89 protein-coding genes and 10 pseudogenes (1 of these 99 cut by a window edge) are annotated in these 115,343 nt (G+C 72.9%); 59 read left to right on the top strand and 40 right to left on the bottom strand.

Going from position 1 to position 115,343, the window contains the following annotated elements; all coding sequences use genetic code 11:
* Positions 1-145, top strand: the final stretch of a protein-coding gene (locus tag AB0G56_RS12910) for a hypothetical protein (protein WP_360967944.1). Its footprint begins 644 nt before the window's first position; the window shows 145 of its 789 coding nt (coding positions 645-789); its start codon lies off the left edge, out of view; it ends in the stop codon at positions 143-145.
* A 167-nt stretch (positions 146-312) separates the two neighbouring features.
* Here the strand turns inward: AB0G56_RS12910 and AB0G56_RS12905 are convergent.
* From AB0G56_RS12905 to AB0G56_RS12895, 3 genes and pseudogenes are all read right to left on the bottom strand, one after another.
* Positions 313-690 (bottom strand): annotated as a pseudogene (locus AB0G56_RS12905) (IS30 family transposase); the annotation flags it as partial.
* A 2-nt stretch (positions 691-692) separates the two neighbouring features.
* A pseudogene (locus AB0G56_RS12900) lies at positions 693-851 on the bottom strand (recombinase family protein); the annotation flags it as partial.
* Between the two features lie 160 nt (positions 852-1,011).
* The gene (locus AB0G56_RS12895) at positions 1,012-1,959 is read right to left on the bottom strand and encodes an AraC family transcriptional regulator (RefSeq protein WP_360967941.1); all 948 of its coding nucleotides are present in this window, start codon (positions 1,957-1,959) and stop codon (positions 1,012-1,014) included.
* 156 nt (positions 1,960-2,115) lie between these two features.
* On the opposite strand from AB0G56_RS12895, the gene AB0G56_RS12890 reads away from it, so the two are divergent.
* From AB0G56_RS12890 to AB0G56_RS12870, 5 genes are all read left to right on the top strand, one after another.
* Complete coding sequence (locus AB0G56_RS12890; protein ID WP_360967938.1) at positions 2,116-2,547, top strand: nuclear transport factor 2 family protein; 432 nt, start codon at positions 2,116-2,118, stop codon at positions 2,545-2,547.
* A 157-nt stretch (positions 2,548-2,704) separates the two neighbouring features.
* Positions 2,705-3,100 carry an MmcQ/YjbR family DNA-binding protein gene (locus AB0G56_RS12885; protein WP_360967935.1) on the top strand — a complete coding sequence of 132 codons (396 nt, stop codon included), beginning with the start codon at positions 2,705-2,707 and terminating at the stop codon, positions 3,098-3,100.
* Complete coding sequence (locus AB0G56_RS12880; RefSeq protein WP_360967932.1) at positions 3,097-3,465, top strand: MmcQ/YjbR family DNA-binding protein; 369 nt, start codon at positions 3,097-3,099, stop codon at positions 3,463-3,465. The genes AB0G56_RS12885 and AB0G56_RS12880 overlap by 4 nt, the downstream gene beginning before the upstream one ends.
* A 45-nt stretch (positions 3,466-3,510) precedes the next feature.
* Complete coding sequence (locus AB0G56_RS12875; RefSeq protein WP_360968377.1) at positions 3,511-4,491, top strand: zinc-binding dehydrogenase; 981 nt, start codon at positions 3,511-3,513, stop codon at positions 4,489-4,491.
* A gap of 929 nt (positions 4,492-5,420) precedes the next feature.
* Positions 5,421-6,776 (top strand): hypothetical protein, encoded by a 1,356-nt coding sequence (locus tag AB0G56_RS12870; protein ID WP_360967929.1) that lies wholly within the window; start codon positions 5,421-5,423, stop codon positions 6,774-6,776.
* A 715-nt stretch (positions 6,777-7,491) separates the two neighbouring features.
* On the opposite strand, the gene AB0G56_RS12865 is transcribed toward AB0G56_RS12870, so the two are convergent.
* The 3 genes from AB0G56_RS12865 to AB0G56_RS12855 form a co-directional block, all read right to left on the bottom strand.
* Positions 7,492-8,202 (bottom strand): GNAT family protein, encoded by a 711-nt coding sequence (locus AB0G56_RS12865; RefSeq protein WP_360967926.1) that lies wholly within the window; start codon positions 8,200-8,202, stop codon positions 7,492-7,494.
* Positions 8,202-9,068: a class I SAM-dependent methyltransferase gene (locus AB0G56_RS12860; RefSeq protein ID WP_360967923.1), complete on the bottom strand. Its 867-nt coding sequence runs from the start codon at positions 9,066-9,068 to the stop codon at positions 8,202-8,204. The genes AB0G56_RS12865 and AB0G56_RS12860 overlap by 1 nt, the downstream gene beginning before the upstream one ends.
* Before the next feature lie 436 nt (positions 9,069-9,504).
* Positions 9,505-10,086, bottom strand: a complete 582-nt coding sequence (locus tag AB0G56_RS12855; RefSeq protein ID WP_360967920.1) for an XRE family transcriptional regulator — start codon at positions 10,084-10,086, stop codon at positions 9,505-9,507.
* Between the two features lie 15 nt (positions 10,087-10,101).
* On the opposite strand from AB0G56_RS12855, the gene AB0G56_RS12850 reads away from it, so the two are divergent.
* From AB0G56_RS12850 to AB0G56_RS12840, 3 genes and pseudogenes are all read left to right on the top strand, one after another.
* On the top strand, positions 10,102-11,160 hold the full coding sequence (locus tag AB0G56_RS12850; RefSeq protein WP_360967917.1) for an NAD(P)/FAD-dependent oxidoreductase: 1,059 nt from the start codon (positions 10,102-10,104) through the stop codon (positions 11,158-11,160).
* A complete protein-coding gene (locus AB0G56_RS12845; RefSeq protein ID WP_360967914.1) occupies positions 11,160-12,410 on the top strand; it encodes an MFS transporter in 1,251 nt (416 codons plus the stop codon). Before AB0G56_RS12850 ends, AB0G56_RS12845 begins: the two co-directional genes overlap by 1 nt.
* Positions 12,407-12,588 (top strand): annotated as a pseudogene (locus AB0G56_RS12840) (leucine zipper domain-containing protein); the annotation flags it as partial. The gene AB0G56_RS12845 and the pseudogene AB0G56_RS12840, both read left to right, overlap by 4 nt.
* A 46-nt stretch (positions 12,589-12,634) precedes the next feature.
* Here the strand turns inward: AB0G56_RS12840 and AB0G56_RS12835 are convergent.
* From AB0G56_RS12835 to AB0G56_RS12825, 3 genes and pseudogenes are all read right to left on the bottom strand, one after another.
* Positions 12,635-12,850: pseudogene (locus AB0G56_RS12835) on the bottom strand (hypothetical protein); the annotation flags it as partial.
* A gap of 233 nt (positions 12,851-13,083) precedes the next feature.
* Positions 13,084-13,749, bottom strand: a pseudogene (locus tag AB0G56_RS12830) (hypothetical protein); the annotation flags it as partial.
* An 89-nt stretch (positions 13,750-13,838) separates the two neighbouring features.
* Positions 13,839-14,441 (bottom strand): TetR family transcriptional regulator, encoded by a 603-nt coding sequence (locus AB0G56_RS12825; protein WP_360967911.1) that lies wholly within the window; start codon positions 14,439-14,441, stop codon positions 13,839-13,841.
* A 98-nt stretch (positions 14,442-14,539) separates the two neighbouring features.
* Here AB0G56_RS12825 and AB0G56_RS12820 point away from each other — a divergent pair, with 98 nt between their 5' ends.
* A complete protein-coding gene (locus AB0G56_RS12820; protein ID WP_360967909.1) occupies positions 14,540-15,466 on the top strand; it encodes an SDR family oxidoreductase in 927 nt (308 codons plus the stop codon).
* Between the two features lie 179 nt (positions 15,467-15,645).
* Here the strand turns inward: AB0G56_RS12820 and AB0G56_RS12815 are convergent, their stop codons facing one another.
* Positions 15,646-17,907 carry an MMPL family transporter gene (locus AB0G56_RS12815; protein ID WP_360967906.1) on the bottom strand — a complete coding sequence of 754 codons (2,262 nt, stop codon included), beginning with the start codon at positions 17,905-17,907 and terminating at the stop codon, positions 15,646-15,648.
* Positions 17,908-18,138: 231 nt separating this feature from the next.
* Here AB0G56_RS12815 and AB0G56_RS12810 point away from each other — a divergent pair.
* Positions 18,139-18,407, top strand: a pseudogene (locus tag AB0G56_RS12810) (helix-turn-helix domain-containing protein).
* Between the two features lie 11 nt (positions 18,408-18,418).
* Here the strand turns inward: AB0G56_RS12810 and AB0G56_RS12805 are convergent.
* The 3 genes from AB0G56_RS12805 to AB0G56_RS12795 form a co-directional block, all read right to left on the bottom strand.
* Complete coding sequence (locus AB0G56_RS12805; RefSeq protein WP_360967903.1) at positions 18,419-19,768, bottom strand: alpha/beta hydrolase; 1,350 nt, start codon at positions 19,766-19,768, stop codon at positions 18,419-18,421.
* Between the two features lie 80 nt (positions 19,769-19,848).
* The gene (locus AB0G56_RS12800) at positions 19,849-20,199 is read right to left on the bottom strand and encodes a hypothetical protein (RefSeq protein ID WP_360967900.1); all 351 of its coding nucleotides are present in this window, start codon (positions 20,197-20,199) and stop codon (positions 19,849-19,851) included.
* Complete coding sequence (locus tag AB0G56_RS12795) at positions 20,196-20,882, bottom strand: sigma-70 family RNA polymerase sigma factor (RefSeq protein WP_360967897.1); 687 nt, start codon at positions 20,880-20,882, stop codon at positions 20,196-20,198. Before AB0G56_RS12795 ends, AB0G56_RS12800 begins: the two co-directional genes overlap by 4 nt.
* A gap of 722 nt (positions 20,883-21,604) precedes the next feature.
* Between AB0G56_RS12795 and AB0G56_RS12790 the strand changes: the two genes are divergently transcribed.
* Positions 21,605-22,789, top strand: coding sequence for a Cmx/CmrA family chloramphenicol efflux MFS transporter (locus AB0G56_RS12790; RefSeq protein WP_360967894.1), 1,185 nt, complete (start codon positions 21,605-21,607; stop codon positions 22,787-22,789).
* A gap of 104 nt (positions 22,790-22,893) precedes the next feature.
* Here the strand turns inward: AB0G56_RS12790 and AB0G56_RS12785 are convergent, their stop codons facing one another.
* Positions 22,894-23,337, bottom strand: coding sequence for a DNA-binding protein (locus AB0G56_RS12785; protein ID WP_360967891.1), 444 nt, complete (start codon positions 23,335-23,337; stop codon positions 22,894-22,896).
* A gap of 75 nt (positions 23,338-23,412) precedes the next feature.
* Here AB0G56_RS12785 and AB0G56_RS12780 point away from each other — a divergent pair, with 75 nt between their 5' ends.
* A complete protein-coding gene (locus tag AB0G56_RS12780) occupies positions 23,413-24,120 on the top strand; it encodes a hypothetical protein (protein WP_360967888.1) in 708 nt (235 codons plus the stop codon).
* A 95-nt stretch (positions 24,121-24,215) separates the two neighbouring features.
* Positions 24,216-25,226, top strand: coding sequence for a DUF4073 domain-containing protein (locus AB0G56_RS12775; RefSeq protein ID WP_360967885.1), 1,011 nt, complete (start codon positions 24,216-24,218; stop codon positions 25,224-25,226).
* Between the two features lie 129 nt (positions 25,227-25,355).
* Here AB0G56_RS12775 and AB0G56_RS12770 read toward each other — a convergent pair whose 3' ends face one another.
* The 7 genes and pseudogenes from AB0G56_RS12770 to AB0G56_RS12740 form a co-directional block, all read right to left on the bottom strand.
* Positions 25,356-26,207, bottom strand: a complete 852-nt coding sequence (locus tag AB0G56_RS12770) for a hypothetical protein (protein WP_360967883.1) — start codon at positions 26,205-26,207, stop codon at positions 25,356-25,358.
* A 221-nt stretch (positions 26,208-26,428) separates the two neighbouring features.
* Entirely contained in the window at positions 26,429-26,908 is a 480-nt protein-coding gene (locus AB0G56_RS12765) for a hypothetical protein (protein ID WP_360967881.1), read from the bottom strand.
* A 445-nt stretch (positions 26,909-27,353) separates the two neighbouring features.
* Positions 27,354-27,650, bottom strand: a complete 297-nt coding sequence (locus tag AB0G56_RS12760; protein WP_360968374.1) for a hypothetical protein — start codon at positions 27,648-27,650, stop codon at positions 27,354-27,356.
* Positions 27,651-27,990: 340 nt separating this feature from the next.
* Positions 27,991-31,068, bottom strand: a pseudogene (locus tag AB0G56_RS12755) (alpha-amylase family glycosyl hydrolase); the annotation flags it as partial.
* Between the two features lie 175 nt (positions 31,069-31,243).
* Positions 31,244-32,965, bottom strand: a complete 1,722-nt coding sequence (locus tag AB0G56_RS12750) for a carbohydrate-binding module family 20 domain-containing protein (protein WP_360967878.1) — start codon at positions 32,963-32,965, stop codon at positions 31,244-31,246.
* A gap of 422 nt (positions 32,966-33,387) precedes the next feature.
* A complete protein-coding gene (gene rfbB / locus AB0G56_RS12745) occupies positions 33,388-34,365 on the bottom strand; it encodes a dTDP-glucose 4,6-dehydratase (protein WP_360967875.1) in 978 nt (325 codons plus the stop codon).
* A complete protein-coding gene (locus AB0G56_RS12740) occupies positions 34,362-35,429 on the bottom strand; it encodes a glucose-1-phosphate thymidylyltransferase (protein WP_360967873.1) in 1,068 nt (355 codons plus the stop codon). The genes rfbB and AB0G56_RS12740 overlap by 4 nt, the downstream gene beginning before the upstream one ends.
* 271 nt (positions 35,430-35,700) lie before the next feature.
* Here AB0G56_RS12740 and AB0G56_RS12735 point away from each other — a divergent pair, with 271 nt between their 5' ends.
* From AB0G56_RS12735 to AB0G56_RS12660, 16 genes are all read left to right on the top strand, one after another.
* Positions 35,701-36,993: an aminotransferase class III-fold pyridoxal phosphate-dependent enzyme gene (locus tag AB0G56_RS12735; protein ID WP_360967870.1), complete on the top strand. Its 1,293-nt coding sequence runs from the start codon at positions 35,701-35,703 to the stop codon at positions 36,991-36,993.
* Positions 36,990-38,063: an ATP-binding cassette domain-containing protein gene (locus AB0G56_RS12730; protein ID WP_360967867.1), complete on the top strand. Its 1,074-nt coding sequence runs from the start codon at positions 36,990-36,992 to the stop codon at positions 38,061-38,063. The genes AB0G56_RS12735 and AB0G56_RS12730 overlap by 4 nt, the downstream gene beginning before the upstream one ends.
* A complete protein-coding gene (locus AB0G56_RS12725; RefSeq protein WP_360967864.1) occupies positions 38,060-38,941 on the top strand; it encodes an ABC-2 family transporter protein in 882 nt (293 codons plus the stop codon). The genes AB0G56_RS12730 and AB0G56_RS12725 overlap by 4 nt, the downstream gene beginning before the upstream one ends.
* Positions 38,938-39,741, top strand: coding sequence for an ABC-2 family transporter protein (locus AB0G56_RS12720; RefSeq protein ID WP_360967861.1), 804 nt, complete (start codon positions 38,938-38,940; stop codon positions 39,739-39,741). Before AB0G56_RS12725 ends, AB0G56_RS12720 begins: the two co-directional genes overlap by 4 nt.
* Positions 39,738-41,351: a hypothetical protein gene (locus AB0G56_RS12715; RefSeq protein WP_360967859.1), complete on the top strand. Its 1,614-nt coding sequence runs from the start codon at positions 39,738-39,740 to the stop codon at positions 41,349-41,351. Before AB0G56_RS12720 ends, AB0G56_RS12715 begins: the two co-directional genes overlap by 4 nt.
* Entirely contained in the window at positions 41,348-43,510 is a 2,163-nt protein-coding gene (locus AB0G56_RS12710; RefSeq protein ID WP_360967857.1) for a glycogen/starch synthase, read from the top strand. Before AB0G56_RS12715 ends, AB0G56_RS12710 begins: the two co-directional genes overlap by 4 nt.
* The gene (locus AB0G56_RS12705; RefSeq protein WP_360967854.1) at positions 43,503-44,645 is read left to right on the top strand and encodes a sugar phosphate nucleotidyltransferase; all 1,143 of its coding nucleotides are present in this window, start codon (positions 43,503-43,505) and stop codon (positions 44,643-44,645) included. Before AB0G56_RS12710 ends, AB0G56_RS12705 begins: the two co-directional genes overlap by 8 nt.
* Positions 44,642-45,601 (top strand): PfkB family carbohydrate kinase, encoded by a 960-nt coding sequence (locus tag AB0G56_RS12700; RefSeq protein WP_360967852.1) that lies wholly within the window; start codon positions 44,642-44,644, stop codon positions 45,599-45,601. The genes AB0G56_RS12705 and AB0G56_RS12700 overlap by 4 nt, the downstream gene beginning before the upstream one ends.
* A gap of 221 nt (positions 45,602-45,822) precedes the next feature.
* The gene (locus AB0G56_RS12695; protein WP_360967849.1) at positions 45,823-49,317 is read left to right on the top strand and encodes a Cof-type HAD-IIB family hydrolase; all 3,495 of its coding nucleotides are present in this window, start codon (positions 45,823-45,825) and stop codon (positions 49,315-49,317) included.
* Entirely contained in the window at positions 49,314-51,431 is a 2,118-nt protein-coding gene (gene malQ / locus AB0G56_RS12690; protein WP_360967847.1) for a 4-alpha-glucanotransferase, read from the top strand. The genes AB0G56_RS12695 and malQ overlap by 4 nt, the downstream gene beginning before the upstream one ends.
* Before the next feature lie 8 nt (positions 51,432-51,439).
* The gene (locus tag AB0G56_RS12685; RefSeq protein WP_360967844.1) at positions 51,440-52,873 is read left to right on the top strand and encodes a sedoheptulose 7-phosphate cyclase; all 1,434 of its coding nucleotides are present in this window, start codon (positions 51,440-51,442) and stop codon (positions 52,871-52,873) included.
* Complete coding sequence (locus AB0G56_RS12680; RefSeq protein ID WP_360967841.1) at positions 52,866-53,264, top strand: cupin domain-containing protein; 399 nt, start codon at positions 52,866-52,868, stop codon at positions 53,262-53,264. Before AB0G56_RS12685 ends, AB0G56_RS12680 begins: the two co-directional genes overlap by 8 nt.
* On the top strand, positions 53,254-54,288 hold the full coding sequence (locus AB0G56_RS12675; protein ID WP_360968371.1) for an ROK family protein: 1,035 nt from the start codon (positions 53,254-53,256) through the stop codon (positions 54,286-54,288). Before AB0G56_RS12680 ends, AB0G56_RS12675 begins: the two co-directional genes overlap by 11 nt.
* Complete coding sequence (locus tag AB0G56_RS12670; protein ID WP_360967839.1) at positions 54,285-55,232, top strand: sugar nucleotide-binding protein; 948 nt, start codon at positions 54,285-54,287, stop codon at positions 55,230-55,232. The genes AB0G56_RS12675 and AB0G56_RS12670 overlap by 4 nt, the downstream gene beginning before the upstream one ends.
* 178 nt (positions 55,233-55,410) lie before the next feature.
* Positions 55,411-56,937 carry a GMC family oxidoreductase gene (locus tag AB0G56_RS12665; protein ID WP_360967836.1) on the top strand — a complete coding sequence of 509 codons (1,527 nt, stop codon included), beginning with the start codon at positions 55,411-55,413 and terminating at the stop codon, positions 56,935-56,937.
* Between the two features lie 103 nt (positions 56,938-57,040).
* Positions 57,041-57,985 carry an aldo/keto reductase gene (locus AB0G56_RS12660; protein ID WP_360967833.1) on the top strand — a complete coding sequence of 315 codons (945 nt, stop codon included), beginning with the start codon at positions 57,041-57,043 and terminating at the stop codon, positions 57,983-57,985.
* Between the two features lie 18 nt (positions 57,986-58,003).
* Here the strand turns inward: AB0G56_RS12660 and AB0G56_RS12655 are convergent, their stop codons facing one another.
* Positions 58,004-58,870: an AraC family transcriptional regulator gene (locus AB0G56_RS12655; protein WP_360967830.1), complete on the bottom strand. Its 867-nt coding sequence runs from the start codon at positions 58,868-58,870 to the stop codon at positions 58,004-58,006.
* Between the two features lie 112 nt (positions 58,871-58,982).
* Entirely contained in the window at positions 58,983-59,249 is a 267-nt protein-coding gene (locus tag AB0G56_RS12650) for a hypothetical protein (protein WP_360967827.1), read from the bottom strand.
* A 107-nt stretch (positions 59,250-59,356) separates the two neighbouring features.
* Between AB0G56_RS12650 and AB0G56_RS12645 the strand changes: the two are divergent.
* The 9 genes and pseudogenes from AB0G56_RS12645 to AB0G56_RS12605 form a co-directional block, all read left to right on the top strand.
* Positions 59,357-59,764 (top strand): annotated as a pseudogene (locus AB0G56_RS12645) (GNAT family N-acetyltransferase); the annotation flags it as partial.
* A 46-nt stretch (positions 59,765-59,810) separates the two neighbouring features.
* A complete protein-coding gene (locus AB0G56_RS12640) occupies positions 59,811-60,224 on the top strand; it encodes a hypothetical protein (RefSeq protein ID WP_360967825.1) in 414 nt (137 codons plus the stop codon).
* A gap of 374 nt (positions 60,225-60,598) precedes the next feature.
* Complete coding sequence (locus tag AB0G56_RS12635; protein ID WP_360967822.1) at positions 60,599-61,360, top strand: NPP1 family protein; 762 nt, start codon at positions 60,599-60,601, stop codon at positions 61,358-61,360.
* A 158-nt stretch (positions 61,361-61,518) separates the two neighbouring features.
* Complete coding sequence (locus tag AB0G56_RS12630) at positions 61,519-61,989, top strand: TrkA C-terminal domain-containing protein (protein WP_360967819.1); 471 nt, start codon at positions 61,519-61,521, stop codon at positions 61,987-61,989.
* 5 nt (positions 61,990-61,994) lie between these two features.
* Complete coding sequence (locus AB0G56_RS12625; protein ID WP_360967816.1) at positions 61,995-63,254, top strand: cation:proton antiporter; 1,260 nt, start codon at positions 61,995-61,997, stop codon at positions 63,252-63,254.
* A 243-nt stretch (positions 63,255-63,497) separates the two neighbouring features.
* Complete coding sequence (locus AB0G56_RS12620) at positions 63,498-64,469, top strand: BlaI/MecI/CopY family transcriptional regulator (RefSeq protein WP_360967813.1); 972 nt, start codon at positions 63,498-63,500, stop codon at positions 64,467-64,469.
* Between the two features lie 259 nt (positions 64,470-64,728).
* The gene (locus tag AB0G56_RS12615) at positions 64,729-65,775 is read left to right on the top strand and encodes an iron-siderophore ABC transporter substrate-binding protein (RefSeq protein WP_360967810.1); all 1,047 of its coding nucleotides are present in this window, start codon (positions 64,729-64,731) and stop codon (positions 65,773-65,775) included.
* A gap of 63 nt (positions 65,776-65,838) precedes the next feature.
* Entirely contained in the window at positions 65,839-66,843 is a 1,005-nt protein-coding gene (locus AB0G56_RS12610; RefSeq protein WP_360967807.1) for an iron ABC transporter permease, read from the top strand.
* Complete coding sequence (locus AB0G56_RS12605) at positions 66,840-67,910, top strand: iron ABC transporter permease (protein ID WP_360967804.1); 1,071 nt, start codon at positions 66,840-66,842, stop codon at positions 67,908-67,910. The genes AB0G56_RS12610 and AB0G56_RS12605 overlap by 4 nt, the downstream gene beginning before the upstream one ends.
* A gap of 96 nt (positions 67,911-68,006) precedes the next feature.
* On the opposite strand, the gene AB0G56_RS12600 is transcribed toward AB0G56_RS12605, so the two are convergent.
* Together AB0G56_RS12600 and AB0G56_RS12595 are read right to left on the bottom strand one after the other, a co-directional pair.
* Positions 68,007-69,491 carry an MDR family MFS transporter gene (locus AB0G56_RS12600; protein ID WP_360967801.1) on the bottom strand — a complete coding sequence of 495 codons (1,485 nt, stop codon included), beginning with the start codon at positions 69,489-69,491 and terminating at the stop codon, positions 68,007-68,009.
* Positions 69,492-69,760: 269 nt separating this feature from the next.
* Positions 69,761-70,726: pseudogene (locus tag AB0G56_RS12595) on the bottom strand (aldehyde dehydrogenase family protein); the annotation flags it as partial.
* 6 nt (positions 70,727-70,732) lie between these two features.
* Between AB0G56_RS12595 and AB0G56_RS12590 the strand changes: the two are divergent.
* A complete protein-coding gene (locus AB0G56_RS12590; RefSeq protein ID WP_360968369.1) occupies positions 70,733-71,053 on the top strand; it encodes an RICIN domain-containing protein in 321 nt (106 codons plus the stop codon).
* 57 nt (positions 71,054-71,110) lie between these two features.
* Here the strand turns inward: AB0G56_RS12590 and AB0G56_RS12585 are convergent, their stop codons facing one another.
* Entirely contained in the window at positions 71,111-76,237 is a 5,127-nt protein-coding gene (locus AB0G56_RS12585) for a hypothetical protein (RefSeq protein WP_360967798.1), read from the bottom strand.
* Positions 76,238-76,695: 458 nt separating this feature from the next.
* Between AB0G56_RS12585 and AB0G56_RS12580 the strand changes: the two genes are divergently transcribed.
* Entirely contained in the window at positions 76,696-77,952 is a 1,257-nt protein-coding gene (locus tag AB0G56_RS12580; protein WP_360967795.1) for an alpha-L-fucosidase, read from the top strand.
* Positions 77,953-78,019: 67 nt separating this feature from the next.
* Here AB0G56_RS12580 and AB0G56_RS12575 read toward each other — a convergent pair whose 3' ends face one another.
* Complete coding sequence (locus AB0G56_RS12575; RefSeq protein ID WP_360967792.1) at positions 78,020-78,478, bottom strand: peptidase inhibitor family I36 protein; 459 nt, start codon at positions 78,476-78,478, stop codon at positions 78,020-78,022.
* 679 nt (positions 78,479-79,157) lie between these two features.
* Here AB0G56_RS12575 and cseB point away from each other — a divergent pair.
* The 4 genes from cseB to AB0G56_RS12555 all read left to right on the top strand — a co-directional run bounded on the left by cseB (position 79,158) and on the right by AB0G56_RS12555 (position 83,410).
* Complete coding sequence (gene cseB, locus AB0G56_RS12570; protein ID WP_360967789.1) at positions 79,158-79,913, top strand: two-component system response regulator CseB; 756 nt, start codon at positions 79,158-79,160, stop codon at positions 79,911-79,913.
* A 1-nt stretch (position 79,914) separates the two neighbouring features.
* Positions 79,915-81,180: a HAMP domain-containing sensor histidine kinase gene (locus tag AB0G56_RS12565; RefSeq protein ID WP_360967786.1), complete on the top strand. Its 1,266-nt coding sequence runs from the start codon at positions 79,915-79,917 to the stop codon at positions 81,178-81,180.
* A 179-nt stretch (positions 81,181-81,359) separates the two neighbouring features.
* Positions 81,360-82,406: a serine hydrolase gene (locus AB0G56_RS12560; protein ID WP_360967783.1), complete on the top strand. Its 1,047-nt coding sequence runs from the start codon at positions 81,360-81,362 to the stop codon at positions 82,404-82,406.
* The gene (locus AB0G56_RS12555; RefSeq protein ID WP_360967780.1) at positions 82,403-83,410 is read left to right on the top strand and encodes an endonuclease/exonuclease/phosphatase family protein; all 1,008 of its coding nucleotides are present in this window, start codon (positions 82,403-82,405) and stop codon (positions 83,408-83,410) included. Before AB0G56_RS12560 ends, AB0G56_RS12555 begins: the two co-directional genes overlap by 4 nt.
* A 674-nt stretch (positions 83,411-84,084) precedes the next feature.
* Here AB0G56_RS12555 and AB0G56_RS12550 read toward each other — a convergent pair.
* Both AB0G56_RS12550 and AB0G56_RS12545 read right to left on the bottom strand, forming a co-directional pair.
* Complete coding sequence (locus AB0G56_RS12550) at positions 84,085-84,585, bottom strand: OsmC family protein (RefSeq protein WP_360967778.1); 501 nt, start codon at positions 84,583-84,585, stop codon at positions 84,085-84,087.
* Positions 84,586-85,231: 646 nt separating this feature from the next.
* A complete protein-coding gene (locus AB0G56_RS12545) occupies positions 85,232-85,528 on the bottom strand; it encodes a hypothetical protein (protein ID WP_360967776.1) in 297 nt (98 codons plus the stop codon).
* A gap of 29 nt (positions 85,529-85,557) precedes the next feature.
* On the opposite strand from AB0G56_RS12545, the gene AB0G56_RS12540 reads away from it, so the two are divergent.
* The 4 genes from AB0G56_RS12540 (at position 85,558) to AB0G56_RS12525 (ending at position 92,480) form a co-directional block, all read left to right on the top strand.
* Positions 85,558-85,911 carry a hypothetical protein gene (locus AB0G56_RS12540; RefSeq protein WP_360967773.1) on the top strand — a complete coding sequence of 118 codons (354 nt, stop codon included), beginning with the start codon at positions 85,558-85,560 and terminating at the stop codon, positions 85,909-85,911.
* Positions 85,912-86,196: 285 nt separating this feature from the next.
* Positions 86,197-89,031, top strand: coding sequence for an N-acetylmuramoyl-L-alanine amidase (locus tag AB0G56_RS12535; protein ID WP_360967770.1), 2,835 nt, complete (start codon positions 86,197-86,199; stop codon positions 89,029-89,031).
* A gap of 178 nt (positions 89,032-89,209) precedes the next feature.
* Entirely contained in the window at positions 89,210-89,926 is a 717-nt protein-coding gene (locus tag AB0G56_RS12530) for a DUF6333 family protein (RefSeq protein ID WP_360967767.1), read from the top strand.
* A 193-nt stretch (positions 89,927-90,119) separates the two neighbouring features.
* Positions 90,120-92,480, top strand: coding sequence for an LPXTG cell wall anchor domain-containing protein (locus AB0G56_RS12525; protein ID WP_360967764.1), 2,361 nt, complete (start codon positions 90,120-90,122; stop codon positions 92,478-92,480).
* Between the two features lie 447 nt (positions 92,481-92,927).
* Here the strand turns inward: AB0G56_RS12525 and AB0G56_RS12520 are convergent, their stop codons facing one another.
* Positions 92,928-94,217 (bottom strand): SGNH/GDSL hydrolase family protein, encoded by a 1,290-nt coding sequence (locus AB0G56_RS12520; RefSeq protein ID WP_360967762.1) that lies wholly within the window; start codon positions 94,215-94,217, stop codon positions 92,928-92,930.
* Positions 94,214-95,634: pseudogene (locus tag AB0G56_RS12515) on the bottom strand (glycoside hydrolase N-terminal domain-containing protein). The gene AB0G56_RS12520 and the pseudogene AB0G56_RS12515 overlap by 4 nt, the downstream one beginning before the upstream one ends.
* 119 nt (positions 95,635-95,753) lie before the next feature.
* Here AB0G56_RS12515 and AB0G56_RS12510 point away from each other — a divergent pair.
* Complete coding sequence (locus AB0G56_RS12510) at positions 95,754-95,909, top strand: GH36 C-terminal domain-containing protein (RefSeq protein WP_360967759.1); 156 nt, start codon at positions 95,754-95,756, stop codon at positions 95,907-95,909.
* 30 nt (positions 95,910-95,939) lie between these two features.
* Here the strand turns inward: AB0G56_RS12510 and AB0G56_RS12505 are convergent, their stop codons facing one another.
* Together AB0G56_RS12505 and AB0G56_RS12500 are read right to left on the bottom strand one after the other, a co-directional pair.
* Positions 95,940-96,659 (bottom strand): response regulator transcription factor, encoded by a 720-nt coding sequence (locus tag AB0G56_RS12505; RefSeq protein ID WP_360967757.1) that lies wholly within the window; start codon positions 96,657-96,659, stop codon positions 95,940-95,942.
* Positions 96,656-98,044: a histidine kinase gene (locus tag AB0G56_RS12500; protein ID WP_360967754.1), complete on the bottom strand. Its 1,389-nt coding sequence runs from the start codon at positions 98,042-98,044 to the stop codon at positions 96,656-96,658. Before AB0G56_RS12500 ends, AB0G56_RS12505 begins: the two co-directional genes overlap by 4 nt.
* Before the next feature lie 185 nt (positions 98,045-98,229).
* Here AB0G56_RS12500 and AB0G56_RS12495 point away from each other — a divergent pair, with 185 nt between their 5' ends.
* The gene (locus AB0G56_RS12495; protein ID WP_360967752.1) at positions 98,230-100,755 is read left to right on the top strand and encodes an ABC transporter permease; all 2,526 of its coding nucleotides are present in this window, start codon (positions 98,230-98,232) and stop codon (positions 100,753-100,755) included.
* 265 nt (positions 100,756-101,020) lie between these two features.
* Complete coding sequence (locus AB0G56_RS12490; RefSeq protein ID WP_360967749.1) at positions 101,021-101,677, top strand: TetR family transcriptional regulator; 657 nt, start codon at positions 101,021-101,023, stop codon at positions 101,675-101,677.
* A gap of 21 nt (positions 101,678-101,698) precedes the next feature.
* Here the strand turns inward: AB0G56_RS12490 and AB0G56_RS12485 are convergent, their stop codons facing one another.
* The 4 genes from AB0G56_RS12485 to AB0G56_RS12470 form a co-directional block, all read right to left on the bottom strand.
* Entirely contained in the window at positions 101,699-102,772 is a 1,074-nt protein-coding gene (locus tag AB0G56_RS12485) for a tetratricopeptide repeat protein (RefSeq protein ID WP_360967747.1), read from the bottom strand.
* Between the two features lie 478 nt (positions 102,773-103,250).
* Positions 103,251-103,892 (bottom strand): class I SAM-dependent methyltransferase, encoded by a 642-nt coding sequence (locus tag AB0G56_RS12480; RefSeq protein WP_360967744.1) that lies wholly within the window; start codon positions 103,890-103,892, stop codon positions 103,251-103,253.
* 11 nt (positions 103,893-103,903) lie between these two features.
* Positions 103,904-104,458, bottom strand: a complete 555-nt coding sequence (locus AB0G56_RS12475; protein ID WP_360967741.1) for a hypothetical protein — start codon at positions 104,456-104,458, stop codon at positions 103,904-103,906.
* Positions 104,419-105,114: a pyridoxal-dependent decarboxylase gene (locus AB0G56_RS12470; RefSeq protein ID WP_360967738.1), complete on the bottom strand. Its 696-nt coding sequence runs from the start codon at positions 105,112-105,114 to the stop codon at positions 104,419-104,421. Before AB0G56_RS12470 ends, AB0G56_RS12475 begins: the two co-directional genes overlap by 40 nt.
* 752 nt (positions 105,115-105,866) lie before the next feature.
* Between AB0G56_RS12470 and AB0G56_RS12465 the strand changes: the two genes are divergently transcribed.
* Positions 105,867-106,442: a GNAT family N-acetyltransferase gene (locus tag AB0G56_RS12465; RefSeq protein WP_360967735.1), complete on the top strand. Its 576-nt coding sequence runs from the start codon at positions 105,867-105,869 to the stop codon at positions 106,440-106,442.
* A 66-nt stretch (positions 106,443-106,508) separates the two neighbouring features.
* Here AB0G56_RS12465 and AB0G56_RS12460 read toward each other — a convergent pair whose 3' ends face one another.
* A complete protein-coding gene (locus AB0G56_RS12460) occupies positions 106,509-107,654 on the bottom strand; it encodes an NAD(P)/FAD-dependent oxidoreductase (RefSeq protein ID WP_360967732.1) in 1,146 nt (381 codons plus the stop codon).
* A gap of 123 nt (positions 107,655-107,777) precedes the next feature.
* Here AB0G56_RS12460 and AB0G56_RS12455 point away from each other — a divergent pair, with 123 nt between their 5' ends.
* The 4 genes from AB0G56_RS12455 (at position 107,778) to AB0G56_RS12440 (ending at position 112,006) form a co-directional block, all read left to right on the top strand.
* On the top strand, positions 107,778-108,563 hold the full coding sequence (locus tag AB0G56_RS12455) for a TetR/AcrR family transcriptional regulator C-terminal domain-containing protein (RefSeq protein ID WP_360967729.1): 786 nt from the start codon (positions 107,778-107,780) through the stop codon (positions 108,561-108,563).
* A 102-nt stretch (positions 108,564-108,665) separates the two neighbouring features.
* Positions 108,666-109,208: a hypothetical protein gene (locus AB0G56_RS12450; RefSeq protein WP_360967726.1), complete on the top strand. Its 543-nt coding sequence runs from the start codon at positions 108,666-108,668 to the stop codon at positions 109,206-109,208.
* Between the two features lie 310 nt (positions 109,209-109,518).
* Entirely contained in the window at positions 109,519-110,871 is a 1,353-nt protein-coding gene (locus AB0G56_RS12445) for a glycoside hydrolase family 3 N-terminal domain-containing protein (protein ID WP_360967723.1), read from the top strand.
* Positions 110,872-111,079: 208 nt separating this feature from the next.
* Positions 111,080-112,006, top strand: coding sequence for a VCBS repeat-containing protein (locus tag AB0G56_RS12440; RefSeq protein WP_360967720.1), 927 nt, complete (start codon positions 111,080-111,082; stop codon positions 112,004-112,006).
* A gap of 113 nt (positions 112,007-112,119) precedes the next feature.
* On the opposite strand, the gene AB0G56_RS12435 is transcribed toward AB0G56_RS12440, so the two are convergent.
* Together AB0G56_RS12435 and AB0G56_RS12430 are read right to left on the bottom strand one after the other, a co-directional pair.
* Positions 112,120-113,307: an FAD-dependent oxidoreductase gene (locus AB0G56_RS12435; RefSeq protein WP_360967717.1), complete on the bottom strand. Its 1,188-nt coding sequence runs from the start codon at positions 113,305-113,307 to the stop codon at positions 112,120-112,122.
* 86 nt (positions 113,308-113,393) lie between these two features.
* On the bottom strand, positions 113,394-113,771 hold the full coding sequence (locus AB0G56_RS12430; RefSeq protein WP_360967714.1) for a nuclear transport factor 2 family protein: 378 nt from the start codon (positions 113,769-113,771) through the stop codon (positions 113,394-113,396).
* A gap of 78 nt (positions 113,772-113,849) precedes the next feature.
* Here AB0G56_RS12430 and AB0G56_RS12425 point away from each other — a divergent pair, with 78 nt between their 5' ends.
* On the top strand, positions 113,850-114,386 hold the full coding sequence (locus AB0G56_RS12425; RefSeq protein WP_360967711.1) for a VOC family protein: 537 nt from the start codon (positions 113,850-113,852) through the stop codon (positions 114,384-114,386).
* On the top strand, positions 114,379-115,185 hold the full coding sequence (locus AB0G56_RS12420; protein ID WP_360967708.1) for a MerR family transcriptional regulator: 807 nt from the start codon (positions 114,379-114,381) through the stop codon (positions 115,183-115,185). The genes AB0G56_RS12425 and AB0G56_RS12420 overlap by 8 nt, the downstream gene beginning before the upstream one ends.
* Positions 115,186-115,343 lie beyond the last annotated feature (158 nt).

The following is a 115,343-nucleotide window of genomic DNA, read 5'->3' as shown; positions in this document are numbered from 1 at the left end:
CGTGTTCTTCCTCGTCCTCGCCCTCGCGCTCCCCGCGATCGGCCTGACGGCGTTCGTCGCCGCCGCGATCACCGCACTCGCCACACAGGCCGTGACCATGTTCGCCATGCCGGGCGACGACGCCGGCAGCGTCACTGCCACGTGAGACCGGCCGCGGCCTCGGTCTCGAACCGGGCCGTCAGTCCTCTTCCTCGTCGTCCTCGGCGGCGTCCGGGTCGCGGAAGGGACGCAGACCCTTGACGTGCTGGTCCATGCGCGAAGGCCCGGCCGACGGCGGTTTCTGGGAGTCGTTGCAACACGTGGTCGTGCTGATCAGGCCGCGAGCAGTTTATGCAGGCGCTCGGCTGGGGTTTGCCAGCCGAGCGTTTTGCGTGGGCGGCGGTTGAGCTGGTCGGCGACAGCGGCCAGGTGCTCGGGGGTGTGGACGGACAGGTCGGTGCCCTTGGGGAAGTACTGCCGCAGCAGCCCGTTCGTGTTCTCGTTCGAGCCGCGCTGCCAGGGGCTGGCGGGGTCGCAGAAGCAGACCGGGATGTCGGTGGCGAGGGTGAACTCGCCGTGCCGGGCCATCTCGCTGCCCTGGTCCCAGGCCAGGGACCGCATCAGCTGGGCGGGCAAGGTCTGGACGGTGGCTGTCAAGGCGGCAAGGACGGCCTCGGCGCTGTGCTCGCCGGGCAGGTGCAGGAGCATCACGCGAAGATCTTTCGGCACCCGGCGGTGGTGAGGGCGTCGAACTGCCGCCCCAGCTTCTGCCCGCCGGTGGAGACCCGGGCGTATCCGATCTTGATTTCGGTGCGGACGAGCGGTTCGGCGACGAGGAGGTCCGGTTCGCCGGTCGGTTCGAGGGCGGTCATGGCTCCGGATCACGTCAGAAAACGGTGGTCCGGGGTTGTTGAATGCTCCTGGTTTCTGAAGGGGTTTTTGAAGGCTCTGCGGGGTCCGGGCGGTCTCGCGGGGTGATCTTCAGGAAACGAAGGTTTTTTGAAGGTCGATGCCGGTCCGAGGGGGACCGGATCAGGCTTCCTGATGCACTTTCCGCGCCGCGTAGGCGGCGGGGGTGAGGCCGGTGTGTTTGCGGAAGAAGCGGCCGAAGTCGGCGGCGTCGGGGAAGCCCAGGTGGGCGGCGACGGCGCGGGCTGTCCAGCCGCTGTGGCCGAGCAGTCGGCGGGCTTCGAGCAGCCGGCGTTCGTCGATCACCTGCCGTGCTCCGGTGCCGGCGGCGGCCTGTGCGGCGCGGGTGAGGGTGCGGACCGAGCAGCCGAGCAGGCGGGCGTAGGCCTCCACGTGGTGCAGCTCGCGGAAGTGCAGTTCCAGCGTGTCGAGGAATCGCTGATGGACCGTGGCGCGCCGGCCACCACCGCGGCCGTTGGACTGCGGCGGGGTGCTGCCCGGGCTGTGGGCGAGGCGGAGCAGCAGGGCTTCCAGCAGGTTGCGCCGCAGGGCGTGGTGGAGGTCGAGGGGGCGTCGTCCCAGGGCCCGGTGTTCGTCGAGGAGCTGGAGGGCGGTGCGCTCGGCCCAGGGGGCGTCATCCGGGTGCGGGTTCAGGACGGCGGGTGAGTCGTGCGCGGTGACGGTGGTGAGCAGGCGGGCTGTCTCGGCGCGTAGGACGTCCGGCTCGAACAGGATGAAGGGGCCTGTGGCGGTGCCGGGCGGGTGCCAGCACTGGGTGTGGCCGGGCCGTACCCACAGCCACTGGCCGGGGGTGACGGTGCGGGTGATGTGGTCGACGTCGTGCTCAAGGACGCCGGAGGTCACGAGGATGAGGTAGTGGAAGGTGGCCCGGCCGGGGCGGGGCGGGTTCCACGGCCAGTCGTCGTGGTGGGCGTGGAAGTCCTCGATGGTGGTGACTTCCAGGCTGTACGGGGTGCCGACCGGGGGCTGGAAGCCGTACAGCGGAGTGGGTGCGCCTGAGGGAGGACCGGTTGCCTCGGGCCTGCCCGCCTGTCCGCTACTGACCATCATGTGTCCGTAGTCTACCGCCCGGAATGCCCGACCTCAGGGAATCATGGCTGGTGAGGCCCGGTGAACCGGGACGCCGACGCCGCACGGCGCCGGGGATACACACCAGGAATGCCGGGCGGACGCGGCCGGTGACAGCACCCCTGAAAGGGACATCAGATGAGCGTCAACAAGGAAGAAATCAGCAAGACCGTCATCGAGCTGGAGAAGTCCTTCAACGAGCGGTGGAGCGTTGGCGACAACCGCGGCTACCTCGACGCGTTCGCCGAGGAGGTCAGCTATTTCGACCCGATCCTCAAGAACATCCTGGTCGGCCGGGACAAGGTCATCGCATGGATCGACTCCATCTACTCCAACCCGAACATCGTCCGCAACGAGTACGTCAACCCGCAGGTTCACGTCAGCGACAGCGGTGACCTCGCCGTCCTGGCGTACAACCTGAACACCTTCGTCCTCGACGAGAACGGCAAGGAGGAGCAGCTGCGCGCCTGGAACGCCACCCACGGCTACGAGCTCATCGACGGCCGGTGGCGCATCGTGCACTCCAACTGGGCCTTCGCCCAGACCGTGACGGAAAACATCGCTTCCTGACCGGGAAGGACCGAGGGGACGTCAGGCCGCCTGTGCGCCCCTCTGCGGCACAGCAGGGGACTCCTCATGAGCGTCTCGAAAGAGGGGTCCGGGACAGCGGGCGTGGCGGTCTGTCAAGGGCGGGGCCCGCTGTACATGGAGCAAGGAGCTGAACATCATGAACGGCAAGAAGCTGCAGCAGATGGCCGCCGAGTGCGCCGAGGGCCTGCCCGGCACCGCACTGGAGCACCCCTTCGGTCCGGAGTGGGACGTGCACAAGGTGCGTGGCAAGGTCTTCATGCTGATCACCGACGTCACCGGGGAGCCGATGGTGATCGTCAAATCCGTCCCCGACGAGGCGGCGGCGCTGCGCGAGCAGCACCCCGAGATCACCCCCGGCTACCACATGAACAAGAAGCACTGGATCACCCTGGAGGGCGGCGGATCCCTCGACCGCGGCCTGGTCGAGGAGCTGGTGACCGATTCCTATCTGCTGGTGGTCGCCAATCTCCCGAAGGCGCAGCAGCCGGTGGACCCGGCAACCTTCGCCGGGCGTGACCGGACCCAGCGATGACACTCACCGGGGTGCGGCTGCAGCAGGCGGCACGCCGCGCGGCCGATGCGCTGCCCGGCACCAGTAGCGGGCGCCCGTTCAGCGAGAAGCTCGATGTCTACAAGGTCGCCGGGAAGGTCTTCCTGATCGTCACGGACGACCCCGACGAGCGGATCATCACGGTCAAGGCCGATCCGGAGGAGGGACGGCGCCTACGGGACTCGTATCCCTCGATCACCGCCGGGCGCTACCTCGACAAGACGCACTGGGTCTCCGTGGGTGCCGGCCCGGGCCTCACCACCGCCCTCGTCGAGAACGTGGTCACCGACTCCTACGACCTGGCACTCGGCTCGGCTCCCCGCAGCCGGCGGCCCGAGGGAGCCTGACCGCCACCCGAGCACCGGAAGAAAGACACTGTCATGCCCAAGACCATGCACGCCATCGTCCTGTCCGGACCTGTCGCCCCTGACGAGCTCACCGTCACCGACGTGCCCGTTCCTGAAGTACGTCCCGGCTGGGTCCGTATCCGCGTCAAAGCGTTCGGGGTGAACGAGTCGGAGGTGACCAGCCGTAAGGGCGAATCCGGCCCGGACTTCACCTTCCCCCGCATCCTCGGCATCGAGGGGGCCGGCATCGTCGATGCCGTTCCGGAGGGCAGCAGCCTTCAGCCCGGCCAGACGGTGGCCACCATGATGGGCGGCATGGGCCGTGCCTGGGACGGCAGTCACGCCGAGTACTCCCTGGTCCCCGAAGGCCAGCTCATTCCCTTCGAGACGGATCTGCCCTGGGAGACCGTGGGCGCCCTGCCGGAGATGTTCCAGACCGCCTACGGCTCCCTCACCACCGGGCTCGGCCTCCAGCCCGGTCAGACGCTTCTCATCCGGGGCGGCACCTCGACCGTCGGCCTGTCCGCCGCGACGATCGCCAAGGACATGGGTGTCACCGTGCTGTCCACCACCCGCAGCCCCGACCGCGCCGAGTTGCTGCGCGAGCACGGCGCGGACCGTCCCTTCGTGGACGACGGCAGCCTCGCCGACCGCGTACGGGAACTGTACCCAGGCGGCGTCGACGCCGCCCTAGAGCTGGTTGCAGGGCCCGCCCTGCCCGACACCCTGCGCGCGGTCCGCCCCGGCGGCACGGTCTGCTTCACCGGCGCGCTGTCGGGCGAGTGGACCATCCCCGACTTCAGCCCCTTCGCTGTCATCCCCACCGGAGTCCGGCTCACCGTGTACGGCGGAGAGGCCACCGACCTGCCTCCCGCCGTCTTCGACCGCCAGCTGCGGGCCATCGCCGAAGGCCGCCTCAAGCCCGCGATCGCCAACATCTACCACGGCCTCGGCCAGGTACCCCAGGCCCACACCGACCTGGAAGCCGGCGGCACGCCGGGCAAGCACGTCGTCGTCCTCGACTGACGGCACGAAGCGATCCAACCGCTCGGGCCATGCTCCTCCACACGAGTCGGCAGATCAGCCGGCCCACCCTGAGAACCCCGCCGATCGCCCGCACGATGCGCGACCGCCAGATCACCGGGGATTGCACGGCGGTCGGCATCGACCGGATCGACTGGTCCCGATGGCGGCGTCGGCACCAGGCACGAGCCCGACGCTGTCATTGCATGCGGCGCGGGCACCCGTTGGTGGGACGGCCAGCTCAAGACCGTCCCACGGTTGCCGACCCCCCGCTACACTCCCCACCGCCAGGCCGTTGACCAGCACAGGTACAGAAGTCCGGCTGGAGTACCAGGGATCACGGATCGCCTGTGGACAGAGGCGGGCGCCCGCGCAGGTGATGGGTGCTGTCGGCGCCCGTCCGTACGGTGGGAGGCATGACGGATGTCCTCCGCTCCCGAGCCGGTGCCGGTGCCCATCCGGGTGCTGCTGCCCGGCGACCAGGAGGTGGTCGCGCACCCCCGGCGCCAGGCGCCCGATGGCTGGCGGTACGAGGTGGGCCTACCGGCGTACCGCAACGGCCCGAACGCGTTTGATCTCGTCCGCTTCCCACTGCCACGAACTCCTGTTGCTGACCGGCACACTCAACTCCACGCGCCTGCGGATGGTGTCCAGAGTTCATCGATCAATCGAAGCTGGACCGGTGGCTGTTCGGCGCCTGTCGCGCAGGAGTGGGCATCTGTGTCAGACCACGCAGATCACTTTGAGGCAGTCATGGGGGATTCAGCTTTTCCTGAGCCGGACATCGCTACTGTTTGCATGCAGGCCAAAACGCACAGTGTCGATCTGTGTGGACCGGTACAGGCGAGCAATGGGCAGGGCTCGGACCGTCTGTGATGGGCCGGGGCAGGTTCGGGCCGTGGCTCTGCTGCCACAGCAGACAGGAGTGCAGGGTGGCGACAGAAGAACAAGCAGCGCGAGAGAGCGGCGTTCTTGAGGACGGCAGCCGGGCGACACCCCCGTCACAGGAGGAAGTCGCCAAGGCGGAGGCGGCCCGCAAGGAGCTCGGCGTGCGGGGCTATGAGGTCTCGGTCAAGACGTTCTGGTGGGGCTTTGAGATCCACCTCAACGCTGAGGCGGCCGCGTTGGCGGGCGACATCGCGGAACTGATCGGTGACGTGGCGGGTGAGGCGCTGCCGTCGCCGATGAACAAGATCGTCGAGGCGTACTGCAAGATCAAGGCGTTGTGGATCAAGGAGGTCGGCAACACCTACGGCTGCAAGCTGGTCTCCCCCTGGATCGCTCCGGGCATGCTCATTCCGATCAGTCTGAAGCCCAACGAGGACACCAACTTGTGGTGGACGGTCTACGAGACCCGGGAGGAATGGAGCAAGGACGAGAAGTTCACCGCCCACCACAGTGCCTCGAATCCGGCGCTGGCCGAACATCAGGGCAAGCTGTACTGCGCCCACCGCGGCTCGCCGTCCGACTCCAGGCTCTGGTGGACGGTTTACGACCCGGACAAGGGATGGAGCGAGGACACTTTGTTCGGGGCCCATTCGAGCGAAGGCGGACCGGCGCTGGCCTCCTTCGAGGGGCGGCTCCACTGTGTGCACCGGGGCAGCGGCAACGACAAGGACCTGTGGCACACCACCTTCGACCCGGCCACGGGAAGGTGGAGCACCGACACCCCTCTCGGCGCACACTCCAGCTCCGTGGGCCCAGCCCTGGCGGTGTTCGGCAACGAGCTTCATTGCGTCCACCGGGGCAGTGACTCGGCGCACCTGTGGCACACCACCTGGACCCCCTCCACGGGATGGACCCGCGACGTCAGGCTGAACGTCGGCACCTCGGCGAACCCGGCCCTGGCGGTCTACGACGGCAGGCTCCACTGCGTGTACCGCGGCAACAACACCACCGCCCTGCAGCACATCAGCTACAGCACCAGCGCCGGATGGGGTACCGAGCGCCAACTGGACGCCCATCACAGTTTGGAAGGGCCGGGCCTGGCCGTGTTCGACAGCAAGTTGTACTGCATCCACCGCGGCCACGGCGGCAACGACCAGAAACTGTGGTGGGCCACCTACACCACCAACGGCGGCTGGAGCACCGACAAGGACTTCCCCGCTCACTCCAGCGGAGCCGGCCCCGCGGTGATCGCCTACCGCGACAAGTACGGGAACAAGAACCAGCTCCTCGTCGTCCACCGCGGCTACGGCAACCGCGCCGCCGGCACCGACACCGCCGAAGACGAAGCACGCCTCGCCGCAGAACAACGCGCATGGGCCGCAGAAGCGGCCACATCCTGATCTGAGCCCAGGACGATCCGGCGGAGGCTGCCCCAGGCGAGTGCCGGGCCACGGCCGGATCGCTCCTGCCACTGCACGCGACAGCCGTGCGAGGGAAGGACACCGGGCGGCAGTCCGGCCTATCGAACGATCTGCCGCACTTCCCTCTCCCGCACCCGCAGCAGCCAGGACTGTCCGGCATTGGTGAACTCTGCTCAGCCGTCGAACAGGCTGATCCGCGGCAGCTGACCGATGACATAGCGGCGGGCCTGCGCGCGGCCCTGAAGAACATAAGCACGGCGCGCACGCGGCTGTGTGGCGCCGTCTGGGACGCGCGGACAAGCAGACACTGACCGACGCGCTCGACAATCCCGACGGCGACGCTCTTTACCGCCGCCATGCCGCCCGCGCCGAAGCGGAGGAAGAACGGTGCCGGGCCGCTGAGCGGAAGGCGCGGCGTCCGGGTGCAAACGGTGCGGGCAAAAGTTCACCGACCGGCGGTGGGAGGAGACCACCATGAACCGCCAGGTGCCAAAGGCCGGTGACCTGGCCGTGTGCGGGACGTGCCGCGCCGACGACATCGCCCGCGAGAAGACCGCCGCCCAAGCCGCCCGCATCCACGCCGCCACCCGATTTGAGCCGGAGTACACGAGCCGGGCAGGAGCCGCGGCTGGTTCCGCCGCCGACCCTGACACGCCCAGATACACCACGGGCCCGGGGGCCAGCACGACCGCCATCAGGTCGCGGTGGGGCCGCGCGTCGCGCGGATCGGCCTGTTCTGGCGCAGTGCTTTCCAGTCGTCCTCAAGGATGGAGTACTGGAGCATGTCGTGCCAGATGCCATCGACGTGCGCGAAGTGCCGAAGTCGCGCTTCTTCGATGAATACACCGCTTTTGTCCAGGGCGCGGATCGCCGCGGTGTTGGTGGGCATCAGGAGGCACCACATGCGGTGCAGAGCGAGGCGGTCGAAGGCCAGGAAAGCGAGGAGCGAGCCGACCTCCGCACCGAGGCCGGTGTTGGTGTGGTCGGGGCCCAGGGCGATGCCGAACTCGGCGGCGCGGTGGTTGCAGGCGACGAATTGGTCGGTGGAGGGTGGGGTGAGGGAGAGCTTGGCGGTGCCGATGAGTTCGTCGGTGTCACGCATGACGACGCCGAGCCGGTAGAAGGTACGGGGGACCTGCCGGGCTCGCGTGCAGGCGTGGTCGATCACGGCACGTGCGCCGGCGGCGGTCAATGGCTGGGAGCCGTAGCAGCGGGTGGTGCGGGAGTCGCCGAAGATGTCCAGAACGGCGTCGGCGTCAGCGTGTTCCAACTCGCGCAGGCGCAGGACGGTTCCCTCCACCGGCACGAGGGGAGTGCTCGGGACGGACGTCGGTGGCGAGGCCGGCGCCTTGGATAGGGGCGTGTTCACGCAGCTGTACTCGGCTTTGCCGGGAAGGGTGGTCATCAGGGCTCCTCGCGGGTGTGGGACGGCTGGGCGGCGGCGGGCCGGCCGGGGTGGGGGGCGGGTGCGAAGAGCAGGCGGGTCATGGACAGGGGTCCGTACGAGCGCAGCCCGGGCACACGGTCAACCACAGGTGCCACCCGGCCCCACCACAGGCCCGCTCCACGGGGCACGCGCACCGGCAATGCGGCGGCCACCCCCGGGCAGGCCCGCAGTTCGCGCAGCCGCGTGGGTGTCATACCCCACGACATCGGCGGTGGCCGGTACCCGGCCGGATAGCGGAACCAGCCACGGACGGTGCCTGCGGCGAACCATGCCGGTGGGGTGTCGAACACAAACTGCGCCTGCGGAAAACGTACTGCGCACGCCTCCACCAGGGCCCGCACACGGTCCCAGGCCATATACATCAGCACCCCCTGTGCCAGGACGAGGACACCTTCCGAGGGGTCGACCTCCCCCGTCCACAGCTCGTCCAGGAGGCAACCGGTCAAAGTCCGGCACCGGTCAGTGTCCGGGAGTAACCGGCGACGCAGTGCGGCCGACTCGGCGAGTTCGACCCCCAGCCACTGCACCATGCCGTTGTCCACTCGCCAGAACTGCGTCTCCAGTCCCTCGCCCAGACAGACCACCGTGCCGCGAGGATGCCGTGCCAGGAAGGCGTGCACCTCACGGTCGTAACACCGCGCCCGCACCGCCATGCCCCGGGCCCATCCGCGGTTGTCCGTGCCGAAACGCTGCGCGAACGGGTAGTCCAAAGCCTCAACCAGTTCGATGGCCTTGGGGTCGGCCAGGCCGCATTCGGGATCGCGGGCTGCCAGGGAGCGGTGGTACAGCGTCCACAGCGCCGTCTCACCCACCGCGTCGGTCATCGGTTTCCACCCCAAGAAATCCACCGCCTCAACATGCCGCACCGTCTGTGGGCCGACCACAGAAAACTCGGACATGACGTAAACCAAACCACCCGAACGGATGGAAGGTTGCGGGCGTGAGGAGATCGACTTTACGAACTGCCGCAGGCCCAGCACTCCCACCCGACCCGAACGCCAAGACGCGGCAGCGCCCTTGCTCACGGGTTACCGGCTGTGGTCGGGGGCGTGGCAGAGACCGGCTTTCGGGAGACCCCAAAACCAAGATCGCCAGGTGCCCCTCGGGCAGGTGGCGGCCCGCGGGCCTCGGTGAGAAGCCGGAGCGTGATGACGGCCTCGGTCAGGTACGGCGCGCCCGCGAGCGCCCCGGGATCTTCGCTCGAGGCGCCGATCGTGCGGGTGTGGGACCAGCTGAACACCCACGTCTCCCAGAGCGAAGTCAGCAGCGGCGACCAGTGCGCAGGTGGATGCGTTCGCCGGACTTTCCGAAAAGGCTGAGCACTTCGACGTTGCCGCTGCCGACGGCGCCGAACCAGTGCGGGATGTTGCAGTCGAACTCCGCTGCTTCGCCGGCGCCCATGATGAAGTCTTGATCGCCCAGACGCACGCGTAGGCGCCCGCGAAGGACGTAGAGCCATTCGTGTCCGTCGTGGGCGCGCAGATGTGGTTGTCCGTCGTGGCCCGGGATGATCAGCTTGTAGGCGCGAGGTTCTCCCTGATGCCGTGACAGAGGGATCAGCACGCGCCCGTCCTTCTTGGCGGGCTGCTGGGGCACGCGCGGGTCGACGATCCGGGGCGCGGCGACGATCTCGTCGAGTGGGATGCCCAGCGCCGCGGTGATCGGCAGCAGCAGTTCGAGGCTGGGCTTGCGTTGACCTGATTCCAGCCGGGACAGCGTACTGGTCGAGATGCCGGTGGATCGCGCGAGATCGGCGAGGCTGACGCCCTTGTTGTTCCGGGCGCGCCGCAGCCGGGGGGCGATCTGTTCGATCACCCCGTCGACGGTGGGCTGGTCCTCCATGGCCCCAGTCAACCAATGTGTCCCGGAAACAGCAACGAAGTTTGCCGGTGTCGCGCAAACCTCCCGATCCTGTCCGTGGAGGTGATCCACATGGACACAACAACCTGGCCATCGGGCGAATCGGCGGCGGACACGGTGTGGGACAGCGTCATCGTCGGTGGCGGGGCCGCCGGCCTGTCGGCGGGGATCGTGCTGGCGCGAGCCCGTTTCGCGACACTGGTCGTGGACGGCGGCGCGCCACGCAACGGTCCGGCCGACCACATGCACGGGTACCTGACGCGGGACGGCATGGCACCGAAGGAGTTCCTCGCGACCGGGCAGGAGGAGTTCACCCGGTACGGCGGGAATCTGATGCGAGCGGCGGTGACCGACGTGCGTCCCGCCGAGGACGGTGTGTTCGAGCTGCGGCTCGACGACCGGCGTGTCCTGCGCACCCGGTCGACTCTTGTCGCCACGGGCCTGACCGACGAACTCCCTGGCGTTCCGGGCCTGTCCGCGGGGTGGGCATCCCTGGTGCACCACTGCCCTCACTGCCACGGCTACGAGGTGCGAGGACGCGCCGTCGCCGTCATCGGCAGCCCGATGGCTCCGCACTCGGCGCACCTGGCAGCTCTGATGCGCCGCTACAGCCCGTCGGTGACGTTCTGCGTCAACGGTGCCGAGATCGACACCGCAGGACGAGGACGCCTCGCCGCCTACGGTGTGCGTCTCATTGACGCGCGCGTCAGCCGGGTTGTGACAACCGCCGGCGAAGCAGCGCCGGTGCTGATCGAACTGGGCGACGGCGGGGCGGTGCCGTGTGAGGCGATCTTCGTCGGGACCCGTCCGGTGCCGCACGACGCGCTGCTGACCGCGCTCGGTGCGGATCGGGACCCGGTGGGCGGGCTGGTCTCGGTCGACGCCGCGGGCGCCACGTCCATCGAAGGGGTGTGGGCCGCGGGGAACGTGGTCAACCCGCGCGCGCAAGTCGTCGCGGCGGCCGGTGCGGGCTGCACAGCGGGCATCGCCATGACCAGTTGGCTGCTCGACCGTGAGCTGTCGGCCGCGGTCTTCGGCAACGGAGGCGCGAGCTGATGACCAGCAACCCGATCGAGACGTCCCGCCGCTCCACGAGACTGCCCGTTGGCGTGTACCTGCTCGCTTTCAGCCTGTTCGCCATGGGCAGCGCAGAGTTCCTGCTCGCGGGGGTGCTGCCGGCCGTGGCCGCCGATCTCAAGGTCTCGCTGTCCTCGGCGGGGTTTCTCATCACCGCGTTCGCGCTCGGCGTCGTAGTGGGAGGGCCGCCGTTCGCCGTGCTCAGCCTGCGCTGGCCCCGGCGCACCGCGCTGATGGCCACCCAGGGCGTGTTCGCGGCCGGCGTCGCCGCCGGACTGCTGGGCAATTACCAGGTCCTGCTGCTGAGCAGGGTGATCTCAGGCATCGCCTATGCCGGCTTCTTCGCCGTCGCGTCCGTGACCGCGATCAGCCTGGTCACATCGGACCGCAATGCCCGCGCCTCAGGGGTCGTCGTCAGCGGCCTGAGCGTCGCCATGGTCGCCGGCGGACCAGCCGGTACCCTGCTCAGCCACTTCACCCAGTGGCGAGGCGGTTTCTGGGCCGTCGTCGCCCTGACCCTCGCCGGGATCGTCGGCTGCTCGATCGGGGTCCCCGCCGCGGACACGGGCTCCCGCTCGGCGGCGCGGCCGAGTGTGTCGCGGGAGCTTGTCACCATCCGCACACCGCGGCTCTGGGTCATCTACGGGGTCACGATCCTGACCACGGCGGCATACATGATCACGTTCAACTACCTCGCGGCCATGCTCGCCGACATCACCGGCATGCCCTCGGTCTGGATCCCCGCGGTCCTGGCCCTCTTCGGAGTAGGCGCCTTCGCCGGCCTGTCCATCGGCGGACGCATCTCCGACCAGCGCCCGCACGTCGCGCTCCTCACCGGGGCCGTTGCGATCGCGGTCCTTTCGGTCACCATGGTCATCACAATCCACCACTTCTGGGCGGTGATTCCCACGGTGCTCCTGCTCGGGGTCGCTGCGTTCGTCCTGAACCCCGCGATCTACGGACGCGTCTTCGCCATCGCCGGCGACGCCCCGACGCTCGCTGGAGCCACGACGGTGTCGGCTTTCCAGCTCGGCATCAGCTGCACTCCCCTCCTCGCGGCAGCCGCGCTCGGCAGAGGCGCCGCCCTCACCTGGATCAGCCTCATCGGTGCGGTCCTCGCCGCGATCGCCGTCCCTCTCATCCTCGTGGACCGCACCGGGCTGCAACGTGCGGCCGCACTCGACGGGACCATCGCGGCCCTGCCAACCACCCGAAGGAGCCCACGCTGACACACCGCAACGTCCCCCTGTCCATCGAAGGACGGCCACGACTCGTCGAGCGCTGCCGTACAGGCCGATCGCACACGTGACGGCCGAGAGGGCAATCTCGCGGGCGTGCGCGTCCAGAAGGGTCAACGGCTGGCGCAGGTACGGGGACGTCGGCCTGCTGGACCGGTCGTCCTCGCCGCGCCGAGCCTCCTCGGCGACGGCCCGGTAGGTCAGCATGCGCAGATGGCCGTTGCCTCCGGCAGCACCGGAAGCGCCGCGACCTCCTGGCGCGGCAGCGTCTTCGACAGCGGCCGCAGCGTGGGGGCGTGGCTGTCGTCGGGGGCGACGGGTTCGAGTACGGCACGGTTCCGCGCCCCCAGACGCACGGTGAACGCACGACGCGGGCTCCCTTCGGCCCGTAGCAGCAACTCTGCTTCAGCGGCCCAGCCCGCCACCGCCCACGGCACGTCGTGGACGGTGAGCCGATCGAGCCGCGGACCCGGCGGGTCCGGCGGGTCCGGCAGCTCCGGCGGGCCCGCCAGGCCGGGCAGGTCCGCCAGGCCGGGCAAGTCCGCCAGGCCGGGCAAGTCCGCCAGGCCGGGCAAGTCCGCCAGGCCGGGCAAGTCCGCCAGGCCGGGCAAGTCCGCCAGGTGCGGCCAGGCCTGCGGCGCCCTCGCCAGGGGGCCGCCCGCACCGCACCGCACCGCACCGCCAGTTCCCCGCTCCGCCCGGCGTCCCGGAGATGCCGGTGCAGGTCGAGCCGGAAACGCCGGTCGGGATGCGGATGCGGATGTGGGTGTGGGTGTGGTTGCGGGGGCGGGGGCGGACTCGGGTGTGCGGGTGAGCGCGAGGTCGAGTATGTGTGCCCGTGCGAGTGCGAGTGTGGGTGTGAGTCGGAATACGGGGGCGGTGGATGGCCGGGGACGGCGTCCCTGCCCTCCGCCCCGGCCCACAGGGCCAAGGACATCCGCTGCCCGGCATCCGCCCAGGCCGGCGGTGTCCGCACCACCAGATGCAGGGGTGGGGCACCGGGGCCGCCGTAGCGGGCCAGGGAGACGGTGATGCCGGGCCTGAGCCGCCCGTCGGGGGCGATCCGGGGCATGTGCCAGCGCAGCAGATCCGGCGCCAGGCAGCGCAGGTCCGCACGGAGGCGGGTGGCGAGGTCGGTGCCGTGGCGGTCGCGCACGGCGCGCAGATCGAGGTCGACGTCGATCCGGGCGGCGGCGCAGGCCCCCGCCCAGTCACCGACCGCACGCCGTGCGGTCGCGGTCTCGATCACGGACGGTGGCACGGCGTACTCGCGCAGGCGCTGCCACATCGACAAGCGGGCGGGAATCGCGTTCGTGGAGTGAGGTGCCATCAGCACTCACCTTGCACGAACGATTCCCCCAATCCGTACGAGGAGGAGCTCTTCATCACCGGCACCCTAACCACCCCGGTGACGTTCTGTCAGTCCCGTTCCGCCGCCCCCGGCGAAACCTTCTGGAGACCTCCCGCCGCCACGGTCTTCAGCTCGTCCAGTGAGTCCCGCAGCAGGCGCGCCATCCCGCGTTCCTCGCCCGGTGCCGTCCAGCGCTCGAAGCCGACCTTGAAGACGGCGACCCCCGCCTCGGCGGCCAGGCTCGCGGCCGGCTCCGGCACGCCGCGCCCGCGCAGGGTCTCGGCGAGCGCGGCGGAGATCGAGGCGAGCTTGATCAACTCGCGCTCGCGCAGCTCCGCGTTCGCCATGATCACGGCCTGCCGTGTGCGCGCGAACTCGCGCCGGTCGGTGAACACCTCGCACACCGCTTCGAGCCCGGCCGCCAGCGCGTCGATCGGCGCCGCGGCCTCCGGAGCGCCGGCGACCGCCCGGGCGAACAGCTCCTCCAAGTGACCGGCGCCGGCGAACAGCACCTCGCGCTTGTCGGCGTAGTGCCGGAAGAACGTCCGTTCGGTGAGTCCGGCCCGCTTGGCGATCTCCGCCACGGGGGTCTGCTCGAATCCGCGCTCGCTGTACAGCTGCAACGCCGCCTCGGCCAGGCGCTCCCGCGCGTTCGGCTCCCATCTGCCCATGCCGCGGATTCTACGCGATGACAGTCACTGACATCGGATGCTAGGCTCGACGTCAGTAACTGACATCACTGATCCATCGACAGTCTGGGGTTCCTCCCATGCGCATCTTCGTGACCGGGGCGTCCGGCTGGATCGGCTCCGCCGTCGTTCCGCAACTCCTCGACGCGGGCCACCAGGTGGTCGGGCTCGCCCGCTCCGACGTCTCCGCCGCCGCGCTCACCGCCGCCGGGGCGGAGACCGTCCGCGGCACCCTCGACGACCTCGACGTCCTGCGGGACGCGGCCACCGCGTCGGACGGTGTGATCCATCTCGCCTTCAAACACGACATCGCCTTCTCCGGCGACTTCCGGGGTGCCGCCGAAGCCGACCGCCGCGCCGTCGACACCTTCGGTGACGCGCTCGCCGGTACCGGGCGCCCCTTCGTCCTCGCCAGTGGCCTGGCCGGCCTCGCGCCGGGACGGGTGGCCACCGAGCGGGACGTGCCCACACCCGACGGATCGGCTCCCTCCGTCCGGCAGACCACCGCCCAGGCGGTTCTCGCGCTGGCCTCGCGCGGCGTGCGCTCGTCCGTCGTGCGCCTCTCGCCGACGTGCCACGGCGAGGGGGACAACGGTTTCATGGCGGCCCTGACGGCCATCGCCCGCGCCAAGGGCGTGTCCGGCTACGTCGGTGACGGCGCCAACCGCTGGCCGGCCGTCCACCGGCTCGACGCCGCCCGGCTGTTCCGGCTGGCGGTCGAGAAGGCTCCCGCGGGTTCGGTGCTGCACGGTGCCGCGGAGGAGGGCGTCCCGATCCGCGACATCGCCGAGGTGGTCGGCCGTCACCTGGACATCCCGGTCGTCCCGGTGCCCGCGGAGGACGCCTCCGAGCACTTCACCTGGCTGGGCGACATCCTGAGCATGGACATCCCGGCGTCGAGCGCCCTGACCCGCGAACTGCTCGGCTGGGAGCCGGTGGAACCCGACCTCCTCGCCGACCTCGACAAGGGCCACTACTTCGGCACGCCGGCGGCCACCACCACCTGATCCACGCGAAGACGCCGTCCGCGGGAACCGTTTCCGGTCCCCGCGGACGGCGTCTGACGAGGCCGGTCCGCCCGGCATCCAGTCCGCGGTACGCACTTCACAGTCCGCGGTGCACAATTCGCGGTGCGCGGTCATGCGCTTCGCGGTGCGCGGTCATGCGCTTCGCGGTCAGCCGCTGGTCAGCCGCGGCGGCCCGGCGAGTCCTCCGCGGGCCGCTCCTGGCCGAAGCCAGAACCGGAACCGGAACCGGAATCCAGACCGGAGTCCGCGCCCGACCCGGAGGCGACCGAACCAGAGGCAGCGGCCGACCCGGAAGCGGCCGCCCCGGAATCGGTTCCGGTCGCCGTCTCCCTCGCCCGGTCCCCGTGGCCCGGCCACCACGCCGCGTGGCCGATCAGCGCGGTGAGGCTCGGGGTGAAGAACATCGCCATGACGAAGGCGGCGACCACGATGCCGAAGGAGACCGCGAAACCCATCTCCGTGAGCAGCGAGTTGCCGGCGAGCATCATGGTGGCGAAGGTCGCCGCCAGGATGAAGCCCGCCGCCGCCACGGTCGGCCCGGCGTGCCGCACCGCCATGCCGGCCGCCTCACGCGGTTCCCGGCCCTCGCGGGCCTCCTCGCGGAGCCGGGCGATCATGAGGATGTTGTAGTCGGTCCCGATGGCGACCACGAAGAGGTACATGATCACCGGGAGCATGAACATCAGTCCCGGCTTCCCCTGGCCGTCCTGGAAGATCCAGACGGTGGCGCCGAGGGTGGCGCCGAAGCCGAGCCCCACCGAGGCCATCAGGTACCAGGGAGCGACCAGGCTGCGCAGCAGCAGGCCGAGGATGATCATGATCAGGACGGCGGCGACGGGGAAGACCGTACGGTAGTCGTGGTTCACCGCCGTGTTGATGTCCTTGAAGATCGAGGACATGCCGCCGACGACCGCCTCGGTGCCGTCCGGGGCGTCGGAGTGCGCGACGTCGCGCACCTCGCCCACGGCGTCGAGGGCCTGCTCCGTGGAGGCCTCGTACTTGAGGGTGACGGTGAAGTCCGCGGTGGCGCCGTCCTTGCTGACCTGGCTCAGATGGGCGTCGGCGACGCCGTCCACCGCTGCGAGCTTCTTCGCGTAGGCGCCGAAGGCGGCCTTGTCCAGCGGCTTGCCCGCGGTGCTGGAGAGGTAGACGTCGGTGGGTGCGGCGGCGCCCGCCGAATACGCCTTCTGCATGTCGTCCTGGACGACCATGGACTCCTTGGTCTTGGGCATGGAGCCCGAGGCCAGGTCGAAGGTGGCCTTGAAGCCGAGGGTGCCGAGGGAGAGCGCGACGAGGACGAGGCCCGAGACGGCGGCGGTCAGGGCCGGCCGGCGCCGGACGCCCCGGCCGAGCGCCGCGAAGCGGGCGTTGTCCGGCTCGCGCTGCCACGACTTGGACGGCCAGAAGACCTTCGGGCCGATGAGCGAGACCACCGCCGGTATCAGGGTCAGACCCGCGACCAGGGTGACGCCGACCGCGATGGCCAGCGCCGGGCCCATCTGCTTGAGGAAGCCCAGGGTGGACAGCGCCAGGGCGAGGAAGGCGATGATGACCGCCCCGGCGGCCGAGGCGATGGCCTCGCCGACCCGGTCCACCGCGTTGATCATGGCCTGTTTGGGTTCGTCGCCTGCGCGCAGGCGTTCTCGGTAGCGGAACATCAGGAACAGGAAGTAGTCCGTGCCCACGCCGAAGAGCACGACGATCAGGATCGACGAGATCGAGCTGTTGGCCTGGAGGCCGAACAGCTTGGTGGCGTAGGCGATCAGTCCGTTGGCGATGGCGGAGACCAGACCGATCAGGACCAGGGGCAGTACGGCCAGAATCGGCGCCCGGAAGATGATCAGCAGCGTCACCAGGATGATCGCGAAGGTACCGATGCCGATCAACGCCTGACCGCGTTTGGAGGAGTCCTCCTGGTCGAGCGCCTGTGCGGCCGAACCGCCCAGCTTGGCGTCCAGGTGTGTGCCCTTGGCCAGTTCCTTGACGTCCGCCCGCAGCACCTTCGCCGCGTCGCTCTGTTCGGGCTGACCGGCCTTCTTGCTGTCCATCTGGACCAGCGTCATGGCGTACTTGCCGTCCTTGGACGGCGGGCCGGGGACGACCTTCTGTACCTGGTCGATGTGTTTCTTGCCCAGTTCGGAGGTGATCCGGGCGACGTCCTGCTTGTCGTCGGCGGTCAGCGCGCCGCCGTCGGTACGCCGGTACAGCGCGATGGCGGACGGGGTGAAGGCGCTGGGGAACGCCTTCTCCTGGAGGTCCGCCGCTTTGATGGACTCGTAACTCTTGGGCAGAAAACTGCTCTCGTCACTGTTCGAGGGCAGGCTCGGGGCGGTGGCGACGATGGCCACCGCCGCTATCAGCCACGCCACGATCGTCCAGACAGGATGTCGGACGACCATGTTCCCAATGCGTCGGAACATGCGGGAGGTCCTCCTGGGTAGGAAGATCACCGCAGCCCGGGGAGCGGACCCTGGCATCGGCGACCCCGGCCGGCGCCCATACCGTCGCGCACCGGCCGAACTGTTGTCTTGACCCCGATCGTAGTGACCGACTGTCAAGCTCGGTCCACCAGGCCCAGCTCGGACAACTCCGTACATGGAACGGACGATTCGGGAACGATCCGGATCGATTCGGAAACGGCCCCCGGGGCGATCCCGAAGGGACCCCGAAGCGACTCGGAAGCCACTCAGCTCACCAGACACCACCTGTCCGTGGGCGAGTTCGCCGCCGCGGTCGGCATCACGCCCGCCGACATCGCCGTCCTGAAGAACGGCCGCGCGAAGGCCGTACGGTTCACGACGCTCGACGCGATCTGCCGCACCCTCGGCTGCCGGCCCGCGACGTACTGCGCTGGGTGCCCGACGAGGGTGACCAGGGTGAGCAGCGTACCGAGGGAGCCGAGGGTGCGGACGGTGGCTGAGCCGTTCGGTCTCAGTCTCCGGCGTCGTAGGCCGAGGTGACGACGCCGGCCGGCTCGCCGGGGAACGGCCGTGTGCCGGTGAGGTAGGGCTGCCGGTCGGTCCGGCCCCGCAGGAAGCGCTCGAAGAAGGCCGTCACCCGGTCCGTGGTGATCAGCCGCTGCTCACGTTCCGTCAGGCGCGACTGGTCCTGCTGGTCCTGCGGGTCCTGGCCCCCGTACTGGGACCGGCAGGTGCCCGGCCGGACCCCGGGCACGGCGTCGTCCCGGGACGCCACCTGACCGCTGCTCGGAGACCACTGCCCGTTGTAGAAGTCGTGGTTGCCGCCGGTGAGCGTGTACTTGTAGATGGGCACCCGGTTGGCGGCGCGGTTCTGCTCGAAGAACGAACCGGTGTTGACCTGGTCGCAGGTGCCCCACATGACGGCGAAGGGCGTGCTGGTGACGGGATCGTTGTCCCAGGTGGCGGTGGGAGCGAGCGCGAAGGCGGCCTTGATGCCGACGCCGGCCGGCCAGTGGGCGCGGGAGGAGTCGGCGATCTCCTGCATGACTCCGCCGCCTCCCATGGAGTGGCCGAGCAGGCCTACGTCGCCCAGGTCGACCCGGCCGTGGAAGTCGGCCTTCACCGGGGCTCCGGTACGTCCGTCGGTGAGCGCGCCGCGCAACGGTCCGTCGCCCGAGCCGGCCAGCCGCTGCCACATCCGCAGATGTTCGTCGATGAGCGCGGCGCGGGCCCGGTAGACGGTGTCGGCCTGTCCGCCGGCCGTGGCGTTGATGCCGTTCGCGCCGACCGAGACGACCACGAAGCCGCGCCCGGCCAGGGCGCGCGCCAGGTAGTCGTACCCGCTGCTGCTGGGGATCTGGGCAGTGCCCGGGGCGCAGGGCCACGCCCACAGCCGGGCCGACGTCCGTTCGACGATCGCCTGCTGACGGGCCGCCTCGGCCTCGTCGCCCGCCTTCTCCGCACGGTCGCGGGCCGCTTCGGCGGCGGCGTGGTCGGTCTCGGCGGCGGCGTCGGCGCAGGTCTCCCAGGAGCCGTGCTGCATGAGGACCAGGGGGTGCCGGCCGGTGCCCAGGCGTGCCGGGTAGTAGACGTCGGCCGCGAGTTCGGAGCGGCCCTCGTAACCGAGCGCGGCCGGGGGCGTGAAGGCCTGGTCGCCGAGGTCGTAGCGGGCTTGGGCGACGGCGGTGGCGGGTACGTCGGTGAGGCGGGCCGGGGGCGGCGCGGAGGCGGTGGTCGCCGGTGCGGCGGTGGCGGGTGCGGTGAGGGCGCAGACGGAGAGGGCGGACAGGGCGGACAGGGCGAGGGCGCAGACCGGCGCCGCCGGCCGGGCGCGCCCGGCGCGCCGGGTGGGATTCTTCATCGATTCCTCGGTTCCTCGGTTTCTTGGTTTCTTGGTTTCTTGGTTTCTTGGTTTCCGGGGTTCTTGGGTTCGTTGCTTGATCAACGGGGGCTCTGGGCCGCCGCGCGCGGGGAGAGGGGCACGGCGGAGGGCGCCGGGGCCGGAGTCGGCGGGCCGGTCACGGAGGGGGTCGTGGCGGGCATCCTGGCGGGTGGGGTGGGGGCGTCCTGGTGGCGGTGGTCCAGCCAGAGCACGACGCCCGCCACGACCGCCGCGAGGGCGAGCAGCGCCGGGGCCCCGCTGCGGATCCGCCGCCACGCGGCAGCCGGCGCGACGGGCGGGGCGGCGGGAGACGCCGAGGGCCGCAGCCGGTCGGGCCCGACGAGCCGGGCGCGGGCGTCCAGGGCGGCCCGCAGGCGCTCCTCGACATGGTCGTGCCGGGCGGTGGTCATCGGGGGCCCTCCAGCTTCCTGCTCAGCGCGTCCAGGGCGCGACTGGCGGTGGACTTGACCGCTCCCCGGGACAGGCCCAGGGTCTCGGCGATCTGCGCCTCGCTGAGATGGGACCAGTAGCGCAGCACCAGGACCTCACGCTGACGCCGGGTCAGCCGGGAGAGGGCGCGCAACACCTCGCGGTGTTCCTCACGGAGCAGGACGTACTCCTCCGGCGGCGGGGCGGGACGCTCCCGTTGGAGGACGGCACGGCGGACGGTCCTGCGCCGTCTGAGCACGGAGCGGGCGGCGTTGACCACGCTCGTGCGCAGGTACGCCTCCGGGTCGTCCAGTCGTTCCAGAGCGTGCCCGTGACGGCGCAGCAGTGCCGTGAACGCGTCCTGCACCACGTCCTCGGCGGTGGGCAGGTCGTCGACCAGCAGGACTGCCAGGCGCACCAGAGCGAGTCGGCGGTGGTGGTACAGCCGGTGGATGTCGACTGCCTGGTCACGGTCGCGTCGGGGGGCGCCGGGGGTGTGAGGGGCGGTGGTGCTGTGGTTGTCGGCGGCGGGGGCGGAGAGGGGAGCGGGGGCGGCCGCGTACCGCTCGGGCGCGCGCCGGAACAACCGGCCGCAGGCGCGCAGGAGTGCGCCCGCGGGCGGGAACGGCAGCGGCCCGGGGAGACCCGCGGGTCCGGGCCCCATGAAGCCCATACCCACCGAGGCCCCAACTGTCCCCGCTGTCCCCGCGAAGTGTGCGGTCCCGGCCGTCCTCATGCCTGTCCTCGCCGGTCCGTGCCGCCCGCCGTGGCGCAGTGTGCGGGGGACGGCGCGAACGCGGTGGTGGGCGCGGGGGCGTACGCGGGCCCGCGCGGTGCGACATGGCGTGCGGACATGACGATCCTTCACTGGGGAACAGGGCCGAGAGGACCGGGTGGTCCGGGCCTCCATGGGCTTCAGACGTGCGGCGGGGGCCGAGGTTGCGGGTGGGTCGGCGCGAACCTCCGGGTTAGCCGGTGAGGTGGGTCACATGGGGATCCGGTCGGCGGCCCCGCGCTCGGGAGCGGAAAACCGGCGTGCGGCGGCGGACACCGATCGGCTAACGTGCGGACCATGTCGAGCCCTGAGTCAGCCGAGGTGGGGGCTTTCGGTCACGCCGTCAGCCCCCTGCACCCCTGAACCACCGGACCACCGGTCCCCCGCCCACCACCCAGGCCAGAGCACCGGACCGCCGAAGGCCGGACCACTGGAGGCCGGACCACTGGAGTCCGGACCACTGGAGTCCGGACCACTGGAGGCCGGTTCGCCGGAGGCCGGTTCGCCGGAGCGCTGGGCCCCTGGAGCGCCGGAGGGGTGTGCCCTCCGCGGGCTGACCGCGGTGACGAGACGACGTCCTCTCGTTCCTCTCCTCACCTCGGGGTCACTCGATGCCTCTCGCTCTCTACCTGCTCGCCATGGCTGTCTTCGCCATGGGCACCTCCGAATTCATGCTCGCCGGGCTCCTGCCGGACATCGCCTCCGACCTCGATGTGCCGGTCGGCACGGCCGGCGCGCTCACCTCGGCCTTCGCGGTCGGCATGGTCGTGGGCGCCCCGCTCATGGCCGTCCTCGCCCGGAACCGGTCGGGACGGGCCGGGCTGCTCACGTTCGTCCTCGTGTTCTCGGCGGCCCATGCCGTGGGTGCCACGACGACGAGTTTCCCGGTGCTGTGCGCCACCCGGGTCGTCGCGGCGTTCGCGAACGCCGGGTTCCTCGCCGTGGCGGTGACGACGGCGGGCACGCTGGTCGGGCCCGGCCGGAAGGGACGGGCGCTGGCCGTGGTGCTGTCCGGTACGACGGTGGCCACCGTCGCCGGGGTCCCCGGGGGTTCGGTGCTGGGCACGTTGCTCGGCTGGCGGGCCACTTTCTGGGCTGTCGCCGCCCTCTGCCTGCCCGCCGCCTTCGGCATCGTCAAGGGGCTGCCGGCGCGCCCGGCGGGGCCGCACACGGAAGGCGGGATGCCTGAACTCTCCTCGGAGTTGGCCCAGTTGCGCAGTCCGCGTCTGCTCCTGGTGCTGCTGCTCGCCGCGGTGGTGAACGCCGCGACGTTCGCGGGCTTCACCTTCCTCGCCCCCGTCGTGACCGGTACGGCCGGGCTGGGCGCGCTGTGGGTCCCCGTGGTGCTGGTGCTCTTCGGGGCGGGCTCGTTCGTGGGGGTCACCGTCGCCGGGCGGCTGTCCGACCGGCGGCCCGGTGCCGTCGTGGCGGTCGGCGGGCCGGCCCTGGCCGTCGGCTGGCCGGTCCTCGCCGTGTCGGCGGGCGAGCCGGTCGCTCTCCTCGTCCTCGTGTTCCTGCTGGGCGCGCTGTCGTTCGCGCTGGGCGGCACGCTGATCACGCGGGCCCTCTACGAGGCTCCCCAGGCGCCGACGATGGCCGGCGCGTACGCGACGGCGGCCCTCAACGTCGGCGCCACCGCCGGACCGCTCATCGCCGCGGGCACCCTCGGTACGGCGGCCGGGGACCTCGGCCCGCTGTGGACGAGCGGGGCGCTCGTGGCGGCGGCGCTGCCGGCCGCCTGCGCGTATCCCTTCCGGAGGCCGATCACGCCTGCCCGCCCGGAAGGGACGCACTGACCGCGACCGAACCCGGACCGGGACCGGGACCGCGACCGAACCCGGACCGGGACCGGGACCGAACCCCGGACCGGGACAAAGACCCGGGACCCGGACCAGGACCGCTACTCGGCGTCCGTCGCGGTACGGCTGACCAGTCGCTCGTAGCGCTGCCTGGCCGCCTGCGGGGTGGCCAGGCCGAGGCCGAAGGCGATCTCCGGCCAGGTCATACCGCGCCCCCGGGCCATCCCGAGGAGCCCGGCCTCCAGTTCGTCCATCTCGGCACGGGCGAGCGGTACGAGGGTCAGCGCGGCGGTGATGTCCGCGCGGTCGACCTCGGGCTCCCCGCCCTCGGGCAACGCCGCGCCGCTGAGCAGGAACGACACGAGCCTGACCGCCTCGTGCGGGCCGAGCATCCGGGGATGAACCTGCCGGCGGCGCTGCTGGTCCGTGGCGGCATGGCGTTCGGCGATGCGGAACAGGGAGGCGTACACACGTTGTGTCCTCGCCTCCTGCGCGCTCGGGGGCGTGAAGGCGTCGTCGGCGGGCTGCTGCGGGGTTGACGGCATGCGACCATCGTGGGGGGCAAACATTTTGTTGTCAATGTTTCGTTGTCATGCCGATGCCGGCCGAAGGGAAGCAGCATGGACATGGATCCCCAAGGGGCCGCACGCTCCGGGACCGACCGTGCCGCGTTCGCGGGGCGGCTGCGCGCGGCGCTGGAAGAGTGCTGCCCGGCGTCCCGCACGGAGCTGGCGGGTTCGCTGGGCGCGGGCACGGCGGACGCCTTCAGCGACATCGACATCCTGTGGTTGGTGCCCGACGCCCGCTTCCCGGACTGCCTGGCGGAGGCCGAGGCAGTGGCGGCGCTGGGGCGCGTGCAGCCGGTCGAGAGCGTGCGCAGCGACCCGGACTTCCACCACTCCGACCGCCGGCGCCTGCTGTTCGTCCGCTTCGCCGGGGTGTCGTTGTTCTGGCGGCTGGACCTGGAGGTGCGTACGGCGTCGGTCGCCGACGACCCGGACTACGACGTCGGCAACCCGGCGGCACGCGCCCGGGACGACGAGTGGTCCCGCCCGGCCAGCGCGCTCGCCAACGCCCTCGGCGTGGTCAAGGCCGTCGCACGCGGCCGGGACGAGGAGGCCCGCGGGCTCCTGGCCCGCGGTTTCGCCCGGATCGGCGACCCGGACCGGGCCACCGGCGCCTGGGTCGCGGACGTGACCCGCCTGGCCCGGTCCGCCGCCCGCCACGACCCCGCCCTGTCGGACCTGGCCACCCGGGTCGCCGCCCTGGCGGCCCGGCAACTCGGCGAGGGCACCCCGGAGCAGCCCGTCCGGTGGCGCAGATGGTGAGCGCCGGGCGGGCGGTGCCGAAGTCGCCCGGCGTTCATCCCGTGGCCGCGTTGGTCGCATATGAGTAACGGGTACAGACCAGAAAGGGCCCCTCCATGGAACGCAGATCCCTCATCGCCGCGACGGCCGGTGCCGTCGCGCTCGGTACGCTCGCCCAGGCCCCCGCCGAAGCCGCACCGAGGCGCGGCGGTGCGCCGCTGACCACCTTCGACGTCATCAGTGACATCCAGGGCGACCTCGGTGACCTGGCCGTCGCACTGAAGGACATGCGTGCCACCAACCCGCACAGCTCCGGCCTGGCCGTGGCCGGGGACATCACCCCGCGCGGTTACGACGCCGAATACGCCGAGGTGCGCAAGGTGTTCGCGCGCAATCCGCATCCACGCGAGATCGCCTGGGCCATCGGCAACCACGAGTTCTACGTTCCGAAGTGGGCCGATCCCGACACGCTGGCCCAGGCCACCTGGCCCAACGGCACCACAGAGGACTCCTTGTTCCGCAGCTTCTACCGGTTCGCCGAACGCGGCCGGGTCTACGCGGAGACGACGTTCGGCGGCATACCGGTCCTCACGATCGGCACCGAACGCTACATGCACTACCACGACCCGAAGCTGTGGGACGAAGTGTGGCTGAGCGAGGCGCAGTTCCGGTGGCTGGAGGAGCGCCTCGCGTACTGGGCACGCCGGCGCAGGCCCGTCATGGTGGTCACGCACCACCCGCTGCCCGACACCGTCTCCGGCACCCGCAACAAGCTCTACATGAGCGACTACCTCCAGTCCGACCGGCTGCTCGGCCTCCTCGGCCGCCACCGCGACGTGTTCCTCTTCTCCGGACACACGCACTGGGACCTCGGCCTGTCCGACTGGTACGTGCGCCGCGTGGTGCCCGGGACGGCCAATCTCGACGGCTTCGCGGTCATCAACACCGGTGCCGTGCAGACCGGTTTCACCGACAACGGGCAGGGCGGCGAGAACGCCGTCGACGGCGCGTTCAACCAGGGCCTCCAGGTCGAGGTGTACCGCGACCGAGTGGTGGTCAAGGCGCGCGACTTCGCCTCCGGCGCCTGGCTGAAGCAGGTCACCGTGCCGCTCGCCACCCGGATCTGACCGCGCCGGCCCGCGAGTTCGCGGGCCGGCCCCAGTCCTCGTCCCGTGCCCCGCGCTCAACTCGCGGGCCGGGTCCCTTCGGTCCCTCCGGGTGGGCGAAGCGTGCAACGGACACAGGCCGAACGGTCGTCAGACGCACTTCCCCTGGAGCCAGGTCGTGAGGTCCTTGGTCCACGAGGTGGCGACGGGCACCGAGGCCGTGGTCGAGCCCAGCCGTGTCCAGGCCGCCTGCCACGAGGCGTAGTTGCCGGAGGCCGCGGGCGGCGGCTCCTCCCAGCCGATCCCGTCGACCCAGCTGGGGTGCCCGGTGAGCGTGGCAGAGAGGCCGGCCGCTTTGATGCGCTTGTCGAGTTCGGGCTTCAGCGCGGTGTCGTGCGTGTAGATCATGATCTTCTGCGAGGCGATGCGCTCCGATATGGGTGCGATCACCTCGGCCCACGCCCGCTCACGGATGGCCGAGTCGCTGTTGAGCAGCGACTGCTCGGCCTCGCCCTTGAGTTCCACCAGAGGTGTCAGGTTCTTGGACTTGGCGCTGTCGAGCCATTCCCGGAAGGTGTAGACGGTCTCCCCGGTGTACGGTCCGCGGGTGATCGTCCGGCCCTTGAGCTGGTCGGCTCCGGTGGCCCACCACAGCTCCGTGATGGCCTTGCGGGTGCCGGTCAGGCCGTTGGTCGTGGTGTTGTGCCACATGACGCCCTTGGTGCCGTCCCGGGTGAGCTGGAGGTCGGCCTCGACGCCGCCCGCTCCCCAGCTCTTCTGCTGGGCCAGGCCCTTGGGGTTGTTCGGCTGCCGCACCTGGTCGCGGTCCCAGGGGTTGGCTCCCGTGGGGTAACCGCCGTGCCCGAAGACCGTCGGGCAGAGCGGGAGCGCGGTCGTGGCGGCCCCCGCGGGTGAGGCCTGTGCGGTGCAGAGCAGCAGGACGGCCGAAGCGGCGGCCACCCCCCAGGTCCGCGGTCCCGGTATGTTCCACGATCTCGGCATCGTTCCACCTCGCGTCGTTCCCGGCGCGCGCGAGCACGCGCCTGTGGCGGTGTCCCCGGCCGCGGTCGGCGGCCGAGCCGCACCTCCGGGCCGCGAATCGTACGGCGGTTCGAACCCAGGGCGCCGCCGCAGCATACGAGAACGCGGACAACTCGCCCACTCCTTCGGCGCTGTGAGTGGGCGACGGACCATGCGGGGCGGTGCGGGTCGGTAGGCCTCCGTCACCGCACGCGGACCACCTCCAGGCTGCTCGGCCCCCCGTCCGCGCCCCGCAGCGTGATGTCGAACAGCAGCCGTCCCTCTCCTGGCCGGAGCGTCACCTCACGGCCCGGTTCGACCACCTGTTGCGGGCCCTGCTCGCGGACGCCCTGCCCGCGGCCCGCGATGTACGTGACGTACACACGGGACCTGCCTGAGTTGCGCACCGTCACCATCGTCGTCCGGGCGCACCGCCCGCCGCCCCCGCTCCCGCTCCCGGCGGAGCAGATATAGCGCACGTCGCCGAACCCGTACGTACCGCAGGACAGTTCCATGTTCCGCGGGAGCGAGGAGCGGCACTCGCGGCCGACGGCCACCCGGTCGGCACCGGCCGGCGGCTCGCCGGGCCGCCCGAGGAACCAGCATCCCGCGACCACCAGCCCGACCACGGCGGACCAGGTGCATGCGGCGGGCCACACGACTCCCCGGCGCGCAGACCTCATCAGCGGGCAGCCTCCACTCTTCCGCATCCGCCGGGTGGTGTGTGCTGAGCGAACGGCGCGGACATGTACCGTCCCCCGTGCGAGAAACCTGCGTCAGTCTACGCATTCCACCGAGCCTGCCCGCATTCGCGGCACGCATACCTGTCGGCCCGCCCGTGAACACTTTTCGGCTTGCCCGGGAATACATTTCGACCCGGTACTCGGATACTTCCCGACCCGGTACTCGGATACTTCCCGACCCGCCTCGAAATACCTGTCACCCTTGCCCGGAAATACCTGCCCGAATGTCCGGAACACCTCCTGTCCGACGGGTGGCAGGGTGCACGCCGGCCGGCCTACCGGACGTCCCCGTACTCGAGATCTGGATATCCATGAGTGCTGGGGCAACGGAAACACATATGGGGTGCGGGCCGACCTGGCCTGCCGGGTCTGCCGCCCCTCCCGGTTACTGCCCGTCCCGGTTACCGCCGCTCCCGGCAGCTGCCCGTCCTTGCAACTGCCCGTCCCTGGCCTCGCTGATGTGGCCGTTCTTGTCGATCACGTGGGTGTTCCAGTACTCGTCCCACTTGTCGCCGACCGTCTCGGGCACCTTGCCCTCGGGATAGCGGACGTAGCCCTTCGGCGGCTCCTTCCCCTGCGGAGTGCAGGCGCTGCCGGTGCTGCCCACCGCCTGGACCGGGTACTCGCCGCCGCCGCAGACCGCGTCCTCCGTCGAGCACGCCGTGAGCGTGGCGAAGGTCATGGCCCCGACCGCGGCCAGTGCCGCTCCCCGTCGGACGTTCCGCATGTCTGGTGTCTCCTTCAGGACCGGGCGAACCCAAGGACTCCACCACAGCGTCGCCGAGAGTCCTGCCCGGGGCCTGGGCGCGGGTACTCAGCCGGGCCTGAGTACCCGCGGAGGCAACCCGGGCGGACCGCACGACGTCCGCGTCCGGCGCCCGGGCCCGACGTGACCGGACCGACGCCGCATCCGGACGTCACCGCCGCCCGGGTGGCCCCGGCCGCGGACGACTCGACCCGGGCCCGCGCGCCCTGCCGGGGCGAGCGTAATCGGCGGGAGTGCGAGCGGGTCAGGGATGGCGGCGGACGGTGGTGGCGGCGAGCAGGGCGCCGTCATCGGCCCGCTGGGTGGCGATGACCTGGGCGCTCGCCCGTGCGTCGGCGACCCGGTCGCGGTCGCGCGGGTCGACGGTGAAGGCCTGCTGGTCCGCGTACTGCGGGTGGGCGGTCCGTTGCGCCTCGGTCAGGGTGGCGGGGATCAGGCGCAGCCAGTGGCCCTCGTCCGACAGCGCGCCGTCCTGGACGGCGATGCCGCCCTGCGGGGCGTACACGAGCTGCTGGCTCGCGACGCCCGTGCCGGTGCCCTTCCACACGACGGTGGTGTCGTCGAGCCAGGTCGCGGCGGAGGCGGTGAGGTCCAGGCCGAACGCGCCGGCGAGGGAGGGCGCCAGGTAGGCCGGGTCGCCGGCCACCCGCCACACCTCGTGCCCGTACAGGGAGAAGTCGAGGGCCTCGTCGACGGGGACGTCCTTCTCTTCCTTCTTGTGCAGGATGTAGCTGAGGGAGTCCGCGTGGGCGGTCAGCGGGACTTCGAAGACGAGGCCGAAGGAGTCCTGGCCGACCGGCCGGATGGGATCGTTCCACTCGGGCGGGTGTGCGGCGCCCGTCCAGGCGTGCAGGCCCCAGCCGGTGTAGTCGCCGTCCGCGCGGTGGTAGTGGATGACCGCCTTCGCCCGGTCCTGCGGCGGGTAGGCGCCGGTGGGCCGGGTCTGCTCCACGGTGGTGCTGCCCTGCGCGGTCCAGACCTCGGCCGCGGCGGCGAAGTCCAGCGTCCGCGCGGGGCCGTCGGCGGTGTCGTCCTTCTCCACGGTGAAGTCGATCCGCGTGGCCCCCGCGGCGGGTTCGAACCAGGCGAAGGCGCCGTAGGCGTCGCGGCCGGTGAACTCCGCGGTGCGGCCGTCGGCCGTGCGCAGCCCGAGGCCGGTGTAGTCGCCGTCGGCGCGGTGGTAGTGGACGACGGCGCGGTGGCGGGCCGCCGTCGGTCGCCCGGCCGGCGGGGCCGCGCCCGCGGTGGTCGCGGCGACGGCGCTCGCGGTGCGTCCGGCGCGGTCGACGACGACCGCCTTGTAACGCAGGGGGGTCCCGGCGGGTACGTCGGCGGGGATGTGCTGGGTGATCGTGTACGGGGCGTGGTCGGCGGTGCCCAGGGTGTGCCACGCGCCGCTGCCGGTGCGGGCGGCGAACACGACGCGGTCGAGTTCGCCGCCCCCGGTGTCCGCGGTGACCTCCACGGTGCCGGTGGCCCCGGCGGCCGGGGCGCGGAGTGTGACGGCGGGCCGGGCCGCCGGTGCGGGCAGCCGCTTCACCGCCTCGAACACGACGGAGGACCAGGCGGGTACGGTCACGGTGACCTTGCCGTCGGCGCCGCCGCGCACGGTGCCCGATGTGCCGTACAGCGCCCGGAACGCCGTGTTCGCGGTGCCGGTCGGGAGGTCGACGGTCCGTGCCTGTGCCGCGTTGTTGAACGCGACGAGGTAGGGGCGCTGTTCGTGGGCGTCGGTGCGGGTGAAGGCGTACACGGAGCCCTGGGCGTACCGCTCGCTCTGGACGCCGTCGCGCAGGGCGGGGTGGCGCCGGGTCAGTTCGGAGAGGGCGGCGATGGCCCGGTAGAGGGGGTGGGTGGTGTCGTAGGCGTCCGAGGCGGCGGTGCGGTCGGTGCCGATCTCGTCGTCGTCGAGGTAGTCGGGGACGCGGGAGGCGAACATCGTCTGGCGGGCGTCGACGTCCCCGCCCGCGCCGGTGAAGCCCTGTTCGTCGCCGGAGTAGATCACCGGGTTGCCGCGGGAGAGGAACATCAGCTCGTGGGCGAGGCGGTCACGGCGCAGCAGTTCCTCGTCGTCGGCGCCGGGGTTGTCCTGGGCGAGGAAGGTGCCGATGCGGCCCATGTCGTGGCTGCCGAGGAAGGTGACCTCGCTGTAGGCGTCGGTCCTGTCGGTGCCGTAGCGGTAGTCCTGGGCGAAGACGTGGGCGAGGTCGTCGGCGGGGCCGCCGCGGGAGGCGAAGTTGCGGGCGGCGGCCTGGAAGGGGAAGTCGAGGGTGGAGTCGAGCCGGCCCTGGGTGACGTAGGGGGCGGTGACGGCGGGGTCGGCGGAGAACGCCTCGGCGAACAGGAAGAAGTGCCTGCGTCCGTGCTGTGCGGCGTACCGGTCGAGCGTGGTGGCCCACTGGGTCCAGAAGTCCATGTCGACGTTCTTGGCGGTGTCGACCCTGAAGCCGTCCACGCGGAAGTCCCTGACCCACTTCTCGTAGATCTTCTCCATGCCCCGGACGACGTCGGGGCGTTCGGTCCACAGGTCGTCCATGCCCTGGAAGTCGCCGTAGAGGGCGCTCTCCCCGGCGAAGGTGGAGTTGCCCCGGTTGTGGTACATCGCCGGGTCGTTCAGCCAGGCGGGGACCTTGCGGTCGCGTGGGTCGGTGGAGGGGCGGGGGGTGTAGGGGGCGCCGGCCGCGTCCGTCGGCCGCATCCCCTGTGTGTCGTCGAAGGGGCGGCCGGTGGTGTCGAGGTAGGGGTAGGCGCCCTTGCTGCGGTAGCCGTACTGCTGTTCGGCGTAGTCGATGGTGTCGGCGGTGTGGTTGGTGATGACGTCGAAGAAGACCTTCATGCCCTTGCGGTGGGCCTTGTCGATGAGTTCGGTGAGGTCGGCCTCGGTGCCGAAGTGCGGGTCGACGCTGGTGAAGTCGGTGACGGCGTAGCCGTGGTAGTTCGCGGTGGCTCTGCCGTCGCGTACGGTCACGGGTTTGTTGCGGAAGACCGGTGCCAGCCAGATGGCGGTGGTGCCCAGGCCCTTGATGTAGTCGAGGTGGTCGATGACGCCGCGCAGGTCGCCGCCCTGGAAGAAGTCCTTGTCGGTGGGGTCGTAGCCGGTGGTCAGGCGGTCGCCGGTGAGGCCGCCGCGGTCGTTGGCCGGGGAGCCGTTCGCGAACCGGTCGGGCAGCAGGAGGTAGAACTGCTCCCTGCTCGGTGCCGGGCGGGCGGCCTGGGCGGCGAGCCGGGCGTCCGAGGGCGGGGATACGGCCGAAGCTGCCGTTGCGGGCGGGTCCGCTGCGGCGGCGCGCGGTGCCAGGGGTGGCAGCAGCGCGGCGGTCAGGGCGAGGGCCAGGGCGGTTGCGTTACGACGGGCGGTGCCGACCACGTGAGGTCTCTCCTCGGGTTCTCGGTGCGGGCACACGGGCCGGGCCCCCCGTCGGGGGCACCGGCCCGTGCCGGGACCTGTGGGCGGCTCGTGCGGTACGGCGGTCAGCCGCCCGGGTGGGCGGCTGCGCGCTGTACGGCGGTCAGCCGCGCCAGGTGTCGTTCAGGGTGAGCAGGCCGGTGGTGCCGACGGTGGCGGTGCGGTTGGCGCCGCTCTCCCAGGTGACGTTGCCGTTCGCGTCCTTGCGGAGGTACTTGTACTGGAAGGATGTTCCGGCGGGCAGGGAGACGTCGAGCTTCCACACGGGGTAGCTCGCCGGGTCCAGCTTCAGTGCGTTCGCGGTGTTCCAGCCGCCGAGCGCGGAGTTGTCGCCGGTGACGTAGATGTTCTCGCCCCACTGGGTGGTGGCGCTGACGTGGAAGGACGCGCCGGTGGCGGTGTTCCCGCCGCCGTCGCCGCTGCCGCCGCTGCCGCCGTTGGAGCCGCCGCAGGTCTTGGCGCCGATGTGCAGGGCGAGCGCGGTGTCGGCGCCGAGGGTGGCGGTGAACTGCCCGGAGGAGTTCACGGTGACACCCTTGCCGCTCTGCACGTCGCAGTAGTCACCGGCCGGCAGGGAGGTCTGGAAGGTGCGGGTCAGCGCGGAGCCCTCGTGGTTGATGGCGACGTACGCCTTGTCGCCGCGGCCGAAGGCGATCTGGTTGCCGCCGTTGTCCCACCAGTTCGTCACCGCGGTTCCGGCGGCCATGTTGCGGAACCCGACCATGCCCGCGATCTCGCGCCAGGCGTGCTCGCACTTCCAGCCGTCGGTGTAACAGGCGTTGACCTGCCCGTTGTTCGGGCCGCCCGCGTCCTTGTCGCTGAACTCGTAGCCGGAGTGCACGTCGGGCGAGCCGTAGGGCCAGGCCAGCATGAAGACGTGCGCGAGGGTGTAGTTGGCACCGTCCTTGTAGGTGAGGGTGCCGCCGCTCCGTTCGGTGTCGTGGTTGGTGACGAACACGGAGGCCTTGTCGGAGCGGACCAGGCCCCAGGCCTCACCGAAGTTCTTCAGCTCGGAGAGTTTCTCGTTGTTGAAGACCCGCTTGAGGTCGTAGGCGTAGTTGAACTCCTGGACGTCGCCGGTGCCGTAGTACTCGGGCGGCTGGACCGCCTCGCCGGCCGCGCCGATCGTCTCCTGCTTCCAGTAGACGCCGGAATTGCTCAGCCGGGACTTGATGTTGGCGAGGTCGTCCTCGGGGATGTGCTTGGCGGCGTCGATCCGGAAGCCGTCGACGCCGAGGGAGAGCAGGTCGTTCATGTACCCGGCGATGGTCTTGCGGACGTACTCCTCGCCGGTGTCCAGGTCGGGCAGGCCGCCCATCTCGCAGTGCTGGACGTTCCAGCGGTCCGCGTAGTTGGTCACGGGCGAGGTGCAGTCGTCCATGTCGGCGGGTGAGTACGTGCCCGGATAGTTGTACTTGGTGAAGGACGATCCGGCGGTGCCGGTGCCGGAGGCGTTCGCCATGTGGTTGATCACGGTGTCGGCGACGACCTTGACGCCGGCGGCGTGGCAGGTGTCGACCATGCTCCTGAACGCGGCGCGGTCGCCGAGCTTGGTGCCGATCTTGTAGCTGACCGGTTGGTACGCCGTCCACCAGGAACTGCCCTGGATGTGCTCGTTCGGCGGGGAGACCTGAACGTATCCGTATCCGTCGGGGCCCAGCTCGTCCGTGCAGGCCTTGGCGACGGAGGCGAAGTTCCACTCGAACATCACCGCGGTGACGTCCTTCCCGCCCGGTGCCGAGGCCTGCGCGGGGGTGGGTGCCGTGACGGCCACAGCGGCTCCCGCCACGGCGGCGAGTGCAGCGGCCACGGTCTTTCTGGCCATGGTTTCTCCAGTTCGTGAGTGGGGTGATACCGGAGCAGCAGCCTCGAGTGGCAACGCGCCGTGCCGGAGAAGGCCGTGTGGACTCTTGCCGCTGATGTTTCTTGCTGCAAGAGATTGCGGCCGAGAACGTACGGCGCCGCATTACCGCGGGTCAACCCCTCCCACGGAAAAGACCGTTCATCAGGCAATCGACGCCCGTAGAACACCGCAAGGTCTTTCGCAAAAATTTCAACGATGCTACGTTCGTCGAACTCCGGCCCCCGGCCGGGGGGTTGGACCGCCGGTCAGCCGCCGGGCCGCCCCTACGCGCCCGGCCGGCCGGCCGGAGTACCCCCGCCCCGTCTCCGCTCCCCGCACCCGCATCCCCCGGAACCTCCCCGTTCTCCCCGGAACCCCTTTCCCCTGTTCTCCGCCACTCCCGCTCAGTGCGATGTCAGCAAGGGCTCCCACCACGACCGGTGCGCGCGGTACCAGTCCACCGTCGCGGTCAGCGCGGGCTCGAAGCCGACGCGGGGCCGGTAGCCGAGTTCCGCGCCGATCCGGTGGTCGTCGACGGCGTACCGGCGGTCGTGCCCCGGGCGGTCGGTGACGTGCGCGATGCGGTCGGGGCCCGCGCCGCACCGGTCCAGCAGGCGGTGCGCGAGTTCGAGGTTGGTCAGGGAGGTCCCGCCGCCGATGTTGTAGACGCGTCCGGGCCGGCCGCCCGTGCGCACCAGTTCCACCGCGTGGACGTGGTCGTCCACGTGCAGCCAGTCGCGCACCTGCTCGCCGTCGCCGTACACCGGCAGGTTCCCGCCGGTCAGCAGTGTCGTCACGAAGCGCGGGATGACCTTCTCGGGGTGCTGGTAGGGGCCGAAGTTGTTGGTGCAGCGCGTCACCCGGACGTCGAGGCCGTGGGTGTGGTGGTGGGCGAGCGCGATGAGGTCGGCCGCGGCCTTGGAGGCGGCGTACGGCGAGCTGGGCCGCAACGGGTCGTCCTCGCGGGCCGCGCCCTCGGGCAGGGAGCCGTAGACCTCGTCGGTGGAGATCTGCACGAAGGTGCGCACGCCGTGCCGCAGGGCCGCGTCGAGGAGGGTCTGGGTGCCGACGACGTTGGTGCGGGTGAAGCCGGAGCCGTCCTCGATCGAGCGGTCCACGTGGGACTCCGCCGCGAAGTGCACGATGTCGTCGTGCCCGGCGGCCAGCCGCCGTACCGCCGCCGTGTCGCACACGTCGCCCTCGACGAAGGCGAGCCGGCTGTCCCCGCGGACCGCGTCGAGGCGGGTGAGGCTGCCCGCGTAGGTGAGTTTGTCGAGCACGGTCACCTCGACGCCGGGCGGGCCGGCCGGGCCGAGCAGCGCGCGGACGTAGGCGGAGCCGATGAAGCCGGCTCCGCCGGTGACGAGGACACGGGATGTCATGAGTACAACTGCACCTTGCTGTGGTCGCCGATGACGAGACGGTGGGCCTGGGGAAGACGGGGCGCCGCGGCCACGACGGCCTCGCGGCCGATGAGCGACTGCTCGATCCGGGCGGCGCCCTCCACACACGCGCCCCGCAGGAGCACGGAGTAGCCGATCGCGCTGTCCTCGACGCGGCAGTCCTCTGCGATGGCCGTGTAGGGGCCGACGCTGGAGTTGCTGACGACGGCTCCCGCCCCGATCACCACGGGACCGACGATACGCGACCCCCTGACGACGGCGCCCTCGGCGACACGGACCCGGCCCACCAGCACGCTGTGCGGGTCGACCTTGCCGTCGACGCGCCCCTCGATCCGGTCCAGGACGTGCCGGTTGGCCTCCAGCATGTCGTCGACACTGCCGGTGTCGCGCCAGGGCCGGGTCGTCGTCTCGGCGCGCACGGGCAGGCCCCGGTCGATCATCCACTGCAACGCGTGGGTGATCTCCAGTTCGCCGCGGCCGGAGGGCCCGATGGCGCGCACCGCCTCGTGCACGGCGGGGGTGAAGGCGTAGACGCCGATGAGCGCGAGGTCGCTGGCGGGGTGCTCGGGTTTCTCCTCCAGGCGCCGTACGAGCCCGGCGGCGTCGACCTCGGCGACGCCGAAGGCGCTGGGGTCGGGCACCGGGGTGAGCAGCAGCCGTGCGGCGTCGTGGCCGGCCGCGGCGCGGCGGACGAAGCCGGTGACGCCGTCCTCCAGGTAGTTGTCCCCGAGGTACAGCAGGAAGTCGTCCGCGCCGAGGAAGTCCCGGGCGAGCAGCACCGCGTGCGCGAGGCCGAGCGGTTCGCGCTGGTGCAGGTAGGTCACGTGCACGCCGAACGCGGCCCCGTCGCCCAGGGCCTGGCGGATGTCGTCGGCGTGGCCGCCGACCACGACACCCACCTCCTCGATGCCCGCCTCGGCAATGGCCTGGAGGGCGTAGACGAGGACCGGTTTGTTGGCGATGGGGAGGAGCTGCTTGGCGCGCGTGTGGGTGAAGGGCCGCAGTCTGCTGCCCGTACCGCCCGCCAGGACCAGGGCTTTCACACCGGCCACCGGTGTCGCGCAGGGGGCTGGGTCTGTGGTCTCACGGATCTCTCCTCGAACGCGGGTCGCGGTGTCACCGGTTGAGCTGTTCCCGACTCAAGCAGAGGGGGGCGGAACTGCGCAAGGCGCTTCTGAAATTTTCAGCAAGTCCTTGCAGACGGTGGTTCTTTGGTGTTTGACTCGCCCCCGGCATCGCCCGACGGCGCGGCCGGCATCGCCCGACGGCGCGAAACGCAGCGAGCGGTTCGCACACATGAGGTGGGGGCAGCAAGTGACAGGTCGGCACCAGCTCGAACGGCTGGAGCGGGAGGCCGGGCATCTGGCCCCGGGCGCCTCGGAGGAGGCGGCCGTGGGGCGCCGGGTGTTCGCCGAGGGGCACGGCCCGGTCCTCACCGATCTCGACGGCAACCAGTACCTGGACTTCGCGGCGGGCACCCTGACCCAGTCACTGGGCCACGGGCACCCCGAGGTCGTCCGGGCGCTCACCGAGCAGGCGGGCCGGCTGTGGAACGTGCACGACTCGGCGACACCCGAGCGGGCCGCGCTGCTCGACCTGCTGGCCCGCCTGCTGCCCGAGCGCCTGAACACGTATGCGCTGTTCTCCACCGGCGCCGAGGTCGTCGAGGCCGCGCTGCGCGTGGTGCAGGCGACCGCGCCGCCCGGCCGCAACCGGATCGGCGCGCTGCGCGGCGGCTTCCACGGCAAGACCATGGGCGCGCGGATGCTCGTGCACTGGGACGTCGGCAACCAGGCGTTCGCCGGGAACTCCGTGCTCGGGTACTCGGCCTACTGCTACCGCTGCCCGCTGGAACTGACCTACCCCTCGTGCGGGGTGCGGTGCGCCTCCCTGGTGCGTCGGCACATCGCCGAGAAACCCAACGTCTCCGCACTGGTCTTCGAACCGGTGCTCGGCGCCGCCGGCGTCATCGTGCCGCCCCCGGGCTACTGGGAGCAGATCGCGGAGGCGTGCCGCTCCCACGGGGTGCTGCTCGTCGCCGACGAGGTGCTGACCGGCGGCGGCCGGACCGGAACGTTCCTGGCCAGCGAGCAGTTCGGTGTCGAACCCGACCTGGTGACCCTGTCCAAGGGCATGGCCAGCGGGTTCCCGTTCGCCGTGCTGGCCGGGCGCTCGGAGCTGCTGCGTGATCCGGCGGCGGCCGGCTCGGGGGCGTACGCCTCGACGTACGCGGGCAACCCGCTGGGCATCGCCGCCGCCCGGGCCACCCTGGAGGTCGTCGAACGCGACCGGCTGATCGAGCGGGTACGGGTCCTCGGGGACCGGCTGCGCGAGCGGCTGGCGGCGCTGCACGCACGGTTCGACAACCTCGGTGACGTGCGCGGCATCGGCCTGCTGTACGGCCTGGAGTTCGTCACCGACCGGGCGAGCCGCACCCCCGCGCCCGACCTCGCGCGCGCCGTGTACGCAACCGCCCTCGACCTGGGTCTGCGGGTCGCCCTCGGCGGGCACATCCTGCGCCTGGCCCCGCCGTTCACCCTCGACGAGCCACTGCTCGACGAGGGCGTGGGACTGCTCGAACAGGCCATGGAGCGGGTGCTGTCGTGATCGTCGCGGAGAACCTCGTCAAGGAGTTCCGGCTCGCCGAACGCAGGTCCGGCCTGGCCGGCAGCCTGTCCACGCTGCTGACCCGCAGACACCGCGTCGTCCGCGCGGTCGACGACGTGTCCTTCACCATCCCGGCCGGATCCAAGACGGCGTACATCGGCGCCAACGGGGCCGGCAAGTCCACCACGATCAAGATGCTCACCGGCATCATGACGCCCACCAGCGGGCGCTGCCTGGTCGGTGGCATCGAGCCCTACCGGCACCGGCAGCTCAACGCCCGCGGCATCGGCGTCGTCTTCGGGCAGCGCAGCCAGCTGTGGTGGGACCTGTCCGTGCCGGACTCCTTCCGCATCCTGCGCAGGATCTACGACATCCCCGACGCGGTGTACCTCCGCAACCTCGCCCTGTACCGGGAACTCCTGGACATCGACGCCCTCGGCACCACGCCCGTGCGCCAGCTGAGCCTGGGACAGCGGATGCGCGCGGAGATCGCGGCGAGCCTGCTGCACGACCCGGCGGTCGTGTTCTGGGACGAGCCGACCATCGGCCTGGACATGGTCCTCAAGGACGCGGTGCGGCTCCTGGTCAACCGCGTCCACCGGGAGCTGGGCACCACGGTCGTCCTGACCAGCCACGACATCACCGACATCGCCGCGATCTGCGACAGCGCGCTGGTCGTGGACCGCGGGCGGGTGGTGCACCAGGGCAGCATCCGGGACCTGCTGCGCGGCGCCGACCGGCGGTCGGTCCTGTTCGACCACCGGGGCGGCCCCGCTCCGGCGGCGGCCTGCGCTGACATCGAGCGGGGGCTGCCGGGCGTGACGGCCGCGCCCGCCGGCGACGGCCGGATCCGCGTGGACTACCCGGTGGACCGCTTCACCTCGCGGCAGGTACTGGGCTTCCTCCTGGACCGGTTCGACCTGGCGGACTGCTACGCGCCCGAACCGGACCTGGAGGACGTGCTCCGCAAGATCTACGGGGCCGGGCGGCGGGAGGCGGACGCCTCGGGGGCGGGGGCGGCCGAGGTTTCGGGGGCGGTCGCGGCCGACGTCCCGGGGGCAGGCTCATGACCGGCTCCGCACCCGGGCCGGAGATCCGCCGCCCCGGCCCGCTGGACTCGGTGGGTCCGCTGGGCGCGCTGGGGCGTGTCCGCCCCTACCTCTCCTTCGCCACCGGCGGCCTCCAGTCCCTGCTCCAGTACCGCTCGACGTTCGTCATGACCGGGCTCACCGCCGCGGCCGGCGCCGCCGTCACCGTCTTCCTGTGGCGGGCGGTGTACGCGGACGCCCCGCCCGGCGGCGGTCCGGGCGGCTTCACCGCCGAGGGCATCACCACCTACCTGCTGATGGCGCAGGTGCTCCAGGTGCTGCACGCCAACCGGGTGGACGACGAGGTCGCCGCCGAGGTGTACCGCGGCGACGTCGCGGTCATGCTGGTGCGGCCGGTCAGCTACCCCGTGGTGCGGTTCTTCGCCTGCCTGCCGGTGGTCGCGGCCAACGCCGTGCTGGTCGGGGTGCCCGTGCTCGTCCTGTTCGCCCTGATGGTGCCGCTGACCGTGCCGCGGCCGGTGGACGTGCTCCTGTTCCTGGTGTCCGCCGCGCTGTCGGTCCTCCTCGCCTTCTTCGTGAACCTGCTGACCGGGATGACCGGCTTCCTCACCACCAACACCTGGGGGGTGCGGATGGTGAAGCAGAGCGTGGTGGCCTTCTTCGCCGGCCAGCTGGTGCCGATCGCGCTCATGCCGGGCCCGCTCGCGGCGCTCGCCTCCGCGCTGCCCTTCCGGGGCATGGTCGACGGCCCGCTGACCCTGCTGCTCGGCCGCTACGACGGCTGGGCGGGCGCGGCCGGCGTCCTCGCCCGGCAACTGGGCTGGGTGGCCGCCCTGACCCTGCTCACCACCGCCCTGTGGCGGGCCTCGCTGAGCCGGCTGGAGGTGCTCGGCGGATGACGACCCGGACGGTATGGCGCCATGTGCGCCTCGCGTTCTTCCTCGGCGGTGTCGGACTGCACCGGCTGACCGCGTACCGGATGGACTTCGCCCTGGGGGCGGGCGCCTTCCTGGTGCGGGTCGGGCTCCAGACGGCGGTGGTGGGCCTGGTGTTCCGCCAGGTCCCGGCGGTCGGCGGCTGGACCTACCACGAGGTGCTGTTCCTGCTCGGCTTCTCGCTGCTGCCGCGCGGCCTGGACCACCTCTTCACCGACCAGCTGTGGGAGCTGGGCCGCAAGCTCGTGCAGCGCGGCGAGTTCTACCGCTACCTGATCCGCCCGGTCAACCCGCTGTTCTCGCTGCTGTCGGAGCGCTTCTTCCACCCGGACGGCCTGGGCGAACTGATCGTCGGCGCCGCACTGGTGGGCTGGACGGGCAGCGAACTGGGCCTGCACCTGACGCCGTTGCAGTGGGCGGTGGCGCCGCTGCTCGTGCTGTGCGGGGCGCTCATCCACACCGCCGTGAAGCTGCTCTTCGCCTCGCTGTCCTTCTGGACCGTGACCAGCCTGCCGTCGATGTACGCGGCGAGCCAGGTGTCCGAGTTCGCGGCCTACCCGCTGGACATCTACCACTCCTCGCTGCGCGCCCTGCTGACCTGGGTGCTGCCCTTCGCCTTCACCTCCTACGTGCCGTGCGTCTACCTCCTGACCGGCGCCCCAGGGCTTGTGGTGTGGCTTCCCGTGGTGAGTGCCGCAGCGCTGGCCGTCGCCCTGACCGTCTGGCGGCGCGGCGTCAACGCCTATGAAATGACCGGGAGTTGAGTCAGTTGAGCGTGAACGTGCCGAGCGACGAACAGCTCGGTCGGCTGCTGCGGGAGGCGCCCTGGATGTCCCGGGACGCCCGCGCCGCCGACCGCTACGAGCGGATCGACCACGTGGTGCTGGGCCCGCGGGAGGTGCTGCTCGTGGTGGCCGCCGTGGGCGGTGAGGCAGCCGGGCAGCGGTTCTTCGTCCCGGTACGGACCGGGGGACCGGCCGGCGGGGACGAGGCCAGGGACGGAGACGAGGGCAGGGACGGAGACGGGGGCAGGGACGGAGACGAGGGCAGGGGCGGGGACGAGGGCGCCACCGCCGGGCTCGCGGCCGTCCGCCGGATGCTGGCCGGGACACCGCTGCGCACCGCGCGCGGCGGGGTCCTGGAGTTCCGGCGGGCGCCGGGCGCCCCGGCCGGCGAGGTGCGGCGGCTGCCGTTCGAGCAGGGCTGGTCCTCCAACGCCCTGTCGCTCGTGGCGATCGGCGGCGTCCCGCACATCCACAAGACCTACCGGCGCCTGGACGAGACCGTCCGCGAACCCGAGCTGCTGCGGCGGCTGAGCGGCACCGGCCGCACACCCGAGTGGGCCGGTGACTACACGTACACCGATCCGGTACGCGGCACCCGGCACCCGCTGGGCGTCGTCTACCGCCACGCGCCGGGCCGGGGCATCGACGTACCGCTGCGGGAGAACCTGCGCTCGCTGTGGCCGCGGCTGGCCGCCGGGTCCGCGCCGGAACCGCTCGTGCGCGCCCACCTGCGCCCGCTGGAGCGGAACCTGCGCGCCGCCGGGAGCTTCCTGCGCGCCTTCCACCGGGATCTGTCCGTGCTCCTGGGCGCTCCCGCCACCGGCTATCCGGTGGGCGAGGCGCTGGAGCACGCCTCGGTGCGGCTGGCCGGGCTGGCGCGGGCCGCCGCTGGGTCGGCCGGCCTCGCGGGCGCCCTCGCACCGCTGCCGCCCGCCGCGCGCGGCGCCGCCTTCGCCGCCCTGGAGGGCGAAGTGGCCGCACTGCGGGAGGCGTTCGCCGGGCGGGACACGGCCCCGGGCGCCGGTCCCTGCCACGGCGACCTGCACCTGTCCCACCTGCTGTGCGGCGAGCAGGACACGGACGGCGCCCCCTGGCGGATGAGCGTCATCGACCTGTCCACGCCCGCCATGTCGCCGGACGACCCCGCCTACGCCGCCCAGTCGCCCCTCCAGGACCTCGTCGCCGTCCAGCGCGCCCTGGAGTACTTCGCGGCCGACGAGGCCGCCTTCGAGAGCGCCCGGCGCCTGGGCATCGACGCGACGCTGACCATGTACGCCTCGCTGGAGACCTCCGCGCACACAGGCGGGGACCACCCCCGCGACCTGGGACCCGCACGACAGAAGGTGGTCGACACCGTGTTCCGCACCGCCGACACCTGGCGCGCGCACGTGCTGCGCCTGCTGCTCGGCCCCGCCCCCGACGGCCCGCTGCGCCGCCTGCTGTACCTGCGGCGCCTGCTGCACGAGCTGGGCTACAACCACGACCACGCCCGCCCCTACCACGCCGCGATCGACCTGCGCCACGCGCTCGCGCAGGCGAGGGACACCTCCCCCACGCACCCCGCCCCGACGACCCCCGCGAGGACATGACCGACGTGAACGCGCCCCGGCCGCCCCGCACCTCCCCCGCGCCCCGGATGCACGTCATCGAGACGTACTTCGAGTGCTGCGGCTTCGACCACACCTTCCTGCAGGGCGGCACCTCCGTCTACCTGTGGAACCTGTCCAGGACCATCGCCGCACGCGGCCACCGGGTCTCCATCGTCACGCCCGCGCACGGCCGCCTCGACGACCTGCGCCGCCGCTACGACGTGGAGGACCTGCCCTACGACGACTCGTACACCCTGCCGGTGGCGCTCGACGCCCGGGTGTGGCAGGACTTCCCGTCCGAGGTGCGGCTTGCGCTGCGCACCACCGCGCACCGCATCCGGCTGGACGGCGTGGACCTGTACTTCCTGTCCAACGAGTACCTGGACCGGCTGCCGGACACCTTCTACCCGCCCTACTCCGCCAAGGGACGGGACCTGGTCTTCTTCAAGCCGCTGGTGTTCCAGGTCGACTGCGTGCGGTTCCTGCGCGCCTGGTTCGGCCAGGAGCGCGCGATCGTGCACGCGCACGAGCCGTACTACCACCACCTGCTGCCGGCCGCCCTGCGCGCGGACCCGACCAAGCTGGTCGTCAGCAACGTGCAGAGCAACATGCCGATCGCGAAGAAGGTGTACGCGCCCGAGGTGCAGCGCCTGTTCGACCTGCTCGGCGTGGACGTGAAGCTGCCGGGACCGGACCCCGAGCCCGACGTGCCCGCGGCCGTCGTCCAGTACCAGCAGCTCACGCACCTGCACTACACCTACCCGCAGGACCACGTGGCGCTCTACGAGCTGACCGCCGAGCACGCCGACCTGATCGACTTCCTCTCCCCCGGCCAGCTCGACTTCTACGCCTCCTTCCGGGACACCCCGTTCGAGCGGCTGTTCCGGCGGCTGCCCATCGCCGACGTGGTGCGGCGCAACGCGCACAAGATGTTCGTCGGCGGCTGCGCCATCTCCGACCAGTGGCTGTCGTGGGACCCGGCGGACGTCGACCGGGCCGAGGTGCTCGGCGGCCTGGGCCTCGACCCGGCGCTGCCCACGTTCTTCCACAACGCCCGCTACGCCGTCCACCACAAGGGCCAGGTGGAGCTGGTGCGGGCCGTGGACCGGGTACTGGGCGAGGGCCTGGCGGCCAACTTCGTCGTCCGCTGCATCTCCGGCTCCGGCATCGACGACCCGTACTTCCACGAGGTGGCCGCCCGCCACGCGGGCCGGCTGCACCTGGAGTGGGAGCGGGTGCCGGAGGAGCGGGTGTTCGCGTACGCCGCCGCCTCCGACTTCGCGCTCTTCCCGTCCAAGTTCGAGATGGACACCTTCCTCATCGCGCAGGGCGAGGCCATGGTCGCGGGGGCGGTGCCCATCGCCACCGACCAGCGCGGCATGGAGCACTTCCGGCACGCGGACGGCCCCGGCACCGCCACCGGCTTCGCGGTGAACCGGTCCTTCGCGGAGGACGACGACCTGCTGGTCGCGGCGCTCGCGGACCGCATCCGGCAGGCGTCGGCACTGTGGTCCGAACAGCCGGACCGCTACGCGGAGTTGTCGCGGCGGGCCGCGGCCGTGGCCCGGGTCTTCACCTGGGACCACTGCGCCGACCTGCACCTGGAGGCGTTCACCGGCCTGTGGGAGGGCCGTCCGCCGGTCCTGGACCCCGGACTCGCCCTGCGGCACGGCTGGTTCGACCTGCTGCCCGGTGACGTACACACCGGTGACGCACCCACCGACGACCCGCCCTACGACCCCCGGGCCGCCGCCGACGCCGCCGTGGACCACGGTGACCTCGACGCCTACGAGCGCCACGCCCCGCTCGACGCGGACGCCGCCCGCCGGATCTTCCGCGCCGCCTGGCTGCGGGCCGACTTCGCCGCCTGCGAACGGGTCCTCGCCCACGTCCCCGGCGCCGTACCGCCCGCGGAGGTGACCGCGCTGCGCGAGCGCCACCGGGTGAGTGGCACCCGTCTGGAGTACCGGCTGCCGCACGCCGAACGGGTGGAAGTCGTCAGCGCGCGGCCGGGCTCGGCCAGAGCCCTGCCCGAGGTGTCCACCCTGGAACGCACGGCGCCGGGTGTCTTCGCGGGCGAGGCACCGCCCGACGGCGCCCAGCTCCTGCTCACCCTCTCCTCCGGCCGCGTCACCTGGGACGAGGTGCGACATGACTGAGCCACGGGGCGATGATCCGCGCGGAAGCGGTCTGCGGGGCGTGCGCGCGGTGCTGCTGGCCGGCGGCGAGGGCCGGCGCATGGGACCGCTGGGCACCGGACGGCTCAAGCCGCTGGTCCCCTTCGGCGGCGCCTGCCGGCTCATCGACTTCAGCCTGGCCAACGCCCGCGCCTCGGGACTGAGGGAGGTGCTGCTGCTGTCGCAGTACGAGGAACGGCTGCTGATGGACGACCTGCACCGGGTGTGGAACGCCCGGCCGGGCTTCCGGGTGCACTTCGGGCCGTACGACAGCGCCTACCGGGCCGTCCCCGCAGGTCTCCCCCGTGAACTGCCCTCGCGTACCTGGCCGCTGGAGCGCGGCACCGCCGACGCCCTGATCCGCAAGGCGGAGTACGTCTTCACCGAGGGCACCGAAGACGTCCTGGTGCTGCACGCCGACCACGTCTACCGCTACGACTACGGGCCGCTTCTCGCCGCGCACCGCGCCTCCGGCGCCGCGCTGACCGTCGCCTACCAGCGCATCGACCCGCGCTGGGTGCACCTGTTCGGCATGGTCGGCTTCGACGGCCGGGGCCGGCTCACCGAGTTCGTGGAGAAACCGGAGAACCCCACCTCCGACCTGGTCTTCGCGGCGTTCTGCGTGTTCGACGCGGCCGTGCTGCGCCGCTACCTGACCGCGCTGGACGGGAGCGGCTGGCAGCACGACATCAGCCGTGACGTGATCCCCGCGATGCTCGCGGCCGGGGAGCACATCCGCGGGCACGAGGTGAGCGGCCACTGGGAGGACATCGGCACCGTGGAGCGCTACCACCGCGCGCACCTGGCGCTGGCGGCAGGTCCGCACGCGCCGCTCCCGGTGACCGACATGCCGCTGACCCTGCGGCCGGGCACCGCGCGCGAGTGGGTCGCCGCCGCTCCGGGCGTGCGCGCCTCGCTGGTCCCGGCCGACCTGGTCAACGCCGGTCTGGTGGAGGACAGCGTGCTGTTCCCGGGTGTGCGGATCGGCGCCGGGGCGCGGGTGCGGCGCAGCGTGGTGCTGCCCGGTGCCGTGGTGGCGCCGGGCGCGGACATCGACGGGGCGGTCGTCCTGGAGGACGGGCACGTCCAGCAAGTCACCGAAGGAGTGAGGGCATGACCGTCTCCGAGCGGGCCGCGGGTGAGCGGCGTACGGGTTCGAGCGACTACGACGTGCTGGTGGTCGGCGGCGTGGGCGTGGACACCATCGTGCGCGTCGACGAACTGCGGGTGCCGCCGGGCGACTCGGTGTTCGTGGAGCCGCTGCGGGACTACGTGGGGCACACCGGCAACGGGGTCGCGCTGGGCTGGCACACACTGGGTCTGCGGACGAAGTTCATCGACTTCCTCGGCGAGGACCCGCAGGGCCGCATGGTGCTCGACCACTACGCGCGCCACGGCCTGGACTTCGCTCACGTCGTCTCCCCGCACGGCACCCCGCGCGCGGCCAACCTCGTCGACCCGCAGGGGCGGCGGTTCTCCTTCTACGACGGCCGGCACCCCGCCGACCTGAGGCTGCCGCGCGACTTCTACCTGCCCTTCCTGGAGCGCTCGGCCCACGTCCACCTGTCGATCATCGGCCACAACCAGGACATGTACGAGGACATCCACCGCCTGGGCGTGGCCAGTTCGACGGACCTGCACGACTGGGACGGGCGCAATCCGCACCACCGCGCGTACGCCCTCGCCTCCGACTACGTCTTCCTGAGCGCGGCGGCGATCCACGACCGGCTGGAGGCGGTGCTGCGCTCGGTCGTCGAGGAGGGCCGGGCGCGGTTCGTGGTCGCCACGGACGGCGCCGACGGCTGCCATCTGCTGGTGCGCGGCGAGGACCGGGTGCGGCACTTCCCCGCCGTGCGTCCGGAGCGGCCGGTCGTGGACACCAACGGTGCCGGTGACGCGTTCGTCACCGCGTTCCTGCACGGCCTCTTCGAGGGGCGCGAGTTGGAGGAGTGCGTGCTGGCGGGTTCGGTGGCCGGGGCGTTCGTGTGCGGCAGCGTGGGCACCCACACCGAGTTCATCGACCTCCCCGGGCTGCGCGCGGCGGGCGCGCGCGCAGCCGCGGCACTCCGGTGAGGCGGGCACGTATGCACGGGACACGGACACACGACGGCGCGGCACACGAATCACCGGCACCCGGCCAGGCGGCACACGAATCAGCGGAACACGGGCACGCGGCACACGAATCACGGGCACCTGGCCACGCGACTCACGAAGCGCCGGCACCCGGCCACGCGGCACACGAAGCGCCGGCACCCGGCCACGCGGCACACGGATCGGGAGCGCGCGCCGAAGCGATGCACATCATCCACTTCGCCTTCGAGTGCGGCGGGTTCGACAACCGCCTCATGCGCGGCGGGCTTTCGCCGCTGGTGTGGAACCTCTCGCGCGAGTACGCCGCGCGCGGCCACCGGGTCTCCATCGTCACGCCCGCCCACGGACTGCTCGGCGCGCTGCGCCGCGACCACGCGATCGAGGAGACCGACTACGTCCACGAGCACCGGGTGCCGCTCGTCCTGGACCCCAAGGTGTGGCCGGACCACCCGTCCGAGATCACCCTGGAGCTGACCACACGCGCCCACCGGCTGCGGCTGGAGGGGGTGGACGTCTACTTCCTGTCCGACGACTTCCTGGACCTGCTGCCCGACCGGCTCTACCCGCCGCCGGGCACCGAGGGCCGGGACCTGGCCCACTTCAAGCCGCTGGTCTTCCAGGTGGCCGGGGCCCACTTCGTCCGGCGCCACCTCGGCGGCGGCCCGGCGGTGGTGCACGGCTTCGAGCCGTACTACCACTACCTGCTGCCGCCGGTGTTCGCCGGTGACCCGGACCTGCGGACCGTGAGCACGGTCGCGGCGAACGCGCCGGTCACGCAGAAGGTGTACCGGCCCCAGGTGGAGCGGCTGCTCGCCCTGTTCGGCGCGGACGCGGACCTGGACGCGCTCGACGGGCGGCCGCCCGCCCAGGACGGTCCGACGGCGACCATGGCGCGGGCCCTGGCCGGGACCCGCATGCACGTCGAGTACGGCCCCGACCACGTCTCCTTCCTGCCGCTGATCGTGGCCCACGCCGATCTCGTCGACTTCGTCTCGCCGGGTCAGCGCGACCACTGCGCCACCTTCCGCGACACCCCTTTCGAGAGCCTCTTCGCGACGCTGCCGCTGGCGCGGATGCTGCGTGAGCGGGCGGACAAGCTGCTGATGGGCGGCTGCGGGACAGCCGACAGCTGGCTGGCTCGCGATCCGCGGGCCGTCGACCGGGCGTCGGTGCTGCGCTCGCTCGGGCTCGACCCGGCCCGCCCGGTCTTCTACCACGCCGCCCGTTACGCGGTGCACCACAAGGGCCAGTTGGAGCTGATGCGGGCGGTCGAGGACGTGCTGGCGGCCGACCCTGAGATCAGTTTCGTCCTGCGGTTCGCCACCGGTGGCGGCGGGGCGACGGCGTCCGCCCCGGCCAACGCCCACTTCCAGAGTGTCGCCGACCGGTATCCGGGCCGGGTCCACCTGGAGTGGCGGCTGGCCGGCGAGGACACCCTGTTCGAGCAGGCCGCGTGCGCGGACTTCTGCGTGTTCCCCTCGAAGTACGAACTCGACGGGTTCCTCATCGCCCAGGCCGAGGCGATGGCGTGCGGCGCGGTGCCCCTGGCGACCGCGCAGACCGTCACCGCCCACTTCGGGCACGCCCTGCCGCCCGGGGACCCCGCGTCGACGGGGTTCGCGCTGCCGGGCTCCTTCCGGGACGACGACCCCGCGCTGGCCGGCGCGCTCACCACGCGCATACGCGAGGCCGCCGCGCTGTGGCGCACGGACCCCGAGGCCTACGCCCGCCTGTCGGAGCGGGCCCGCGCCACCGCCCGGTCCTTCACCTGGCGGCGCAGCGCCGACCTGCGGCTGGCGGCCTTCGCGGACCTGCTGCGCGGCCGGAGCAGGCCCTATCCGGTCGAGGATGCCGTACGGTACGGCTGGTTCGACGTGCTGTCCCCGGCCGCCTGGACCGAGCACCGGGCGCTGGTGGCCGGGTCGGCGGCGGCGCTGGGTGACGTGGACGCGTACGGGCGGTGCGCACCGCTCGACGAGGCGGCGCACGAGCGGCTGTTCGAAGCCGCGTACGCGCGGGCGGACTTCGTCCGGTGCGCGCGGGTCGCGTCGGCAGCGGGCCGTGCGGACTGGTCGGCGCGGCTGCGGGGACGGTGCCGGACGCGGCAGGACGCGGCGGGCCGCTGGCACGTCGCGTACACCCACCCGGGGGCGCGGCACGTGGACGTCGCGGTCACCGGCACGATCCGCGCCTCGGAGCTGGAGTCCCGCGCCGAGGCCGCCGTCTCCGACGAGGCCGTGCCCACGGGCAGCGGGGTCGTCCTGGCCCCACTGACCCCGGCCGGGGAGGGTGTCTTCCGGGGCACCCTGGACGGACCGCCCGTCGGCAGGCACCTGCTCGTCATGCTCACCCTCGCCTCCGGCCGGGTCACCTGGGACACGGTCGAGGTGCGGGACCTGGGCGGAGGCCCGGGAGACACCGTGGAGGCGACCGGCCAGGCCGGACGCCCGGGGGGCACCGTCGAGGAGCCCTCACCCGCCTTCGGCCCGGAGGACACCGCCCGGGCCGGTACCCCGGCGCACACCGTCGAGGGGTCCGCACCCGCCGGCGGCCCGGCGGACACCGCCAAGAGGCCCGTGTCCGCCCTCCGCCCGCAGGACACCGCCCAGACCGGGCGCCCGCAGGACACCGCCCAGGTAACCGACCGAGCCGGACGCCCGGCGCGGCGGTCCCGGCCGCCGTTCCGGCTGGTGGCCACCGATCTCGACGGCACGCTGCTGCGCGACGACCTCACCGTGTCCGCGCGTACGTTGCGCGCCCTGGCGCGTGTGCGGGAGGCGGGGGCGCGGCACCTGGTGGTCACCGGCAGGCCCGCCACGGCCTGCAAGCAGTACCTGGCCGCGCTCGGCTACCGCGGACTCGCCGTGTGCGGACAGGGCGCGCAGCTCTACGACGCCGGCGCCGACCGGCTGCTGACCTCGGCCTCGCTCGACCTGGACCTGGCGCGCAGCGTAGTCGAGCGGGTGGAGGCCGTGCTCGGGCCGCTGGAGCTGGGGGTGGTGACGGCACCTCCGGAGAGCCGGTTCAAGGTGACCCCGCGGTTCGGCGAGCGGGTCCGGCACGGCTGGGACGTGACCGCCGACCGTGAGCTGCTGTGGAGCGGCCCGATCGACAAGCTGGTCCTGCACCACCCGGACGTACCGGAGGACGAACTGGAGTCCGAGGCACGACGGTTGTGCGGGGACGAGGTCACGGTGGTGCACTCGGTGCGGGGCATGGTGGAGGTGCTGCCGCCGGGCACCACCAAGGGGGCCGGGGTGGCGCGGGCCGCTGAGCTGCTGGGGTTCGGGGCGGCCGAGACGATCGCCTTCGGTGACATGCCCAACGACATCCCGCTGCTGGCCTGGGCCGGGCACGGGGTGGCCGTGGGCAACGCCCATCCGGCGCTGCGGGCGATGGCCGACGAGATCGCGCCCGGCAACGACGAGGACGGCGTCGCCGTGGTCCTGGAACGCCTCTTCGGCGTGCCGGGCACGGCGAGCGTGGCAGACAGGACGAGCCCACCGAGCCTGACAAGCGTGACAGGCGTGAAGGGCACGGCGGAAGTGGCAGACCCGCCCACCCCGGCCGGCGCAACCGGCACGGCCGACTCGACAGACCTGCCCACCCCGGCCGACGCGGCCACCGCGACCGCCGTGACAGGCGCGGCCCACGCGGCCGGCGAGCGGGACCGGCCGGCGGCGGAGCGTGAGGCATGAGCGACGCCCTGCGGGAACTCGCCCGCGTCCACGGCATCTCCACCGCCTACACCACCGACCGGGGCCACCGGGTCGCCGTGTCCCCGGACACGCTGGTGGCCGTGCTCGGCGCGTGCGGGGTGGACGCCACGACGGACACGGCGGCCCGGGCCGCGCTGGCCGCCCACCGGGCGCGCGCCGCGGCCCGGCTGCTGCCCGCCTGCGTCGTCCTGCGCGGCACCGGCGCGCCACGGCCCGCCCTGCCCGACGGCGCGGTGGCCGAGGTGGAGCTGGAGGGCGGCGGCGCATCGGCCGCCCTGTCCGGCCCGCTGCCCGTCGGCCGGCACACCCTGCACGTCACCGCGGCCGGGCGCGCCGAGTCAGCGCCGCTGCTGGTCGTCCCGGAGCGGCTGCCCGTGCCCGAGGGCCGCCACTGGGGCTTCCTCGTCCAGTTGTACTCGGTGCTCTCGCGCCGCTCCTGGGGCATGGGCGACCTCGGCGACCTGGCGGAACTGGCGTCCTGGTCGGGGCGGGCCCTGGGCGCGGACTTCGTCCAGCTCGGCCCGCTGCACGCCGCCGAGCCCGGACCGCTGCCCGACCCGTCGCCGTACCGGCCCGGCACCCGCCGCTTCCCCGACCCGATGCACGTGCGGGTCGAGGCGGTACCGGAGTACGCCCACCTCACCGGCGAGGCCCGCCACCGCGCCGACCGGTGCGCCGGGCGGGCGCGCACCCTGAACGAGGCCGTCCTGCGCGGTGCCGCGCTCATCGACCGGGAGGCCGTACGCGCGCTCAAGCACGAGGCGCTGCGCGCGGTGCACGAGGTCCCCCTGACTCCCGGACGGGCCGCCGCGTTCGCGGCGTTCACCGCGCGCGAGGGCCGCGATCTGACGGACTTCGCCACCTGGTGCGCGCTGGCCGGGGTGCACGGCGGCGCCTGGCGGTCCTGGCCGGCCGAGCTGCGCGACCCGCGCTCGCCGGCCGTGGCCCGCGCCCGCGAGGAACTGGCCGGCGAGGTCGACTTCCACCGCTGGCTGGCCTGGATCACGGACGAACAACTCGGCGCCGCACAGGCGGCGGCGACCGACGCGGGCATGGGCATCGGCCTGATCCACGACCTGGCGGTCGGGGTGGCGCCCGAGGGCGCCGACACCTGGGCGCTGGCGGACTGCCTGGCCGCCGGGATGAGCGTCGGCGCGCCCCCGGACGACTTCAACCCGCACGGCCAGGACTGGGGGCAGCCGCCGTGGCGCCCCGACTCGCTCGCGGCCACCGGCTGCCTGCCCGCGGCCCGGTTGCTGCGCGCGGGCCTGCGGCACGCGGGAGCCCTGCGCATCGACCACGTGATGGGCCTGTTCCGGCTGTGGTGGGTGCCGGAGGGCCGCCCGCCGTCGGAGGGCACGTACGTCCGCTACGACGCGGACGCGATGCTCGGCACGGTCATGCTGGAGGCGCACCGGGCCGGGGCGTCGGTGATCGGCGAGGACCTGGGCACCGTGGAGGCGGGTGTACGGGAGTTCCTGCACGCGCGCGGGATCCTCGGCACGTCCGTGCAGCGGTTCGAGTACCTCGGGGGTTCGGAGGGGCGGCACGGGCCGCTGCCGCCCGAGCGGTGGCGCGCGGACTGCCTGGCCACGCTCACCACGCACGACCTGCCCACGACGGCCGCCTGGCTCAGCGGCGAGCACGTCGAACTACGGGCGCGGCTCGGCCTGCTGACCCGCCCGGAGGCGGAGGAGAAGGCCGAGGCGGCCACCGAGCGCGACGGCTGGCTGGCGGAGCTGGAGCGGGTGGGGCTGCTGCCCGACCCGGAGGGCGACGTCGTCGCGCTCCACCGCTTCCTGCGCCGCACCCCGGCGCGACTGCTCGGCGTGTGGCTGCCGGACGCCACCGGCGACCTGAGACCGCAGAACATCCCCGGCACGTCGTCGGTGCACCCCAACTGGCGGCTGCCCGTCAGCGACGGCCGGGGCCGTCCCGTCCCACTGGAGGAGCTTCCCGGCCTGCCTCTCGTACCGGCTCTGGCCCGGGTGTTCGCGGGCCTGCGGCGGCGTGACGGGCAGCCGTGTGAAGCCTCCGGGGCCCGTGAAACATGTGACATCCCTGAAACGTGTGAGAAGACCGAGGAAGACTGAGGAGACAGATGTCAGGCCAGGTTCTTGAGCGGGTCGGCCAGCCGCTCGCGGGGGTCCGCGAGGACGCCGGCGGCTTCGACCTGAGGGCACCGGACGGCACCCGCTACCGGGTCGACCTCGCCGCCGGAGTGCTCGACGCGGACAACACCCTGCTCGCCGCAGCCCTGGACGGCCGCCGTGTGGTGGCCTACGTCAGCCCGGTCGTCGACCGGCTCTACGGCGCCCGGATACGCGGCTACCTGGACCGCCATGTGCGGCCGGGGCAGTGGAGCCTGCACGTCATACCCACCGGCGAGCACCGCAAGACGCTCGCCTCCGTGGAGCACGTGTGCGCCGTCGCCAAGGCGGACGGCCTCGACCGGCACGGTGTGATGCTCGCGGTCGGCGGCGGCATCGTCGCGGACGTCGTGGGTTTCGCCGCGTCCATCTACGCGCGGGGGATCCGCTACATCAAGGTCAACACCACCCTCGTCGGCCAGGTCGACGTGGGTGTCGGCGTCAAGACGGGTGTCAACGCCCTGCACACGAAGAACATGTTCGGTGCCTACCACCCCGCGCACGCCTCGCTGAACGATCCCGCCTTCCTCGCGACGCTGCCGCCGAGGGAGATCCGCTGCGGTCTGGCGGAGATCGTGAAGATGGCCGTGATCCTCGACGAGGATCTGTTCCGGGCGCTGGAACGGCACCCGGACGTGTTCCGCCGGTCCGCCGGGCAGGACGGCGCGGACCGTCCGCACGGCGAGCTGGAGGAGTACGTCCTGCGCACGTCGATGCGGCTGATGATGGAGGAGCTGTGCCCGAACCTGCGCGAGCACGACCTCGCCCGGCTCGTCGACTTCGGCCACACCTTCAGCCCCGTCGTGGAGACCGCGGGCGAGCACCGGCTCAGGCACGGTGAGGCCGTCGCCGTCGACATGGCGCTCTCCGCGCACGTGGCGAAGCTGCTGGGCCTCGCGGACGAGGAGACCTGCGAGCGGATCGTCCGGCTGCTGCGGCGGATCGGGCTGCCGGTGTTCGACAGGGACACGTGCACACCCGAGCTGATGACACAGGCGCTGCGGGCCTCCTGGCAGCGCCGGGGCCGCAAGCTGCACCTGGTGGTGCCGACCGGGATCGGCAAGGCCGCCTTCGTGGAGGAGCTGGAGGACGTGCCGGGGGACGTGCTGGTGGCCGCGCTCGGCGCGCTCGCGGAGGACGCGGGCGGTCCGGGCGGTCCGGGCGGTCCGGACGGCATGGACGGCGCGGACGGACCCGAGGACGCGGGCGGTCGGGACGGCACGGGCGGGCCGCAGGACGCGGGCAGGCCGACGCACGCCGGCAGGCCGGAGGAATCGGGCAGGCCGACGTACGCCGGCAGGCCGCAGGACTCGGACAGGCCGGACTACGCCGACACGGCGGACGACGCGGCTCACGCCCGCGGAGAGGAGCGGCACGGTGCCTGAGGCCGTGGTCAATCTGCGGGAGCTGCTGACCGGCAAGGAGCGTGACCACGACGGCGTCGGCACGATCCTCGCCCACCGCCTCTTCGCGCGCCGCCCCGGCTCGCCGGGCGCCGAGTTCATCGACCTCGCGGTGCTGCCGCCGGGCACGTCGATCGGCCGGCACCGGCACGGCGCCGACCGGGAGACGTACGTCGTGCTCGACGGCGGCGGGCTGATGTTCCGCGACGGCACGGAGTTCCGCGTGGGGCCCGGCGACGTCGTCGTCAACGACCCGCACGGGGAGCACGGCCTGCGCAACGACTCCGACCGTCAGGACCTGCGGCTGCTGGTCTTCGAGGTCGTCCTGCCCCAGGGGCCGGAGGGAGGGGCGGACGGTGGAGATGACGAGTGAGGGCGGCCCGTTCACCGTGCTCGACGTCGGCGGCACGACGCTGCGGATCGGCGCCTACGACCCGGCGACGGGCGTACTGTCCCGGGTGCGCCGGATGCCGGTCGAGGGCATGCACCGCGACCCCGGCGCACCCGTGCCGGTGCTCCAGCGGCGGGTGGTGGACCAGATCGTGCGGGAGGTCGGCGCCCACACCGGCGGACACGCACCCCGCGCCCTCGGGGTGGCCTTCGCCGGCCCCATCACGGCGGGCGGCCTCGTCCTGGCCGCGCCCACGGTGTGGGGCAGGCGCGGCGATCCGCTGCCCCTGGGCGACCTGCTCACCGAGCGGACCGGCGCCCCCGCGGTCGTCGTGAACGACCTGACGGCGGCGGCCTGGCGCTACGCCGCCACCGAACCGGGCGACTTCTGCCTGCTGACCGTCAGTTCGGGCATCGGCAACAAGGTGTTCCGCGGCGGTGACGTCCTCGTCGACGCCGACGGCCACGGCGGGGAGCTGGGCCACTGGGTGTGCGACGTCTCCCCGGACGCGCCGCCCTGCGACTGCGGCGGGCGCGGCCACCTCGGCGCGATCGCCTCGGGGCGGGGCGTGCTGGCCGCCACCCGCCGGGCCGCCGCCGCCGACCCGGCCGGCTTCGGCCGCTCCCGGCTCGCCGCGCTGTGCGGCGGCCGGGCCGGGGACATCGACAACCGGGCCACGGCCCGCGCCGTCCGCGAGGGCGACGCCTTCGCCACGAAGGTGCTGCGCGGCACCCTCACCCACCTCGCCCAGGCGATCTCGGCTGTGTTCACGTCGATCGGGGTGTGCCGCTTCATCCTGATGGGAGGCTTCGCACTGGCCGTCGGCGAACCCTACCGGCGGCTGCTCGTGGGCGAGTTGACCCGGCTCGGCTGCTTCGGCCTGGACGCCGGGCAGGTCGACGCGATGGTGTCGCTGGGGGTGGCCGACGACGACCACGGGCTGATCGGCGCGGGCCGGCTGCTGGCGGACCGTACGCCCGTCCCCTCCTCGCAGGGGGCGCCGTGAGCGCGCCGCGCACGCTCGTGGTGGGCAGCGGGCTGATCGGTGCCGCGCTCGCCCGCCGTCTCGTCCCCGGCGGCGGGGCGGTGACGCTCGCCTCGCGCCACCGCCCCGCCCCGGCACCTCAGTCGTACGGGGCGCGCTGGGAGGCGCTGGACGCCACCGACGCGGGGGCCTGCGCCCGGCTCCTGGCCCGCCTCCGCCCCGACCGAGTGGTGCTGGTGCACGGCCCTTCCGACGCCACCTGGTGCGAGGAGCACCCCTCACAGGCGCGGGCGGCGCACGTCGCGGTGGCGGAGAACTTCACCGCCCTGGCCCGGGACGCGCGGATCGTGCTGATCTCCTCCGACAACGTCTTCGACGGCGCCTCGGCGCACAACGCCGAGAGCGTCCCCGTCCGCCCGGCCAACGCCTACGGCCGGGCCAAGCTCGCGGCCGAACAGGCGCTGCTGGCCGGGGCGCCGGGCGCCGTCGCGCTGCGCGTCAGCCTCGTCTACGGCCACGAGGGCGCCGACGCGGGCAAGTGGCTGAACTTCTTCGCCGTCTGCGCCCACCGGCTGCTGCGCGGCGAGCACGTCGAGGCGCCCGACGACCACTGGACGACCCCGGTGGTCCTGCCCGACGTGGCCGAGGTGACGGCGGCCCTGCTGCACACCCCGGACCCGCTGCCCCCGGTCCTGCACCTGGGCGGCCCCGACCGGGTCACCCGCGCCGAGTGGGCCACGGTGATCGCCGGCGCGCTGGGCGCACCGGCCGGCCTGGTCGTCCCGGTGCCCCGGGCCCGTACGCGCTACGCCTCCCGCCCGGCGAACGCCTGCCTCACCAGCGAGGTGCTGTCCACGCTCCCGGCCACGGAGAAGATCACCGTGCGGGGCGTGGCGGAGGGGGCGCGGCTGCTGGCGCCCGCGTTCACCGGCAGCGGGACGACCAGGGGCACAGTGCGGTCGTAGCGCCCGTCCCCGTGCGGTCGTGGCACCCGTCGTCCGTCACCGTGCGGTCGTGGCGCTCATCGTCCGTCACCGCCCAGCCGTAGCGCCCCATTGACAACGCCCCGGTCCGCCTTCCGGCCGGCGCACCCGTCCGCCCACCCCGCCGTTCACCTGGCGACGACCCCTCGTGGGAGCACCCATGGCAAGCTCATCGATCCCCTCCGGCTACGACGTCGTCATCCTCGGCGGCGGTGTGGCGGGCTGCGTGCTGGCGGCCCGGCTCAGCGAGGACCCCGGCCGCTCGGTCTGTCTCGTGGAGGCGGGCCCGGACTACGGGCCACGGCAGCGGGACTGGCCGGAGAAGGTACGCAACGCGCGCGCCCTGCCCCGCGACGACGTGTGGGAGCGGCACACCGCGTTCTACCGCATCCGCGCCCGGGTCCTGGGCGGCTCGTCGTGCATCAACGGCTGCTGGAACACGTGGGGTTCGCCGGCCGACCACTCCGAGTGGGTGCGCGCGGGCGGCGAGCGCTGGTCGGCCCCGGCGATGGAACCGTACCGGCGCAGGGCGGCGGAGCGGATGGGGCTGCGCACGGCGCCCGGCTACGAGCTGTCCGCGTGGAGCGCGGGCGCGCTCGCGGCGGCCCGCGAACTCGGGTACCCCGAAGTGGACATGGGCTCGCCCGACGGCGGCCCCGGCCGGGGCGAGCCGCTGCTGAACGCCGTGGACGGCCTGCGCCGCAACGCGGCCTTCGCCTACCTGGACCCGGCGACGCGGGACCGGCCCAACCTGACGGTGCTCAGCGGCGCCCTGGTGGACCGGCTGACCGTGCGCGGCGGGCGCGTGCACGGCGTGGAGGTGCGCGCGGGGGGCGTGGACGCGCGCGGAGGCGGCGGGCTCACGGCGCTGACGCTGACGGCGGGCACGTACGTGCTGGCGGCCGGGACCTTCGGCTCGCCGGGCGTGCTGCTGCGCAGCGGCGTCGGCCCGGCCGCGCACCTGGCCGAGAACGGCATCCGCTGCGAGGTGGACCTGCCCGGGGTCGGCGCGAACCTGTCCGACCAGCCCGGGGTGTTCCTGCCGCTGTCCCCCACGGCCGCCCTGAACGCGGCGCTGGCGGACAAGGAGGCGGCCGGCGAGCTGTATGTGAGCCGGATGCTGGTCAGGGCGGCGAGCGAACGCTGCCCGGCGGGGTCGTGGGACCTGCACCTGCTGCCCACGGCGGGGCCGCCGCTGTTCGGCAAGCTGCCGCCCGGGCAGTACGAGGCCGGGGTGTCCGCCTTCCTCATGAAGCCGCTCTCGCGCGGCCGGGTCCGGCTGCGTTCGGCCGACCCCTGCGAACCGCCCGAGATCGACCCGGCGTTCCTGACGGACCCGGACGGCCACGACGTCGCCGTGCTCCGCTCGGGGCTGGCGAAGGCGGCGGAACTGGCCGCCGCGCTGGGGCCCCTGGCCGGGCCGCCCGCCGACGGCGGCGTACCGGTGCGCGAACTGTCCGACGCGGCGCTGCGCGACCGGGTGGGCACCTACTGGCATCCCGTGGGGACCTGCGCCATGGGCCCGCAGGACGACCCGCTCGCCGTGGTCGACGGTGCGGGCCGGGTGCACGGCGTGGCGGACCTGCGGATCGCCGACGCCTCCGTCCTGCCGACGGTGCCCGCCGCCAACACGCAGCTGCCGGTGCTCGCCGCCGCCGAGATGCTGGCCGACACCCTGCGCGCCTGACCCCCGCATGACCGTCCCGCCCTCCCTCCCTCCCTCTCTCCGCCTCTCCCCTTCTCCTCCTCTCTCTTCCTCTCCTCTCCCCCTCTCACCGACGGAGACCGCCATGACGGCATCCACCGACATCCGCGCGCACCGGCTGCTGTACGGCTGCATGGGCCTGGGCGGCGGCTGGGACACCCTGCCGTACACCGCCGAGGACGTGGGCCGGGCCGAGGCGGCCGTCGAGGCGGCTCTGGCCGCCGGCATCACGGCGTTCGACCACGCCGACATCTACCGGTTCGGGAAGTCGGAGGCAATCTTCGGTGAGGTGCTCGCCCGGTCGCCGGGGCTGCGGGAGCGCGTCGTCCTGCAGACGAAGTGCGGGATCCGGCTGCCCGAGGGCGAGCGGGTGGGCCACTACGACCTGCGCGCCGCGAGCATCGTGCGCCGGGTGGAGGAGAGCCTGACGCGGCTGCGTACGGACGTCGTGGACGTGCTGCTGCTGCACCGGCCCGACCCGCTCGCGGACCCCGACGAGATCGCCGAAGCGTTCTCCGTGCTCCGTTCCCAGGGGCTGGTGCGGCAGTTCGGCGTGTCCAACATGAGCGGACCGCAGGTCGCCTTCCTCCAGGCGCGTGTGGACGTCCCGCTCGTCGTCGACCAGGTGGAGATGAGCCTCGCCCACCGGGACTGGGTGGAGACCGGGGTGCTGTTCAACACCCCGGCCGCGGCCGGGACCAGCTGTCCGCCGGGCACGGTCGAGCACTGCGTCTCGGCCGGCGTCCGGCTCCAGGCCTGGGGCGCGCTGGCCCGGGGCCGGTTCACCGGCGGCGGCGACACCCCGGCCGGCCGGCTGGTCGCGGATCTCGCCCGGCGCAAGGGGACGACACCGGAGACCGTCCTGCTGTGGTGGCTGCAACGCCACCCCGCGGGCATCGCCCCGGTCGTCGGCACCACCCGCCCCGAGCGCATCCGCGCCTGCGCCGACGCGGTGAGCGGTCGGACCCGGCTCTCCCACGAGGAGTGGTACGAGCTGTGGGTCGCCGCCCGGGGCACGCCTCTGCCGTGACCCGGACGCCGGCCCGCCTCAGCCCTGTTCCCGCTCCACCGGCAGCCACAGTTCGGCTTCGGCGTCCGTCCCGCCCTCCTGCACGCGGGTGCGCAGGATCTCGGGGCCGGGGCGGCCGCGGTACGGGTTGGAGGGGAACCACTGGGTGAACACCTCCCGCCACAGTTCCTGGATGGCCTGGGGTGCCGGGCCTGTGGTGGTGAACACCGCCCAGGTGCCGGACGGGACCGCCAGGGAGGTCATGTCCGCGGGTACGGCGGCGGTGGTGATGCATGCCTGGTAGTAGTCGAACTCGGTGCCCTCGGCGCGCGACGGGTCGATGCCGTCGCAGACGGCGACCACTCCGTGCGGCTCCTGGTCCGACAGCTTCTCCAGGCGCTCCATGACCGGCCGGCCGAGCCCGCGGATGAAGTCGATCATCGGCTGGTTCGGCCCCTGGTGCACCAGGGGCAGCCGGGCCTTGAACCCGACGATGGTGAAGTCCGGCCGGTCCACTACGCGATATCGCATGCTGCTGCTTCCTTCGACGGTGAGGCGGAAGGACAACCGGGGCTGGGAGACGAGCGCGGTGCCGGTGCGCCGGGCCTCGCCGGGTCCGACGCCGTGCATGGCGCGGAACGCCCGTGCGAACGCCTCGCCCGAGCCGTAGCCGTGGCGCACCGCGATGTCCAGCAGCGAGTCACGCCCGGCCAGCACCTCGGCGCCCGCGACGGTGAGCCGTCTGCGTCGTACGTACTCCGACAGCGGCATGCCCGCGAGCGAGGAGAACATCCGGCGCAGGTGGTACTCCGACGTGGCCGCGATCCGCGCCAGGTCGGCCACGTCGACGGACTCCGACAGGTGGTCCTCGATGTGTTCCATGGCCTGGTTGAGCCGCTCCAGCACTCCCGGTCCCCTTCCTTTTCTGTGCTCATCACGCTAGGCGGCGGGCGGGGTGCCCGACCCGACTTTCCGTGCCCGAAAGGATCGGGTGCGGCGGTGCACCGCCCGCACCGGTTCAGGGCAGGTCACCGCGCCAGTCGAAGCGGTCGGGGTCGGCGGGGCGGGACGCGTACACGGTACGGCCGCCCGGACCGTACCTGCCTATCTCCGTGGGCAGGACGACGCCGTCCGCGCGGGTGTGCGCGGGCAGGTCGGTGACGTCCAGCAGCAGCCCGTCGAGCGGCCCGGCCACCAGTTGCGCGTAGCGGCGCCCGGGCCGGGGCGCGGCGTCCTCGTGATCGGCCCCGTAGACCCGGCCCCGCATGAAGTCCTGCTCGTCCATACGGGACAGGGTCGCAGCCGCCACTGACAGTCGGGTCCCGTGGTGAACCGCGGCGCGGCCGGTGGCCGTGTTGCACTCGGGAGTCCGTGCACATCGGACAACGACTTCTGGCCTTCGTCCGGGTGACCACGGACGGCCACCTGCGGGCCTACGCCGACCTCGACGCGCGCGCCTGCGGCTTCCCCCTGGAGGACGGCCGCGACGGGCTCCTCGGGTCCAGGTTGTGGAAGGACGACGTGTACGCCTACCTGGCGCTGCGGGACGGTGTCCCGGTGGCGTGCGCCGCGGCGGTGGAGGCGGACGGGCGACTGTTCGTGGTGCTGGTCGCCACGGACCCCGAATGGCGGCGCCGCGGCTACGGCGAGGCGGTGACGCGCAAGGCCCTGCACGAGGGCGCCCGGGCCACCGGCCTGACCCGCGCCACCCTGCACGCGACGGCCGCCGGGGCGCCCGTGTACCCGCGCATCGGCTTCCGGCAGAACTCGCCGATGGGCTTCTACGCCCTGAAGGACTGAGCACACCGCCCGCGCACGCCGGGCGGCTGGCGATCAGCTCCCGCAGATGGGCGGCGAGTTCGGAGCGGGCGGCGGCGAACTCGTCGGCGGTGCTGTCCCGGGCGATCATCGCGCGGGCCGCGTCCTGGAACAGCGGCTGGTCCTCGCGGGGCACCCCGAGCAGTTCACCGATGACCAGGGAGGGCATGGGCAGCGCGAAGGCCTCGACGAGATCGGCCGGCGGGCCCGCGGCCTCCATGCGGTCGAGCAGGCCGTCGATGATCTCCTGTACCCGGGGGGCCAGGGCGGCCACCCGCTTGACGGTGAAACTGCCCGCCAGCATCCGCCGCTGACGCGCGTGCTCGGGGTCGTCCTGGGTGACGAACGCCTGGATCTCGGCGGCTCCCTGGGCCTTGAAACCCGCGCTGGGCGAGGGGAAACCGGGCCGGGAGGGGTCGGCGCTGAAGCGGGGGTCGGCTAACACGGCGCGCTGGTCGTCGTGGCGGGTGACCAGCCAGGGGGTGCTCCCGTCCCAGATGCGGACCCGTACGGGAGCCCCCTGCTGCCGCATCTGAGCGTAGAGCGGGGGCGGGTCGAAGGGGCATCCGGCCGTGCGGTCGGCCGGGAAGGCGGGGTGCGTCGATTCCATATGTGTGTGTTCCTTCTTCTGGAGGTGTGACTGTCGCCGTGCGCAAATACGCGCCATACAAACATGTTTCTGGCGAAACCTTAAGCGGACGTGCGCCACCACGCGGACCGACACGCCTGGGCACCCTTGCGCCACCCGCCGCCCAGTGCCTAGCTTGATGGAGCGTCAACTGCCTTGTTCCGCTGGTTGGTTGGGAGGATTTTCCCATGCGCCGACGGTGCGTCCCTCTCCTGTCCCTGCTCGGTGTGCTGACCCTCGTCTCCCTGGTGTTCCCCGCCCACGCCGGCGCCGCCGTCCTCCCGCCGCTGCCGCAGAACGCCGACGGTCTCGAACAGACCTTCTCGCCCGCCTACGACTACGACGGCGACGGCTGCTACGCCACGGCGGCCATCGGCGCCGACGGCACCCTCAACCCGGGACTGCGGCTGGGCGGCGACGTCAACGGCCACTGCCACGACTACGCCCAGCTGGCCAACGCCAACACGTACTCGCGGGAGAAGTGCGACAACGGCTGGTGCGCCGTCATGTACGCCAGCTACTTCGAGAAGGACCAGGCCACCCTGGGCCCGGCCGCGATCGGGCACACCCACGACTGGGAGCACGTCGTGGTGTGGATCAACGACAACCAGGTTGGGTACGTCTCCGTCTCCCAGCACTCCGGATACCAGGTGGCCCCCGCGTCGTCGGTGCGCTTCGACGGCACCCATCCCAAGATCGTCTACCACAAGGACGGTCTGTCCACGCACTGCTTCCGCTTCGCCGGTGGCAACGACGAACCGCCGGAGAACGTCACGGGCGGCTGGTTCTTCCCGCGCCTGGTCGGGTGGAACGGCTATCCGGCGGGCCTCCGCGACAAGCTGATGGGCGCGGACTTCGGCGCGGCCACCATCAAGATCAAGGACGGCGACTTCGCCTACGCCCTCGCCCACTCCATGCCCGCGGGAATCCCCTTCGACCCGAACGCCTGAGGGCACGCGCGGGTGTCCGAAGCGTCCTCACCGGTCCCCCGCCCGACGACCGCCGTCCGCGGAGCGCGGCGGCGGTCGTTAGGGTGTCCCAGGCGGTTGGCAAAGAAACGGTCAAGCCGCAGGGACCAGCGAGGGAGACGAGCGTGGGAACCGCACGCATGAGCAACACACCGCTGCCGGGCATCGGCACGCGCTACGACCTGACGACCCGGGAGCGGCGCCGCCTGTCGGTGGTGGCCCATCGGGACGGTGCTCGGACACTCAGCGCGTACCAGGAGGACGACGCCGACGCCTGCGCGCTGTCGGTGCGGCTGACCCCGGGCGAGGCGGAGAGCCTCATCGACGCGCTGATGCCGACGCACCACAGTCCGAACCTGCTGTCGACCACCGAACTGGGACTGGTGGCCGAGCGGATCACACTCTCCGCCACCTCGTACTGGAACGGCAGGGTGCTGGGCGACACGCAGACGCGCACCCGGACCGGGGTGTCCATCGTGGCCGTGCTGCGCCGGGCCGAGGCGGTGCCCTCCCCCGGCCCCGACTTCCGGCTCGCCGGCGGTGACGTGCTGATCGTCATCGGCACCCTCGAAGGCGTGGAGGCAGCCGCCGGAATACTCGGACGGGAGTGAGCACGATGCACTCCGCTGTCTTCCTCATCGAGTTCGGCGCGATCCTGCTCGGACTCGGACTGCTGGGCCGGTTCGCCGGGCGGCTGCGCTTCTCCCCGATCCCCCTGTACCTGCTGGCCGGGCTGGCCTTCGGGGAAGGCGGGCTGCTGCCGCTCGGGGCCAGCGAGGAGTTCGTGGCGATCGGCGCCGAGATCGGTGTCATCCTGCTGCTGCTCATGCTCGGCCTCGAGTACACGGCCAGCGACCTGGTCTCCAACCTGAAGACGCAGTACCCGGCCGGCCTCGTCGACGCCACGCTCAACGCGCTGCCCGGCGCCCTCATGGCACTGCTGCTGGGCTGGGGCCCGGTCGCGGCCGTCGTGCTCGCCGGTGTCACGTGGGTCAGTTCCTCCGGTGTCATCGCCAAGGTGCTCGGTGACCTGGGCCGGCTCGGCAACCGCGAGACACCCGTGGTGCTGAGCATCCTCGTCCTCGAAGACCTGTCCATGGCCGTCTACCTGCCGATCGTGACGGCGCTGCTAGCCGGCAGCGGCCTCGCGGCGGGCAGTGTCACCCTGGCCATCGCCCTCGGTGTGGCCGGGCTTGTGCTGCTGCTCGCGGTGCGCTTCGGCCGGCACATCTCGCGTTTCGTCTCCAGTGACGACCCCGAGAAGCTGCTGCTGGTCGTACTGGGCCTGACCCTGCTGGTCGCCGGTGTGGCCCAGCAGCTCCAGGTGTCCGCCGCCGTGGGTGCGTTCCTGGTCGGCATCGCGCTGTCCGGTGAGGTCGCCGAGGGCGCGCACCATCTGCTCGCGCCCCTGCGGGACCTGTTCGCCGCGGTGTTCTTCGTCTTCTTCGGCCTGCACACCAACCCCGCCGACATCCCGCCCGTCCTCCTGCCGGCCCTCGCCCTGGCGGCCGTCACCACCCTGACGAAGATCGCCACGGGTTACTGGGCCGCCAAGCGGGCCGGCATCTCCGCCAAGGGCCGCTGGCGGGCGGGCGGCACGCTGGTCGCCCGCGGCGAGTTCTCCATCGTCATCGCCGGTCTCGCCGTCACCGCGGGAACGGAGGCCTCACTCGGTCCGCTGGCCACCGCGTACGTGCTCATCCTCGTCATCCTGGGTCCGTTGTCGGCCCGCTGGACCGAGCCGCTGGCGCTGCGCCTGACCGCGCGACGCACGAGGCAATCCGCTGAACCCACACGTCAGGACACCGGCAAGGCGTCCGTCCCGGCTCCGCGCGGTGCGGTGGAACCCCACCATGACACCGCCGGTCCGTCCTGAGCCGGGGTTGGCCGCAGGCATGTGCGCCCCCTGGCGGGGAACGCTCGGGGAACGGCCGAGACACCGTCGGAACACCATCGGAACACCCTCGGGACAGCACTTTCCGGTGGCCGTCCGTCAACTGTGAAAGGCCCCTCTTTGCACCATCCACTACGCTGCCACCAGCCACATGGCCCATAATCCACAATTCGACGTCAAGTGGCGTCCCATTCACACGGGGCAACACGAGAAGAGGCCAACACCATGCCTGAATCCACCGCTTCAGCCGACCTGGCATCCCAGTACACCGCCCAGGTGACCGGTGACCTGGAGCGAAACCTCAAGGAGCAGGACCGCGTCAGTTCCGAGATCGCGTCGCTGCAGGAGCAGTTGACCGTCCTGCGCCGTGACCACGATGTGCTGGTGAACATGCAGCAGGCGCTCGGCCTGAAGGCCGCCGCGTCGGTGGCGGCGCAGTCGGCGCCGGCCGCGGCGCCGAGCAAGAGCGCGAGCACGAGCACGAGCACCGGCACGAGCACTGGCACGGTGCCCGCGCCCCGCCGCAAGGGCACCGCCAAGACCGGCACGGCCAAGACGAGCACGGCCAAGTCCGGTGCCACCAAGACGGCCACGGCCAAGACGGCCACCACCAAGACGGGCTCGGCGAAGCCCGCCACCGCCCAGGTGGCCGAGGCCAAGACCGAGACGGCCAAGCCGGCGACGGACAAGTCCAGCGCGAGCAAGTCGACCGCGGCCAAGCCCACCACCGGCAAGTCCGCCGCCGCGAAGAAGGCCACCGCTGCGGCCGGCGCAGCGAGCAAGAAGACGGCCGCGGCCGAGAAGCCGGCGGCGGCGAAGCCCGCCGCCAAGTCCACGGCCGCGAAGGCCACCACCACGAAGACCGCCACTGCGAAGTCCACCACCACGAAGTCGACGGCCGCCAAGTCCGCCGACCAGCCCACACTGGTCGAGCTGGTCCGCCGTCACCTCGTCGAGCAGAACGGGCCGCGCTCGGCGGCGGAGGTGACCACCGCCCTCGGCCAGGCCCACCCCGACCGGGGCGTCAAGACGACCGTCGTGCGCACCACCCTGGAGGGGCTCGTGGCCAAGAACCACGCCCACCGCACCAAGCAGGGCACGTCGGTGTTCTACACGGCCAACGAGGCCGCCGAGCAGGCCCCGGCCGTCAAGGCCCAGACCGAGGCCCAGGCCCAGCCGGAGCCGGCCAAGGCCTGAGACCCGGGCTGCCCCGGTGAGTCCGTACGCGCTGTCATGTCATCGGACTCGCCGGGGCCGGCCGCAGGGCCCCTCCGGCCGGCCGTGGGGCCCGACTCCGCCCGCGCGCGGACATGTTGCCCGTCCGGCGGGACACATCGGCACCCTGGAGCACAGGTGTGCAGGTGGGAGGGCGACAGGCACCTCATGACAGATCCATAAGGTCCTGTAAGGTGAGCCTATCCTTACTACTTGCTCACCCGTCCTCATCGGAGTGCACATGTCCCTTCGGCGCCGCGCCCCCGTCGCAGTCGCTCTCGCTGTCGTCGCCGCACTGTCGGTCTCCGCGTGCGGCAGCGGCTCCTCCGGCGGAGGGAACACCTCATCCAGTTCCTCCGCCTCGGGGGGCGGTTCCAAGTCGGTGGCGAAGGGCGGCAAGAACTTCGGGAGCGCGGCCGGGAAGACCGCCGCCATGGGCACCGACGCCAAGCCTGGTCAGTGGCCGCGCACCATCAAGCACGCGATGGGCACCACCGAACTCGAGCAGCAGCCCCGGCGCGTGGTGGTCCTCGACGTGGGCGAGCTGGACAACGTCGTCTCCCTCGGCGTCAAGCCGGTCGGCGTGGCCTACACCGAAGGGTCGCCGCACCTGCCGTCGTACCTGAAGGGCGCGGGCTCGCCCAAGAGCGTCGGCACGATCAGCAGCCTCGACCTGGAGGCGATCGCGGCCCTCAAGCCGGACCTCATCCTGGGCAGCCAGTTGCGCGCCGCCGACTCCTACGACGAGCTGTCGAAGATCGCGCCCACCGTCTTCTCCATCCGGCCCGGCTTCACCTGGAAGGAGAACTACCTCCTGAACGCCGCGGCCCTGGACCGCACCGCGCAGGCCAAGGCCGCGCTGGCCGCCTACGAGAAGCGGGCCAAGGCCCTGGGCGACAAGCTCGGCGCCGCCAAGCCGACCGTGTCCATGGTCCGTTACATGCCCAACGGTGTGATCCGGCTCTACGCCAACGACTCGTTCATCGGCACCATCCTGAAGGACGCCGGCGTCCCCCGGCCGAAGAACCAGGACATCGCCGACCTGGCCGCCGAGATCAGCGCGGAGAACATCGACCAGGCCGACGCCGACTACATCTTCAGCGGTGTGTACGGCAACCCGGACGCCACCGCCCGCACCAAGGCGCGGGGCAACCCGCTGTGGAAGAACCTCAAGGCGGTCAAGGCGGGCCACGCCTACGACGTACCGGACGAGACCTGGTACCTCGGACTCGGCGTCACCGCCGCCAACTCGGTCCTGGACGACCTCCAGAAGTACCTGAAGGCCTGAGCCGGGCGAAGGCCCGGACCCCTGCCGAGCCAGGCCACTGACGAAAGAGAGTGAGCGCGGCCCATGTCGCCCCCGAACCGCCGCCGAGCGGCCTGGCTGCTGGCCGGCACGATCATGCTGCTGGGCGCCGTCCTGCTGAGCCTGGCGGTGGGCAGCAGGCAGGTCGCGCCCGCCACCGTGTTCCAGGCGCTGCTGCACGGCGGCACCAGTGACGACGCCCAGGTGGTCCGGGCCCTGCGGGTGCCCCGTACGGTCCTCGGTGTCCTGGTCGGCGTCGCGCTCGCGCTCGCCGGGACGGTGATGCAGGGCGTCACCCGCAACCCGATCGCCGAGCCCGGCGTCCTCGGCGTCAGCCAGGGCGCCGCGGCCGGGGTGGTGTGCGCGATCGCCTTCTTCGGTGTGCACTCCACGGGCGGCTACGTCTGGTTCGCGTTCGCGGGGGCGGTGGTCGCGGCCGTGGCCGTCTACGCCGTCGCCAGCGGCGGCCGGGGCGGGGCGAGCCCCGTCAAACTGGCGCTCGCGGGCGCCGCGATGAACGCCTTCCTCGCCTCCGTGGTCTCCGCGGTCGCCACCACCCGGGCCCATGTCATGGACGAGTTCCGTTTCTGGCAGGTCGGTTCGCTCGACGGACGCGGCGGCGAGGTCGTCTCCGAGGTCTGGCCGTTCCTCCTGGCCGGTGTGGTACTGGTGGCCCTGCTCGCGCGCGGCCTCGACGCCCTGGCGCTCGGCGACGAGGCCGCCCGTGCGCTGGGCCACAACGTCGTCCTGGTACGCGCCCTGGGCGCGCTCGGCGCCACCGTGCTGACCGGCGCGGCGGTGGCCGCGGTCGGCCCGGTCGCCTTCACCGGCCTGGCCGTTCCGCACCTGGCCCGTGCCCTGGTCGGCAGCTCGCACCGCTGGGTGCTGCCGCTGTCGGCGCTGCTCGGGCCGGTGATGCTGCTCTGCTCCGACGTGCTCGGCCGTATCGTCTTCCCCCCATCGGAGGTTCCGGTGGCGGTCATGACCGCGGTGCTCGGCGTGCCGTTCCTCATCGCCCTCGTGCGTCGCCGTTCGGCGGTGGCCGCGTGAACCGCACCGGCGCCCCGTCCTTCGCCCCGGCCGGACACACCGTGCTGCGCTCCCGGCGCGCCAGTGTCCTCGTGCACCGCCGGGCGGCGCTCGTCGCAGCCGGCCTCGCCGTCCTGCTGGCGTGCGCGGCGGTGGCGTACCTGTGCACGGGTGAGTCGTTCGTCGCGCCGCGCGAGGTGGTCCGCGTGGTGCTCGGGCAGCCCAGCCCGGACGAGCTGGTCGTCGGCACGCTGCGCCTGCCGCGCCTCGTCGTGGGGCTGCTCGCGGGCGCCGCGTTCGGCATCGCGGGCGCGACGATCCAGACGGTCGCGCGCAATCCACTGGCCAGCCCCGACGTCATCGGCGTCACCCACGGGGCCGGGCTGGCCACGGTGACGGCGATGAGCTTCGGACTCGTCCCCCACGACGCGCTGCCCTACGTCTCCGTGGCGGGCGGGCTCGGCGCCGCGCTGCTGGTGTACGTCTTCGCGTGGCGGCGCGGGCTGCACGCGGCGCGCTTCGTGCTCATCGGCATCGGTGTGTCGGTGGCGCTGGGCTCGCTGACCCAACTGGTGCTGACCAAGGGCGATGTCGTGGTGGCCCAGCAGGCGAAGGTCTGGCTGACGGGTTCGCTCAACAGCCGGGGCTACGACCAGGCCGCGCCGCTCGCCCTCGTCCTGCTGTGCTCCGTCCCGGCGGTCGTGTGGGCGGCCCGTGCCCAGCGCGGCGCGGCCCTGAGCGACGACACCGCACGCGCCCTCGGGGTCCGCCTGAACGCGGTCCGGCTCGGGCTCACCGCGCTCGGTGTCGTCCTGACCTCCGTGGCGACCGGCGCCACCGGCCCCGTCGACTTCGTGGCGCTGCTCGCCCCGCAGATCGCCCGCAGGCTCACCCGGACCGCGCAGATCCCACTGCTGTCCTCGGCGCTGACGGGCGCGCTCGTCGTCGTGGTCGCCGACCTGCTGGCCCGCCGCCTGTTCCACCCCGTCGAGCTGCCGGTCGGCGTCCTGACGGCCGCGGTCGGCGCCCCGTACCTGATGTGGCTCATCGCCCGCACGGGCAGGCGGCCGGGGGGCGCGGCGTCCTGACCATCACGCGGCAGCGGGACCGGACCCGAGGGTCCGGTCCCGCTCGCTGCCGTGGGCCGGGACTTCCGCCGCCGGTGGGGCTCTGAGTCCGCTCGTTCAGGAGACCGCCGCCCGGTCCCCGGCGTCCTCTGCGGGCGTGTTGCCGGCCGCCTGGACCGTGGTGCTCACCGGTCGCCTGAGCGCGAGCGCGAGGACGGTTCCGACCGCGAGGGTGGGTGCGATCCACAGGAAGCCGGTGCTCGTCGCGTGGGCGAAGGCGTCCAGCGCGGTGTCGCGAAGCGCGCCGGGGAGCCGGCCGATGGTGTCCGGGCGGGACGGGTCGAACCCGCTGCCGGCGGGCAGCGCGCGGGTGCCGTGGGCGAAGCCGGTGGAGAGCAGGGTTCCGAAGACGGCGACGCCGAAGGCCGCGCCGATGGACCGGGCGAAGGTGACGACGGCGCTCGCGGCGCCGAGGTCGGCGGCGGGGACGCTGTTCTGCACCGTGGTCAGGACGACCATCGGGACCATGCCCATGCCCACCCCGGTGATCAGGAAGTAGACGCTGAGCACGACAGTACCGGTCGCAGCGCCGATGGTGCCCAGCAGGAGCAGCCCGGCGAAGTTGATGAGCAGACCGGAGACCAGGATCAGGCGCAGGCGCTCGGGGCGGGCGGCCCAGCGGCCGGCGAGGGACTGGCTGACGACCAGGCCGACGACCAGCGGCAGCAGGTGCACGCCCGACAGGGTGGCCGACACCCCGTCGACGATCTGGAGGTAGGTGGGCAGGTAGACCAGCACGCTGAACATGGCGGCGTTGGCGACGAAACCGATCAGCGAGGAGAACACCACCGTGCGGGAGGCCAGCATGGTCACCGGCAGGACCGGGGCGGCGGCACGCCGTTCGACGGGGACCAGGGCCACGGCCAGGACGACGGTGGCCAGGATCAGGCCGAGGATGGCCGGCGAGGCCCAGCCCCAGCGTTCACCGAAGGAGGTGACGAGGACGATACCGGTGGCGATCGCGGCCAGGATCAGCGAACCGGGGTAGTCGATGCGGGCCTTCGCTCCCCTCGCGCCGGCGGGCAGGGCACGCGCGGCGACGGCCAGGGCGACCGCGCCGATGGGCACGTTGATCAGGAAGGCCCACCGCCAGGACAGCTGGTCGGTGAAGATGCCGCCGAGCAGCGGTCCGACGATGCTCGCGACACCGTAGACGGACCCGAACATGCCCTGGTAGCGGCCGCGTTCACCGGCCGGGACCAGCTCGCCGACGAGCGCGAAGGTCAGCACGATCATGCCGCCGCCGCCCACCCCCTGGAGCGCACGCGCGGCGATCAGCTCGGGCAGGTTCTGCGCCAGGCCGCAGGCCACGGAGGCGATCAGGAAGACGGAGGTGGAGGCCAGGTACAGACGCTTGCGCCCGAACATGTCACCGAGCTTGCCCCACAAGGGGGTGCCCGCGGTGGAGGCCAGCAGGTAGGCGGCGCTCACCCACGCGATGTCGTCGAAACCGTTCAGATCCTCGGCTGTCCGGGGCAGTGCGGTCGAGACGATGGTCTGGTCGAGGGCGGCGAGGAGGACGGCGAGGATCAGGGCACTCATGGCCGCGGCGACCCCGCGGGGTCTTGGTGCGGACGATAGCTGTGCCATGGACATCGGAGGATCTTTCAGGTGAGAGGCGGAAGGGCTGGGGGACGCGCGGCCGGAGGTGCCGTCCGGTCCGGCCGCGCGCCGTGCGGGGGTGGGGGTGGTGCGCCGGGTGGGGGCGCCGGCAGGAGGGCGTCCCCGGGTGCGGGTGTGGGGGTGCGTGTCGGGTGGGGGTACGTGTGTGGGGGCGGGTGGGTTGGTGTGCCGCGTGCGGTGGGGCCCGGTCAGATGGCGATGGTCTTGTACTCGGTGTAGGTGCCGAGGCCGACGGCGCCGTACTCGCGGCCGATGCCACTGGCCTTGAAGCCGCCGAAGGGGCCGTCGAAGCCGATCGAGGCGCCGTTGACGGTGAGGGTGCCGGTCCGGATCCGCCGTGCCGCGGCCAGGGCGTGGGCCTCGTCGGCGGACCAGACGCCGCCGGACAGGCCGTACTCGGAGTCGTTGGCGATGCGGACGGCCTCGTCCTCGTCGTCGTAGGCGATGACGACCAGGACCGGCCCGAAGACCTCCTCCTGCGCGATGCGCATGGAGTTGTCGACGTCGGCGAAGAGGGTCGGGGTGACGTAGTTGCCCTTCTCCAGGCCCTCGGGGACCTGCGGGCCGCCGGCGACCAGGCGGGCGCCCTCCTCGATGCCGAGCTGGATGTAGTCGCGCACCCGCTGCTGCTGGTCGGGGCGGATCATCGGGCCGATGAAGGTGTCCGGGTCGCTCGGGTCACCGACCTTGAGGGACGCCACAAGCTCCTTCAGCCCGGCCACGACCTCCTCGTACCGCTCGCGCGGGGCGAGGATGCGGGTCTGCGCGATGCACGACTCGCCGTTGTTGAGCAGCGAGGAGAACTTCACGCCCGCGACCGCCTTGCCGATGTCGGCGTCGGGGAGGATCACCTCGGCCGACTTGCCGCCCAGTTCCAGGGAGACCCGCTTGAGCTGCTCGCCGGCGATGGAGGCGATCCGGCGCCCGGCCCGTGTCGAGCCGGTGAACGCGATCTTGTCCACGTCCGGGTGCGAGACCAGGTACTCACTGGTCTCCCGGTCGGCGGGCAGCACACTCACCACGCCTTCCGGCAGCCCGGCCCGCTCCAGCAGCTCGGCCAGGAAGCCCATGCTCAGGGAGTTCTCCGGCGACACCTTCAGGACCACCGAGTTCCCCGCCGGCAGCGCCGGGATGATCTTCGAGGCGGCCGAGGAGCGAACCTGGCCGGCATCGAGGCGTGGACCTGCGGCACGGGCGTATCCCAGCAGTGGTCCGTCGCCCGGGGCGGCACCCTCCAGATGCTCGGCGACTGCATGGGGGTGTCCGGCAACGGCACCGCCGGCGGCACCGCGGTCGTCCTCCAGGTGTGCAACGCCTCGGCCGCTCAGAAGTGGACACCTCAGGCGAACGGCACCCTGGTCAACTCCCTGTCCGGGCGCTGCCTGGACGCGACCGGCGCGAGCTCCGCGAACGGCACGAAGCTCCAGATCCGGACCTGCGCGGGCTCCGCACAGCAGACGTGGCAGCTGCCCGCGAGCTGAGCGCCGGGACGGCCCGGCCCGGGGGGCAACCCCGGGCCGGGGTTGCCCTCGGGCGGGCTAACCGTTCGGCGGCGGCGGTGCGGCGGCCCTGCGGAGCCCCAGGTGGTCGCCGGGGTCCAGCAGGTACGCCGCCTGGGTGGTCAGCATGTGGCGCACCATGGGCGCGGGCATGCGGACCACCACCGGCTGCGGCAGCGACAGCTCCCGTACGGCGGTGACCGTACGGGACGAACGCACCCGGTTGGTCACCCGCGCCACCACCCGGACGTCCAGGGAGAACTGGACGAGGACGGACTCCAGCTTGGGCTTGTGCAGCGGCATCGAACCGGAGGCGTTGACCGCCCCCTCCGCCGCGCCACCGGAACCGCCCACGGTGCCCGTCAGCTGGTTGAGGCGGAGCTGGTCGGCGTTGACCAGCCCGGCACCGAACTGGCCGCGCGCGGACCTGCCCCGGCTCTGGGAGCTCTGGCCGTCCGTCTGGGTGGGGCGGGGGGCGTCCAGGGTGCTCTGGCCGACCGTCTCGAAGGTCATCTTGTCGCCGACGCCCAGGACGCGCCCCCGGCTGAGCCGCGCGTGCAGGGAGGCGTGCAGGTCCTGGCCCTCCACGCCGGTGGCGTGCACCGGGGGCAGGTCCACCCCGGCGGAGGTCAGCAGCGGCAGCGCCGCGGTCAGCCACTCGGTGGAGAGGGTCTCGTTCAGGGTGTACGCGGCCGACTGGCCCTTCTCCCGGTACCGTCGCCCGCCGCCCGCCGCCCGGACCGCCTCGGTGACCAACTGCCGTACCTGCTGGGCGCCGTGGAATCCGTTGACCTGCGCCTCCATCGGCAGCCGCGCGCCGCGGGCCCGCCAGGCGCCGAGGCGGGCCGGCTGGGCGTCCTGCGCGCCGGGCGGCCGGGCGGCGGTGCCCGTCCTGCGCGGCGCGGCCACCCGGGCGAGCGCCTTGAGGTCGTTGTCCAGGACGCGGTGGGTGAGCGCGGTACGGCCCGTGGAGGCCAGGCCTATCCGCTTCTCGCCCTCGTAGAGTTCGAGGGTGCCCATGACCGGCAGCCGCAACTTCGTCGACTTGGCCGTCTTGGCCTCCGCGACCGTCTTCATGCCGAGCTGGCCCCGCGAGGCGGTGCCCTGGCGGTGCGAGCCGCCCCAGCCCATGCCGAGGCCGCCCGCGCCGCCGGTGCTCTTCAACTGCCCGGCACCGGCGTCCGGTTTGCCGCCGACGCCCGCGACCAGCCCCGCACCGGTCGTGGCCCCCTTCTCCTGCGCACCGGCCTCCTGGGCGATGGCCGAGGTGATGTACTCCATGTCCCGGCCGTCGTCCGCCGCGCCGTCGAAGACGCCGTCGCCCAGCCGTGTCACCTTGAACACCGCCCAGTAGGGCGTCCGGCGCCCGTCGAACAGCTCGACGGTGACGCCGCCGTCCATGGCGCTGCCCAGCAGACCCGCGGCGCCGTCCCGGTCCAGGACGCGCAGCAGCCGCTGCACGTTGTCGTTGCGGTCCTTGAGCTGCTGCCTGGGCAGCAGATCGGCGGCCAGGCTCCTGTGGCGCGCGCCCATGTTCGCCCGGAGACCGTCCAGCAGCGGGACGAAGTCGGGCAGGTCCTCGATCATGCCGAAGCCGAGCGGGAGCGTTCCGGACAGGGAGGGAGCGGGCCGCCGCGAGCCGGCCGTCTCCCCGGCCCCGGCGGCAGTCCGGTCCCGAGCGGCGGTCTCCACGGCCCCGGCAGCGGCCCGTTCCCGCCCGGCGGTCTCCCCGGCCCCGGACCCCGATCCGGACCCGGTGCCGACCGCTTTTCCAGATCCGGTCCCGTCCAGTTTCAGCGCCTTGCGTGCCGACTCCGGAAGCTCCACGCCCGCCGCCCGCAATTGCCCGGCCGTCAGCCACACGGCCGCCGTCGCCGGCAGGGCCTGCGCCGCCGTCGCCGTGTACGGGCCGCCACCGGTGACCTTGACCTCCGCCACCATGTTGACCAGCAGATCGCACAGCACCAGGTACAGGGGCGCCTTGCGCGGAGTGTGCGCGTTGCGCTCGACCGTGCCGGACAGGGCGTTGGCCTCGGCCCGGCTCTCGCCCCAGCTCCGGTACGCCGACAGCCCCTCGGCCGCGCGCACATGGGTGTCGCTCTCCAGGCCGGTGGCCCCGAACTGCACCGAGCTGTTGGTGGCCGTGCCGGTCTGCCCGGTCGCCTGGTGGCCGCCGAGCACGAACGTCTCGGTGCCCGGGCCGGCTCCCTCGTGCAGCAGTCTGGGGTTGGCCAGCGCCATCCGGGTGCCGACGGCGCCGTTCAGCGCGGCCAGGCGGCGCGGGTGGCGCAGGTTCTTCACCACCCAGCCCGAGGACACCGCCTGCCGCAGCGACGCCGTGATCGCCTGCGGACTGAACCGCTCCTCGACGGCCAGGCGCGGGGCCAGCCCCTCCGTGGCCAGCGCGGTGTCCTGCTGACCCGCCCTGCCGCGGGCGGCGGCCCGGGACAGCAGCCGGAAGGCGAGGTCCCGCACCGGCTGTCCGTCGCCGACCGTCTCCACCAGTTGCCAGTCCCGCAGCGCCTGCCCGGTCACCGGGGCGGGGGCCATCCCCGCCAGGTCGCCGATGCCCTCGGCGGCCAGGGCGGACTCGGCACCGGGAGCCTGCGCGCCGACCGCGTCGAGCCGATCCCTCCCGGCGTCGTCCAGCGTGAACTCCGGGGCCGTCCGCAGGAGTACCTCCTGCTCCTCCAGGTGCAGTGCCTCCAGATGTTGCGGCTCGGGCACGTCGCGGCCGGGGGAGCCGACGGTGAGACCGCGGGCGAGCTTGCGCCGCCGGGACGTCATCGTGACGTCCACGTCCAGGCGCAGGGCGGAGGTGAAGGTGCTGGCCTGTTCGGAGCCGTTGGTGAGGATGTCCGTACGGGTGGTGGGGCCTGCCTGGTTGCGGCGGGTACCGCTGCGGGTGCGGTCGTAGCGGGCCGAGGCGGACAGCGCGCCGGGGACCAGCCGGGCCTGGCCGAGGACCATGCCGCCGACCGAGCGCGTACTGCTGCGGCCGCTCTGGAGGTTGCTGGTGACACCGGAGTGGCTGCGCACCAGCCAGTCGTCGGTGTCGCCGAGGTACTCGGCGTCCCCGAGCGTGCCCTTGACCCGGATCTGGACGTCGTGGGAGTGCAGGGTGCTCTTGCGGCGCAGCCGTACCCGGATGCCGGTGGACAGCAACTGGTCCTTGTTGACACGGAGGTTGGTCTCCGAGAGCGCGGCCATGAGTTCGCGCTGGTTGTGGCGCTGCGCGGCCGCCTCCTCCCCGCTGGTGGGGGTGGGGGCCGGGTCGGCGCCGAAGGAGGGCAGGTACCCGGCCAGCCGGGGGTCGGTCGCGAACAGGTGCTCCACGGCCTCGGTCATGGGCCGCGTGTCGAGGGAGCTGAGCGCGACGCTGGAGCCCATTGCGCCGAACGGGAGGTGCCGCTCGACCTCCTCCTGCGTCTGGCGGCCCTCGGCGTCCACGACCGTCCGTTTCGGCTTCTTGACGAACTCGCCGGCCGTCATGCCGGGGGGCAGGGGCAGCCCCAGTGCCTGTGCCTCGTCGGCGCGCAGGCTGACCCACACGTTCATCGTGTGGCCGGCGGCCCGCTTTTTGGGGTCCAGCACCATTCCGGCCGAGCGGGGGCCCGTGCCCTCCACGGTGAGCCGTACGGTCCCGCGGTAGAGCACCTTCTCGCCCCGGACCTCGGCGCCCTGCCGGCTGGACACGGTCTGCTCGCTCGCGGTGAACCGCGCCGAGCGCGCGGCCCCGACCGGCATGGCGGTGGCGCGCACCACGGCCGCGTTGCCGACCGCACCGAGCCCGGCCGCCGGGCCCACGCCCCCGGCGAGGGCCCGGCCCTTGCCCGCGGTCTCGGTGAGGGTGTGCTGGGTCTGCTGGTGGGTGCGCAGTTGCGTCTTGCCGGTGCTCCAGGCGGGGGCGAGGTGGGTGATCGCCGCGCTCATGCGGTAGCTTCCCGCGGTCTTGCCGTCCTTGGACTCCAGGTCCTCGCCGAGCACTCCGCCCCGCAGCAGCCGGGGCAGGTCCTCCAGGACGGTCGTCGTGGACGTGGCCGCGTACAGCCGGGCGAGGCCCGGTGCGCCGGGGGCGGTCAGGGAGGGGTGCAGGACGGAGGCGACCGTGTCGAACAGCCCGCCGCCGCCCTGGTGCGGTGCGGCGGTGTCGGTCACGCCCAGCGGAGCCAGGGAGTCGGCGAGCGTGAGCTGCCGTGCGGTTTCCGTGCCGACCCGCCGGAGGTCGGCCTGCGGGCCGCCGCGCCCCGGGACCAGGTGTTCGGTGGGCACCCGCTGGGTGAGCGTGCCCGGTCCGCTGTACGTCGACACGTCGGTGCCGCCATGGCGCCGCACCCGGACGCCGTACCGTATCCTGCGCGGCACCTCGACCGAGCCCGAGTCGCTGCGCAGCACGCGGGGTTCGGCCACGTTCCGCTGGCCGCGCGTCTCCCGCGAGGACTGCCAGGGCTGCACGTTGCCCGTGGCCGCCGCACCGAGCCAGAGCCCGGGGGCGACGGGCGCGAGCCCGAAGACCGTGCCGCCCGCGCCGTGGCTCGAAGAACCGCCTGCCGTACTGGACACGGTGGCCGCGGTGTTGTGCTGGGTGTCGACCTTGGTGTCCTTGCCCACGGCCTCGTCCAGGGGCGCCAGGGGCGCCGTGTACTGGTCCGGGACGGCGGCTTCCACGTCCTTCGCGGGCAGGAAGAGCGGCGGGACGTCCTCGGGTGCGCGGGAGACGGTGACGGTGACGTCGAACCACTCCGTGCCGTTCGCGCCCTGGACGGCGAAGGCGCGGCCCTGTCCGAAGAAGGTCTCCGGCCGTCCGGTCAGTTCGGAGACGATCTCGTCGACCGTGCCGCCGCCGTGCCCCACGGCCTCGGTCACCGCGTCGCGCACGAACGCGTGCCCGGTGAGGCCGTACGCGGTGGAGAGCCCGGCCGCGGTCAGGTCGGCGAGGTAGGGCGGCAGGCCGAGCGTCTGCTCGGTGTTCTCGTTGATGACGGGGGGAAGCTGCCGCCCGCCGCCACGCAGGGCACGGGCGGTGGCCGCGTTTCCGGCGGCCCGCTGGAGGGTGAGCAGGTGGGGCTGGGCACCGGAGGGGGCCGGTGCGGTGATGCGGGGGGCCGGCGGGCCCTGCTTGGCCGGCCTGCCCACGCCGTTCGCCGGCTGCTGCTGTGTGCGCACGGGACTCAACGTAATCGCCGGTCAGGGCCGGAACGGGGAGTCCGCCGGTACGTGCTTCAACTGTCGCCCGTGCCACACCCGGACGCCATCGCCCGTTCACCTGCCGGTCGCGGACCCGGCGCGCGGCACCGTGCCGGGGCCGTGCGGCGAGCACGCGGACCGCTGATCGCGCGGGCCCGCGCGGCGGCGGCCGGGCGGTCGCCGGCAGGACCCGTCACCGCGCCCGGACCCGCCCCGGAGGGCCGTTCCCCGGCTGCTCCCCGGCCGCTCCCCGGCTGCTCCCCGGCCGCCGGCGGGCCGGCCCGGTCGGCGGCCCGGGTTCGCCAGGTACTCGTCCGCGTGGTGCGGAGTGACGCCGGTGCCGTGCACTCCGCCGTACTCCGCCGAGGGGGCGTTGTCACCCGGTGATAGACAACAGCGGACCGGTGAGAGCCGCCGACCGCGACAGGAGAGTTGCCGTGCCCGTGCCCACAGCGTCCACCAGGTGGTTCGAGACCGCCCGCTTCGGACTGTTCGTCCACTTCGGCCTGTACAGCCTCGCCGCCCGGCACGAGTGGGTGCGCAGCCGGGAGGCCATGTCGCAGGAGGCGTACGACCGTTACCTGGAGCGGTTCGACCCGGACCTGTTCGACGCGCGTGAGCTGGCCCGCGCGGCGAAGGCCGCCGGAATGCGCTACGCCGTGCTCACCGCCAAGCACCACGACGGCTTCTGCCTCTACGACTCGGCGCTGACCTCGTACACCTCCCAGCGCGCGGCCGGCCGTGACCTGGTGCGGGAGTTCACGGAGGCGATGCGCGCCGAGGGGCTGCGGGTCGGCCTGTACTACTCGCTGCTGGACTGGCACCACCCGGACTTCACCGTCGACGCCCACCACCCGCTGCGCGACACCCCGGCCGCGCGGGAGCCCCGGGACATGTCCCGCTACCGCGCCTACCTGCACGGGCAGGTGCGCGAGCTGCTGACCGGTTACGGCCCGCTCGACCTGCTCTTCTTCGACTTCACCTACCCCGGCAAGGGGCCACGGGAGTGGGGCGCGCCCGAACTGCTCGCCATGGTGCGCGAGTTGCAGCCGGACATCCTCGTCAACGACCGGCTCGGCGTCCCCGGTGACTACGTGACCCCCGAGCAGTACCAGCCCGACCGCCCCATCGAGCGCGACGGCGCCCCGGTGACCTGGGAGGCCTGCCACACCCTGAACGGCTCCTGGGGCTACGACCGGGACAACCACGAGTACAAGGACCCGGCGCTGCTGGTGCGGATGCTGGTGGAGTCCGTGGCGTGCGGCGGCAACCTGCTGCTCAACGTGGGGCCCACCGGCAGGGGCGCGCTGGACGCGCGGGCCGGGGAGACGCTGCGGGCCGTCGGCGAGTGGATGTCCCTGCACGAGCGGTCCGTGCGCGGCGCCGGTCCGAGCGGGCTCGCGGCGCCCGCGAACACGCTGTGCACCCGCGTGGGACGCCGCCTCTACGTGCACCTGCTCGCCTGGCCGCTCCACCACCTCCACCTGCCGGGGCTGGCGGGCCGGGTGCGCTACGCCCAACTGCTGCACGACGGTTCGGAGATCCGGTTCCACGAACTGGACGGCGCCGAGCACGAGCACGTGAACATGGCACCGCCCGGTCAGCCTGCGGGAACGCTCACCCTGACCCTGCCCGTCACCCGGCCCGACGTCCTGCTTCCGGTGGTCGAGCTGGAGCTGGCCGGGGACGAGTGAGCTGCCCGCCCCCGGCCTCGACGCCCATCAGTACGGGGCACTGAAGCAGTGGCCGGCGGGCAGGGCCTCAGGCGCCCGGTCCCGCGTCCTTCCAGATGGTCAGCCCGGACGCGCGGTCGTTGAAGCCGAAGTCGGCCAAGTTCGCCAGGTGGTGGTACGAGTGCACGCGGAGATCGACGCACCCGTCCGTCTTCGGCACGTCCGTCATCGCCCAGGCGTAGTTGGTGTTGTTGATCACCGAGGAGATGCTGTTGTTCATCGACGCGCCGATGTCCGCGCTGATGTCGAGGTAGGTGTCCCTCTCGCCCCAGCGGATACCGACCGACTTGCCCTGGTAGTTCGCGTCGGTGCAGACGCAGAACTCGTACTTGGCCGCGTTGCAGTCCGAGCCGACGTTCCAGACGCCCACCTGCCACGGCTCGTTCGCGGCCGAGGCGGACGCCGCCGTGCTCGCGCCGAGCACGGTCGCGCCCGCGGCGAGCACGGTCAGGCCGATACCGGCGAGACGCTTGTTGCGCAGCTTCACTGTGTTCCCTGTCTCTCTGTCCGGTACACCGAAGACCCTTCTCATCAGGAGCAACGTGTGCCGCAGGGCCTGGGGTTCACTCCGATTCGCGCGACCTCCTCGCCTCACGCAGGCCCGGGCCCGGCCCGTGGCCCGCCGCGTGGTCGGTGGTGGTCGCCGTGGTCGCCCGGCCGGGCCGGGTCAGCGCGGCCGGACTGCTGCCGCTCGTACGTCGCCGCCCGGAGATCCCCGGCTGTGTCGGCGGCGCCGGCCCGGCCACGCCGCTGTGGGCGGCGCTGGTCCGCAGGCTGGCCCAGGCACTGGGCGGGCCGCGCGGCCTGCCGCACCCCTCCTCTGCCAGGATCTCGCTCCCGGCGAGGTCCCCGCCGGGTTCCGGAACGTCGTCGATGGTGACGACGGCGCCTACCCCGGCGCCCCGGGCCGGGGCCCCACCACCGGCCCGGGCTCCCCCGACGGCACCGTCCTCCTCGGCGTACTGAGGGCACGCGGCTGCCGGGAAGCCACACGCTGACGCCCGGGCCGGCGCCCGGCACCGCCGTACGCGGCGGGCCCGGCGGGCCGCCGGGAGCAGGCCCCGCCAGGTGGCCCCGGCGGACCGCCGGGGGCCGTACAGGCGGCATGATGGGACGGCCCGTACCCGTGCCGGGTGGGGACCGCACCTACGTCCGGATGGAAGAACATGCCTGCTGCACCGGCCGCCGGGGGCGCCGAACCCCCCGTCACTGTCCTGCTCGTCGAGGACGACGACGTGATCCGCCGTTCCGTCGCCCTCGCCCTGGAGCGCTACGGCTACCGGGTCACCCCGGCCGCGGACGGCCTCAGCGGACTGGAGACGTTCCGGGAGGGCGGCCACGACCTGCTGCTCCTGGACGTCATGCTGCCCGGCCTGGACGGGATCGGACTGTGCCGCCGGATCCGGGAGACCAGCACGGCACCCATCCTGATGATGTCCGCGCGCGGAGACTCGCTGGACGTCGTCTCCGGTCTGGAGGCGGGCGCAGACGACTATGTCGTCAAACCCGTGGACACCGCCGTGCTGGTGGCCCGGATCCGGTCGCTGCTGCGGCGCGCGGCCTTCACCTCGGCCGACGGCACACCGGACGGGGCCGCGCCGCCCGCGCCGGCGGCGACCGGTACCGGCGACGGCAGCCGGCTGGAATTCGGCGACCTGACCGTGGACACCGCCGGTCTCGACGTGTTCCGGGGCGGCGAGCCCGTCGCCCTGGCCCCCACCGAGTTGCGCCTGCTGCTGGAGTTCGCCGCGCACCCCGGCGTGGTCCTCGACCGGCAGACGCTGCTGCGCAACGTGTGGGACTACGGCTGGGACGGGGACACCCGGGTCGTCGACCTGTGTGTGCAGCGGCTGCGCAAGAAGATCGGCGCCGAGCGGATCGAGACGGTGCGCGGGTTCGGCTACAAACTCGTGCGGCGCTGACGTGGACACCCTGCGCGCCCTGCTCGACTGGCGTTCGCTGCGCTGGCGGATCGCGCTGCTGGTCGCCGTGGCCTGCTGCGCCGTCGCCCTCACCATCGGGCTGCTGGTCCACGGCAGCACCCGGGACCGGTCGCTGCACGAGGGCGAGGTCAAGGCGCGCAACGCGCTCTCCCTCGCGCTGGAGCGGTACGAACGCGACGGCGTGCCGCAGGACGGGGACGTGACGGACGCCGATGTCATGCCCGACGAGCTGCTGCGGCGGCTCACGGACCGGCGGGCGGACGATCCGGCGGCCACCTGGTACGACGGCAACCAGGTCAGGCCGAGGATGTGGGCCGCACTGCAGTACCGGGGGCAGCCGTACGCAGTGGAGGTCGACATGACCCTCGACCTGCTCTCCCGCAAGGCCCTGGACCGGCACATGTGGAAGTACTCGCTGCTGGCGCTGGCCGTGGTCGTTCCGCTGTCCGCGCTCGCCGCCGAACTGCCCCACCGCAGACTGCGCCGGGTGGCACGGACGGCGCGCCGGATCTCGGCCGGTGACCTGCACGCGCGTACCGCCGCCGGACGCGGCGGGGACGGCGGGCGCGGTGACGAGATCACCGAGATCTCCGCCACCGTGGACGCGATGGCGGACAGTCTGCGCGACCGGCTCGAGACCGAGCAGCGCTTCACGGCGGATGTCGCCCATGAACTGCGTACGCCGCTGATGGGCCTGGTCACGGCGAGCGGTCTGCTGCCCGAGGGCGAGGCGAGCGAGCTGGTCAGGGACCGGGTGGGGGTGCTGCGTACGCTGGTCGAGGATTTGCTGGAGATCTCCCGGCTCGACGCGGGGGCCGAGCGGGCCGAGTCACGGCCGGTGCCGCTCGACGAGGTGGTGGCGGACTCGCTGGCCCGGACCGGCCTCGCGGCGCGGTTCACGGCGGACGCGGTGGCGCCGGTCGAGACGGATCCGCGGCGCCTGGACCGGATCGTCGCCAACCTGGTCGTCAACGCGCACCGGCACGGCCGCGCGCCGGTGGAGGTCACCGTGTCGGGGCCGACGGTGACGGTACGCGACCACGGTGACGGCTTCCCCGAGGAGTTGCTGACGCACGGACCGCAGCGGTTCCGGACCGGGGCCGCCGAACGCGGCCGGGGGCACGGGCTCGGCCTGACCATCGCCCTGGGCCAGGCGCGGGTCATCGGCGCCTCGCTGGACTTCGCCGACGCGCCCGGGGGCGGGGCGATGGCCACGCTGCGGCTGCCCGCCGCCGCTCTCACCTGACCTGCCCCGGCGCGGACGCGCGGCGGGCGCCGGTACACCGCGGGCACGGCTCACTGATACACGGCGGATACACGGACGAGCGGGGACGGAGACGCGGTGCCGGTCTCCTGGAGAACCTCACCCCGCAAGGTGGCTGTCGTGCGTGAACGTCGCGCACTGCCCCTTGGAGGTGCGTTCGCATGTGCCCGGTCACCACCCCCGGGGAGCCCGATGCGTGCCCGGCCGGGGCGCTCCATCGCCGCGGATCCCGCCTGCCGTCCCTGCTGCGGTGTCCGTCGAGAGGACACCTGGGCGCGGCCTGCGCAGCGGGGATCACGGCGCTGGCCGTCCTGGTGGTCCTCGCTGTCGTCACCCATGGGGGCGGGGGCCTCCAGGACGCCGGTGCGGCCGGGTCGGCATCGGAACAGCCCTCGCTGCCCTGGCCGGCCGAGGGACAGACGAGTGTGTCCGTCGAGGGGTTCGGCGCCCGGGGCGACCTCGGGTCGCGGGGCGGGCGGACGCCGGTGCCGGTCGCCAGCGTCACGAAGGTGATGACCGCGTACGTCGTGCTCCGCGACCATCCGCTCGGGGCGCACGAGCCGGGCCCGGACATCACCGTGGACCAGCGGGCCGCCGACGAGTCCGTGTCCGGGGTCGAGTCGACCGCGCGCGTCGACGCGGGACGGCGGCTGAGCGAACGCAAGCTGCTGGAACTGATGCTGATTCCCTCCGGGAACAACGTCGCCCGGCTGCTGGCCCGTTGGGACGCCGGATCCGAGGAGGCGTTCGCCGCGAAGATGAACCGGGCCGCCCGGGGCCTGGGCATGCGGGACACGGTGTACACCGACGCCAGCGGCATCGGGCCGACGAACACCAGTACGTCGGGCGACCAGTTGAAGCTGGCCCGGCAGGTGATGCGCGATGCGGCGTTCCGCTCGGTCGTCGCCATGCCGTCCACGACCGTGCCCGGCGTCCCGGGATCGATCACGAACACCGACACGCTGCTGGGCGAGGACGGGGTGATCGGGCTGAAGACCGGCTCCAGCACCCCGGCGGGCGGAAACCTGATGTGGGCGGCGAAGGCACCCGACCGGGACGGGCACGAACGGCTGGTGCTGGGCGTCGTACTGCACCAGCGGGCGGGCACCGATCCGCGGCAGGGTCTGGACGCCGCGGTGGAGGCCGGCCGTTCGCTGGTCGAGGGCGTACGCCGGTGGGTGGCGACGGCCGTGCCGGGGAAGCGGTGACAGCGGCCGTGACGACCCCTGCGGACACCCCTGGCGCACCACCACCAGGACCTGCGTCCGCCCGGATACGGCAACCAGGCGCACGCTCCGGCAGGTGGCGGCGGGGTCGGACGGCGTCGGCCGCCGCACCGCCGGCCGTCCTGCTGATGGCGGGCCACCGTCTCGTCCCGAACGGGCCCGGACACCTCCGCAGCCTCGTCGAGACCTTCCTGCCCTGGACCGGGCTCGTCGTGCCGGCGCTGCTGCTGTGCGCGCTGCCGCGGCGGTCCGCGACCGCCGCGGTGGCCGCCGCCGTGGTCGCCGCGGTGTGGTGTTCGCTGTTCGGCGGAACACTCCTCGACAAGCGGGCCGACGGCGGGTACCTGACCGTCGTGACGCACAACGTCGACGAGCACAACCCCGACCCGGCGGGCACCGCACGTGCCCTGGCCGCCTCGGGCGCCGACGTGGTGGCGCTGGAGGAGCTGGGCGACGCGACGGCCACCTACCGCCGGATCCTGGCCGCCCGCTACCCGTACACGGCGGTGCACGGCACGGTCGGTCTGTGGAGCCGGTACCCGGTGAGCGACGGCGGTACGGTCGCCATCGCGCCGTGGCCGCGCGCGCTGCGCGCCACCGTGCACACACCGAAGGGGCCGGTCGCCGTCTTCGTCGCCCACCTGATGTCGGTCCGGTTCGCCCTCGGCTCGGGCTTCGGCGTGCGTGCCCGTGACGCGGCGGCGCTGCGGCTGGCCGCCGCGCTGCGCGCCGAACGGCTGCCGCGCGTGGTCGTGGTGGGCGACTTCAACGGCACCACCGACGACCGGGCGCTGGCTCCGGTCACCTCCCGGCTGCGTTCGGCCCAGGCCGAGGCGGGGGCCGGGTTCGGTTTCAGCTGGCCGGCCGCGTTCCCGGTGGCCCGCATCGACCAGATCCTGGTCCGGGGTGTCGATCCCCGGTCGGCCTGGTCGCTGCCGGCCACCGGCAGCGACCACCTGCCGGTGGCGGCCTCACTGCGGCTGTGACGCCGTCCGTGCCAGGGCGGCCTCGATCTGCCGCAGGGTACTCCTGTAGACGGAGCGTTGCGCCAGGCGCCGCAGTTCCTCGCGGGCGTCCGGTCCGGTGAGGCGGGCGAGCGCGTACACGGCGCCGTTGGCCACCTTCGGGTTGCACGGGCCGTGCTCGGGCACCACGCGCAGGGCGGTGTCGACCAGGGCGCCGAGCGCGGTGGCCGTCTCCTCGCACGGTCGGGTGCGGGCGAGCAGCCAGGCGAGTCCGCGCAGGGCGTTGGCGTTGAACGGGTCGAACAGCTCGTTGACCGGGGCCTCGTGGTAGTCCTGGCGCAGGGTGAGTGTGCGCGGGCGGCCGGCCAGTGCCAGCCAGGGCAGGGCACGTGTCCGGAAGGCCTCGGGACCGATGTCGTCGAGGAGCGCGCCGCCCTTCCTCTCCCATGTCGCGGTCGGCTTGGCCGTCCTGGCGGTGGCGGCGTGGGCCAGCAGGTCCCGCCAGGCCGGGCGGAGCGGGAGTACGTCGGCCATGGCGGTCTCGGCCCACTGCTCGCCGACGCCGAGCACGGGCTCGGTCATCCGGTCGGCCAGTTCCCCGAGCCCGGAGTACCTGTCGTCCGCCCCGCGCCGGAACGCGGCGACGACGGCGGGCGACAGCGGGCGGCCCGCGTCGAGTTCGGCCTCGGCGAAGCTCACGCTCTCGCCGATCGGCCGCCAGCGGTCCTCGGTGTCGGCGAGCGCCTCTCGCCGCTCGGCGACCAGCGTCTCGCCGGGCAGGCCCCGGGAGAGGACGAGGGAGAGGTACAGCAGTGCGTGCCGCAGTTCTCGGTCCGCCGGCCCGAGCCGGGCGGGTATGGCCGCCACCAGCGGTTCCCGCATCGGGGCCGGCCGGCCGGCGAGCTGCTCGACGACCTGAACTCGCCGTCGTCGCCGTGGGTGAGGGTGATCTCGGCGGTGATGGCGGTGCTGGTGAGCTTGATGTGGCGGACGGCGGCGGCGCGGCGCAGGGCGCCGAGGAAGCAGGCGGCCCAGCCGGCGGCGAAGAGCTGTTCGGGGTTGGTGGCGTCGCCGGCGCCGCCGAGTTCCTTGGGGATGGCCAGGGTGTGTTCCAGCAGGCCGTCGGCGGAGCGGGCGGTGCCGCCGTTGCGGCCTTCGCCGGTGACGTCGACGCGGGCGGTGTAGGTGACGGCCATGACGGTTCTTCCTGCGTGTTTCGCGGGTGGGTTGTGGAGGTGTCTGTGTGTGTCTGGGGCCTCCTTCCGGGGTGACACTCAGACTCTCCGTGTCACCCGTTCAGGCGGTGACGTAAGCATGGCAGGCGACCGTGTCACCCGTCAAGCCAGTGACGCACATCGGAGACCGCATGTCTGTCGGTCGGAAGAGAGAAACAAGGCGTCGGCAGCCTGAGAGAACGGCCCCGGAGGATCTCCTCCGGGGCCGTTCTCGTGCGGTTGCTCGAACGCCTGCACCGCCGAGGCCAGTTACTCCCGGGCCGCCGGGCCGCCCCGGGCGCGGCGCACCCGCGCTCCGTGGGCCAGCCTGATCCGTGCCAGCTCGAACGGATACCGTGCCGCCGCCGCGTGGGACTCGGCGCGCGCGTACATCTCCGCGGCTTCCGCCTCCCCCCTCGGCCGTCATCGCCAGCGCCCCGCGGGTGAGCAGGGCGAGGCGGGGCGAGATGCCGGGAGGTCCGGCGTCGCGTGCGGTTAAGGCGTGGGCGCGGGCCTGCGCCGTGCGCCCGGTGTGCAGGGCGGCCTCGACGAGGTCGAGCAGGGTTCGTGAGGCCTGGTGGGCGTAGGGCCGGAACGTTCCCGGCGTGGTGATCGTGATGGCGTACGGTTACGCGGTCTCGTAGTCGCCGGTGCTCAGGGCGGCCGTGGCACCGGCGGCGTCGGCTGTCTGGGTCAGGAACCCGACGCCGCGGGGACGGGCCCAGGAACCGGTCATCGCCTGCAGTTCCCGCGCCGCTCCCACCTGCCCGCGCAGTGCGGCGAGCTGGGCCAGGTAGCCCCGGCTCTGATGCGCGAACAGCTCATGGCGGTGTTCCGCTGCCAGGGCCAGGGCGCGTTTCCCCGTGCGTTCGGCCGCGTCCCACTCACCGACCGCCATCTGGTCGAGCATGATCAAATTGGGCATGGCCAACGCCGGGTGGAGCGCCGCTCGACGTGCACGATCTGCCCGGGTTCGCCGTCCACCTGAGCGACATGTACACCGAGTACCCGGAGCTGCCGCGACTGATCACCTGGCAGTTCGTCCAGCACGGCGGCGAGCCGGCCAGCGCCTGCCCGGTGGAGAGCGTCCGGTCCCGGATCGCCGCCATCGCCGGGGCGCAGGCCGACGGGGTCGACTCCGGCCGCTTCGAGGCCCGCGTGCTGTTCATGCTGCTGATCCACGTCGCGATGCTGTGGAACATGGCCGGCCCCGACGTCCTGGCGGCCGTGGACCTCACCGACCCCGAAGAGCGCCGTGAGATCGTCCGGTCCGTGGCAGCCGCGCTGGTGGAGGACGGCCGGCACTGAGGCCGGTTGCCGGCGCGCTGCCGGTCCTCGCGGCGGCCCTCCCGGCGCCGGAGCCCCACCCGCGGACGGGGGCGACACCGCCAGCCGATGCCGCGCACGTGCGGGCCGTCGTGCGACCGCTCCCCGGCCGAACAACCGGGCGTTATCTGGCGATTGCGCCCCGCCTCGCCTGCCGGACTCCGCCCCGGTGCCGGGAACGTGATCGGCGTTGGTAGCGTCCACCCCGTTGAAGTGTGAACTGCAACGACCTCATGTTGCACATCTAGCACTGATCAGGGGTGGAATTTGAGCGCGGACCATCGCAGAGGCCGCAAGAAGACAAGACTGCTCGCCTACGCCGCGGCGTCGGCCATCGCCGTGGCCGCCACGGCCGGCTCGCTGGCCGTGGCATCGCCCGGAACCGGAGGGCCCGGTGGTGCCGAAGCCGCCCGTCCCGGCGCCCGGTTGCAGGCGGAGTTCGAGAAGGCCGCCCAGGAGTTCGACGTCCCGCTGAGCGTGCTGATGGCGGTCTCGTACCGGCAGACGCTGTGGGAGGACCACGACGGGCTGCCGAGCACCACGGGCGCGTACAACGTCATGGGGCTCACGGACGTCGACCCCGGCAGCCTCCAGGACGACACAGCGTCGCGCGAGCAGCAGCTCGACCGCATGAACCGCAGTGGCGACCCGGCCGTGGAGAAGCACTTCGACCCGGCGAAGGCGCTCAAGGGCGCCGGCAAGCAGGCCGTCGACACGAGCGACCCGCGGCTGCACACGCTGAACGAGGCGGCCGGCCTCATCGACGTCCCGGCGCAGAAGGTGCGCGGCGACGCCCGGCAGAGCATCCGGGCCGGTGCCGCCCTGCTCGCCAAGTACCAGAAGGCCGCCACCGGTTCGCTGCCGAAGGACGCGGGTGCCTGGTACCCGGCCGTGGCCCGGGCCAGCCAGGCGACGGACACCAAGGGCGCGCAGCTCTTCGCGAACCGCGTCTACGACTCGATCCGCACCGGTGAGCAGCGCGTCACCGCGGGCGGCGAGCACGTCACGCTCGCGGCCGACCCGGCGGTCGAGCCCGCGCGGCAGGCGGACCTCAAGCTCGCCAAGGCGACCGTCGCCACTGTCGCCGCCAACGCGACCGCCGACTGCCCGTCGACCCTGAAGTGCGACTTCAAGCCGGCCGCGTACCAGCAGAACAGCGGCCCGGACGACTGGGGCAACTACAACATCGCCAACCGTCCGGTGGCCGGCGGCGAGATCAACTCCATCGTCATCCACGACACCGAGGGCACCTACGACGCCTCGCTGAACGTCTTCCAGAACCCCGCCTCGTACGCCAGCACCAACTACCTCGTCCGCGCCTCCGACGGCCAGGTCACCCAGGTCGTCGAGAACAAGAACGAGGCGTGGCACGCTGCCAACAAGAGTGTCAACATGCACTCGATCGGCATCGAGCACGAGGGCTACGCGATCAAGAAGGGCAGCTGGTACACCGAGCCCGAGTACGAGTCCTCGGCGACCCTGGTGAAGTACCTGGCCGCCAAGTACGGCATCCCGCTGGACCGTGAGCACATCATCGGTCACGACGAGGTGCCGGGCGTCCTGGACGCCAACGTGAAGTCCCAGCACTGGGACCCGGGCCCGTTCTGGGACTGGAACCACTACATGCAGCTGCTGGGCGCCCCGACCGGCGCGAGCGGTGCGGGCGGTCTGTACAAGGCCGGTCAGGTGATCCGCATCGTGCCGCCGTTCACCACGGCGAACCAGCCGACCCTCACCAACGGCGGCGCCGCGGTCGACAAGCAGCCGGCGAACTTCGCCTACCTGTACACCGGGCCGTCCACCAGCTCGGCGCCCCTGTCCGACGCGTACCTGGGCAGCCAGACCGCCACCGAGGGCCCGAACTGGGCCAACAAGGTGGTGGCCGGCGGCGAGTACGTCGTCGCGGAGGCGCAGCGGGACTGGACCGCCATCTGGTACGGCGGGCAGAAGGCCTGGTTCTACAACCAGGGCGGTCAGTTCGCCACCCCAGTCGGCACGCCGGACACGGTCACCCCGAAGGCGGGCGCCACGTCGGTCCCCGTGTACGGGCGTACGTACCCGAAGGACACGGACTACGCCGGCACCGGGGTCGAGGTCCAGAAGCAGAACAGCGACTCGCTGACCAAGTACAGCATCGCGGCCGGGCAGAAGTACGCGCTGGCCGGTGCGGCCGTGAAGGGCTCGTACTACAACAGCGGCCTGATCGACGGCACGGGCACCGGGTCGCGCGTGATGGTCGTGGGCAGCAACACCTTCTACCCGATCCGCTACAACCACCGGCTCGCCTGGGTGCGCGCCGAGGACGTGGACGTGGTCAAGGGTACGGCTCCCGACCCGGCCACCGACCGCAACAACATCCTCGGCCGCGACGCCTCGGGTGTGCTGTGGCAGTACCAGGGCAGCGGCAGCACCTCCGGTCCGTTCCTGCTGCGCTACCGCGTGGGCGGCGGCTGGGACACGTACGACGCGATGACGCCGATGACGGCGCTGCGCGCGGACGGCACCGGTGACATGGTCGCCCGCGACAAGAGCGGGGTGCTGTGGTACTACAAGGGCAGCGGCAAGCCGTCGGCGCCCTTCCTGTCGCGCGCCAAGGTCGGTTCGGGCTGGAACACCTACAACGCCCTGACCGGCGCCGGGGACCTCACCGGTGACGGCAAGGCGGACCTGATCGGCCGTGACGGCTCGGGCGTGCTGTGGCTCTACCAGGGCACCGGCAACGCCGCCGCGCCGTTCGCCGCCCGGACCCGTATCGGCCCCGGCTGGAACACGTACAACAACCTGACCGCCACGGGTGACGTGACCGGTGACGGCAAGGCGGACCTGATCGCCCGGGACGGCTCGGGCGTGCTGTGGCTCTACCAGGGCACCGGCAACGCCGCCGCGCCCTACGCCACCAAGACCCGTGTCGGCCCCGGCTGGAACACGTACAACGTGCTGGTCGGACCGGGTGACCTGGACAAGGACGGCAAGCCCGACCTCGTCGCCCGGGACAGCTCGGGCGGGCTCTGGTTCTACAAGGGCCAGGCGAGCGCCACCGCGCCGTTCGCCGCCAAGTCCAGCGTCGGCGGCGGGTGGAACACCTACAACACCATCCTCTGACGCCCGCCGCCGGAACGGCTGAACGGCGACACACCTGACCGTCCGCCCGCGGCGCCGCGGCCGCCCCGTACTCCGGGGCGTGCCGTGGCGCCGCGGGCGGACGTGCGTCGTCCCGGGGACCGGCCGTGCCCCCGGCCGGCCGGCCAGGTGGCGGAGACCGGGCCGCTACGGTGACCCCATGACCGACAACAGCTTCTGGGACAGCTCTCCGGACGAGGCGGTGGCGCGGCACGGGGAGTTCCGCCTGACCGTCGCCCACCCCCCGCTCCCCGGCCCCGAGGGGCGGCTCGCCGCTCATGACGCGGCGCGGGCACGGGAGTTCGCCGCCGCGTTCGGCACGGTCGACGCGGTCCTGGAGGACCTCGGCACCGTCCCCGCCACCGACGCGATCCCCCTGTGGACGCGCACGGACCTCGACCTGGTCCGGGTCGGCTGCTGGGGCGGCGTGACCGAGATCCGCGACGCCGCGCTCGCCAACACCTCCGGGACGTTCCCCGTGGACGAGCAGGCGGACGCGCTCGCCCGGCTCTTCCCCGGTGCGGTCGTCGTCGCTTCGGCAGTCGTCGACCACAACTCGCCCTACGGAGCATGGAAGTTCGTCCACCCCAGCGGCGTGAACGTCTTCGCGGCGGGCTGGGGCGGTCAGGGGGACTGGACCGTGCTCGGGGATCCGGCTGCGGTGGTCGCGGCCTTCGGCATCGACCCCGCGCGCCTCGCCGAGAAGGGCATCGACACCGGCGCCGAGCCGGGCGCCCTCGACTGGTCCGGCCTGGCCCGCCTGGCGCTCGCCCGCGTCGCCCCGCTCGACCGGCGCGGCCTCTCGGCGTCCGTCCTCCGGGTCCGGCACACCGAGGAGGCCACCGGGGACATGGAGGAGACCTGGATCGAGTCGTGAGGACCACGTGACGAACCCGGGAAGGTGTCGTATTGACGGGGACATGCCTTGCGAGCCGCCGGGCACCGGCCTCCCGTCGCCCCTACAGTGAGCCCCCGGCGGCGCGTCCACACCACGGATTCGGAGCCCCCGCACGCGCCGCGCACCATCAACTCTCCTGGAGAGTACGGGGGTTCCCAGGGGGAGACATCACATGAACCGGACAGCCGGAGCGCCGCCCGCGCCACGCACGTGGCTGCGCGCGACGCTCGCTCTGACCGCCGCGACCGCCGTCACCTGGGGCGGCCTGCCGGGCCTTCAGGGCGAGGCGTACGCGGCGAAGCGCCCCAACGTGAAGACGCAGCGGTGCGACGAGAAGTGGCTCGGCCGCACGTTCCCGACCACACCGCCGAACTCGGGGCCGCCCGACACGCTGCCGTACGACGCCTGGCCGAGCGACGAGAACTACACCTACGACAACCCGGCGAAGGCGTACGACGGACTGCCCGCGCCGACGCAGGAGCAGCGGGACAGGGCGGGCACCAACTACCGTTCCTGGCAGCGCAAGTTCAAGAAGAGCGGGAACCCGGCCGACCGGGCCATGGAGATCTACGCCCGTTACAACAAGCAGTACGACGCGTCGACGGGTTACAAGGACTTCCAGCGGTTCCTGGACGTGCGCTACGTCGGCGCGCACGGCAACCCGGCCCGGGGCGACGCCTTCGAGGCCCGGATGGTCAAGAAGTACAACATGGTCGGCCCGGACTGGTGGTGCCAGGACGTCCTGGACTACACCGACCCGGAGACCGGCGAGAAGCGCTACCGCGTGGTCGACGCCCGCAACCGGCCGCGCGACCACAACGTGGAGATGAAGTCCAACGGCGAGGTCCGCAAGGACCAGATCGACGCCGACCGGCAACTCGCCAAGGAGCGCCCCAAGTCGACGTACCGGTATCTGACCGGGGCGCGCACCGAGAAGCCCACGAAGGACGCGATCAAGCAGTTCGACGACGACCTGAAGAAGCAGCGCGGCACGAACCGCACCCAGGCGGGAGTCTACGAGCGCCGCTCGAACGCGATCGAGCGCACCGGCAAGCCGACCGTCTACACCCGCTACGACAAGCGCTTCAACGCCGACCCGCTCAAGTCCGGCATGCGCGGGCCGCTGTTCGACCAGGCGCTGCGCTCGGGCAAGACCCCGCAGGAGGCGTACAGCATCCAGCGCAGGTACCAGCAGAGCAACACGGGCGGCTACTTCAACCGGGGGCCCGGCGGCATCGACTTCTCCACGCTGGAGATGAACTTCGTCGGCAAGCCCGTCAAGGGCCAGGGGCTGCGCTACTCCCTGAAGGCCGACTACGCCACCGACCCCGACAGCAAGCCCGGCTGGGGCGGCGAGGCCAAACTCACCCTCGCCTCCGACGCGTTCTTCACCTGGCTGGCGCTCACCCCGGACAAGTTCTGGGTCAACCTCAACCCGGTGCGCCCGGACCTGATCCTGGACAAGGAGTTCGCGAAGACGGACGCCGGCCGGGTGCTGCTGGAGTCGGACCTGACCCTCAAGCACGACTACGCGGACGCGATGAACCCGGACAAGTCCGAGCGGGGCGAACGCTTCTGGCGGGCCGTGCCGCGCACGGAGAGCGGCCAGCCGTGCCTGCCGGTGATCCGGCAGTGGATCACACCGAAGACCGCGCAGGTGCGTGAGCAGGACGGCGGCATCTACATCCTGGACGCGCCGCTCAAGGTCAACATGGAGGTGCCCACCGGTCCGGACGTGCCCGCGGGCTCGTGCCACCTGACCGAGGCGCAGACCAAGCAGGCCGAGGCGCTGGTCAGGTCGGTGATCCGGCCGGAGCTGGAGCGGCGCGTCAACCACGACGCCGCCTACGCCGATCTGCGCCGCGTGTACTCCTCCCGGGTCGCCGCCGAGTACGTCCGCCGCCAGGACGCGATCTCCCCGACCGACTACCACGAGATCATCAACAGCAATGACGTGAAGCGGTGGCCGCTGCGGGGCGAGAACAAGAACTGGGACAAGAAGACCGTCTACGACAAGTACGTGTACTCGTTCGAGCACGGTGACTACAAGTTCGAGCGGACCTACGACGGCAAGGTGTGGATCCTGTCGATGGGCGGCGTGGACTTCTCCAAGGCGCCCCGCCGCAACATCAGCCGCACCCAGTTCACCACCCAGCACCCCGGTCTGGACACCACCACCAGGACGTCGCAGCAGGCCGAGGTGACCTACCGGGACAGCGACAAGGTCTACCTGGGAGGCACCACCGACGAGAACTCCCCGGCACCGACCCCCACTCCGACCCCGACACCCACCCACGAGCCGACCCCGTCGCCCACGCACGGCGGAGGCGGACCGGCCCCCACGCCGCACCCGTCCCACGCGCCGGGCGGCAGCGGCGCCACCCCGCCCGCGGACCACACCCCGGACGGCGGCCTCGCCCACACCGGCTCCGACACCCCCTTCGGGCTGATCGCCGGCATCGCGGCCGTCCTCGCCGTGGCCGGCGCGGCCCTGGTGTGGTGGATGCGCCGCCGGAGGAACCCCGCCGGGTGACGCGCCCCGGAGGTCCTCGGTAACGGACGCGGCTGTGGCCCCACGCAGGCCCCCGGCGGCACGCCCTCCGGACCCGCCCCGCCCCCGGTGGCACCGCTGCCGGTTCCCCGGCCGGTGGTTCCGGCGCCGGGCCGGGGGCGGGCCCGGGGCCGTGGTTGCCGCCGGGGACGAGGAGGAACGTGGGACGGGACCGGTCGGCTGTCTCCGGCAAGGCAACTCCTGACGTCACTGCACGCGCATGCGGCACACATACCGGGCGCGGCTTCGGCGCTCTCGGCGTTCTGTGGAAGCCGGGCCCGCTCCCGGGGTCGTCGGAGACAGCATATATGTGTCCTGGACACCTTGCCTGAAAACACTGCCTGGACACCCTGTCCGCACAAACACCTGTGCGCCATCACACACCCATCAACCTGTGTGATGGCTCGCACGGTGAGGTGCCAGTGTGTGTCAGTCGAAGGTGCGCGGGCCGCCGGCGCAGTCCAGGGCGGTGAGGTCCACCGCGTCGGCCATCGCCTGCATGCCCTTGTCGTTGGGGTGCAGGTGGTCGCCGCCGTCCAGGAACGGCAGGACGCGCTCGGGGTCGTACGGGCTGCGCAGGACGCGGTCGAAGTCGGTGACCGCGTCGAACTCGCCGTTGTCCCGGATGAAGGTGTTGACCTCCTGGCGTACCGACTCGGCGGCGGCGTCCCACTCGCCCCAGCCCTTGAACGGCCCGACGGTGGCACCGACCACGCACTTACCGGCGGCGTGCGCCCGTGCGGCGATCTCGCGGTACCCGGCGATCAGGTCGGCGGCGGTGACCCCGGTGTGCGCCTTGAGGTCGTTGACGCCCTCGAAGAGGAAGACGGTCCGCACGCCCGGCTGGGACAGCACGTCCCGCTCCAGCCGGTGCAGGGCGCTCTGTCCGGCGCCGTCGGCCAGCACCTTGTTGCCGGAGATGCCCTCGTTGGCCACGCCCTTGACGCCGGTGCGCGCCGGTCCCAGGCGGCGGGCCAGGTAGTCGGGCCACCGGCGGTTCAGGCCGGTGCTGGAGTGCCAGCCGTCCGTGATGGAGTCGCCGAGCGCGACGACGGCCGAGGTGTGCGGTGCGGTCCGTACGGACACGGCGTCCAGGTAGAACCAGGAACCGGTGGTGTTCGTCCAGTGGCCGGCGCTCTCCTCGGCGGTGTGATCGCCCTGGGTGGTGTACGACGTCTGCATCGCCATGCCGTGGCCGGTGGCCGGACCTGCCGCGTCGGGGCTGTGCAGGCTGACGACCAGGCCGGTGGCGGCGGGCAGCCGGCCGGGCAGCGGATCGCTGAGGACCGTCCGGCCGGCGGGGACGGTGACGGAGGTGGCGCCGCCGAAGGTCAGCCGCCGGTTGGTACTCGGGCGCAGGGCGGCGCCCGACTCCTGGACGCCGGCCCAGACGCTGTCGAGGGTCAGCGGACGGTCGCCGAAGGCGTTGGTCAGGCGGATGCGCGCATCGCTCCCGGCGACGCTGGTGTGCACGACGAGACGGTACGCGCGGTCGGGCGTGCCGGCGCCGAGACGGTCCGCGCTCGCGGCCCAGGTGACCACCTCGTGCCGCCGGGTGCGGGACGCGGCCTGGGCGTGTGCGGCCGGCACGGCAGCGGCCCGCGCGGGGGCGGCAGCGGGCACAGTGGAGGCCGTGGCCGTGGTGGAGGCCGTGGCCGTGGCGGTGACGGTCAGGAGCACGGCGGCCAGGGCGGTGGCACGGGTCAGCTGAGCCCTCATCGGTCGAATCCCTTCAGCGTGACGGACCTTCCCGGTTCCAGGGCGAGCGCGCGGGAGGTGCCGCCGTGGGTCACCGTAGTGGTGCGGCCCCCGGCGCTGTGGATCCGCGCCGACACCGGCGTGCCGTTCTTCCAGCGCAGGTCGACGGTGAAGCCGCCGCGTACGGGAACACCGGTGACCGCGCCGGAGGCCGCCCACGCGTCGGGCAGCGCCGGGAGCAGCTCGATGTGTCCGGGGCGGGCGTACAGCAGCATCTCGATGATCGCCGCCGGGGTGCCGAAGTTGGCGTCGATCTGGAAGATGCCCCGGCCGGGCCCGGTCTCGTAGATGTCGAAGAGGTTGAAGGCCGTGCCGTTGCCGCCGCCGGTGGAGGGGCGGAGGTTGTCGACGACGAGCTGGTAGGCCTTCTCCGCGGAGGTAAGCGGCCTCCAGTTCGGGGTCCGGGACGCCGCTCGCGGCCCGGTACCGGACGCGCTCCCAGGTGTCCAGGGCACGCTGCTGCGGCGTGGAGGCGCCGAGGTCGATCCCGAGTCCGTCGTACAGGGCGCGGTGGTCGGCGCCGTGGGTGCGGCGCCGGGTGCCGGTGGCGTGCGAGGCCGCCGCGCGCACCTTCGTACGGGCGAGCCGTTCCGGGTCGAGGGCGGGATCGCGGTACCCGGTCCGGGCGTCGGGGGGCGTAGTTCGTGCCGCCGCTGAGCACGACCGTGAGGTCCGGGCAGTCGGAGAAGTCGATGCGGGTGCCGTGCACGCGCACCCGGCCGCCGCCGCTCGTGCGGGCGGCGACGGCCGCGCCGTAGCGCAGGCCGTTGGGAAAGGCGCCGCCGAAGGAGACAGCCGGGGCCTCGCCGTGGGTGCCCTCCAGGGTGACCGTACCGGTGTGGCGTCCTCCTCCGCTCTGCGTGAAGTGCACGACGATCACGTCGTCGGGACGGCTGGCGAAGACCTCCCGGCGGTAGGTGACGCCCGCGTACACGTAGGACGTGGTGATCAGTCCCCGGGCGAGGTCGAGGGTGCGGTGGTAGTCGTGGACGGCGGAGAGGTCGTGGCCGGGGAGGGCGACGGTGAGGCGGGCGAGGAGGGTGAGGGAGCCGAAGTCGTCGCGGCCGTAAGGGAGCTGGCCGTCGGCGTCGAGGGTGTCGTTGAGGCCGCCGGTCCACATCGTGGCGTCGGTGACGAGGAGGAGTTCGCGGGCGGGGTCGTTGCCGGCGAGGGCACCGAGGCGGCCGTTGCCGACGGGCAGGCCCTGGCTGATCATCGAGTGCTCGTCGGCGGGGGCCTGCCACCAGAGGGCGTGGCGTGGGCCGCCGGGGGTGTCGCGGGCCGGGGCCGGGCGCTCGGGCGCCGCGGAGGCGGTGAAGGCTGGCAGGGCACCGAGGAAAAGAAGGTGCGCCACCTGGTCCAGCAGGGCGATCTCCACCGGCTTCGCGGTCCGCACAGCGAGGGCGCGACGGTCGTGCAGTACGCGGCCGGGGACGGCGCCGAGACGCTGGTGCTGCGTGGCGGCGCGGTCCGCGTCACGGGGTCCCGCGGCTTCCCGTGCGGTTGCGGGGGCTCACCGCCGGGACCCGTTACCGCGACTCGCGCACGGGCGAGGTCCATCACGCCACGGTGCTCACCGAGTACGGCTTCCACCCCGGCCTGGAGCCGGGTGACTGGGCGAGCCGTGCCGTGCATCTGGTGCGGCTGCCGTGACGTCCCGGCCGAGGTGCCGGTCCCGGGCCGCTACGGCCGGTCCTGCTCGTCCCGGTCGCCGCAGACGCCGTTCTCCCAGGCCCAGGCGGCGACCTCCACCCGGTTGCGGGCGGCGAGCTTGCGCTGCACGCTGCCCAGGTGCGTCTTCACCGTGGAGAGCGAGACGTGCAGCTCGGCCGCCAGTTCCTCGTTGGTGCGGCCGCGCGCGACCAGTCGTACGACGTCCGTCTCCCGGGCGGTCAGCGGGAGTTCGCGCGCCCTGCGCGGCTCCCTGGGCGCGGGCCTGGCGCGCTCGGGGCGCGTCACGGCTTCCGCCGCCGCGTGCGTCATGTGCTTCAGCAGCCGGACCGTGATCGACGGCGAGATGAGGGCGTTGTCGGCGGCCACGGCCCGGACCGCTTCGACGAGCAGCGCGGCAGAGCCGTCCTTGAGCAGGAAGCCGCAGGCCCCGTTGCGCAGGGCCCGGTACACGTACTCGTCCACGTCGAACGTGGTCGCGATGAGCACGTTCAGCGGGTCCTCCGCTTCCGGGCCCGCCAGCAGCCGGGTCGCCTCCAGGCCGTCCAGGCCCGGCATGCGGATGTCCAGCAGGCACACGTCGGGGCGCAGGCGCCTGGCCTCCTGGACCGCGGTGGCGCCGTCGGCCACCGAAGCGACGATCTCCATGTCGGGCTGCGAGCCGAGGATCATGCCGTAGGCCGAGCGGATCATCTGCTGGTCGTCGGCGAGGAGGATCTTGATCGTCGTCATGGGTCCAGGGTGTCAGCCGCCGGGACGTCCGCCGCAGCGACGGGCAAGGGGCCGGGCAGCGGGATGTCGGCCTCGACGACCCAGCCGACACCGGCGCGCGGGCCCGCCGTGACGGTTCCGCCGACCATGGCCGCGCGTTCGGAGAGCCCGACCAGGCCGTACCCGGAGCCGGTTCCCGATCCGTAACCGGCCCCCGGCGCCGTTCCTGACGCGGTTCCGGAACGTCCGCCGCGCGCGGGCCGGTGGGCCGGGGCGGTGACTTTGGCCCCCCGGCCGGCGGCCTCCGCGTCGTCGCACACCGAGACCCGTACCACCGGCCGGCCGGTGTCGCCGCCGAGGCGGACGTCGACGGTGACCGCCTTCGCCCCGTGCGCGTGCTTGCGCACGTTCGTCAGGGACTCGCGCACGACCTGGTGCACGGTGGTGGCGATGCCCGGCGGCAGCTCCCCGGCGCTCAGGCGCGGGTCCAGTGTGAGGTCGACGGCCGGGCCCGCCGCCGAGAAGCGCGCCGTCAGCGCGCGCAGGTCACCGAGACCGGCGCCGGGCCCCGCCACGGGGCCGCTCCCCCGCGGGTCGCGCAGCACGGCCACCATGCTCCGCATCGACTGCATGGCCTGCGAACCGGCCTCCTCGATGGCCGCGAGCATGCCGTCCAGTTCCTCGGGGCCCGGCGGGCGGCCTGCGGCTGAGGCGAAGCGCACGGCCTTGGTCTGGGCGATGATCGCGGTCACGTGGTGGCCGACGAAGTCGTGCAACTCCCGTGCGTGGTCCAGGCGTTGCTCTTGCAGGGCGGCCTGGTGCTCCCGTGCCCGGAACCGGTCGAGCAGACGCAGGTACAGGCCGAGCACCGCCGCCAGGACCGCGGCGCTCCAGAGGGCGGGGACGGCCAACGAACCCACCTTGCCGTACTCCGCCGAGGGCAGCCGCAGGAAGATCACCGTGAGGGCGGCCACCGCGCCCCCGGCCAGTGCCAAGGCCCGCAGTGGCGGGCGCAGGCGCAGCGCGCGGGCGACGACCAGGAGCAGCGCGCACGACTCGACGACGCCGAAGGTGTGTTCGGCGCGGACGCCCGTACGGTTGCTGACCAGGGTCAGCAGGCAGGACGCGGCGACCGCGGCGGACGCCACCCGGCCGAAGCGGTCGCGGGGGACGGCGACGGCGGCCAGGGCCAGCCCGCCAACCACCGTCCAGGCGACGGCGGCCGGCACGGAACCGGTGTCCGCCCCTTCGGCGGCCACCGCGGCCGTCAGCAGGACCGCGGCGCACACCACCGCGATCCGCCGGCCGACCGAGGCGCCGGTCCACCGGATCACCGGAGTACCGGTCCACCGGATCACCGGAGTACCGGTCCACCGGGACACCGGGACGTCGAAGAGCTGCTTCATGTCTGTGCAGGTTACGGCCTCGCGCGGGTCCGCGCCTCGACCGTTCGGTCGAGGCGCCGCGCACACCGGCCGCCGGGTTTCGGTCCTCCGGCTGATCCCCCGCACCCCGGCGGCGGTCAGGATCGGGACACCTGCCCCCTCTCCCCCGGGCGTCCCGCTCCCCGGCCACCGCACTGGAAGGCCTCATGCTCCGTACCGTCCTGCGCTCCGTCCGCCGTGATCTGCGCCGCTTCGCGCTGCCCGCCCTCGCCGTGCTGATCGGTGTGGCCTGTGTCAGCGGTTCGCTGCTGTACACCCGGTCCCTGGCCGCGGGCGCCGACCGGCTCCAGCGGGCGTCGCGGCCCGACGTGTCGGTTGAGGTGCGGGCGGGAGACCCCGGCCCGGCGCAAGGGTCCGCGGCGGCGCCGGACGAAGCGCTGCGGCGGCGGCTCGCCGCGCTGCCCGGGGTGGCCGCCGCGCGCGGCACCCTGGCGGGCCGGGCGTTCCTCGTGGCGCACGACGGCACGCTGGTGGGTCCGGCGGCCGAGGCGGCCGGGGTGAACTTCGTACCCGACCGGCGCGGGGCCGACCCCCGCTATCCGCTGACGCGGGGGCGCGGCCCGCACGGTCCCGGTGAGGTCGCCGTCGACCGGTGGTCGGCCCGGCGCGCCGGGTACCGGGTCGGGGACCGGGTGCGGGTCGTCGTGGCGGGCGAGGTCCGCCGGGTCCGGCTCACCGGTGTCTTCACCGTCCACGACCCCGCCGTCGCCGCCGGCGGCACAGTGACCGCGTTCGACCAGGCCACCGCCCGCACCCTGTTCGCGCCGGAACCGGGTGCCTACGCGTCGATCACGCTCACGGCCGCCTCCGGCACCTCGCCCACGGCGCTCGCGGGCCGCGTGGCACGGGCGCTGCCCGCCGGTCTGGAGGCGGTCCCCCGCGCGGAGCTGGACGCACAGGCCGCGGCGGCGCCGGACCGCGCGAAACTCGGCACCCTGCTGCTGGTCTTCGCGGGCATCGCCCTGCTCCTGTCGGCCTTCCTGGTGGGGAACACCTTCACGATGCTGAGCGCCGCCCGGGCCCGGGAACACGCCCTGCTGCGGGCGGTGGGCGCGAGCCGCGGGCGGGTCCTGCGGACCGTGCTGGGGGAGGCGGCCCTGGTCGGTGCCGTCGCGGCCCTGGCCGGGTACGGGGCGGGCGTCGGCGTGGCCGCGGCCCTGGGCTCCTTGTTCGGACCCGCCGCCGGCCCGGCGGGCGCGGCCCCGCCGGACCCCTTCTCCCCCGTGCCGCTGCTGACGGCCCTCGCCGTCGGGGTCGCGGTGACGGCCGCGTCCGCGTACGTTCCCGCGCTGCGTGCCTCGGCCGTCGCACCGGTCGCGGCGCTGCGGACCGACCTGCCCGCCCCGGCGCCCTCGCTGCGGCGCCGTACTCTCACCGGGCTGTCCGCCACAGGCGTGGGCGCCCTGCTGCTGGCTTTCGCGGGCGGGGACCTCGCGGTGCTCGCCGTCGCCCTGCCGGTGCTGCTCGCCGGGCTGGTCCTGCTCGTCCCGGTGCTCGCTCCGCTGCTCACACGTGTGCTGCGCGCACCGCTGCGGCGGGTGTGCGGAGTGCGCGGTGTCCTCGCACTGGCCAACGTGTGCCGCAATCCCCGCCGCACCGCGGCGACCGCGGGGGCGCTCACCGTGTGTGTGGCGCTCGTCAGCGCGGTCTCGGTGGCACTGTCGTCGCTGAGCGCCACGGCGGCCCGCAAGGCGGAGACGGAGATGCCGACGGACCTGCGGATCACCGCCGTCGACTTCGCCGAGGTCGGCGCGGACACGGCACGGGAGGTCGCCCGGCTGCCGCACGCGGCGGCGGTCACCTCGGTCCGGGAGGACGCGTTCCGTCTGCCCGACGGCTCGACGCTGTGGACGGCCGTCGTCGATCCGGACGCCGTGGGACGGGGGCGCCTCGGCGGTCTCACTGTGCGCGCCGGGTCCCTGGGCGACCTGGCCAGGGGCGTCGCCGTCACCTCGGCGCTCGCCGCGGAGCACGGCTGGAAACCGGGCGACCGCCTCACCGGCCGGGAGCTGTCCGACGCCGGGGTGCCGGACGGCCCCGCCCTCGACCGTACGGTCGTCGCGGTGTACGACGGCCCCGAGGCCCTGGGCCCGGCCCTGCTCCCGGAGGGCGCCCTGGCCGGGGCCGGGGCGGCGCGCGGCGGGCCGGTGACCTCGGTCCTCGTCCGCGCGGAGCCGGGCCGTACCGCCGCCCTCAAGGAGGACATCCGCCGCACCCTGGACAACCCGCTGCTGGTGGTCCAGGACCGGGGGGACGCGGGACGGGAGGCGGCCGAGGCGTTCGGTCCGCTGTTGTCCGTGCTGTACGCGATGTTCAGTGTCACGGTCGGTATCGGGGCGCTGGGGGTCGCCAACACCATGGGCATGGCGGTGTTCGAACGGGTGCGGGAGATCGGGCTGCTGCGTGCCGTCGGCCTCGACCGGGCGGGGGTGCGTTCCATGCTGCGCGCGGAGTCGGTCGTGGTGTCCCTGCTGGGCGCCGGGCTGGGCATCCTGGCGGGCGGCGCGGCGGGGGTGGCGGCGGTGTCCGGCCAGCCGGGCGCGGTGGTCTCCCTGCCGTGGACGGCCCTGCTGCTGTTCTTCCTCGGCGCGGCCGTGATCGGGGTGCTGGCCGCGCTCGGCCCCGGAGCACGGGCGGCTCGGGTGCCGGTGACCCGGGCGGTGGGCCAGTGAGCCGGACCCTGCGGGCGGTGGGCCGACGGGCCGGGTCCTGCGGGCGGTGGGACGGACGTTCTCAGGGCCGGGGGGCGGTGGGACGGACGTTCTCAGGGCCGGGGGGGCGGTGGGACGGACGTTCTCAGGGCCGGGGGGCGGTGGGACGGACGTTCTCAGGGCCGGGGGGCGGTGGGACGGGCGGTCGCTGGGCCGGGGGCGGCGACACCGGCGGTCGTAGAATGAACCGCGCTGATCCGGTGAAAGGGCTGAAGGAGGCCGGGACATGGGCCACACTCTGACACCCAAAGGGCAGGCGACGCGGCAGCGCATCGTCGCCGGTGCCTCCGAGGTCCTGCGGGAAGCCGGCCTCACGGCGACACTCGACGACATCCGCGAGCGGACGCGGACCAGCAAGAGCCAGTTGTTCCACTACTTTCCCGGGGGCCGGGACCAGCTCCTGCTCGCCGTCGCCCACTTCGAGGCCGGCCGGGTCCTGGACGACCAGCAGCCGTACCTGGGGCACCTGGACGACTGGGAGGCGTGGTACCGGTGGCGGGACTCGGTCGTCGCACGGTACCGGGACCAGGGAGACACGTGTCCCCTCGGCTCCCTGCTCGGACAGGTCGGCACGGCTTCTCCCGGCGCGCGGGCCGTGGTCGTCGAGCTGATGCGCAGGTGGCAGGAGCACATCGCCGACGGCATCAGGGTGCTGGTGCGCACCGGCCGCCTGCCCGAGGCGTTCGACGTGGACACGGCCGCGGCGGCGCTGCTGGCCGGCATCCAGGGCGGGGTCGCGCTGCTGCTCGCGACGGGCCGGGTCACCCACCTGGAGGCCGCGTTGGACTGGGGGATCGCCCGACTGCGCGCCGCGGACCCGACGGCGACGGACGCGAGCCGCGTGGCGGACGTGCGCCGTGCGGCGCCCTCCGTCACCGGCTGAGGAGGCACGGCGCGGCCCGGCTCAGGAACCGTCCCGCTCGGCGCGGTGGGCCGCCGGCCTGGGCAGGGCCTTGGCCTTGGCCCGCATCCGCCCGGCGCGGGGGCTGCCGAACGCCTCCAGCAGATCGGCCGCCCGTGTCCAGCTCGCCCGCGCCTCGGCCTCGCCCCCCAACTCCAGTTGGGCGGACGCCAGATGATCCAGCACCTCGGCCTGGTTGTAGTCGTCCTGGAGCGCTTCGAGCAGCCGCAGCGCCGTCCGGTGGTTCGCGACCGCCGTCCCGAACTCGCCCAGGCGTTGCCGGGCGTAGGCGATACTGTCCCAGGTCGCGGCCTCGTTACGGCGGTTGCCGCCCTCCTGGAGGATGGGCAGCGCCTCCTCGCACATGGTGATCGCCTCCCGGTACTCGCCGAGCAGGGCGAGGTACCAGCCGACGGCGTTGAGTTCACGGGCGAGCAGGGCGGGCCGGACCACGGTGCGGTACAGCGCCAGGGCGCTGCGCGCGTGGTGCAGCGCCTCGCCGTAGCGCTGCTGCCGGCCGCGCACCCAGCCGATGCTCCGCTCGATGGCGGCCCGCTCCGCCGGATCCAGCCGGTGCACGTGCTCGAGCAGCAACTCGACCTGTTCGTCGGCCTCGGAGGACTGGCCCGTCTCGGCCAGCGCGCGGGCCAGGTTCGCGCCGGTCCTGGCGATGGCGACCGGGTCGTCGAGGAGGAGGGCCGCGTCGAGGCCGAATCGCTCGGCCGAGATCTCCTCGGCCCAGCGGCCCGCGACCGCGTTGTACCCGACCCACGCCGGCGGAAGCGCGGCGCGCCGGTGCCGCAGCCGTGGGTCGTCCAGGGTCCGCAGAGCGGCGGCCGTGGTCGCCTCCTCCTGGCGGAACCAGGCCAGCGCCTCCGCGCGGCCGTCGACCGCGATGGGCACGACGCCGGGGGCCGGGGCGCCGGCCGGTTCGGCTCCCAGGCGCGCGTCGAGCGCCTGCCCCGCCGTCAGGGCGTTGTGGCGCAGGTAGTCCAGGAGGCGTGCCTCGGCGCCGTGGCGGTCGTCCCCCTCCTGGTCGCCGAGTTCGGTGCCGTAGGCACGCACCAGGTCGTGCACGACACCCCGGACACCTCCGCCAGAGTCTCCAGCGTCAGCAGCGAACGCTGCCGCGCCTGGCGCAGCAACCGGCCGAACGTGCCCTTGTCCATCCCCACCCCCAAGACCGCGCCCGGCGCCCTCGGTCCGGAACCAGCCGAGCCTAGCCGTTGCGCGATCACCGTCCGGTACGCATCTCACATGGCGGGTCCGCGGCGGCGGGGCGCGTCCCGGGTCCCGCGGTCCGAAGCCGCCGGAGCCCGGCGAAAGGCGGTCGCGACGCCGGACCGGCCGGTGCCAGGTGCGGCGCAGCCGCCCGCCGGGTCGCCGGCGCGGTCGCGGGAGTCACTGGAGGAGATCGCCGGGGCCGCGTTCCCGGCGTCGTTCTCCGATCGGGGCGTGCTGCCGGTCGCCACCGGTCGGCGGCCGCCGAACGGCTCGGAGGGGGCGGAGCCGCGCCGGACGGCCGCGCGGCTCCCGTCCTCCCTCGGCCGACCGGTCAGCCGGCGCGGCGCATGAGCAGGTGGCCCCGGCGGAAGCGTTCCTCTTCGCCCGGCTCGCGCAGCATGCGGCCGAGCTCGGTGAACCCGGCGTCACCCGCCAGCCGGGCCAGGTCGTCGATCGGCCACCGGTAGGCGGTCGTCACCTTGTGGTCGAACGCCGTGACCGGCCCGCCCTCCGACTCGAAGAAGCCGAGCAGGAGGTGGCCGCCGGGCGCCAGCACGCGCCCGAACTCGGCGAAGTGGGCGGGCAGGTCCCGCGGCGGGGTGTGGATGACCGAGTACCAGGAGACGATGCCGTCGAGCGTTCCGTCGGCGAGGTCCAGTGCCCCCATGGAACCGACCTCGAAGCGCAGGTCCGGGTAGGCCTGGCGGGCGAGATCGATCATCACCGGGGACAGGTCGACGCCGGACACGTCCAGCCCCAGGTCCCTCAGGTGGGCGGTCACCGCGCCGGGCCCGCAGCCCAGTTCGGCCACGGGCCCGGCGCCGGCGCTCCGCACGCAGTCGGCGAACGCCGCGAGCACCGCGCGGTCCAGCGGGAAGCCGTCCAGCGCGTCGCGGAACAGGTCCGCGTAGAGGACCGCGACGGCGTCGTAGGCGTCGGCGGTGGTGGACAGGTGGGAGGCGGATTCAGTCACAGGCGAGGACCCTAGGGCCAGGGCGAGGTCCGCCGGAAGGGGGGGCCGGGGCATCCGCCGGGGCACCCCTCAGTCGTCGCGGGACGCCATTGCGGTGACCGGGAAGACCGCCGTGCGCCGGGCGGGCCGTGGGACGGCCGGGCCACCGGGTAGACGGGGAAGCGGAAGTAGGTGGTCATGTCCGTACGCCGGCCGACGGCCCGGAAACCGACCAGTTCCTGGAGGCCGGTGAAGGCTTCGAGCGGCTGGGGGGCGAGGGCGTCGACCAGGTCCCGGTAGGGGCCCGCCGGGATGCCCTCGCGCTCCATGAGCGCCGCCACCCGTTCGGTCGTGTCCCGTTCGCTGCGGGACAGACTGGTCATGCGCAGGTACGTGGTCGCCTCCTCGGCCCGGGGGCAGCCCTTGCGGAAGGCCAGGCAGGTCAGGGCGGCGTCACCGGCGTCCGCGCGTCCCGGACCGACGAGCGCGCGGTAGCCGAGGCGGCCCAGCGCGGCGTCGTGCGAGTGCGCGAGGCCCGCGAGGGCGTTCAGCTCCTCCACCGTGCCGGCGGCGCTGCGGTAGTACACCTTGGCCCTGCTCCGCGGCGAACCGGCCGGTCGTCCGTGGGCACGACACGTATGTTGCGTTCCCGGATGCCGGCGATCCGGGCGGCCTTGGCCACCGAGTGGTGGGTCTGCGCGCTGAGGTAGAGGGTTCCGTTCCCCAGGGACTCCCCCAGCCGGCTGTGCCGCGCCGCGACCACCGCGGACAGGTTCGCCGTCGAGCCGCCCGTGGTGAGGATGCCGGAACTGCCCGCGGGGAGCCCGCACACGTCCCGGGCCATCCACCGCAGCACGCTTTCCTCGATGGCGGTCAGTGCGGGGGCGGCGGCGGCCAGTCCGCCGAAGCGGTTGACCGTCCGGGTGAAGAACTCGGCCAGCGCGGACGTGTAGATGCCACCGCCCGGGATCGCGGCCATCACCCGGGGGCCCGCGGTCTCCATCGCCATCCCGGCGGTCTGGCTCAGCCGGTCGAGCAGCCCGGAGGGGTCTTGGCCCTCCTCGGGCGGCGCCACCGTGAACGGCGCGATCCACTCCTCGACGGTCGCCGTGTCCGGCGCGCAGGCGGCGGGGCGGTGCGGTGCCGCCCCTGCGAACTCCGCGAGCCGGGAGACCATCATCTCCCCCAGCTCCCGCACCTGCGCGGGCGAGACCTCCAGGGGGAGGTGAGGGGGCATACCCATGCACTGTCCTTTCCAAGGACGGCCCGGGCCGCCCTCGCACTCACACATGCTTCCTGGACGGAAACGGACCGCGGGCCGCCCCGGGTTCACGGTGGGCGGCGATCCGTCGGAGCCGCTCGGGTTCGAGGAAGACGACGGGGTCGTCGGAAGCGATGGGCACACGCTGAGCGGCAGCCCCGCCCCGGCGGGCCGGCCGCTCAGCCGCCCCGCAGCCACCACAGCAGCAGGCTCACCGCGCCCGAGCCGGCGGCCCCCGCCGTGCCGAGAGCCGCCTGGCGGGCCGGACGGCGCCGGAAGAGCACCCGTGCGGCGTGGGACGGCTCGGCGTCGTCGGTCGCGGTCAGGATGTCGTTCCTCCCGCTCCCGACGGGGCGTGCCCCTCGGACCGGTACCGATCGTGGCCGATCGCCAGCGGGGCGAGGGCGCCGAAGACCCCTGCGGCCGTTGCCGATCGCGGTGGCAGCGCGCCAGCGTGTGACCGTCGTAGTGGACGGCTGCGCGCAACGGCCGGCCGCCGCGGCCCTGCGGGCGCACGGCGGTCGGTTCAGGGACCAGTTGACGCGGGAGGAGACCAAGCACGAGCAGAAGGTCATGTCCCGCACCTTCTGGCTCCCGGACCGCTCCCGCCGGCGGGGCGGGCGGCATCAGCCGGCCCTGGCGCCTGGACGGTCCTGGCGGCGGGCCCGAGTCGCGATGACGGCCGGGCGGGATGCGGAGGGCCGGCGTGGCTCCAGGGTGGTTAGGCTGCGGGCATGGATCCGGCCCTGACCAGCGGTGTGACCGCCGAACCCGTCCTCCTCGACGCCGACGAGCTGACGTCCGACCCGGAACTGGAGTCCCGGTTCGCGAAATCGGCGCACCGGATCCTCGCGGACCTGGTCCGCGCAGGTGCCGCGCTGGGCTGGGTCGAACCACCCTCGCGTGACGAGGTGGCGGACCTCGTCCGCCAGGTCCTCCGCGCGGCGCGCGCCGGTGACGCGGCCCTGCGCGCCGCCTACGTCGACCGGCGGCTCGTCGGGCTCGGGTACTGGCTCCGCTACTCCCGGCCGACGCACCGCCCGCACGCCGACCTGGAGAAGATCGCCGTGGCGGCCGTCGCGCAGGGCCGCGGGGTCGGCCGGGCGCTGACCGCCGCCCTGACCGCGGACGCCCGGGAGGCGGGCATCGAGGTCCTCACCCTGGACGCCCGCGGCGACAACACCCACGCCCTGCGCCTCTACCGCTCCCTGGGCTTCACGGAATACGGCCGCCTGCCCGCCTTCGTCGCCGTCGGCGTGCACCGCTACGACAAGGTCTTCTGCATGCTGGACCTGCGCCGGGAGAGCTGACCCGGCCCCGGCCCGCACGCCGTCCGGACGTCGGCAGCCGTGGACGGCCGCGCTCCCCATCGCGAGTCATCCCGCCGAACCCGCCCGCTCCTCCTCCCCCTTGAACATGTCGAAGAGGCTGTGGGGTGCGCGGTCGCCGAACATGCGCTCGTGGAGGCGTACGGCTTCGGTGGCCTCCTCCGCGCTGCGGGCGAACAGGGCCTGCTCGTACGCGGTGAGCGCGGCCTCGACGTCCTCGGGGTGCGCGGCGAGGGCCTTGCCGAGTTCGGCGCCGTCGTACATGGCCAGGTTGGCGCCCTCGCCGGACGGGACCATGAGGTGGGCGGCGTCGCCGAGCAGGGTCACCCCCGGCACCCTGTCCCACCGGTGCGCGAGCGGCAGGGTGTGGAGGGGGCGCAGGACGGGCGGGGTGTCGCCGTCGGTGATCAGCGCCGTCAGTTCCGGTGCCCAGCCGGCGAACTCCCGGGCGATCCGCGCGCCGGCCGCCGCGGCGTCGGTGAAGTCGACGGCGGCGAACCAGGCCGACGGCCGGGACAGCGCCACATACGTGTGCAGCGTGTCCCCGCTCTCCCGGTGCGCCTGGATCCCCTTGCCCGGGGCGAGCGCCAGCATCGATCCGCCGCCGACCGCCTTCGCGGCGGCCGGGTGCCGGGTGTCGGCGTCGTAGAGGTACGTCTCCACGAACGACGTGCCGGCGTACTCGGGCACCGCGCCAGACAGCAGCGGCCGGACCCGCGACCACGCGCCGTCCGCGCCGACCAGCAGGTCCGTGACGAGCGTGCCGCCGTCGGTGAAGGTCACCTCATGGCGGCCGTCACCGAGAGCGCGGACGCCGCCGGCCTTGTGGCCCCACCGGACGGTGCCGGCCGGCAGTGAGTCGAGCAGGACGCGGCGCAGCTCGCCGCGCTGCACCTCGGGGCGTCCGCCCGTGCCCTCGTCGGGTGCGTCGAGCAGGACGGTCCCGTCCCGGTCCAGGATCCGCATGGCCTCGCGGCCCTCCAGGATCAGGGCGCGGAACTCGTCCGTCAGGCCGGCGGCCTCCAGGGCGAGCTGTCCGTTGTGGTCGTGGATGTCGAGCATCCCGCCCTGCGTGCGGGCGGTGGGCGACGCCTCGGCCTCGTGGACCGTGACGGGGATGTTGTGGACGTGCAGGACGCGGGCGAGTGTGAGGCCGCCGAGTCCGGCGCCGATGATCGTGACGGGGGTGCGCATCGAGGTTCGGTTCCTTCGGGTTCGAGGCCGGCCGGGGTCCGGACGAGGTCTCTGGTACGGCATTCCATTCTGGTACGGCGTTCCAATGCTGGAACGGCACTCCATCCATGTCAAGATGGCGGCATGGCAACGCGGACGCGCCGGTCACAGCGGCGTACGGAGGCGCTCTCCCGCGAGCGCATCGTCGAGGCCGCCGTCGAACTGCTCGACGCGGCCGGTGAGAGCGGGCTGACGTTCCGGGCGCTGACCGAGCGCCTCGCCACGGGGCCGGGGGCGATCTACTGGCACGTGGCGAACAAGGACGAACTGCTCGGCGCCGTCACCGAGGCCGTGGTCGCCGCCACCCTGGCCGCCGGCCCGGCCACGTCCACAGCGCCCTCCGGGCCTGCTCGTCCTGCCGGGCCTGCCGGGCCCTCCCGGTCTGCCGGGCGCGGCGCGTCCGCCGACTCGCCGCAGGACGCGATCCGTGCCGTCGCGCTCGGGCTGTTCGAGGCGATCGAGGACCACCCGTGGCTCGCCACGCAGCTCGCCCTGCAACTGTCCCGCAACCCCTGGGGATCGGTGACACCGCGGATCTTCGAGAGCATCGGCCGGCAGGTCCGCGCGCTGGACGTGCCCGAGTCCAGCTGGTTCACGGCGACCTCGGCGCTGGTGCACTACGTCCTCGGCGCCGCGGGCCAGAACGCCGCGAACGGCGCGAGCGCCGACACCGACACCGGCACGCATACGGACCGCGCCGAATTCCTCGACACCGTGTCGTCGGCGTGGGAAGAACTCGACCCGGAGGACTACCCGTTCACGCGGGCCGTCGCCGACCAGGTGCGCGGGCACGACGACCGCGAGCAGTTCCTCTCGGGGCTCGACCTCGTCCTCGCCGGCATCACCGCCCTGCACTCGCCCAGGGGGTAGCCGCGGCTCCGGGCACGGGTTGCGGCATGCCTCCTGCGGCTGGACAACTCCCTTGTCGGCCGGGAGACTTCGGCGTCACCTGAGGAGGATCGGGAGGGGCGCGTGAAACCGTCACAAGTCGAACGGGTGCGGAAGTACCTGGCGTCTGCCGGGGTGCGGGACGAAGAGGTCCTGGGCGTCGCCCTCGCCTACCCGGCGGGACGGGTGTCGACGCTCATGGCCGGACTGAAGTCGGAGGTCGCCGGCGCCGCGGCGGCCGGCCCGGTCGGGGCCGTCGTCGGGAAGCAGGCCGGGCGGGTGCGCCGGCGCAAGCAGGTCGACGCGGCGCTGGACCGCTCGGCCGGTCCGGACCTGCCCGTGCGGGAGCGCAACGTGCTGGCGTTGACGAGCGGCAGGCTGCTGGTCTTCTCGCTGGGCGGCCTGATCACGCCGCAGCCGCGGAAGCTCCAGTGGGACTTCCCGCTGGACGAGGTGGGGTGGGTGTCGCGGGGCAGGTTGACGACCGGGGCGGCGATGGCGCTGCGGGCGGACATCGGCCTGGCCGACGGCCACGTGGCCCGCCTGGAGTTCCCCCGGGCAGCGGTGAAACCCGGGCAGGCGCTGCTGCAGGAGCTGCACCGCAGGGTCCCCGACCGGTCCGCCTGACGGCCCCGAGGAGTCCGAGGGGGCCGCTCGACCGGCCCGCAGCGGACTGTCCCGCGGGCTCCCTGACACGGCTGCGCCCGGTCTTCCCGGCGGCTCGGACCAGGCTCCCGCCCGGTCTGCCAGGCGGCCCTGCAAGGCCCTCCCGGCAGTCCGCCATGAGCGTCGCCGGGTGGTACGGGTGTGAGCCGTGGGACACCGACGTACCGTGTAAAGGACGGAAGAGGCGCGGCCCGCGTGAGGGACGCGGTGGCACGCCCCGACCGCTCCCCTGGTGTGGGTGCGGGAAACGTCGAAGGCGGGAGAAGAAGCTATGCCGGCACGTGTCCGACGGACCCGGGGCCACCGGTCCACCCTGCGTACCGCGGTCCCCGTGGTCACCCTGCTCCTGGCGGCGACGGCATGTGGCGGGACCTCCGCCCAGGTGGGCGCCGTCGGCTCCACGGGCGCGGTCGGTTCCGCGTCGGGGCTACCGACCGGCAAGGACGGCCGGAGCGCGGTGCGGGCGAGCCCGGGGCGCAGCGCCGCCGAGTCGCCCGCCCCGGCCAGGAGCGACTCCGCCACCCTCGGTGGCCACCAGAACACACCGCGTGCCGTGCCCACGGCGAAGGCCGCCCAGTGCGTGAACGACTACTTCTCCGGCATGACCACGGCCCAGCGGGTCGGGCAGCTCTTCATGGGCGGGGTCTCCGCGGCCCACCCCGACCAGGCCCAACTGCGCACCCTGCGCGACCAGCACGTGGGCTCCGTCATGCTCACGGGCCGCAGCACCGCCGGTACGGCGGCGACCCGGAAAGTGGTCGACGGCATCCGCCGACAGGCCGACCAGGTGGGCGGCCGGCGGGCCGGGATGGTGGTCGCCACCGACCAGGAGGGCGGCCAGGTGCAGGTGCTGAGCGGTCCCGGCTTCTCGGCCATGCCCGACGGGCTGACCCAGGGCGGCTGGAGCACCACGACCCTGCGGACCCGGGCCGCCGACTGGGCCAAGCAGCTCAAGTCCGCCGGGGTCGACCTGAACCTCGCCCCGATCGCCGACGTGGTCCCCGCGAGCCTGGGCACCCGCAACCGCCCCATCGGCTACTTCCACCGCGAGTACGGGCACACCCCCGACGTCGTGACCTCGCACAGCGGCGCCTTCGCCGCCGGGTTCGCGCAGTCCGGGGTGATGACCACGCTCAAGCACTTCCCCGGCCTGGGGCAGGTGTTGGGGAACACGGACACGACCGCGAACGTGGTGGACTCGGTCACGACCACGAAGTCCGCCTCGCTGGAACCCTTCCGGGCCGGGATCCAGGCCGGTTCGCCCTTCGTGATGATCTCCTCGGCCACCTACACGAAGATCGACGACCAGCACCTGGCGGCCTTCTCCCCGGCGGTCATCGACCAACTGCTGCGCCATGACATGGGGTTCAAGGGCGTGGTCATCTCCGACGACCTCGGCGACGCGGTGGCGCTGCGGTCCTTCACCCCGGCGCAGCGGGCGGTCGGCTTCGTCGCGGCCGGCGGCGACATGGTCCTGACGATACGGCCCTCCATCGTCCCGCAGATGACGCAGGCCGTGCAGAGCCGGATGCGGCAGGACGCCTCCTTCCGCGCCAAGGTCGACGCCGCCGTGCACCGGATACTCGACGCCAAGCACAAGGCGGGCCTGCTCGACTGCGGGTGACCCCCGGAACACCGGCCCGCGACCGTGGTGCGGAAATGGTTGTACGGCTCATGTTGCGCTTCTGTCCCGCTTCTGTACCACTTCGCCCACAAGAGGAAATCCCGGTTGATGCGTGAGGGAGCTGTGGAAAGATCGCGGAGTATCTCCGGATCTTTCCGGGCCGCACTGCGGCCCGCGATCCGGCCCCATGATCAACTGGAGGACCCACGTGGCCAAGAGTTCCGGCCTGAACACGCGTCGCGCGGCGGCGCGTGTCACGGTTGCGGCGGTCACCGCCGCGCTGGTGGCGACCGGTACCGGCGCCGCTTTCGCCGCCGACGCACCCGGACGGTCTGCATCGCAGGCCTCCGCCGACGCCAAGGCGTCGGGCGTCACGAAGTACGGCGTCGCGACCCCGTCGGCGGCTGCTCAGATCAACGCGCTGTACGGCATGGACAGCAAGGGCGACCTGTACGGTTACTGGCCCGACAGCACGGGGACGCTCGGCCCCCGCCAGTCGACCGGTTCGGGCTGGCAGGACGCCCGCTTCATCACGCAGGTCGACCAGGACAAGAACGGCCAGTCGGACGGCATCTGGGACGTCACCGCGGGCCAGCTCCACTACACGAAGTGGAGCACCGACCCCGTGCTGGTCGGCGGCGGCTGGAACATCTACAACCGCGTGCTCTCGACCGGCAACCTGGGCGGCGCCGCCTACGAGGACCTGCTGGCCCGGGACAGCTCGGGCGTGCTGTGGCTCTACCTGGGCTACGGCAACGGCAAGCTGACCTCGCGCTACAAGGTCGGCGGCGGCTGGAACGCCTACACCGACCTGGCGGGCAAGGGCGACCTGACCGGCGACGGCAAGGACGACATCGTCGCCAAGGACACCTCGGGCGTGCTGTGGCTCTACAAGGGCACCGGCAACTCCAAGGCCCCGTTCGCGGCGCGCACCCGCATCGGCAGCGGCTGGAACACGTACAACACCCTGCTCTCCGTCGGCGACATCAACCACGACGGCATCACCGACCTGCTCGCCCGTGACAAGAACGGCGCGCTGTGGCTGTACAAGGGCACCGGCAAGGCCTCCGCCCCGTACGCGTCCCGCGTGAAGATCGGCAGCTCCGGCTGGAACACGTACCGCATCCTGTACTGATCCGGAAGCGCCGCCTCACCGAAGGCAGCCGAACGGGCCGTTCCCCTCGGGGGGCGGCCCGTTCGCCGTGCCGGGCGTGCGCGGAGCTGCGCCGGGTGCCGCCGCGGAAACGGCTATCGGCTTCCGGTCGCTCCCGGAGCGCAGTCGCGGATGTCGGTGTTCCAGTCCAGGAGTCGCGCGAGATCGTCGCCGCCGGGGCTCCCGGATCCGGCCGCCGACGCCCGGGCCGCCGGGGACGACGTGTGCGTGCCGCGGGAGATGCCGCCGCTGACGGCGGTGTTGTGCTCGGTGCGGGGACGGCGGAGCGATTCGTACAGGGTGAGCGCACGGGCGTGGTCGGGTACGTCGCGCAGGCACTTCGCGAGGACGACGGCGTCCTCCAGTGCCATCGAGGCGCCCTGGCCGGTCGCCGGGGAGGCCGCGTGGGCCGCGTCGCCGACCAGGAGGACCCGGCCGGACCGCCAGGGCGTGCCGGGCGGCAGCTCCGTGGCGTTGGTGACCATCAGTTCGTCAGCGGTGGCCGCGACGATGTCCGCGACCGGGGTGGGGTCCTTGCGCAGGAGGGGGACGAGCAGGTCGCGCCGGCCGGCCGCGGTGCCCCGCGCGATCTCGTCGGCGGACAGGGGTTCGCCGCTGCTCACGCGCGCGAACCAGTACGTCTGCCCCGTGGGCGAGGTGGCGTGGCCGAACGCGGCGGTGCTGCCCCGCACCATGGTGATGCACGCCGTGTCCCCGGTGGCGGGCGCGGTGCCGGTGTAGCCGTAGTAGACGCGCTGGCCGGCGTAGACGGGCTGTGCGGTGGGGGCGATGGCGCGGCGGACCGTGGAGTGCACGCCGTCCGCGCCGACCAGCAGGTCGCCCCTGGCGGCGCTGCCGTCGGTGAAGCGCGCGGTGACACCGTCCGGGCCGTCCTCCACGGATGCGAGCCGGACGCCGTGACGGACGCCGATGCCCCGGCCGGTGGCCTCCGCCTGCAGGGCGGCGTTGAGTTCGCCGCGGCGCAGGCACCGGTAGCGCAGCACGGGGTCGCCGAGCGGCACGTGCGCGGTCTCGGCTCCCGTGGCGTCGAGCACGCGCATCGACGTCAGCGGGAAGCCGAGCGCGGTGACCGCGGCGGCGGCGTCGAACTGGGCGAGGGCGCGCATGCCGTTGCCGGCGAGTGTGAGGAACGCGCCGATGTCCTCGGCCGAGTCGGGGTGCGCCTCGTACACGGTGACGTCGTGCCCCGCCTTGTGCAGGGCCAGGGCCGTCGCCGTACCGGCGATCCCCCCGCCGACGACAAGAACACGTGCCACTGCCATGTCTCCCCCCACTCGTGCGGTCCCTCGTCCCCCCGGTCCTACCCGCGCGGGCGGCACCGACGCGCGCGCCGCCGGGGATGGCCTGTTCAGCGCGCTCCGGCCGGGTTGGCATCCTCGCCCAGGTAGGTGCCGTACCCCTCGCGGACCCGCGGGCCGTCGAAGACCAGGACCTCGTTGACCGAACTTCCCTTCTGGTTACGGTAGTTGATGACCAGGCAGTCCACGCCGACATAGCTCCCGACGATCTCGAAGCGCAGGTCGGGGATGCGGCGCAGGCCCTCCGTCCAGTAGGCGCGCAGCGCGTCCTTGCCCCGGATGACCCCGTCCCCGCCGAGCAGTTGCGCGGCCACCGGTGACCGGAACGTCACGTCGTCCGTGAAGTGGGCCAGCAGTGAGTCCAGGTCGTGCGCGTTCCACGCGCTCACCCAGGAGTCGACGAACGTCCGTGCCGTTGCTTGATCCATGACCGCATTGTGCCGAGGCCGCGCGGATTCACGAACGGGCTTGACCCTCACGTTGCGTGAGGCTGGAAGGTGGTGCGCATGAGCGACTACTACAACGCGTTCGAGATGAGCCCCGTCCCCGCTCCCGGCCCGGACGCGGTGCCGCCGGAGCCGTTCCGCGGCATCTACGGGATGCCCGCGTTCGTGACGATCCCCACCGTCGACCTGGCGGCGTCGGTGGACTTCTGGACCCGTGGGCTCGGGTTCTTCGAGCTGTTCGGCATCCCCGGCAGGCTGGTGCACCTGCGCCGGTGGGCGTTCCAGGACGTGCTGCTCGTCCCGGCGGAGAGCGTGCCGCAGGAGGCACCGGCGGTGAGTATCAGTTTCGCGTGCGTGCTCAGCCAGGTCGACTCCCTCGTCGAGGCCTGCCGTGCGCTGCGCCCGGACTCGGTCGACGGCCCGCGGGACACTCCCTGGAACACCCGCGACGTGGTGGTGACCACCCCCGAGAACGCGCGGATCGTCCTCACCGCGGCGAAGCCCTTCGACCCGGTGAGTCAGGAGGCGCGGAACCTCGCGGCCGTCGGGATCACCCCGCCGGGCGCCGGGCGCGGCGACAATGAGGACCATGGATGATGCCACTGGTGCCGACGGTCTGACCGTCGGCCAGGTGTCGACGCGGCTGGGCGTGACGGTCCGCGCGCTGCACCACTGGGACGAGATCGGTCTGGCGCGGCCGTCGCTGCGCACAGCCGGCGGGTACCGGCTCTACACCGCCGGTGATCTGGAACGCCTCCACCGCATCGTCGTCTACCGCGAGGTCGGCCTCGGCCTGGACCGGATCCGGGCCGTCCTGGACGACTCGGCCGCTGACGTGCCCGGCGCGTTGCGCGCGCAGCGCACCCAGGTCGCCGAACGGATCGAGCGCCTTCAGCAACTCGGCGCCGGACTGGACCGGTTGATCGAGGCGCACGAGCGCGGCCTGCTGCTGACCGCCGAGCAGCAGGCCGCAATCTTCGGCCCCCGGTGGAACCCGGACTGGGCCGCCCAAGCCCGGCAGCGCTACGGAGACACGACGCAATGGCGGCAGTACGCCGAACGCTCCGCCTCGCGCAGTGCCGAGGAGTGGCAGGCCGTCGCCGACGCCATGGCCGGCCTCGAACGCGCCCTCGCCGACGCGATGGACGCCGGCGTCACACCCGGCAGCCCGGAAGCGGACGAACTCGTCGAGCGGCACCGCGCCGTGTTCACCTCCTCGTACTTTCCCCTGACCCGGCAGATGCAGGTCTGCCTCGGCCGCAGGTACGAGGCCGATCCGGCGTTCGCCGCCCACTACGATGGCATACGCGCCGGCCTTGCCACGTGGTTCCGCCGCATCATCGACGCCTGCGCCCGGGCGCACGGCATCGATCCCGACACGGCGACGTGGCAGTAGAGCGTGGGTCGGACCCAAGTGTCCAGCGGGGACAGGTGGTCAACGGGCACGAGTGGTCAACAGGCACGAGTGGTCAACGGGCACGAGTGGTCAACGGGCACGAGTGGTCAACGGGCACGAGTGGTCAACGGGCACGAGTGGTCAACGGGCACGAGTGT

The sequence above is a fragment of the Streptomyces sp. NPDC021356 genome (assembly GCF_040641015.1).
GTDB lineage: Bacteria > Actinomycetota > Actinomycetes > Streptomycetales > Streptomycetaceae > Streptomyces.
The sequence above is the reverse complement of the archived record's forward strand: the minus strand, read 5'-3'. Positions and strand labels throughout refer to the sequence as shown.

Excerpts from the sequence above, each read along its gene's own strand:
- AB0G56_RS12855 (WP_360967920.1), bottom strand. The coding sequence starts at position 10,086 with ATGGAGGACCAGCCCACCGTCGACGGGGTGATCGAACAGATCGCCCCC.
- AB0G56_RS12420 (WP_360967708.1), top strand. The coding sequence starts at position 114,379 with ATGGATGATGCCACTGGTGCCGACGGTCTGACCGTCGGCCAGGTGTCG.
- AB0G56_RS12435 (WP_360967717.1), bottom strand. The coding sequence starts at position 113,307 with ATGGCAGTGGCACGTGTTCTTGTCGTCGGCGGGGGGATCGCCGGTACG.
- AB0G56_RS12665 (WP_360967836.1), top strand. The coding sequence starts at position 55,411 with ATGGCAAGCTCATCGATCCCCTCCGGCTACGACGTCGTCATCCTCGGC.
- AB0G56_RS12780 (WP_360967888.1), top strand. The coding sequence starts at position 23,413 with ATGGACATGGATCCCCAAGGGGCCGCACGCTCCGGGACCGACCGTGCC.
- AB0G56_RS12750 (WP_360967878.1), bottom strand. The coding sequence starts at position 32,965 with ATGGCCAGAAAGACCGTGGCCGCTGCACTCGCCGCCGTGGCGGGAGCC.
- AB0G56_RS12695 (WP_360967849.1), top strand. The coding sequence starts at position 45,823 with ATGCACATCATCCACTTCGCCTTCGAGTGCGGCGGGTTCGACAACCGC.
- AB0G56_RS12820 (WP_360967909.1), top strand. The coding sequence starts at position 14,540 with ATGCGCATCTTCGTGACCGGGGCGTCCGGCTGGATCGGCTCCGCCGTC.
- AB0G56_RS12700 (WP_360967852.1), top strand. The coding sequence starts at position 44,642 with ATGACCGTCTCCGAGCGGGCCGCGGGTGAGCGGCGTACGGGTTCGAGC.
- AB0G56_RS12805 (WP_360967903.1), bottom strand. The coding sequence starts at position 19,768 with ATGAAGAATCCCACCCGGCGCGCCGGGCGCGCCCGGCCGGCGGCGCCG.
- AB0G56_RS12885 (WP_360967935.1), top strand. The coding sequence starts at position 2,705 with ATGAACGGCAAGAAGCTGCAGCAGATGGCCGCCGAGTGCGCCGAGGGC.
- AB0G56_RS12470 (WP_360967738.1), bottom strand. The coding sequence starts at position 105,114 with ATGGGTATGCCCCCTCACCTCCCCCTGGAGGTCTCGCCCGCGCAGGTG.
- AB0G56_RS12525 (WP_360967764.1), top strand. The coding sequence starts at position 90,120 with ATGAACCGGACAGCCGGAGCGCCGCCCGCGCCACGCACGTGGCTGCGC.
- AB0G56_RS12785 (WP_360967891.1), bottom strand. The coding sequence starts at position 23,337 with ATGCCGTCAACCCCGCAGCAGCCCGCCGACGACGCCTTCACGCCCCCG.
- AB0G56_RS12875 (WP_360968377.1), top strand. The coding sequence starts at position 3,511 with ATGCACGCCATCGTCCTGTCCGGACCTGTCGCCCCTGACGAGCTCACC.
- AB0G56_RS12425 (WP_360967711.1), top strand. The coding sequence starts at position 113,850 with ATGAGCGACTACTACAACGCGTTCGAGATGAGCCCCGTCCCCGCTCCC.
- AB0G56_RS12685 (WP_360967844.1), top strand. The coding sequence starts at position 51,440 with ATGTCAGGCCAGGTTCTTGAGCGGGTCGGCCAGCCGCTCGCGGGGGTC.
- AB0G56_RS12660 (WP_360967833.1), top strand. The coding sequence starts at position 57,041 with ATGACGGCATCCACCGACATCCGCGCGCACCGGCTGCTGTACGGCTGC.
- AB0G56_RS12650 (WP_360967827.1), bottom strand. The coding sequence starts at position 59,249 with ATGGACGAGCAGGACTTCATGCGGGGCCGGGTCTACGGGGCCGATCAC.
- AB0G56_RS12675 (WP_360968371.1), top strand. The coding sequence starts at position 53,254 with ATGACGAGTGAGGGCGGCCCGTTCACCGTGCTCGACGTCGGCGGCACG.
- AB0G56_RS12500 (WP_360967754.1), bottom strand. The coding sequence starts at position 98,044 with ATGAAGCAGCTCTTCGACGTCCCGGTGTCCCGGTGGACCGGTACTCCG.
- AB0G56_RS12850 (WP_360967917.1), top strand. The coding sequence starts at position 10,102 with ATGTGTCCCGGAAACAGCAACGAAGTTTGCCGGTGTCGCGCAAACCTC.
- AB0G56_RS12530 (WP_360967767.1), top strand. The coding sequence starts at position 89,210 with ATGACCGACAACAGCTTCTGGGACAGCTCTCCGGACGAGGCGGTGGCG.
- AB0G56_RS12720 (WP_360967861.1), top strand. The coding sequence starts at position 38,938 with ATGACGACCCGGACGGTATGGCGCCATGTGCGCCTCGCGTTCTTCCTC.
- AB0G56_RS12630 (WP_360967819.1), top strand. The coding sequence starts at position 61,519 with ATGAGCAACACACCGCTGCCGGGCATCGGCACGCGCTACGACCTGACG.
- malQ (WP_360967847.1), top strand. The coding sequence starts at position 49,314 with ATGAGCGACGCCCTGCGGGAACTCGCCCGCGTCCACGGCATCTCCACC.
- AB0G56_RS12490 (WP_360967749.1), top strand. The coding sequence starts at position 101,021 with ATGGGCCACACTCTGACACCCAAAGGGCAGGCGACGCGGCAGCGCATC.
- AB0G56_RS12890 (WP_360967938.1), top strand. The coding sequence starts at position 2,116 with ATGAGCGTCAACAAGGAAGAAATCAGCAAGACCGTCATCGAGCTGGAG.
- AB0G56_RS12815 (WP_360967906.1), bottom strand. The coding sequence starts at position 17,907 with ATGTTCCGACGCATTGGGAACATGGTCGTCCGACATCCTGTCTGGACG.
- AB0G56_RS12775 (WP_360967885.1), top strand. The coding sequence starts at position 24,216 with ATGGAACGCAGATCCCTCATCGCCGCGACGGCCGGTGCCGTCGCGCTC.
- AB0G56_RS12760 (WP_360968374.1), bottom strand. The coding sequence starts at position 27,650 with ATGACCTTCGCCACGCTCACGGCGTGCTCGACGGAGGACGCGGTCTGC.
- AB0G56_RS12640 (WP_360967825.1), top strand. The coding sequence starts at position 59,811 with ATGGGCGGCGAGTTCGGAGCGGGCGGCGGCGAACTCGTCGGCGGTGCT.
- AB0G56_RS12895 (WP_360967941.1), bottom strand. The coding sequence starts at position 1,959 with ATGATGGTCAGTAGCGGACAGGCGGGCAGGCCCGAGGCAACCGGTCCT.
- AB0G56_RS12880 (WP_360967932.1), top strand. The coding sequence starts at position 3,097 with ATGACACTCACCGGGGTGCGGCTGCAGCAGGCGGCACGCCGCGCGGCC.
- rfbB (WP_360967875.1), bottom strand. The coding sequence starts at position 34,365 with ATGACATCCCGTGTCCTCGTCACCGGCGGAGCCGGCTTCATCGGCTCC.
- AB0G56_RS12635 (WP_360967822.1), top strand. The coding sequence starts at position 60,599 with ATGCGCCGACGGTGCGTCCCTCTCCTGTCCCTGCTCGGTGTGCTGACC.
- AB0G56_RS12725 (WP_360967864.1), top strand. The coding sequence starts at position 38,060 with ATGACCGGCTCCGCACCCGGGCCGGAGATCCGCCGCCCCGGCCCGCTG.
- AB0G56_RS12520 (WP_360967762.1), bottom strand. The coding sequence starts at position 94,217 with ATGAGGGCTCAGCTGACCCGTGCCACCGCCCTGGCCGCCGTGCTCCTG.
- AB0G56_RS12765 (WP_360967881.1), bottom strand. The coding sequence starts at position 26,908 with ATGAGGTCTGCGCGCCGGGGAGTCGTGTGGCCCGCCGCATGCACCTGG.
- AB0G56_RS12600 (WP_360967801.1), bottom strand. The coding sequence starts at position 69,491 with ATGAGTGCCCTGATCCTCGCCGTCCTCCTCGCCGCCCTCGACCAGACC.
- AB0G56_RS12710 (WP_360967857.1), top strand. The coding sequence starts at position 41,348 with ATGACCGACGTGAACGCGCCCCGGCCGCCCCGCACCTCCCCCGCGCCC.
- AB0G56_RS12770 (WP_360967883.1), bottom strand. The coding sequence starts at position 26,207 with ATGCCGAGATCGTGGAACATACCGGGACCGCGGACCTGGGGGGTGGCC.
- AB0G56_RS12505 (WP_360967757.1), bottom strand. The coding sequence starts at position 96,659 with ATGACGACGATCAAGATCCTCCTCGCCGACGACCAGCAGATGATCCGC.
- AB0G56_RS12865 (WP_360967926.1), bottom strand. The coding sequence starts at position 8,202 with ATGACCACCCTTCCCGGCAAAGCCGAGTACAGCTGCGTGAACACGCCC.
- AB0G56_RS12560 (WP_360967783.1), top strand. The coding sequence starts at position 81,360 with ATGTGCCCGGTCACCACCCCCGGGGAGCCCGATGCGTGCCCGGCCGGG.
- AB0G56_RS12545 (WP_360967776.1), bottom strand. The coding sequence starts at position 85,528 with ATGCCCAATTTGATCATGCTCGACCAGATGGCGGTCGGTGAGTGGGAC.
- AB0G56_RS12465 (WP_360967735.1), top strand. The coding sequence starts at position 105,867 with ATGGATCCGGCCCTGACCAGCGGTGTGACCGCCGAACCCGTCCTCCTC.
- AB0G56_RS12495 (WP_360967752.1), top strand. The coding sequence starts at position 98,230 with ATGCTCCGTACCGTCCTGCGCTCCGTCCGCCGTGATCTGCGCCGCTTC.
- AB0G56_RS12625 (WP_360967816.1), top strand. The coding sequence starts at position 61,995 with ATGCACTCCGCTGTCTTCCTCATCGAGTTCGGCGCGATCCTGCTCGGA.
- AB0G56_RS12795 (WP_360967897.1), bottom strand. The coding sequence starts at position 20,882 with ATGGGGCCCGGACCCGCGGGTCTCCCCGGGCCGCTGCCGTTCCCGCCC.
- AB0G56_RS12705 (WP_360967854.1), top strand. The coding sequence starts at position 43,503 with ATGACTGAGCCACGGGGCGATGATCCGCGCGGAAGCGGTCTGCGGGGC.
- AB0G56_RS12455 (WP_360967729.1), top strand. The coding sequence starts at position 107,778 with ATGGCAACGCGGACGCGCCGGTCACAGCGGCGTACGGAGGCGCTCTCC.
- AB0G56_RS12460 (WP_360967732.1), bottom strand. The coding sequence starts at position 107,654 with ATGCGCACCCCCGTCACGATCATCGGCGCCGGACTCGGCGGCCTCACA.
- AB0G56_RS12430 (WP_360967714.1), bottom strand. The coding sequence starts at position 113,771 with ATGGATCAAGCAACGGCACGGACGTTCGTCGACTCCTGGGTGAGCGCG.
- AB0G56_RS12845 (WP_360967914.1), top strand. The coding sequence starts at position 11,160 with ATGACCAGCAACCCGATCGAGACGTCCCGCCGCTCCACGAGACTGCCC.
- AB0G56_RS12615 (WP_360967810.1), top strand. The coding sequence starts at position 64,729 with ATGTCCCTTCGGCGCCGCGCCCCCGTCGCAGTCGCTCTCGCTGTCGTC.
- AB0G56_RS12550 (WP_360967778.1), bottom strand. The coding sequence starts at position 84,585 with ATGGCCGTCACCTACACCGCCCGCGTCGACGTCACCGGCGAAGGCCGC.
- AB0G56_RS12445 (WP_360967723.1), top strand. The coding sequence starts at position 109,519 with ATGCCGGCACGTGTCCGACGGACCCGGGGCCACCGGTCCACCCTGCGT.
- AB0G56_RS12790 (WP_360967894.1), top strand. The coding sequence starts at position 21,605 with ATGCCTCTCGCTCTCTACCTGCTCGCCATGGCTGTCTTCGCCATGGGC.
- AB0G56_RS12800 (WP_360967900.1), bottom strand. The coding sequence starts at position 20,199 with ATGACCACCGCCCGGCACGACCATGTCGAGGAGCGCCTGCGGGCCGCC.
- AB0G56_RS12825 (WP_360967911.1), bottom strand. The coding sequence starts at position 14,441 with ATGGGCAGATGGGAGCCGAACGCGCGGGAGCGCCTGGCCGAGGCGGCG.
- AB0G56_RS12610 (WP_360967807.1), top strand. The coding sequence starts at position 65,839 with ATGTCGCCCCCGAACCGCCGCCGAGCGGCCTGGCTGCTGGCCGGCACG.
- cseB (WP_360967789.1), top strand. The coding sequence starts at position 79,158 with ATGCCTGCTGCACCGGCCGCCGGGGGCGCCGAACCCCCCGTCACTGTC.
- AB0G56_RS12620 (WP_360967813.1), top strand. The coding sequence starts at position 63,498 with ATGCCTGAATCCACCGCTTCAGCCGACCTGGCATCCCAGTACACCGCC.
- AB0G56_RS12860 (WP_360967923.1), bottom strand. The coding sequence starts at position 9,068 with ATGACCGACGCGGTGGGTGAGACGGCGCTGTGGACGCTGTACCACCGC.